We start from the raw sequence: 114403 nt of genomic DNA, 5'->3' as shown, positions 1-114403 counted from the left end.
CTTGCCCGCACCGGTCATCGCGTCACCGTTCTCGATGCCGATCCACAGCTGTGGATTTCGCACTGGTTCGAACTATCTGGCTCCGTCCACAATCTTTCGGTCATATCCAACGTCACAATGGCTTCGCTCGAAGCGCATATCCGTGAGAACAGGGCTAATACGGACTGTTTCATCATCGACTTGCCCGGAACCAAGAACCCACTCCTGACCATGGCGCTCGGCATTTCCGACCATGTACTTATCCCCGTTCAAGGCTCGGCCATGGATGCGCGAGGTGCTGCCGAAGTTCTCGATCATCTCGCCTTTCTCCGTGAAAAGATGGGACGCGAAATCGATCACTCCGTGGTGCTGACCCGCGTCAACGCCATGATCAGCACTCGCGCCCTGTTGTTGGTCAAAGGGCTTCTTGCTCAGAGAAATGTACGCGTTCTAACCACTCCAATCGCTGAACGCGCCGCCTTCCGTGACATTTTCGACCATGGCGGCACCATTGCTTCGCTGGACTGTCAAAAGGTCAGCAACCTCGATAAGGCCATGGAAAACGTGCGTCTGTTCGCAGCGGAGGTGTTAAGCCTGATGCCGGCGCGCGTCGTGCGCTCTGGCCGAAATCTGCGTCTGTTCAATCGCAAAGCGGCTTAAGCCAGATCGCGCCTTATCAGAGGCGCGATCTTTTTGCTTGATTTGGAAATGATCGTTTCCTATATTCGATCCATGAACGAGATCTCAACGATATCCACTTCAAGCCGTCAACGCGGACGCCCGCGTGAATTCGACGTCGATGCCGCTGTCGATAAGGCAATCGGCGTTTTCGCGGAGCGCGGTTTCCATGCAACCTCGGTAGGCGATCTAACCGAGGCGATGGAGCTGACGCAGGGTAGTCTTTACAAGGCCTTCAAGGACAAGAAAGACATCTACATTGCTGCCGTGGAGCGCTACCGGCTTGTGCAGACCAAGCGTTTCGAGGCCAAGGTGGCGGCGGGGCAGAATGGCCGTGAAAAGCTGCTGGCGGCGATGAATTTTTATGCCGACGCTTCTGCCGACCAGTCCGGCAGGCAGGGTTGCCTTGTCGTCGGCGCAGCATCCGATCTGGCTTCACTGGATGAGGATATGTCCCGTGTGGTGCGTAGTGCCATCGACGCGCGCGAGAGGATATTGGCCCGCCTCGTGCGGGAAGGGCAGGCGGATGGATCTGTGACCAGCAAAGGCGATGCCGAGGTGCTGGCGAAAACAGCGCTTTGCCTGTTGTACGGAATGCGGGTTGTCGGGAAAACCGGCCCCTCACGGGAGGAATTGTCGTCGATCGTTGATGCTGCGATGCGCATTTTCGATTGATTTTTTGATTAATTTGGAAATGATTGTTTCCAATTAGGAGTGAAATGATGACCTCGACGGTTGTTGATGCGGACAATCCGCAGGAAGAGACGATTTCTTCCGCTATGATCTTCCTGCTCGCCAGCGCTTGCGGGCTGGTGGCGGCCAATCTTTACTACGCTCAGCCGCTCGCGGGCGTCATCGGTGCTGAACTGGGTCTGTCGCCCGCAGCGACAGGACTGATCGTGACGCTGACACAAATAGGGTATGGTCTCGGCCTTCTTTTCGTCGTGCCGTTGGGCGATCTGGTCGAGAACCGCAGATTGATCGTTGCGACGGTTGGAACTGCCGTTCTGGCTTTGGTTGCTGCTGCACTTGCCCCGCATGCCGCGCCGTTTCTCGTGGCAGTCTTCCTCGTCGGGATCAGTTCTGTTGCGGTGCAGATGATTGTGCCGTTCGCCGCGCATATGACGCCGCATGCCACGCGCGGTCGTGTCGTTGGCAACGTCATGAGCGGTCTGATGGTCGGTATCATGCTGGCGCGGCCGGTTTCCAGCGTGCTTTCGGAATTCGTGTCCTGGCGCGGGGTGTTCGTGCTGTCGGCCGCGGTCATGGTCGTGCTGGCGCTTGTTCTCTATCGTTTTCTACCGCAACGCATGCCGGACGCGAAGCTGCCTTATCGTTCGCTTCTTGCGTCAATGGGTCAGCTGGCTCGCAACACGCCCATACTCCAGCGCCGCTCTGCCTATCAGGCCGCGATGTTCGGCGCTTTCAGCCTGTTCTGGACAACCACTCCGCTTTATCTCAGTGGTCCAGCTTTTCGGTTGACTCAGGGTGAAATCGCGCTCTTTGCATTGGCCGGAGCCGCAGGCGCAGTTGCAGCGCCCATCGCGGGTCGGATGGCAGACCGTGGCTGGACATGGGGTGCGACGCTGTTTGCCCTGGTAACGGCAGCTACATCCTTCCTCATCACGCACATCGCATCTGAGGGCACGCATCTTTCGCTGGCGCTGCTCGTCATTGCCGCAATCACGTTGGACTTCGCCGTCACTACCAACCTCGTTCTTGGCCAGCGCGCGATCTTCTCCCTCGGCGCGGAATTCCGCAGCCGCCTCAATGGCGTCTTCATGGCCACCTTCTTCATGGGCGGCGCGTTGGGGTCAGCGCTTGGTGGCTGGGCCTATGCTTCCGGCCAGTGGATGGCTGCTTCGTGGCTCGGCTTTGCTCTTCCGGTCATGGCGCTCGTTTTCTTTTTGACGGAAGGACGAAGGGAAGCGCGGGCTTTGAAGCTGGGGTGACGATTTCACGGGGGCTTTTAACCGTACTGCCCCGGGCTTGACCAGAGCATCTAACAAACCCCAAATTGAATGAGTTCAGATCCTCGGGACAGGCCCGAGGATAACGTCGATAAGGCGTGAACAGCCTTACTCCGCAAACTCCACGACAACACCCGGGCGAACCATCTTCGCAAGTTCCGTCGCATCCCAGTTGGTCAGGCGGATACAGCCGTGGCTATTGGTCTTGCCGATCTTGGAAGGTTCCGGTGTGCCGTGGATACCATAGGTCGGCTTCGAAAGGGCGATCCAGACCGTACCAACAGGGCCATTGGGGCCGGGTGGAATCTGCAGGATCTGGGTGTTCTGGCCCTGCTGGAAGTTGATCTTCGGATTGTAGGTGTAACCCGGATTGAGCGCGATCCGCTCCACCGTGTGCGTTCCGCTTGGCGAAGGTGTATCCGAGGAACCGATGGTCGCCGGGTAGGCCGCAACCAGCGTACCGCTTTCATCATAGGCGAACACCTGCTTGATCCCCTTGTGCGCGACGATACGCGAGACCTGGCCTTTTTTGACGTCCAGGGGGTTGGCAACCTTGATGATGGTGCCGGGAACGGAGAAGTCGACGCCGGGGTTCAGTTCCTTCAGATAGGTCTCATCCATATGGAAGCGCTCGGCCAATGCTTCGGACGTCGATGTGAAGGACATGGCAGGGAGTTGGGCCTTCTCCGCGTAGTCATCCGGGATCGAAGCCACGTACGGTCCAGCGGCATCGGCAGCAGTAATGGTATAATCCACAATTGCCAGACCGCCGCTGTTGCGAAGGCGCTCCAGAATGTCGTCGGTATTGTTCGGGTCCAGACGCTCACCGGTCATGTCCTGCCAGGCAGCAATCGCCTTGTTGACGTTGTCGCCCATCTTGCCATCGATCACGCCCGGCGAAATGCCTTCGCGATCCAAAAATACTTGAAGCGCCACAATTTCCTGACGCGAACGGTTGACCGGTGCCGTCACCGGCTGGTTGCGCTCAATCAGGTGATCGGGTTGCGGCACGGCAGCCGTGGTGCTTTCACCAGGCATGGGCTGTGTCAACGGGCCGCTTTCCACATCGCCACGGCGGGGTTCTACGGAGCCGGTGTAAACGTCGCGGTCGCTGCCATCGTTGCGGAAATCACGATAATCGCGGTACTGTCCGCTGTTATTGCCCTGATAGCCGTAATCTTGTTGTTGACGCTGGCCCTGACCTTGGCGCTGTCCCGGTGCTGGCGGATAATAGGTTTCGGGCTGATCATAATAGGGGTTGCGGTAAGGGTCGCGCGCTGCCTCACGGCGCTGCTGCTGCGCACCTCCTGGCATTTCGGTGGCTACGAGGTTGCCGTAACGGTCGTAATACACGGTTCGTCCCATGCGGTCGCGGCTGATGACGATATCGCCGCGTTCCGGCATGTAATCCAGCACTCGGCCATCCGGCGTCACGAGAACAGACTGTTCCTGATAGCCGTAACGAGACTGCGCGCTGGCGTCTGCCGGTGCGAGAACTGGCGTCATCGCAACTGCGAGGCCAAACGCTGCATTAAGAAAAAGTTTCACGACTCTGCGATCCCTTGGGTATTTCCCCAGTAAACACACGTTAATTTTGACCCTATTGTGAAAAAGGTGAATTCGCGGTTAATGCAATATTAATTTCTCGATCTCGCGATAGCATTTGCGTGATCGCTGTTTCTACGAAGCAACAGGAGAACCCATGCGGGAGTTCAAAGCTGGAAAGTCGCCAACCATATTGCTCGACGAGACATCCGTGTTCGACATCGGTGCCTGCATCGTTGACGGCATCAATATCGCACCGGAACGCGCCATTCCTGATGATGGCGATCCGCGTATCGACCACTCGCTCGAAGGCTTCCTCTTTACCTGCGGGCCGGATCACATTCGCCATACCGAAGCTATCGAAGGTGACACTTCCGGCCGAAAATACCCTCTCCATGGGTCTTTCTCCTCCCATCCCGCCGAAATAACCGCCTGGGATGTTTCAGAAGAGAATGCATTGGCGGTGGCGCGGGTTCCGGTCACGCTTGCGGATGGTGGTACAGCGCTCTTGGAACGTGAATGGCGAATCGACGGCGAGAGTGGCGACATTAGCCTTGAAGACCGTGTGACGAACACGAGCGATACGGCCCGCCCAACCTTCCTCATGTATCACATGAATGTTGCAGCGAAGCTGTTCGATGACGCCGTGCGGCTGGAAAGCAGCTCTTTCAATGGTGGCGGATTTGGCTGGCGTTTTGGCGAAGAGCCAGGCGGCGTGTTCTGTGTGTCTGCACAAGCCGCCGATGGCTGGGCTGAACTGAAGCTGGGTCCGATCGCCGCTATCGGCGGACGCACTTTGAAGGTGGCTTTTCGGAACGACACCTTGCCTTATCTGCAGATGTGGCGAAACCAGAGCGACCCTGCCAACGTCCTCGGCATAGAACCCGTCTCGCATCGGGGGGTCGGTCGCGAGGAACTGAGGCAGGCGGGCGAGTTCAATATGCTGGAGCCGGGGCAAAGTCGGGACTACGCCCTGCGCTTTTCTATTCTCTGACAGCCTACTCAGGAAACGCCGCCTGTCGGCTGCAAATGGCGATTTCTGCGCTTCCGGTGCTCACGTACCTTTAAGTACGCTGCGCTCCGGTTCTCGAAATCACCATTTTCGCCAGACATCCGACGATTCCTGAGCAGACAGTAGGCTGGTCTCTAATTGAAATTTCGTGTCATTGACGCACCCGGCTTAACGCCTTACACCGGGTGCCGAATGTGAGGCTTGCGGCAGGTTTTCTGCCGGGCATCGTCACCATCGGAGGGCAGAAGATGGATATCAGACGTATCGATGACGATTACTCCGTAAGTGGGCAAATCAGCGTTGCCGATCTTGATGAGGTCAAGGCGCTCGGCTTCAAGTCGATTGTGTGCCACCGTCCGGATGACGAAGAAGAGGGCCAGCCCCGCTTTGCCGATATCGCGGAACGTGCGGAAGAACTTGGCATCACCATCATGCATGTGCCGGTCGGCCGTTTTGGCGTCGATCCGGATGCCGTCAACGGGATGGTGGATGCGCTGGATGATTTACAGCGTCCCATGCTCGGCTATTGCCGCTCCGGCGCACGCTCGACAGCCATCTACGAAAAGACGCAGCATTTGCGCGGTTGATCCGCGCCGGTTTTATTTAAGCCTACAAACAGGAGTTTACCATGAGCATCAAGCGTATCGAGCCCGGCAAGCGTATGAGTGCAGCCGTCGTTCACGGCAACACCGTTTACCTCGCCGGCCAGGTTGGCGAAGGTGCATCCGTGACCGAGCAGTCCAAATCTGCCCTCGCTGAAGTCGACCGCCTGCTGGCTCTTGCTGGCTCCGACAAGTCGAAGATCCTCCAGACCATCATCTACCTCTCCGACATGTCCACCTTCGGCGAAATGAACGCTGTCTGGGAAGGCTGGATCGACCCGGCAAACCCACCAGCCCGCGCCACCAGCGGCGCACCGCTGGCGACACCGGATTACAAGGTCGAGTTCATCGTAACCGCTGCGATTTGAGTGGGTTTATGATTTGAGATTGGAAAGCCGGTCCCTCGTGGGCCGGTTTTTTTGTTGATCGGTGAACAAAATCGACCCCTCACTTGCAATTTCTAACACTTAGACTTGGGCTAAAATGTTGAAATTGCTTTCTCTCCCACCCCTTCGACAAGCTCAGGACGGTGAGATAAGGCGTATGCCGCGCCGCTTGCGCTATTTCCTCTCCCCCCTGTGGGAGAGGATAGAAAACCTCGATCTTCGCGAAGCGAAGTCCTAGGTTTTCTTGGGTAGAGGGGTTTATGCCTCGGCATTTTTCCACTTACTTGCCAACCCCTTAGCCACATCACTTCGACAGCTGAGTCATCACCTTCGAAAGTTGATTCAAATCCGTCACCCGCGCTTCAAGCCAAAGCCGCGCAAGATCGCCCGCAGATGCCAGGTTGATGCCCTCGGGATCAATGGACGTCACCTTCCAAGCGCCCGCCTTTCTACCCGCCATCACCGCAATTCGAGAAGCCTCACCCTTAATCGCATTGATCCGCGCAATCTCTTCGTCCGCAGCAGCCATCAGTGCATCCGCACCAACAAAATCGGTACGAAGATCGGCTGGCGTAATATTGCTGGCATTGCGCGCTGGCCCGCCATTGATCTGCACGCCTTCGATGTTCAGCCGGTAAAGCAGCGTGTCGGGCAGCGCCAGATAGAGCTTGGCCTTCGGATACCGCGCAATGTAACGCGCCTTGGCGACTTCTACTTCGCTTTCGCCAATCAACTCCGCTTTGCCCACTAGCGTCAAGCGAGGCAACGTCAGCGCGTCACCCTTGTTGAACGGCGCCAGCACCAGCGAAATGCGGGCATCTGCTTCTATGTTGCGGGCGTGGAGAGCCAGCCGCGCGGCAAAGAAGAACGGCGTCCCATCCGGCTCGACCGCGATGTTGGTTGCGGTGTTATAGGGATAGCCGCTTGTGGGGTCGAGTGTGGCGAGGCCTGCGGTGCGGGATGTGAGCAGAACGTCGCGGGCGATGCGAACGGCTTCGAAGGGAGCGCCTGCGGAGGGTTCGATTTTTGCGGTGCGTGGGGTGATGGGTGGGGTTGTCGCGGTCACCATAATTCTCTCCCTCATTCCTGTGCTCGTCACAGAATCCAGTCATCGTGCGTCTGCACGATGAGAAGACTCCTCTCAGCCCAAAGACTTGGGCTGACTAGATTCCTGTGACAAGCACAGGAATGAGGGAGGAGCAAGAGTGAACCTTCGCGGAAATTAGCTCCGTTCCCTGATCTGCGTCAGCGTCCGCGCGGGCGTAATCGCCTCCGCATCCAGCTTCACTTCGATAATCGCAGGCTTGCCGCTGGCGCGTGCGCGCTCATAGGCCGGGCCGAAATCTTCCGTTTTTTCCACCAGTTCCCCGTGACCGCCGAAAGCTTTCGCATAAGCGACGAAATCCGGGTTGACGAGGTCGGTGGCGCTGACGCGGCCGGGATATTCGCGCTCCTGATGCATGCGTATGGTGCCGTAGGTGCCGTTGTTCACCAACACCGTGATGATCGGCAGACCGTAGCGGATGGCGGTGATAAATTCCTGGCCGTGCATCATGAAGCAGCCGTCACCGGCAAAGCAGACGACTTCGCGCTCCGGAAAAAGGTGTTTCGCGGCAACTGCCGCTGGCAGGCCGTAACCCATGGAGCCGGATGTCGGGGCCGATTGGGTGTTGAAGCGCTGGAAGCGGTGGAAGCGGTGCAGCCATGTGGCATAATTGCCCGCGCCATTGGTGAAAACGGTATCGGCGGGCACATTGGCCTCGATCCATTCCATGATCGGACCCATATGCACATTGCCGGGGCCGGTTTTTGGCGGGGTGGACCACTTCAGATAGGCGTCGTGCATTGAGGCGGTACGATCTGCCCAGACTGGATTCTGTGGTGTATCCAAGCTTTCGAGCGCATCAACGAAATCATCCGCCGAAGCGCAGATCGCAAGATCGGGCCTGTAGATGCGCCCAAGCTCTTCCGCTTCCGGGAAGACATGCACCAAAGTCTGCGATGGGTAGGGGATGTCCAGCATCGTATAACCGGAGGAGGGCATTTCCGACATGCGGCTGCCGAGCAGCACGATGAGATCCGACTCCTTGATCTCCTTCGATAGCGCCGGATTGATGCCGATGCCGACATCGCCCGCATAGGATGGGCTTAGGTGATCGAACAGCATCTGACGGCGGAAGGAGCAGCCGACAGGCAGCTTGAAGCTTTCGGCAAAGGTCTTGAACTTTGCGACGGCCTCTTCAGTCCAGCGTGTGCCGCCGACGATGAACATCGGGCGCTTGGCGCTGGAAAGCAGCTCGGCGAACTTCTTCATCTGCTTCGGGCCGGGGTGGTTTTCGACTGGCGTATAGGGCTTGGCTTCCGGTGCCTCGACTTCTTCCACCAGCATATCTTCCGGCAGTGTCAGCACCACGGGGCCGGGGCGACCGGATGTAGCTATTGCAAAAGCACGGGTGACGAATTCGGGAATGCGGCGGGCGTCATCGATTTCGCCAACCCATTTGGCAAATTCGGTAAAGGCGCGGCGATATTCCACTTCCTGAAACGCTTCGCGTTCGCGTGCATCGCTCTGCACCTGACCGATGAAAAGGATCATCGGTATGGAATCCTGTCTCGCCACATGCAGGCCAGCGGCGGCGTTGGTCGCGCCCGGACCGCGTGTAACCATGCAGATACCGGGTTCACCCGTCAGGCGGCCCCATGTGTCCGCCATCATCGCCGCTCCACCCTCCTGACGGCAGACGATGGTTTCGATGCCGCTTTCATAAAGCGCATCCAGAACCGCCAGATAGCTTTCACCCGGTACACAGGAAACGCGAGAGACGCCGTTTGCTTTCAGCGCCTCCACGATCAACTGCCCGCCGGTTCTCCTCCCCAAAGTCGTCATGGCGCGATATTCCTCTCAATATCTTCCAGTTCAGCCAGAACTTCGGCCTGATGTTCACCGAGTCGCGGGCTTGGACGCTCGTAACGTAGCGGTGTTTCCGAGAGAACGATAGGCGTGCGGACCCCGGGAATGACTGTGCCATCCGCGGCTTCGAGATCGACGCGGAGCCCGCGTGCCTGCACCTGTGGATCGGCGAACATCTCCTCGATGGAGTTGATCGGCCCTGCCGGAACGGCGTTGCCTTCGCAGGCGGTCAGCAGATCCCGCTTCATCCATTTGAGTGTTTCGGTGGAGACGATCTGGCGGACTTCCACCTTGTGCGCCACGCGGGCCTTGTTGGTGGCGTAACGCTCGTCATCGGCAGTCGCGTCGATGCCGAGTATTTTGCAAAGCCGGCGGAACTGGCCGTCATTGCCAACAGCGAGAATCAGGAACCCGTCTGCCGTCGGCACCACTTCATAGGGCGAAATGTTTGGATGCGCATTGCCGAGCCGTACCGGAGCTTTGCCGGAAATAAGGTAGTTCATGTTCTGGTTGGCGAGAACCGCGGACTGTACGTCGAGCAGCGCCATATCGATATGCTGGCCCTGACCCGTTCTCATGGCGTGGATGAGCGCTGCCTGAATGGCGGTGACGGAATAGATGCCGGTGAAGATATCTGCGACGGCAACGCCCGCCTTCATCGGCTGGCCATCCGGCTCGCCGGTAATCGACATGAAGCCGGACATGCCCTGCACGATATAATCGTAACCGGCGAAATCCGCGTAAGGACCGGTTTGGCCAAAGCCGGTGATGGAGCAATAGATGAGCTTCGGGTTCAGCGCCCGCAGGCTCTGATAATCCAGCCCGTATTTCTCCAGCCCGCCACGCTTGAAATTCTCGATAACGACATCGGCGGTCTTGACCAGACGGCGTACGATCTGGCGACCTTCCTCCGTCTTCAGGTCGATGGTGATGGAGCGCTTGCCACGATTGGTAGAGTGGTAATAGGCGGCAGAAAGATTGTCGCCATCCTCGCTTTCAACGAAAGGCGGCCCCCATGCGCGCGTATCATCGCCGCCTTCCGGGCTTTCAACCTTGATGACATCGGCTCCCATATCGGCCAGCATCTGACCCGCCCATGGGCCTGCCAGAACCCGCGCAAGCTCGATGACACGAATTCCCTTAAGAGGCGGCTGTTTTGATGATGACGGTTCGACCATGGAATTCCCTATGCTTTCATCTGGCCTTATAAAGAGGCCGATGAATACGCGCATCTGAAATTATCTCATGGGTTTATTCCGTTTGGGAAAAGTCTGAGTGGTTAGTGGTTTGCGGCGTGGTCTGAGATCGGTTGGATGGCGAGACGCAATCCCATCGTGCGCAGGATCGCGCTCAGACTGCGCAGTTCAGGGTTTCCCTTGACCGACAGGGTTCGATAGAGTTGCGTTGCGTTCAGGTCTGCATCTTTTGCGACCTGCGTTACGCCGCCAAACGCTTTCGCCATCTGCCGAAGTGTCACCATCAACTCGCCCTGATTGCCATCGGCCAAAATTGCATCCAGTGTTGCTGCCGCGAATGCAGGGTCATCCCGAAACAAGTCCGCCATCGCATCATCGTGGCTTTTGTCTTTCATGGCGTGTTCCTTCAGTCTGTCCGGCTCTGCCAGTCGCGCCAATATTCGCACGCCTTGTCTATGTCGCTGCTCTGCGTTCGTTTCGAGCCGCCGCATAGAAGCAGCATGACCGTTTTGCCAGAGCGGGCATAATAGACCCTGTAGCCCGGCCCGGTATCGATGCGCAGTTCGTGAACTCCATCCCGTATGGGTTTGAAGTCTCCGAAGTTGCCTTTTTCCAACCTGTTAAGGCGTCTGGTAATGGCAATCTTCGCTTGAACGTCACGCAACTCGCCAAGCCATTTTGTGATCGGATTTCACCGTCTTCTGTAAGATAATGCTTTATCTCAAACATGTCTATTTTATTCGTTTAAAAACGATTTATGAAATTATGTACGGCGACTGACCTATCAGCCCAACCCGCAAAATCCGCTGCCGGTCCTTCCCAGCCGATCTCATTCAACGTCTCATGACGCATACCTTTATAGATCGTGTCCTCCACGTCGGTAAAACCCGCCTCACGAAACCGCCCAGCAAGCCAGCGAATTTCCTTTCCGTCATTGGTCGCGGCATCCTCGTCTCCGCTGACAACCAGTATCGGCAAATCCTTCGGCAAGCGCTCCATGAGTTTCGGTCCGCGATAGGACATCGCGAACACGTCCTGCCAGAGTGAAACGCTGGCTTCGAACTGGCATAGCGGATCGTTCACGTAAGCATCCACCACTTCCCTATCATGGCTCAGCCAATCCGCCGTGGTGCGTTTTTCCGGCATCTTTCCGTTCCAGATTCGAAAGGTTGCCTTGGGCAGAATGCCGCTTGGCACATCGGAACCCTTCAGCATCTTTTCGAGCCGCAACACGACCTGAGCGATCCTGCCCATCACGCCGCAATTGAAATTTGAGTTCCAGATGGACAGCGCGTTGAAGCGATCCGGGTGGCTGACGGCGGTGTTGAGCGCAATCAGGCCGCCCATGGAGTGGCCGAAGAGGATGACGGGCAGGGTAGGGTGGCGCTCGGCGATGAGGTTTCGCATCGCCATAACGTCTTCGACTGCTTTGTAATGCCCGTCCTTCCAGGCGAAACGGCCAATCGGAGCATCATCCGCCTTCGTGCGTCCGTGGCCGCGGTGGTCGTGAGCGTAAATCTCGAAGCCGCGTTCGGCCATGAAATCTGCGAAGCGGCGATAGCGTCCGGCATGTTCGACCAAGCCATGGCAAATGAGCAGAACGCCGCGCGGTTCTCCACGCGCGGGCTCGTGCCGGTAGGCGAGAGTTGCGCCGGAGGGGCTTTCCAGCCGGTGGATTTCGCCAAACATCAGATCGTCTTTCATCGTTACTCCCGGCCGCTTATTATGAGGGCAGCATCGACCCGAAAATCGGAATCGATTTTCGGAAACTACGATGCGAGGTTAAAAAAATTAGAGCGTCCTTTGTGCGTCCAAAAAGGACGCGCGGCGCTCTAAGAGGTTGCCCCTCAGCCCCGTTTACCTTACATAGCGGCAAATTTCCCAATTCGCATTTTCCAATCCGACGTGGAGCATTCGCTACAATGGCACGCCAATTCATCTATCACATGTCCGGACTGAACAAGTCCTATGGCGCGAAGAAGATACTAGAGAACGTTAACCTGTCCTTCTACCCGGATGCCAAGATCGGTATTCTCGGACCGAACGGCGCGGGTAAGTCCACCGTTCTGCGCATCATCGCCGGTCAGGACAAGGAATTCACGGGTGAAGCCTGGCTCGCCGAAGGTGCGACCGTTGGCTATCTGGAGCAGGAACCGCATCTGGACCCAACCAAGAACGCCTTCGAAAACGTCATGGTCGGCGTTGCCGACAAGCAGGCTGTTCTCGACCGCTACAACGAACTGATGATGAATTATTCCGACGAGACCGCCGATGAAGGCGCGAAGCTTCAGGATATTATCGACAGCCAGAATCTCTGGGATCTGGAACAGCAGGTCGAAATGGCGATGGAAGCCCTGCGCTGCCCGCCGAAGGATGCGGACGTGACCGTTCTCTCCGGTGGTGAGCGTCGCCGTATCGCGCTCTGCCGTCTACTGCTGTCGCAGCCGGACCTGCTGTTGCTCGACGAACCGACCAACCACCTCGACGCGGAAACCATTGCATGGCTTGAAAAGCACCTGCGTGACTACCCCGGTGCCGTGATGATGATCACCCACGACCGCTACTTCCTCGACAACGTCACCGGCTGGATTCTCGAGCTCGACCGTGGTCGCGGCATTCCTTACGAGGGCAACTACTCCGCATATCTGACCGCCAAGGCCAAGCGTATGCAGCAGGAAGCCCGCGAAGAGGCCGGTCGCCAGAAGTCGCTGTCTCGCGAACAGGAATGGATTGCCTCCAGCCCGAAGGCGCGTCAGGCCAAGTCGAAGGCCCGTATCAAGGCTTACGAACAACTGGTTGATGCCGCAGAGAACATTCGTCCCGGCGATGCGCAGATCATCATTCCGGTGTCCGAGCGTCTCGGTCAGGTCGTCATCGAGCTCGAAGGCATCAACAAGGGCTTCGAAGGTCGCACGCTGATCAACGATCTGTCGATCAAGCTGCCACCAGGCGGTATCGTCGGCATCATCGGCCCGAACGGTGCCGGTAAGTCGACCCTGTTCAAGATGATCACGGGTCAGGAAAAGCCGGATGCGGGCTCCATCCGCGTCGGTGAGACGGTTCACCTCGGTTACGTCGACCAGAGCCGCGATGCGCTGGATGCGGAAAAGACCGTGTGGGAAGAAATCTCCGGTGGTGCTGAAGTCATCAAGCTCGGCAAGTTCGACATGAACAGCCGCGCTTATTGCGGCGCCTTCAACTTCAAGGGCGGCGATCAGCAGCAGAAGGTCGGCAATCTCTCCGGTGGTCAGCGTAACCGCGTTCACCTTGCCAAGATGCTGAAGGCAGGCGGTAACGTTCTCCTCCTCGACGAACCGACGAACGACCTCGACACCGAAACGCTGGGTGCTCTGGAAAGCGCGCTCGAAGCCTTCGCCGGCTGCGCCATCATCATCAGCCACGATCGCATGTTCCTCGACCGTCTGGCCACCCACATTCTCGCCTTTGAAGGTGACGGTCATGTGGAGTGGTTCGAAGGTAACTTCGAAGATTACGAACAGGACAAAATCCGCCGCCTCGGCCCCGATGCTCTGAACCCCGGCAGCCAGGCTTACAAGCGCCTGACACGCTAAGTTGCATTAATTATCGGCAAAAATACCGAGTCGCTGCATTAATATTATGCGGCGGCTTTTATTTTAAACAGATTGACAGTTGTATATTGTTGATTTTTATCAATAGTTGCCATAGCTAAGTATAGTGTAAGTTATTTAGAGTTATTTAATAAAGCCAATGTTAACTGCTATTGCGCGTATGAGTTGCGCATGCGGGTGGCATGAGGTCACGATACAGGGGTGCCTCATGAAGTTGGTTGACGTTTCAATCAGTAAGCGGCTTTGGACGGCCGTCACTTTGCCTATGCTCGCTGCTGGCTATCTGAGCTACGTTCAGGTCTCCGAGCGCTGGAGCGATTATCGCAACATGAACGAGATCGTGGTGATCGGCGATCAGCTTAAGAAGCTGAGCGATATCGCCCACTCTCTTCAGGTAGAGCGCGGTTTGACGGCAGGCTTCATTGGCTCGAAAGGCGCGCAGAATGGCGCGGAATTATCCAGCGCCCGCACGCAGACTGATGGCGCCGTGGGTCAGTTTGACCTTATTTCCAAGACGCTTTCGGATCTCGGTGACGGTCAGGCGTCCAGCCAGCAGGTCGCGACCAAAACCAGCCTCGATGCCGCAAAGCAGATCCGTCAGGCGGTTGATGGAAGCTCCGCGACGGGACCGCAAGCGTTTGCTGCCTATACATCAGCCATCGCCAGTGTGATCGGTATCGCAGGGGAACTGGTTGGCGAAGCGGACGATCCGGTCATCTCCAGACATATTGCCGCCTTTGTGGAGTTGATGAAGGCAAAGGAACTTGCCGGGCAGGAGCGCGGCCTCGGTAACGGGTTCATTGCGGCGAAAAAGATGGATGCGGCACGATTTGCCTCCTTTGCTGCAATGGCGGGCGGTCAACAGGCTTTGATCAGCGCATTCATGAGCGCCCAGAACCCCGACAAAAATGCGCGCTTCACCGGTATGCTCGCGGCAGGCTCCGCTGAACTTTCTGGCTTGCGTAACCGCATTCTGGCAAATGGCGAGAGTGCCGATTTAAGTGCGCTCGATGCAAAGACATGGTTTGCTACAGCTACCAAGCAGATCGAAGTCTTGAAGAGTGTCGAGAACGAAAGCCTGAGTGACATTTCCGGCCTTGCGACGGAATATGCAGGCAACGCTTTCCAGAACCTTGTCATCATCGCTTTGCTCAGTCTCGCCGGTGGCCTCTTCATGGTGGCCTTCTCCAGCCTGATGGCTATGACGGTGGTGCGCCCCATCCGCTCCATGGTGGGCGCCATGGGCAAGCTGGTCCACGGTCAGATCGACGATGCCGCAATTTCTTCCGGTCGTAAGGATGAGATTGGGGACATGGAGCAGGCTGTCGAAGTCTTCCGTCAGGCCGCCATCCGCAATCGCGAACTGGAAGCGTCGGAAGCCGACAACCGCGCCCGTGCAGAGCGTGAACGCGCAGAAATGCAGCGCGCGGCAGAGGCGGAAGCCGAAGCGCGTCTGGTGCAGGCCACCAGCGCCTTTGCGGAAAGCATGAAGCGGCTGGCCGCAGGCGACATGCTTTGTGAGCTGCACCAGCCATTGTCTTCACAGTTTGAAGCCCTGCGTGTGGATTTCAACAGCTCGGTTCGTCAACTGCGCGAAACGCTGACCAGCGTCGGCCAGTCGGTCTCGACCGTTACCGGCGGCTCGAATGAGGTATCGTCTGCATCGGACGATCTTTCCAAGCGCACCGAACAGCAGGCCGCATCTCTCGAAGAAACGGCAGCAGCGCTGGAGCAGATCACGGCAAACGTTACGTCTACCTCAAAGCGCGCAGCCGAAGCTCGTATCGTTGTTCGTAATGCGCGAGACAAGGCCGGCAATTCGGGCGACGTCGTGCGTAACGCCGTGGAAGCCATGGGCAAGATCGAGGATTCGTCCAAGCAGATCGGCCAGATCATCGGCGTGATCGATGAAATCGCCTTCCAGACCAACCTTCTCGCTCTGAACGCCGGTGTGGAAGCAGCGCGTGCAGGTGAGGCTGGCAAGGGCTTTGCGGTCGTCGCTCAGGAGGTTCGTGAGCTCGCACAGCGTTCCGCCAAGGCAGCCAAGGAGATCAAGGAGCTGATCGGCAACTCCGCCATCGCCGTCAGCGAAGGCGTTCGCCTCGTCAGCGATACCGGCACGGGCCTTGGGGAAATTGCCGAACTCGTCCAGTCCGTCAACGCCCACATGGAAGCCATCGCCACCGCCGCACAGGAGCAGTCCGCCGGTCTTGCCGAGGTCAATACGGCGGTCAACCACATGGATCAGGCCACCCAGCAGAACGCCGCAATGGTCGAAGAAATGAACGCCGCCGGTGCGTCTCTGGCGCAGGAGAGTGCCAATCTGAAGTCGCTGCTGTCGCACTTCCAGTTGGGTCAGGCCGCAAGCCAGCTACGAGGTATGGCGGAAACGATGCGCGCTGCGGCCCCGCCGTCTGCGGTGCGCCGGGAGGTGCCGGGGAGACGTACTGCGCCTATGGTTCATGGAAACGCGGCGGTTAAGGTTTCAGAGGATTGGACGGAGTTTTGATTTAGGTTCTCGAGCTTCGTAATCTCGGACTTGATCTACGGTTGAGCCAACGCGCATCTGCGCGTTGGCTGAATTCCTGTGACAAGCACAGGAATAAGGGCGGCGATCGTTTTGGGACAAACTAGGATCTTGATTTAAACCGAACAGCAGTGAATCAAGTTCCGCACTACGGAAGAGTTGCGTTCCGCCAGAATGTCCAAAATTCACGCTCCTTAAAGAAGGCGCCACTCTCACCCTTTTTGCACCCAATGCTCTCTAACCAACATCGCTTCCTCTTGCAGCTCCAAATCAAATCGTATAAAGATATCTTTATATGTTGATTGGATGGGGTTGGGGCTTTGGCTTTAGGGCTGGATAATCTGGTAGGGCTGCTAAAAGCGTCGGGAGAGCCGACGCGGTTTCGTTTGCTTGCCCTTTTGTCCGCGGGCGATCTGACAGTCACTGACCTTACCGAGATCCTCGGTCAGTCACAGCCGCGCATCTCGCGTCACCTGAAGTTGCTGGCCGAAGAAAATCTTATCGACCGTTATCAGGAAGGTGCGTGGGCATACTTCCGTTTAAGGCAAGATGGCAAGGCCGCCGAGCTGGTAAAATCGCTGCTTTCCGTTGCTTCGTCTACGGATGCCGTTCTGCTTCGCGATAGCGAACGTCTAAACGCGGTCAAGCGCGTGCGGGCTGACCGCGCGCAGGATTATTTCAGCCGCAATGCCTCTGCATGGGATGAACTGCGCCGTCTGCATGTCAGCGACGAAGCGGTTGAAAGCGCGCTGTTGAAGCTGATCGGCACCACGCCGGTCGATTCGATGCTTGACCTTGGCACCGGCACGGGCCGTATCCTGCAATTGCTGAGCGGCATCTATCGCCGTGCCATAGGGGTCGATGCCAGTCGCGACATGCTGGCCGTTGCTCGCTCCAATCTGGACAGGGCAGGGGTTGCACATGCCTCCGTCCGGCATGGCGATATTCTCAATTTGCCGCTGGAAGGTCAGGATTTCGATCTGGTGGTCGTCCATCAGGTGCTTCACTTTCTCGATCACCCGGAAATGGCGATTGCCGAAGCGGCACGGATGCTTCGGCCGAACGGTCGGCTGGTAGTGATCGATCTGGCGCCGCATTCACTCGAATATCTGCGGGAGGAACATGCTCATGTTCGCCTCGGATTTTCGCATCAAACCATGGAGGAGTGGCTCAAGAAGGCCGGGCTCTCGCCTGAAAAGGCGTTTGATCTGCATTCCGGCAAAGCTTCCGCCAAATCGCTTGACGTAACAATCTGGGTTGCCCGCGATCCGCGCTTGCTGATTGCAGGCGAGGGGCAGGTTGCAGCTCCGCTTCTTTCTGCCGGGAGGGCATGACATGACGAACACTGACACCAATCGCCACATTAATGGTGATTTCAGGCTCTCTTTTGAATTCTTTCCCCCGAAAAGCCCGGATATGGACATCCAGCTTTGGGAAACGGTCGAAGAGCTTTCCCGCTGGAATCCGGATTTCGTGTCCGTAACCTACGGCGCAGGCGGCACCACGAAGGCACCGACACTCGATGCGGTGCGACGCATGATTTCTGTTGCCGGTCTGGCAACTGCCGCGCACCTGACCTGCGTGGATGCCAGCAAGGATGAAGTTCACGCCGTCGTGGAAGAGTTTCGCGCTGCCGGCGTGAAGCACTTCGTGGCGCTGCGTGGCGATCCATCCACCGGCATCGGTACGCCTTACCAGCCTCACTCGCAGGGTTATGAGAATGCGGCGGCACTCGTGCAGGGACTGCGCGAAATCAGCGATTTCGAAATCTCCGTCTCCGCCTACCCGGAAAAGCATCCGCAGAGCGCCAGCCTGGACGTCGATATCGACATGTTGAAGCGCAAGGCGGACAATGGCGCGACCCGTGCGCTGACGCAGTTCTTCTTCGATAACGACATGTATGAACGTTACATGGAGCGCGTTGTGAAGGCTGGCATACGCATCCCCGTCGTGCCCGGCATTATGCCTATCCAGAACCTCACGCAGCTGAAGCGCTTTGCCGGACGCGCGGGGACGACGATCCCTGCGTTTCTGGACGATCGTTTTGCAGGCTACGACGAAGACCCGGCCGGTCGTGCGAAAGTTTCTGCAGACGTCGCTGCCGAACAGATTCTCGACCTCCGCCGTCGCGGCGTTAACGAATTCCATCTCTACACGATGAATCGCGCGCCACTGGTCAACGCAACTCTTGAGAATGTCGGCTATCGTCCGACCCGCAAAACTGCGGCCTGAGAGCAGCTAAAATTCAAGGAATAAAAAAAGCGCAGGTACTAAAACCTGCGCTTTTTTAATGGCTTATAAGGATCAACTTTCGAGTATGCGTCCTAAACCCCAACGTTTACGTCAGATGAAAAGCATCACCCCGACGAACGCAAACGCCATACCGACTGCTAAGGCATTAAGAGAATTTGTAAGTCCCATGCTTGCCTCCTGTTCGTTGACAGTAAGCATTATGACCGTTTTGTGTCTCTTGAAAAGCGCTTTTTATGATGCGCTGCACACCAATTGAGCTCAACATGGATGAAATTGCGGCAGCAATCCTTTGAAAAACAACTTATATTACAGAGTGAAAAATTCGTTCTTCGGATGTGAAAAAAAGTAAATGGCTGTGGTTAATGCCACAGCCATCATTAAAATCTCCGTCATTTCGTCTGCAAAAGTCCGGGCAGACGATCAAAGCCTGTCGAGCAACTCTCGCGTCGGCCAACCATCCGCAGGCAAGCCGAGGCGCTGCTGTTCGCGCTGGACGGCGACGCGGGTGCCTGAGCCGAGGATACCATCGATCTTGCCGACATCGTGCGTCTTTGCATCGAGCTTGGTCTGGAGTTCCTTCATGGCGGCATCGTCCAGGCCGGGATCTGGATTGCCCTTTTCATAAACCGGCGCGCCCATGAGCCTCGTTGCGAAGTAGGCGGCTGAGGTGGTGTAAATGAAGGACTGGTTCCATTCCAGATAGATGTTGAAGTTCGGGTAGGTGATGAAGGTCGGCCCCTTGCGGCCCTGCGGCATGACGAGGGCTGCTGGCAAATTGGCGAAGTTCTTGTTACCATCGCGCGGGGTAACGCCGAGGTTGAACCATTCGCCTGCCGTCATAGTGCCGCCGAGGCCGGATTTTTCCCATGGCAGGTTTTCCGGCACGGAAACTTCCTGAATCCAAGGCTCGCCCTTCTTGAAGCCGAGGTGCTGGATAAACTTTGCGGCTGTGAGGATCGCATCCGGGGAACTGCCCTTCACGTTCACATGGCCGTCGCCATCGCCATCCACGCCGAAAGCAATAATGTCTTTCGGCAGCATCTGGACCTGACCGATTTCACCGGCCCAGGCGCCTGTATTGGTCGCAGGATCGAGATCGCCGTGCTGCACCATTTCCGTCAGCGCAATCAACTGCGGGCGGAAAAGCTCGGGGCGACGGCAGTCGTGGGCGAGCGTGACAAGCGCGTTGCGCGTGTTGAAATCGCCCTGAACGGCACCGAAATCCGTTTCCATGGCCCAGAAGGCAGCAATGACGCCTGCGGGAACGCCAAACTCGTCCTCTGCGCGCTTGAAGGTGGAGGAGAATTCCTGAAGCTTCTTGCGGCCAAGATCAAGACGGCCCTGGCTGACGGTGCGCTGCGAGAATTCTAGGAAAGTCTGGCGGAATACGCCCTGCGCGCGGTCTCTCGAAAGCACCTTCTGATCGATCTGCGCACCGGCGAGTGCCTTGTCTACTGCTTGCGCCGGAACGCCCTTGGCGACCGCCTCATCCTTCACGCCTTGCAGGAATGCGGAAAGATCGCCGCCACAAGCCACCTGTTTGGGATCATCCGGAGATGCCATGGGGGTGACGGCAAGCGCGGAGCCGCAGGACAAGGCGAGCAGGGTGGCAGCAAGCGTGATGCTGCGGGGCGAGAAGCTGCTGAACATCGGAATTCCTCAATGTGCAATTTGGGATGCTGGATGGCCGTCGTCCGGCCTTTGCCAAATCCGTCGCCAAGCTTTGTGGCGGAAGAGTGGGCGGGCCGTTCTAAAAGTTTCGCCCACGTGTTTTGTTTCTTACACGCGTGCGAATTTGCAGCACATCTGCCGGATTTGATAGAAAAAGCAAGTCGTTTGCTATCAGCTACGCGCTTGACTTGCCGAAGAGGCTACCCATGTGCGCCAATTCTTCTCTGTTCCCGAGAAGACGTTGATATCCGTCGGCGTGGTTATGCCGGGAATAACGCCCGTGCCGGTGTACTGCCAGAAGGCCCACTGCCGATCGCTGTAGATTTCCGAGGGGTGAGCGGCAACTGAGCGTACCCAGAATGGGTAGCCCTTGAAATGGCCAACCAGATTGTCACGGTGGAAATCGACGCTGGTATAAATAATCGGGCGCTTGCCATAATAGGCTTCGATGCGCGTCAGGAAGCGCTGCATTTCAGCGCGAACGACGTCTGGCGACGGCCGTGTCTTGCAGGTGGGCGAGGCGGGGTTCCACTCCACGTCGAGAACCGGCGGAAGCTTCATCGCTTCTTTCGGAACGTTGCGAATGAACCAGTCTGCCTGCGCGTCTGCCGGGGCGCAAAAGTAATAGAAGTGGTAGGGCGCGTGCGGCACACCGGCGGCGGCCGCACCGCGCCAGTATTCGTCGAAGCGGGCGTCCAACCGATCCGTACCTTCGGTCGCCTTTATGAAGGCGAAGGAGACGCCGGCTTTGCGGACCGGAGCCCAGTCGATATCTCCATTCCATTTGGAAACATCTATGCCGTGAACCTCATGCTTGTGAGGTGATTTATGGCCGAAATCCTGCGGATCGTTATCCTTGAACCGCGGCTTTGCAACCGAGGCCGTTTCAAGAAAATCATAGCTAGTGGAGGTGCATCCGCTCAACGCGAGGAGGGTGCCAAGAAGAGCCGGAATAAGCCGCCGCATGATTTTCCTAAGTTACCGAATGAAGTTCCCGTCCGAAGCGCGGTTTGACCAACGCACATCGTTAATTCCCGTTTACCATAACAGGGTAAACAAGCGGTTATGACAAGACGGTGACTTAAGAAAAACGACGTTTCAAGCCTCTGGCAAGGTCAAGACCGCCCGCCATGCATAGCCTCTGGCAATCGGTTCGAACTCCAGCGCGGCATTATGGCTTCCGGCAAGGGTTTCCAACACATAGCGCATGTTGGCGCGAGGGGTGACGTGGAACCGCGTGAGCCATGCCTGAAGGGCGGTTCTAAACCAGCGTGGCAGATGCTCCTGCTGGCCGAAATCCACGATGTGCAGTGAGCCGCCGGGTGCCAGTGAGGTGAGTGCGCGCTCCACTGCCATCTCCCATTCCGGTATCATCGAAACAGCATAGGAGATCATGATGCGATCAAAGCCCGCGCTGCGGGAGAACTCGATCAGCCGGAAGCTTGTCGCATCCGAAACGCGCAGGGTCGGGCGCTCTCTTTTGTCCGCGAAGTTCTCGCTCGCGGTTGTCAGCATCTCTGCCGAGATATCGAGGCCGTAGAGCTTTGCGTCGGGGAAGTGCTTTGCCGCCAGCAGGAGGTTTCTGCCCGTCCCGCAGCCGACTTCTAGCAGGCTGCCGCCTTCAGGCACGTTCAGTTTCTCGATGGTGCCATCTCGCCCCAGCAGATAATATTTGCGGGTGATGTCGTATATGTGCCGCTGGTGGCGGTACATGCGGTCCATCAGGCTTGCATGATGGACATCGCCCAGCCCGACACTGTCTCCAATGCTTTTCATGCGGATGTCCTCTGATAGATGTGGAAGCCACCGTATATGGCGGAACGATCCTTGGCGTTGAGTTGCTTCGAGCGCTCTTCCAAATAGGCCCATTGGGCGCGCAGATCCGGCGAAAGACGGCCTTCGATCACGCTTTTTTCGGCGGCGGTGCGGAAGATGACGCGTGCGTCCGGTGCAGCGGTGCGGCTGATCTGCGCCCACAACTCGTTAATCTGCGTGTCGCTCATCCAGTCCTGGGCGTCGAGAAGTACGTAGCGATCCACCGAGGAGGCCGGTTTGGTGGCCAGCAATTCCGTAAACGTGGCGTGATGCACGGCGACGCGGGCGGTGTTTTCGCGGATGGCGGGGTAATATTCAGTTTTCAAATAATCGGGCAGGGCGCCTTCATGGGCATCGGGATAACGGCGTGCGAAAGCCTGCCATGCGAAGTAGTTTTCCTGCAACGGAAAATCGCAAGCCAGCTTTTCCAGTCGTTGGCGCAGCACGGGCGCAATGGTTTTGCCGTCCGATAGACTGGCGAGTTCGTCATACTGACGGGGCGGAATGCCGAGGCCGAACAGCGAGCTTTTGCGCTTGGTCAGCCAGCGGATCATCGGCTTGTCGAAAAGGGGCGCAACCTTCTCGTTGAAGAACTGGCGCTGTTCTTCCAGGGAGCGGGCTTTGGCGATTTCCTGAAGCTTCACGCCATGCAATCGTGCCAGCACATGGCCAGCGCCGATGAAACGACCCAAGAGACCGGTGCGATAGATATTCCGGTTGAACACCGAAATACGGCGGCGACCGCTTATCGTACGCTTAGACCAGTAGGCGCGGGTCTGTTCATCGAGGTTCGGTGCGATGAAGCGGTCGTAGCCTGTGATGTTGGTTCGAACATTTGCTTGCCCGAACTGGCGCACGACATCACGGTGACTCGGCAGGTTGCGGAAGGCAGCGAGCTTCAGCTTGTTCAGTGCGATGTGGTGCGGATTGAGATCGACCACATCGACGCTTTTCGGGCAGCGCGAAAGATAAGCCAGCATATTGCAGCCACCGGAGCCGATGGTGACGATGCTGTGCCCTTCCTCGAGCTCCATTGCCTGCATGTCTATTTCCGGGTCTTCCCAGATTTGGGGATAGACGAGACCGGAAAACAGCATGCCGAACAGCCGTTCGGATAATCCATGGCTGGAAAGAGCTTTGTGCTGGAGAAGCGCGGCTTTGAGCTTGGCGTTCTTGTTGAAGCCGGTTTTCGGTGCGGCACTCGTCATCTGATTCCACCTCTCGTTCGGGTGAGAGGCGTTTAGCGGGAGGACGCAACAGTTTGATGACGTAGGGATTTTCGGACGGCGAGTTTAAATTCATCACCGGCAGTTTTCAACATCTAAGCTGCGCTTAAGGTATTGAAATCGCTTGTTCTTCTACAGGTTAGAGTAAGGGCCTCGGCGCGCTTTTCGCCCATTTTCCGCGATGCTGGATTCCGCTGTTACTGCCGCAGAACGTGCAACATGCCCTTGCGCTTGGCATCGTAATAGTAGCCGCGGGCGTACAGGCGAACCGCGCCATCACGGTCGTTGTCAGCGACTTTCCATGCGCCGCTCAAGTATTTCACGGCATATCTGAGGTTGGTTTCAGCGTCGAAGAGGCCATTGGCCGGACCGTTGAAGCCCATCGAGCGGGCGGTGGCATGCTTGATCTGCATAAGGCCGAAGTGGCCGCCATTATAGGCTGCCGGGTTGTAGCGGCTTTCGCGCATGACCACGCGGTGGACCAGATCTTCCGGCACGTTATACATGGACGCATATTTGGAAATGAGGCCGCTGAGTTTTTCTCGACCGGCCGGCTGGGGCGTATCTGGTGCCACGACGATGCTTTCGCGGGTGCTGATCGCGGCAAGGGCTGCGTTCTGTGGCGCGGCGGCGTAAGCCAGCATGGTGCTTTCAGGCTTGGGCAAAGGCACGATGGTCTGTTCGCGGACCATTTCCTCCGTCAGCTGCACCGGTGCCGAAGAGGGCGTACCAGGCGGCGGCGGGGCGGGCGGGAAGCTGCCCTTGACGGCAACGACCTGCGGCAACGATGCGGTCCCAGAGGCTTTTGCTGCGGCGTGAAGGCTGGCGGCATCCGTCGTCGTCGCGGCAGTGGCGGCAACCGGTGTTGCGCCGAGTATATCTGCGGATGCTGTCTGTGGCGCACCAGCCTGTGGCTGCATCTGTGCGGAAATTGCGGCCGCTGCAGCGATCTCCGCTGCCGGAGGTAGCGCTACGCGACCACCCTTGAGGGCTGTCGTGGAAATCGGTGGTGTCGTTTCAGAGTTGGATGCGACCTCAACCGGCGCGGTGGTCGTGCCGGGAGTAGCTTCCGCCGCGTTGGTCGTACCGGAAGCGGTCTGGGCCGTTGCGGCTGCTGCGGCGATCTTGGGGGAATGGAGATCGGTCTTGTCGGCGACTTCAACGCTTGTGCATCCTGCCAGCGCCATAGCCAGTCCCACGGTGGACGACAAAAGTAACGCCGGTTTTCGGCGCAAATTGCCAGAAATTGTCATGCTGCCGCCTCTAGTTCGCCTGTCTTTCGATACCCCCGTTTCGAACGAAGCAGGCAGTCCCAACGCGAGATCATTAACCTATTGTAAGGTTAGCGGCAAGACGGGAACAGCCAGTTGCCCATCAAGCGGCGATGCCGCGGTATCCGGCAGTGACTGCCCGGCCCGCGATGAAGTGAGTACCTCGGGGGCTGCGCACTTTCTTGGTGGCCGAAAAGCGGCGCACGAGTGCGATGGTGGATTTCGCGAAAATCGCCTGAGCGGTGAGGCAGACAAATGCGATCACAAGAGCGACTGCCTGTATTTGTGCAAGCATTTCAACAACGTTGCGCGTGCCGTTGATGAACTGAATCAGGAATGCGACGAAAAAGCCGAAGTATCGCAGACGGAGGGCAGCAAGGACGAAGCAATCGATAAAGATCGCGCCCAAGGTCTTCCCGCGCAGATTGTCGTTGTCGCCGTTCGCTTCACGGGCGGCAGGCGTTGCGATGGTCCAAAGGCTGAATAGCATCAGCCAGCCGATGCCCGCCCACTGGACAATATCCAGAAAAGCTTCGGGCACGTATTCTGCACCAGCAACGACGATGGAGGCCGCGGTAACGGTGGTGACAGTGCCGAGGGTGGCGCCCGAGACGGAAGCAATCAGCGTGCGTTTTCCGCGAATGGCGGCATAGCTCGCGACTTTAAAGGCGATGGGTGATGGAAGCGCGAAAAGAATGGCACAGGCTGCACAGAAAACCAGCCAGACTTGTGCGGACATTAACGTTCCTCCTTGCCCTCCCAGACAGCTTACGAAGCTTGCAGAGTATGAACTCAATCTCCGTTGCCTCGTCGTTATCGTCTGGACAGACTACAGCATCGGCCCAGAAACCGAAACGGATTTCTGGGCCGAAGGATGCATGATTTTTTGCTGATGTGTTTACGCCACAGTATTTTAGAGTTTTGGATTATGCGGCCTTGAAGGGCTGGCCGATGTGCTCCATCACCTCGCCGAACCACTTTGTCGACAGATCGAAATGCTTGCCGCCCTTGATGCGCGGGAACTCGATGGTGCGAAGCTTGCCGCCCTGGTCCTCATCATGGCCGGTGACGCCGGATACCTTGTTCAAGGCGCTTTCAACAGCCAGATCCACCATGCTTTGAATGAGGCGCAGGTCCTCGCCGTTCGCTGGGGCGGAGCGGGCATAATAGCCGGACTTCTGAACCATCGTCCGTTCTGCGCCGATCAGGCTGGCAAACTGCTTCTGGAACCAGCCACCAACATTGATCGTGTCGATCTTGACGTGACCGAAGGCGTCGCGCTTGACCGTTTCGCCGGAGGCTTCGCGCTCGGCGACGATGGAATCGAGGCCGGCACCTTCCGAGACGAACAGGGTGACGAAGCCGGTCTTTTCCATGATCTTCTTCAAGCGCGCGGCTTCGGCTTCGATATCGAAAGCCATTTCCGGCAAATAAAGACCGTCGATGCTCTTGAGCTGCCCGCCCATCATCAGGCCTTCGACATATTCGTTGCCCTTGGTCTTCTGGATATACGCACGGGCGGTTGCAGCAGTGAGCCAGCCGCAGTGGCGGCCCATGACTTCGTGGATGACGAACGTTTTCGGGGCAGCGCTCTGCTCGTTGCTGACATTGTCGAAGAAATTTGCGCCCACTTCGGCTGCCGTCCATGCACCGAGCGACTGCTTGATGGGAACCACATCATTATCGACGGTTTTCGGCAGACCGACCACAGTAAGATTATAGCCGTTCGCGCCAAGATAGGCTGCGAGGTCCGCCGCTGTCGTATTAGTGTCATCGCCGCCAATGGTGTGGAGGATGGTGACGCCATCCTTAGCAAGACGATCCGCCGCGACGGCCAGCGGGTTTTCGCCTTCTTTGACGAGGCCGCGCTTGGCACAATCTGCTGCATTGGTGAGCTTGACGCGGCTGTTGCCAATGGGCGAGCCGCCGTAGCGGTGCAGAAGAGGCGCCTTTTCGCGCATTTCCTTGGTGATCTGAACGCTATCGCCCAGAAGGACACCCTGATAACCGGAGCGATAGGCCACGATGTCGATTTCAGGGGCGATGTCGCTGTAGCGCTCGATCAGTCCGCCAACGGCGGAAGAGAGGCAGGGCGCGAGGCCGCCTGCGGTCAACATCGCGACTTTCTGTTTGGCCATCATAGTCTCCTTTGTCAGCTTCGTTCAATGACAGGGCAAATGGATGGGCCTTGAAATGTGGCATGTAAAGTGAATTTCTCAAGAAAAACGCGAAACTTTGAGGCGATTGAATGAGTTAGCCGATCTAATCGTTTCAATCGGCGCATAACTTGTGGACCTGCGCCAACATATGGAAAACCGGACGAGGCCAAGTACCGTATTACCAATCATGTCAGCCGACATGATTTCAAGATGAATAAAAGTTAATGCCATGCGACCGTTATGCATATTGCATTCACAAAATCGGCCCGTATGCTTGGAGACATGATGTACGATTTCGCCTGTTTGCAACTTTCGTCTCTGTGGGAACGTCTGCTCGGCGCGATCGGCGATGCGGCGGGCAACGTTTTGTCTCGCGTTATCGAGGCGGTTCGTACGGTGTTCGAGGGCGACCCGGAAACTCGCCGCAAGGTGTCTTTCTCCGTTGCGATCATTGCGCTTTCGGCGAAGATGGCCAAGGCCGACGGCGTGGTAAACGATGCCGAAGTTCGCGCTTTTCGCCAGATTTTCGATTTTCCCGATGATGAAGCGCGCAACGTGGCGCGGCTTTACAATCTCGCTCGTCAGGACGTGGCAGGCTTTGAAGCCTATGCAGGGCAGCTTGCCGGCCTTTGCGGTTCCGGTGACGAGAACTGCGAAATGCTGGAAAGTGTCGTCGACGGGCTGTTCCATATCGCCAAGGCTGACGGGCTGATCCACGAACGGGAATTGGCATTCCTCGGCCGGATCGCCGAAATCTTCCGCATCACTGAAGATCATTTCCAGATGATCATGGCGCGGCATGTGCATATGGAAGGACGCGATCCGTATCGCGTGCTTGGTGTTTCGCCATCTGACGACTTCTCCGATATTCGCAAACGTTACCGCGTACTCGTGGCTGAACACCATCCGGACAAGCTGATCGCGCGCGGTGTTCCGATGGAATTGCATGCGGCAGCGAATGAGCGTATGGCGGCTCTCAACGCCGCCTATGCGGCAATCGAGAAAGAACGCCGCGTCGCATGAGTGACTTCCAGCCGGATTATACCGGTGCCGTCGTCCGGCCTTCGCCGAACCACGGCGAGCGGGTGGACGTTTCCGCACCGGATGCCATTATTCTTCATTATACGGGCATGGATGGTGCCGAGAGCGCGCTGTCGTGGCTGAGCAACCCTGAAAGCCAGGTTTCCAGCCATTACTTCGTGTTCGAGGATGGACGCGTCATTCAGATGGTGCCGGAAAGCCGCCGGGCATGGCATGCTGGCAAAAGTTTCTGGGCGGGCGAGACGGATCTGAACTCGCGCTCCATCGGCATCGAGATTGCCAATGGCGGGCACCCTGCCGGGCTGCCGGAGTTTCCTGAACCCCAGATTAATGCGGTCATCGAATTGTGTCGCGATTGCGGCGCGCGATGGTCCATCGCGCCTGAGCGGGTGCTTGGGCATTCCGATATCGCACCGGTTCGCAAGGTCGATCCGGGTGAGAAATTCCCGTGGGACATCCTGTCGCAGCAGGGTGTCGGGCACTGGGTTGCGCCAGCAGCCATTGGTGGCGGGCGCTTCTTCCAGCGAGGCGATAGCGGGCAGCCGGTCGAGGCGCTGCAATCCATGCTGTCGCTCTATGGTTACGGCGTTGAAATTTCGGGCAGTTATTGCGACAAGACCGAGGGTGCAGTTGCTGCCTTCCAGCGGCACTTCCGGCCTGTTCTGGTGGATGGTATCGCAGATTTTTCGACCATCGATACGCTGCATCGGCTGATTTCGTCGCTGCCGAAATTTCGGGTCGCATAAGCGCTTTCGCGCAAAATGGTTCCGAAAATTTAGATCGCGCAGCGCGTTTTTTCTTCTCTGCCACAGTAAATCCTTATTGGGCCACTTTAACAGCTTCATCGAACTGCGGCTGGCTCGATACGCGTGTGTAGCCGTCAATAACAATGATGAAGACTTCGACGGATCGTTCGGTTGAACTATCCGCATGGATGCCTTTTGCGTCCGTTGTACTGACAGACTTCATGCCTGGAGATACTAACTACTAATGAGAAGCGTAATTGTTGCTGTCTCGGTCTGCATGTCCATGCTGGCCGCGCAGACTGGAATTGTTTTTGCCAAGGATGATGTGAAGACAAAGACCGTGACCCTGCAGACCTATTTCCGCAAGCCGGGTTATCCCATCCCTGAACGAACACTTCCAACGACGCTGAAGAACGATTACTCCGATCTCATCGTTAAATATGCCACGCGTTACGGCGTGCCTGTGAACCTCGCCCATGCGGTGGTTTCGGTGGAAAGCAAGGGCAACCCCAAGGCTCGTGGCAGCGCTGGCGAGGTCGGGCTGATGCAGATCAAACCGGCAACCGCGCGCATGATGGGGTATCACGGCACGACGAAAGCGCTTTACGATCCCGAAACCAATATTCGCTGGGGCATGCAGTATCTGGCAACGGCCCACCAGCTGGGCGGCGGCGAAGTGTGCGGCACCATTCTGCGTTACAATGCAGGCCACGGTGCCACGCGCATGAACCCGGTCTCGAAGCGTTACTGCGGCAAGGTGCAGGCGCTTTTGCAGGGTTGATCGGCATCGATGCGGCGGGGGCTTCTTTCGGCGTATCGGGTTTGCTACTTGATGGGTAGCAAAAGGGAATACAGGTATGCCGGACTTCAAATACATCGTGATCGGGGCTGGAATGATAGGGGCTGCTGCGGCGCGCCATCTTTCCGCGCAGGCGGATGGCGTGGCGCTGATCGGCCCAGCCGAACCAGCCGACCGGAAAACCCATCGCGGCGTTTTTTCCAGCCATTACGATGAAGCCCGCATTACCCGTGGTTTCGACGGCGACGCGGTTTGGGCCGAACTGGCGAAGCGTTCGATTGGCCGTTATGCAGAAATCGAAGAGAAGAGCGGCATCCGCTTTTATCACGAGGTAGGGTGCCTGTTCGTCGGTAATGGTGAGGGTTTGGGTGGCGATTACGTGGCGGGCGCAATGGGCAGCCGTGAAGTGCTCGGGCTCTCCATCGAAACGTATGATCCCGCGCCGCTCGCATCCCGCTTTCCGATGTTTTCATTGGCGCAAGATCATCAAGGTTGGTTCGAGCCGCGCAATGCGGGCTACGTGAACCCGCGCGCGCTGGTGAAGGCGCAGATTGCGATTGCCGAAAACCAGGGTGCGAAGCTCATCCGCGAGACTGCCGCCAGGGTTTCCGATACCGGGTCTGGCGTTACGGTGGAAACCTCCGAAGGGCATTGCTACAGCGCTGAAAAGATCATCGTTGCCGCCGGTGGTTTCACCAACATGGCCGATATCGTACCTTCGAAGGTGGACATGGCTGCGACCGGCCGAACTACCGCTTTCTTCGAACTGAATGAGGCAAAGCAGCAGGCCTTTGCGAATATGCCGTCAACCATCGTGCTTGCCGAAAACGCCGACGATATCGTCTACATTCTTCCTCCGGTCCGCTATCCCGATGGCAAGGTCTATCTGAAGATCGGCGGGGAGAGCGAGAAGGGCAGGCTCGAAACGCTGGGTGAGGCGATTGAATGGTTTCACTCGGATGGAACGCCAAGCGAGGTCGATTTCCTCATCCGCCGCGCGACGGAGCTGATGCCGGAGCTTGTCGGATGCCCGGTCACTTCCGGCTCCTGCGTAGCCTCCATCACCCGCACCGGCTACCCCTATATCGGCTACACCCAGTCCTCCAACATCGCCGTACTCACCGGCGGCAATTTCGTCTCGGCCAAGTCTTCGGATGAGATTGGCAGATTGGGAGCGGTGCTTTTGCTTGAAGGGCAGTTGGGGGGAAATGATTTTGCGCGGGAGATGGCGCCGGTTTTTGTTTGATTTTCTCTCCTCAATCCCTCTGACACCGATTCAAGAACAGGCTACAAACCCCTGAAGCAGAGTCTAAAAATCGGTGAGAGTTGGTATGGCAGCGCAGTTCAAATATATTGTCGTCGGTGCAGGTATGATGGGGGCCGCGGCGGCTCGGCATCTTTCGCTAAAGACGCACGGCGTAGCGTTGATCGGGCCGAAGGAGCCTGAAGACATCGCGAGCCATCAGGGCGTTTTTGCCAGCCATTACGATGCGGCGCGTATAACGCGCACGATAGACGGCAACGCGGATTGGGCGCTTCTCGCCAACCGCTCCATTGCCCGCTACGAAGAGATATCACTTGAAAGCGGGGTAGACTTTTACGGTGAAGTCGGGTGCCTGATCGTCGGAAAGACGAGGGGCACGGGCTTTCCCTATATTGAGAATGTATGTGCAGCGGCGCAGAAGCTCGGCGTTGAGACCGAGATGTTTGACGACGCAGCGCTTGCTGAACGTTTCCCGTATTTTTCCTTCGAAAGCGGCTGTGAAGGTGTGTTTGAGAGGCGCAATGCAGGCTACATCAATCCGCGTGAACTTGTGAGGGCGCAGATTATCGCAGCCGAAAAGCGAGGTGTGACGCGGTTTGACGATATTACCGTTTCGGTGCGTGAAGACGGCGGTATGGCGACGGTTACGACGGCGTCTGGCAAGAGCTACACAGCGGAGAAGGTGCTGGTTGCCGCAGGTGGATTTTCCATTGCGGAAGGGCTTTTGCCGCAACCTCTTTCGATGAATGTATATGGTCGGACCGTCGCCCTGTTTGAAATTCCAGATGCAGAGTTAGGGCAATATGCGGATATGCCGTCGCTCATCTACGAGCCTGCCGATCCGCGAAAACACATCTATCTTCTGCCGCCGGTGCGTTACCCCAATGGCAAGACATATCTCAAGATCGGCGGTGAGCCGGTCGATATTCCTTTGCGAACGGATGCGGAGATGCGGGAATGGTTTCGGGATGGCGGCAAGCCGCAGGTTCGAGACGATTTCTTCGACATCATCGGGTCGCTCATTCCGAGCATTGACCGCACGCGGATTTCCATGACCGCTTGCGTAGTTTCCTACACGCCGAGCGGTTTTCCCGCGATTGGATATGGTGGGTCGTCGCGGATCGCGGTTTTGACCGGTGGCTGTGGTGCGGCAGCAAAGAGTTCAGATGAGATCGGGCGACTGGGCGCGGTCTTGCTGACCGAGGGAAATGTCAGCGGGCAGGGGTATGGCGTGGATTTTGCGCCTGTGTTTACCCGGTAGGCTGCGTTCGGCATGTGTGGGAGTCACGCACTGGCGCGCGGGGTCGCTCTTGTATTTTGAAGTCAATTAATGTACGTACAATAAATGAAGATTACGTTTGACGAAGCGAAACGCGTGACGAATATCGAGAAACACGGTTTGGACTTCGCGGACCTGACGCTCGAGTTCTTTGCAGCATCCATCGTGGTTCCGTCCAAGGCTGAGCGCTATATGGCAATAGGTGAGTTTCAAGGGAGAATAATCATCGCCGTTGTTTTTCGCCCGCTGGGTGCGCAAGCGCTGTCAGTGATTTCGATGCGTCCGGCCAGCGCCAAGGAAAGGAGAATGTGATGCCTGTTAAGTTTTCTTCAAAACGGCCGCTTTCAGATGCGGAAGAGGCTGAAGTGCAGCGCATGATCGCCTCCGATCCGGATGCGCCTGAAGCTACGGAAGAGGAGCTCGCTTGGGCCAAGCCTTTCCGGGAGATTTTTCCCGACCTGGGCAAAAGTATCGATAGGGAAATTGCTCGTCGGGGCAGGCCGAAGGTCGAAAATACGAAGACGCCGGTAACGATAAGGCTCGATCCTGATGTGGTGGAGCACTACAAAGCCACTGGCAAAGGCTGGCAGTCCCGCATCAATGACGATCTGAGAAAGACGGCAGGTCTTTAGGACAGCTAAATTGTAGCGGCGAAGAGTAGGGCGATTCCGATTGACGGGCGCATGTGGCGTTTCTCGCTGAAAGTGGAGGCACATGATCCAAGGTGTCGACCTCTCGCTAGAGATGCTTTGATTTTCCATTGGCTTTTCATCTTGAACCCGTCTAAGGAGCGCGTGCCAGTTGGCCGGGCAGCCGCGCTTTATCAATGTCGAAAGACGGTAAGGTGAGGAAAGTCCGGGCTCCACAGAAACACGGTGCCGGATAACGTCCGGCGGGGGCGACCCTAGGGAAAGTGCCGCAGAGAGTAGACCGCCATCTTTTAGATGGTAAGGGTGAAAGGGTGGGGTAAGAGCCCACCGCGCCGCTGGTAACAGGGGTGGCAAGGTAAACCCCACCGGGAGCAAGACCGAATAGGGATAACGCGGGGCCTTGCGCAAGCAGGCCTACAGCCGGTTTTTGGGCGAGTTATCCGGGTGGGTTGCGAGAGGCGGCGTGCAAATGTCGTCCCAGATGAATGGCTGCCACGTTCCGGGTCAAACCGGGGCCATACAGAACCCGGCTTACAGGCCAACTGGCAAATTTTCCTTTTCTTGAACGTCCTTGCGCAAAGTTTCGGATGATTCGCGTAGACAATTGTTATTGCTGATAAAATTTACTGCTTAACTAACGTTAGGGCAGTTGTTTTGCTGTGCCGAAAAGGCTGCCGGTAAACCATTCGTTAAACTTAACGGGATATGAATATTCGAATCCGAAGTCGGTTCGCGCTGCCTTCTCCCATTGACGCCCATAGTGTCCCATGATATCCCAAATGCACACCACAAAGGGTCGTGTTTTTGACCCGCAATCGCTGAAACTGTTGAAGTGCCTGAATGGGTCTGCGGGATTTATTGTCCTGTCGGGCAGCGATTTGTCGTGCGTAACGGTGTCGTCCGGGAATGCGGTCTTGTCCGTGATCCCTGGTGGTTTTCGCGAGTTGGCAAATGGGTCGCTTTTTATCGAACGTGACGAACAGGATCGACGCCAAGGGGCGCGTTTCGATTCCATCGGCGTTCCGTTCGGTATTGGCAGAGCGCGAGATCAGGGAGCTTTATTGCCTGCAGGATTTTGCGTTTCCTGCAATAAGTGCCGGTGGCCCGGACTTGCTGGAGCGCTACGAACGGCAGATTGCGTCCATGGATGCATTTTCGCCGGAAGCAAATGCTATGTCGCTGCTGGTTCACGGTGGCGGCGTTTTCATGAAGCTCGACGGGGAAGGGCGGTTGATGGTCACGGATTTCATCCGGGACTTTACCGGCATAACCTCCGAAGTCACCTTTGTCGGTCGGGCAGATCATTTTCAGTTGTGGCAGCCGGAAGCGTTTCACGAGGCGCAGACGGCGGCAAGAACGGGGCGCGGTTTTGCGGCTGCTCGTCCCGTGTAAGACGGGGAAACGGAATGGCGGCGAATTCTGGCGGACGATCTTCTGATGCCGGTGGCGGACCTGTTCGTCACATTCCGGTTCTTCTTCGTGAAGTTTTGACGGCGCTTGAGCCTGCACCGGGCAAGGTCATTCTGGATGGTACCTTCGGGGCTGGCGGTTACAGCCAAGCCATCCTCGACCAAGGTGCTGACGTCATCGCGCTTGACCGCGATCCCACTGCAATTGCTGGTGGACATGATATGGTTGTCGCCAGCGGCGGGCGGCTGTCGCTGAAGCAATCGCAATTTTCCAATCTTGCCTCTCACGTTCCATCCGAAGGACTGGATGGGATCGTGCTCGATATCGGCGTTTCCTCCATGCAGATCGACGAGGCTGAGCGCGGCTTTTCCTTCCAGAAAAACGGACCGCTCGATATGCGTATGTCTGCCTCCGGCGTCTCGGCGGCGGATGTCGTCAATCGCTGCAAGGTGGGCGATCTGATCCGCATTTTTGGCTTTCTGGGCGAAGAAAAACAGTCGGGCCGTATTGCCCGCGCTATCGAAAAGAAGCGTGCGGAAGAGCCGTTTCGCACCACACGCGATCTGGCCGGGCTGATCGAAATCGTGACGCCGCGTAAGGCCAAGGACAAGATCCATCCCGCGACACGGGTGTTTCAGGCGCTCCGCATTTTCGTCAATGACGAACTTGGAGAGCTTGCGCAGGCGTTGTTTGCTGCCGAGCGTGCCTTGAAGCCGGGCGGCCGTCTCGTCATCGTTACCTTTCATTCTCTGGAAGATCGTATCGTCAAGAAATATTTCACGGATCGCTCCAGCCGGGCGGCGGGCTCACGCCACATGCCGATGGTGGAAGACAGGCCCGCAATTTTCGATGCAGTGGGCAAGCCCATGATCGCGGCGAGCGAGGAGGAGGCGGAAGCCAATCCGCGCGCCCGTTCGGCGAAGCTGCGGGCGGGGGTGCGCACGACCGCTCCGGCGCGCGCAGCCGATCTTTCGATTTTCGATTTACCCGATCTCGCCAGCCTAGAAAAATTGGGAGGCTGACATGCTGCGGACATTCGATTTCATACTTTTCGGCGTCATGGTGGCAGCAGCCGTCGTTACGTATTCCATCAAGCATCAGGCCGATTTGAAGCTGGATTCGGTTCGCAAGCTCGAGGCTGAAATCAAGCTTGAAAAAGACACGATCGACCTCTTGCGCGCCGACTGGGCGCTCTTGACGCAGCCAAACCGTCTGCACCGTCTGGTCAACGCCTATCAGAACGATCTTCAGCTCGTGCCGACGCTGCCGACACAGCTTGCGCAGCCGCAGGAACTGCCGATGCTGCGTTCGCAACTGCCGCAGCCCCCGGAGCCGGAAGGTATGAGCGTGGAAGACGTGATCGCCGCTGCCGTCAACGGCTCCAAGCCCGGCGCGACACTTGGCGGTGCAAAGGCCAAATCGGCACCTGCCGGGCAGATCGTCGCAACCGGCGGCGTGCCGGTGCCGATGTCGCGTGGAAAGGTTACACGTCCGGCTTCGCCCATGCCTGCGGCTCGCCCGCAATTGGGTGACGAGTCTGGCGATATGGATGAAACGATAACAGGATCGGTGGACTGATGTCTTTTCTCTCCCGTGTCATGGTTTTGAAGAGCAAAGCCCATTTTTCAGCAAGTACCGGCGGTGTGGGCGATCACTCCGCATTCGAAGGAGCCCGCAAGAAGCGTGGCGCGCAGGCGAGAAGCCGCGTCGGCCTTTTGATTTTCGGCTTTGTCTGCTTTTACGGTGTCGTTGGCGGGCGGCTGGTGCAGTATGGTATGGCAATGCCGGAAACGGTTTCCAGCATTGCGCCCGCAGACCGGCTGATGGCATCGCGCCCCGATCTGCTGGATCGCAACGGCGAAGTACTGGCGACGGATATCCGCACCGTTTCGCTGTTTGCGGAGCCGCATCGTATCGTTGATGTTGATGAGGCGGTCGAAAAGCTGCGCACCGTTCTACCCGATCTCGATACACGCGGAACGTATCAGAAGCTGACGTCCAACTCCCGCTTCCAGTGGTTGCGCCGTCAATTGACGCCGAAACAGCAGAGCCAGATACTGGCGCTCGGTATTCCGGGCGTCGGCTTCCGGCCTGAGAAGCGTCGCTTCTATCCTGGTGGCGCAACGGCGGCCCATGTCATCGGCCACGTAAACATCGACAACCGTGGCGTTGCAGGCATGGAGCGTTATCTGGACAGTCAGGGTTTGGCTGATCTGACTGCGCTTGGCATGACCTCCGACCAGTCGCTGGAGCCGGTGAAACTTTCGATCGACCTTCGCGTGCAGGCAATTGCGCGCGATGTCGTCAGCGAGTGGATCAAGAAAACCGAAGCAATCGGCGCGGGTGCCGTCGTGCTGAACGTCCATACCGGCGAAATTCTCGCAATGGTGTCCGAGCCTGACTACGATCCCAACAACCCCGCTGAAGGTGCCAAAGAGGGCTGGTTGAACCGCATGTCGAACGGTACGTTCGAAATGGGCTCCACCTTCAAGTCCTTCACCATCGCCATGGGTCTCGATTCCGGCAAGGTTAGCCTGAACGACATGTTCGATGCGCGCGCGCCGATCCGCATCGGTGGCTTCACCATCAAGGACTTCCATGGCAAGGGTCGTATGCTTTCCGTGCCGGAAATCTTTCAGTATTCCTCCAATATCGGTACGGCCAAGATTGCCGACACCGTGGGTATCGATGGCCACAAGGACTTCCTGACCAAGCTCGGGCTTCTGTCGAAAATGCAGACCGAGTTGCCGGAAGTGGCCATGCCATCGCAGCCGCGCACATGGAAGAAGATCAATTCGATCACCATTTCCTTCGGCCACGGTGTGTCCACAACCCCCTTGCAGACGGCGATTGCCGGTGCGGCGCTGGTCAATGGTGGAAAGCTGATCGAGCCGACTTTCCTGCCGCGCAGCCGAGATCAGGCCGACCTCGTGGCCAAGCAGGTGATGAAGCCCACGACCAGCAAGGATATGCGCTTCCTGTTCGACTGGAATGGCACAAAGGGTTCTGGCCGCAACGCGCGCGTGGAGGGTTTCGATGTCGGCGGCAAGACCGGTACGGCCGACAAGGTCGTCAACGGTCGCTATGCCCACGACAAGAACTTCAATGCCTTCCTCGGCGCGTTTCCGATCTATGACCCGCAATATGTGGTGTTGACCTTCATCGACGAACCGCGCACCGACAAGGGCAATGGGGCGGCGTTGGCCGGTAACACCGCGGCACCGATGGTCCACGATATCATTAGCCGTTCTGCCTCCATGCTTGGCGTCAAGCCGAAATTCGGCAGCGATGGATCGGCCTTGCTCGTGTCTTATTGATTGGTACAGCTTATGATGTACCGGCGAATCGCGCCGGGGGGACAAGACGGACACATATATGATTTTGCGAGATCTCTCCGGGGCCGAGTTCCCGGAACTGAATGAATTGCTGCGCACGGATGCAGGCGCGCTGGAGATTGCAGGGATTACGGCGGATAGCCGCAAGGTCCAGCCCGGTTCCCTGTTCGTTGCCGTTGCCGGAAACAAGGCGGATGGCACAAGTTTCGTGCAGGATGCTGTTTCCAGGGGTGCGGCAGCCATCGTTTCCGGTCAGCCGATTTCGGCAGATGTACCGGTTCTTACCGTCTCCGATACAAGGCTTTATCTCGCACTCGCTGCTGCCCGTTTTCATGGACGTCAGCCGGAAAACATGGTTGCCGTCACCGGGACTGCGGGCAAGACATCCGTTGCTTCCTTCACGCGCCAGATATGGGCATTCGCAGGGCATTCTGCCGCACAGATCGGCACAACTGGCGTAATCGCTCCGGGCCGCGAGGAATACGGCTCTCTCACCACGCCCGATCCGGTTTCGCTTCACGCGCTTCTGGCCGAACTCGCCTCCGAAGGCGTGACCCATGCGGCCATGGAAGCCTCCAGCCACGGTCTCGACCAGCGGCGTCTGGATGGCGTCAAGCTTTCCGCTGCAGGTTTTACCAATCTCGGCCGTGATCATATGGATTACCATCCGACCGTGGAAGACTATATGGCGGCCAAGATGCGGCTGTTCGATACGCTGCTGCCGAAGGGGTCGCCCGTCATCATCTTTGCCGATGATCCGTGGTCTGCACAGGCAATCGAAGTTGCGACAAAGGCAGGGCATGACGTGCGCACCGTTGGTCGCAAGGGTGACTATCTGGCGCTGAAGCGCGTCGAGCATTTCCGCCACAAGCAGATGATCGAAGTGCATCATCAGGGCAAGATTTTCGAAGTCGATATTCCGCTTGCCGGTGATTTTCAGGTTGCCAATGCGCTCGTATCGGCAGGCCTTGCCATGTCCACCGGCGTTTCAGCGCCCGTTGCGATGAAGGCGCTGGAAAAGCTGATCGGCGCTGCCGGTCGTCTGGAACTCATCGGTCAGACGAAAAACGGTGCGCTGGCCTATGTGGATTACGCTCACAAGCCGGATGCGCTGGAAAACGTGCTGACATCGGTTCGTCCCTTCACGTCCGGCCGCATCATTACCGTATTCGGTTGCGGCGGAGACCGCGACAAGGGCAAGCGTCCGATCATGGGCGAGGTCGCCACACGGCTTTCCGATATCGTCATCGTCACCGATGACAATCCACGCTCGGAAGAGCCAGATACGATCCGTTCCGAGATCATGGCAGCGGCCCCCGGCGCGCTTGAGATTGCGGACCGGGCGGAGGCGATCCGCCACGCCGTTTCGATGCTGGGGAACGGAGACACATTGATCGTTGCGGGCAAGGGGCACGAGGAAGGTCAGATTGTCGGCGGTGTCACGCTGCCGTTTTCCGACCATGAACAGGTGCGTTCCGCGCTGGAAGGATTAAAGATTTGAGCTGGTTATGGACAGTTGCGGATATGATCGCCGTGATGGCCGGTCGTCCGGTCGGCAATCTGCCACAAGGCATTACAGGCATTTCTATCGATAGCCGCACGGTGCAACCGGGCGAAGCCTTCTTCGCCATCAAGGGCGACCGTGTCGATGGCCATGATTATGCAAGCTTCGCGGTGGCGAACGGTGCTGGGCTGATGGTGGTTTCCGAGGCGAAACTGCCCGCACTTGGCCGTTTGACCATACCGATGATCGTGGTCGAAGACGTGCTGGCATCGCTGGTGAAGCTCGGGATCGCGGCGCGTGAAAGGACGTCTGCGCGCATCATTGCTGTGACGGGTTCGGTGGGCAAAACCACGACCAAGGAAATGCTGCGCGAGGTTTTGGCACCTTCCGGCAAGGTCCATGCGGCGGTGTCTTCCTTCAACAACCACTGGGGCGTACCGTTGACGCTGGCGCGGATGCCTGCCGATACCGAATTCGGCATTTTCGAAGTGGGCATGAACCACGCGAACGAAATTCGCCCGCTGGTGAAGCAGGTGAAGCCGCATCTGGCCATCATCACCACCATTGCCGCAGCCCATCTCGGCAACTTCAACAATCTGCAGGAGATCGCTGCTGCGAAGGCGGAAATCTTCGAGGGCGTTCTGCCGGGTGGCGCGGTGATCCTCAACCGCGACAATGCGCAGTTCGAGCAGCTGGAAACGGCGGCTATCGATGCCGGTATCGAGCATATCCTGACCTTCGGCCAGCACGCCAAGGCGGATTTCCGGCTGGCGGATTTCGAAGCCACGCCGAACGGCTCGACCATCTGGGCCATTATCAATGGTGAGACAAGCGAGCTCAATATCGGCATGCCGGGGCGTCACATTGCGGAAAATGCGATGGCGGCGCTGGGTACGGTTGCCGTGACCGGGGCCAATCTCGACCGGGCCTTCGATGCGCTTTCCGCACTTCAGCCGGTGAAGGGCCGGGGCCAGCGCCACCGTCTTTCGGTCGGCGAGGGTTCGTTCCTGCTGATCGACGAGAGCTATAACGCCAACCCGGCTTCGATGCGGGCTGCGATTGCGCTTCTGGCGCAGTCGGAAGTTCATGGCAATGGACGGCGTGTTGCAGTGCTGGGCGACATGCTGGAAATGGGCGAGTTCGCATCGGAAGTGCATGAGGAACTGTCCGGTCCCATTCTGTCTGCCGGTATCGAGCATGTCTGGCTTGCCGGAGAATCGATGGCGGCGCTGCGTGATGCCTTGCCCGAAAGCGTGAATGTGGCTTGGTTCCCGACGACGGCGGAACTCAACGAATTCGTGCTGAAATGGGTCCAGCCGGGCGATGTGGTGATGATAAAATCGTCACTCGGCATCGGTTTCGGCAAGATTGTCTCCGCGCTGCTTGACAAGTATCCGGCATTCCCGGAGACGGAGCGCCAGATTTAAAGCATCGGTAAGAAGTGTAAGGCGTCTCGCCTTACCGGATGCTGGAACAAAAACTTAAAGCGGCGCGGGCAACCCCGCATTTTTGCCCGCCGTTTTGAAAGCCTTGTGAAAGGGCAAACATGCTGATCTGGCTCGTTGAACTGTCGGACAAAGTTCAAGTCTTCAATCTGTTCAGGTACATCACGTTCCGGGCTGGCGCTGCGTTTTTCACGTCTGCCCTCATCGTCTTCCTGTTCGGTCCGGCAATCATCAATTCGCTTCGCATTCGCCAAGGCAAAGGCCAGCCGATCCGTGCCGATGGTCCGCAGACGCACTTCAAGAAGGCCGGTACGCCCACCATGGGCGGGCTGATGATCCTTGCGGGCATTCTCGGCGGATCGCTGCTGTGGGCCGATCTTTCCAACGTCTATGTGGTCGCGACCCTGATGGTGACGCTGGGTTTCGGCGCAATCGGCTTTTACGACGACTATCTGAAGGTGACGAAGCAGAGCGACAAGGGCTTTTCCGGTAAAGCGCGTCTCGGCATAGAGTTCTTCATCGCCGCAATTGCCGTGTTTTTCATGATGCAGATTGCACTGGCGACCGCCCCGCATGGCGGGACGCTTGGCAGTTCCATCGCCTTTCCGTTCTTCAAGGACTTCGTGATCAATCTCGGCTATTTCTTCATTCTGTTCGGTGCCTTCGTCATCGTCGGTGCGGGCAATGCCGTGAACCTGACGGATGGTCTCGACGGTCTGGCCATCGTGCCGGTGATGATTGCCGCAGCTACCTTCGGCGTGATTTCCTACCTCGTCGGCAATGCCATCTTCGCCAACTACCTGCAGATCAATTTCGTGCCTGGGACGGGCGAGCTTGCTGTGATCGTGGGTGCCGTTATCGGTGCCGGTCTTGGCTTCCTTTGGTTCAACGCGCCACCCGCCGCCATCTTTATGGGCGATACCGGTTCGCTGGCGCTCGGCGGCCTGATCGGGTCGATTGCCGTTGCCGTGAAGCACGAAATCGTCATGGTCATCGTCGGCGGCTTGTTCGTCATGGAAACACTCTCGGTCATCATCCAGGTGTTCTGGTTCAAGCGCACCGGACGCCGCGTGTTCCTGATGGCACCGATCCACCACCATTTCGAAAAGAAGGGCTGGACGGAAAGTCAGGTCGTCATCCGCTTCTGGATCATCTCGGTTGGCCTCGCGTTGCTTGGCCTTGCCACGCTGAAGCTGAGGTAAGCGATGATCCCCGTCACCTCATTTGCCGGTAAAAAAGTAGCACTGTTCGGGCTCGGCGGTTCCGGTCTCGTAACCGCGCGGGCGCTGGTTGCCGGTCGCGCGGATGTGGTGGCTTTCGACGACAACCCGGACAGCGTTGCCAAGGCGCAAAGCGAGGGCATTCCTACCGCCGATCTTCGCAGCATCGACTGGTCGAAGCTTGCCGCCTTCGTGCTGGCCCCCGGCGTACCGCTGACGCATCCCAAGCCGCACTGGTCCGTCGATCTGGCGCGAGCGGCGGGCGTGGAGATCATCGGTGACGTCGAGCTTTTCGTGCGCGAGCGCCGGGCCCATGCGCCCGATTGCCCGTTCATCGCCATTACCGGTACCAACGGAAAGTCCACCACCACGGCGCTGATTGCGCATATTCTCAAATCATCGGGCCGCGATACGCAGCTTGGCGGCAATATCGGTACGGCTGTTTTGAGCCTCGAACCGCCGAAGGCGCAGCGTTTCTACGTGGTCGAATGCTCGTCCTACCAGATCGACCTTGCGCCGACGCTGAACCCGACTGCGGGTATTCTGCTGAACCTGACGCCCGATCATCTCGACCGTCACGGCACCATGCAGCATTACGCTGATGTGAAGGAGCGCCTCGTTGCGGGCAGCGACACGGCCGTCGTTGGCGTCGATGACAGCTACTGCACGGTGATTGCAGACCGCATCGAGCGGGCAGGCGTGAAGGTGCTGCGCATTTCCAAGCGCAATGTAGTGGCTGATGGGCTTTACGCCGAGGGTAGCCGCGTCATGCAGGCTGAAGGCGGCACGTCTTCGCTTCTGGTCGATCTCGATGGAATTCAGACGCTGCGCGGTAGCCATAATGCGCAGAACGCGGCAGCGGCCATTGCGGCGTGCCTTGCGGTTGGTGTTTCCGAAGACGAGGTGAGGGCAGGGCTCAAATCCTTCCCCGGTCTCAAACACCGCATGCAGCCTGTCGGGCGGCGCGGCAATGTGACCTTCGTCAATGACAGCAAGGCGACCAATGCGGATGCGGCGGCACCGGCGCTTTCCAGCTACGAGCGGATCTACTGGATTGCCGGTGGCTTGCCCAAGGCAGGCGGCATCGGCAGTCTTTCGCCGCTGTTTTCGCGTGTTGCCAAGGCCTATCTGATTGGCGAGGCGGCGGCGGATTTTGCCGCGACGCTGGGCGAGGCGGTGCCTTACGAGATCTCCGGCACGCTGGACAAGGCGGTGCAGCACGCGGCACGGGATGCCGACGCGGATGGCGCTGCGGGCAATGTGGTGATGTTATCACCGGCTTGCGCAAGCTTCGATCAATATAAGAATTTTGAAATACGTGGTGATTCGTTCGTTTCGCACGTCGCGGCGCTTGACGGCGTGACGATGTTGGTGGAGCCGCACAAGGAGGGCTGATGAAATGGTAAGCCGTATCGACCGCGGTCCAGTCGCGGAATGGTTCTGGACAATCGACCGGTTCTTTCTGGCTGCGTTCATCGCTTTGATGGGCATCGGGCTGATGCTGTCCTTTGCAGCGTCGCCCGCCGTTGCTGAGCGCATCGGCCTCAACAGCTTCTTCTTCGTCGAGCGTCAGGCAATGTTCATGGTGCCTTCGCTGGCGATCATGATCGGTCTCTCGTTCCTTTCGCCGCGACAGGTGCGCCGCGTCGCCGTCATCATGCTCATCGCAGCATTGCTGATGATGATCTTCGCGCTGTTCTTCGGCATCGAAGTGAAGGGTGCGCGCCGCTGGATTTCCATCGGTTCGTTCTCCATCCAGCCGTCCGAATTCATGAAGCCTGCCTTCGTCATCGTCTGCGCATGGCTGTTTGCGGAACGCGCGCGTCACCCGGAAATTCCGGGCAATCTGTTTGCCATCATCACATTCGGTATCGTTGCTGCACTGCTCATCGCGCAGCCGGACTTCGGGCAGACCATTCTGACCTCCGTCGTCTGGGGCGGCATGTTCTTCATGGCGGGTATTCCTTGGCTGTGGATCATCATGCTCGGTGGTCTCGGCGTTGGCGGCATTATCACAGCCTATCTGATGTTGCCGCATGTTGCCGGACGTATCGACCGGTTCTGGACGGGTGAGGGCGATACGTTCCAGGTGGATACGGCGCGTGAAGCAATCATTCGCGGCGACTGGTTTGGTCAGGGACCGGGCGAGGGTATCGTCAAGCGTATCATCCCCGATAGCCACACCGACTTTATCTTCTCCGTTGCGGCGGAAGAATTCGGCATTCTGTTTTGCATGCTGCTGGTCGCGATCTTCGGTTTCATCGTGCTGCGGGGCCTGAGCCACGCCTTCAAGGAAAAGGACGATTTCGTCCGCTTCGCCGTTGCGGGTCTGGTGCTTCAGATCGGCATGCAGTCGATGATCAACATCGGCGTTAATCTGGAGCTTATGCCTGCCAAGGGCATGACGCTGCCGCTGATTTCCTATGGCGGTTCATCCATGATGGCGATATGCGTGACCGCTGGCTTCCTGCTGGCACTGACACGACACAGACCTGAAAAGCGTGCGCAGGAGCGCAGCTTCTTCCGCGTTGGCGCGGGTCTTCCTGCGGAGTAAAGAGTAATGAGCAAGGGTATCGTTTTGCTTGCCGCCGGGGGAACCGGCGGCCATGTTTTTCCAGCAGAGGCGCTGGCTTACGAGCTGAAGGGGCGCGGCTATTCCGTGCATCTGGTGACCGACAGCCGTGCCGAACGCTATGCGGGCAAGTTTCCGGCGGATGAAATCTATGTCGTGCCATCTGCCACCATTGGCTCAAAGAACCCGATCAACGTTGCGAAATCGCTGCTGAAGCTGTGGACCGGGCTTCGCTCCGCCCGCCGCCTGATGACAAAGCTGAAGCCCGTAGCGGTCGTCGGTTTCGGCGGGTATCCCACCGTGCCGCCACTTCTGGCTTCGACCGGACTTGGTGTGCCTTCGATCATCCATGAGCAGAATGCCGTCATGGGCCGCGCCAACAAGGCGCTGGCAAAGCGCGTGAAGGCGATTGCTGGTGGCTTTTTGCCGGAGAACAAGGGCGAATATGCCGCAAAGACGGTGACGACTGGCAACCCGGTGCGCCCCGCCGTGCTGGCTGCTGCCGATATCGCCTACACGCCGTCGAATGCGGGCGAACCGTTTCAGCTCGTCGTTTTCGGTGGAAGTCAGGGCGCGCAGTTCTTCTCCGCGGCTGTTCCAGCCGCGATCTGCCTTCTGCCCAATGATGTGCGCAGCCGGTTGACGGTGACGCAACAGGCGCGCCCGGAAGACAAGGACAGCGTGATCGAATCCTACAAGAAGCTTGGCGTGCAGGCGGATGTATCGCCTTTCTTTGGGGATATGGCCGAGCGCATCGCAGGAGCCGATCTGGTGATCAGCCGTTCCGGTGCTTCCACGGTATCCGAGCTTTCGGTTATCGGTCGCCCTTCGGTGCTGGTGCCCTATCCACATGCGCTGGACCACGATCAGGCAGCGAATGCGGCGGCACTTTCGGCGGCTGGCGGTGCGAGCGTCATCAAGCAGGCGGAGCTTTCGCCGAAGAAACTGTCATCGCTGCTGAGCAGTGCGCTCAATGAGCCGGACCGACTTGCCCAAACGGCGGCGGCTGCGAAAGCCACCGGCAAGCCGGATGCGGCGCAGCGTCTGGCCGATCTGGTGGAGGCGATTGCCGCTGGCAAGACAGTTCAGCAATTCAAATCTAAGAATGAAGGAGTGCATCCATGAAGATGCCGAAAGCCATCGGTCTCGTCCATTTCATCGGAATTGGCGGCATTGGCATGAGCGGCATTGCCGAAGTGCTGCACAATCTCGGCCACCGCGTGCAGGGTTCCGACCAGGCAGATAGCGCCAATGTGCAGCGTCTGCGGGACAAGGGCATCGAGGTTTTCGTCGGGCAGGCCGCCGAGAACCTGGGCGATGCCGAGGTAGTGGTGGTTTCGACCGCGATCAAGAAAAACAATCCCGAGCTTATGGCCGCGCGTGAGAAGCACCTGCCGATCGTGCGGCGTGCCGAGATGCTGGCCGAATTGATGCGCTTCCGCAATGCGATTGCCATCGGCGGCACGCATGGCAAGACCACGACCACATCGATGGTCGCGACGCTTCTTGAAGCGGGCAATCTCGACCCGACCGTCATCAATGGCGGCATCATCAACGCTTACGGCACCAATGCGCGCATGGGTGAGGGCGAGTGGATGGTGGTAGAGGCCGACGAGTCCGACGGCACCTTCCTGAAGCTGCCCGCCGATGTGGCCGTCATCACCAATATCGACCCGGAGCATCTGGATCATTACGGCAATTTCGATGCCGTGCGCGCCGCTTTCCGCCAGTTCGTGGAGAACGTGCCGTTTTACGGTTTCGGCGTGCTGTGCATCGATCATCCCGAAGTGCAGACGCTTGTTGGCAAGATCGAGGACCGCAAGGTCATCACCTATGGCGAAAACCCGCAGGCCGACGTGCGTTTTTCGAATGTACGTATCGATGGCACCAAGTCCATCTTCGACGTCGAAATTCGCCGCCGCCGTACCGGCAAGGTGTTTACTTTTACCGACCTCGTGCTGCCGATGCCGGGTCGCCACAACGTATCGAATGCGACTGCGGCAATCGCTGTTGCCAATCGTCTTGGCATCTCGGTGGAAGACATCAAGAAGGGCCTTGCGTCCTTCGGTGGGGTCAAGCGACGCTTCACGCTGACGGGCGAAAGCAACGGTGTTCAGGTCTTTGACGATTACGGACACCATCCCGTGGAGATCAAAGCGGTTCTGAAGGCTGCGCGCGAGGCGTGCAAGGGCCGCATTATCGCCGTCCACCAGCCACATCGTTACTCACGTCTTTCCAGCCTGTTCGAAGATTTCGCACATTGTTTCAATGATGCCGACACGATTCTTCTTGCTCCGGTTTATGCGGCGGGTGAAGATGCGATCGAGGGCGTGAATTCCGAAGCACTCGTATCGGCTGCAAAAGCGGCGGGACATCGGGACGCGCGTCATCTCGCCTCGCGCGACGATCTGGCGCGGACTGTTGCTGAGATTGCAAGTCCGGGCGATTTCGTGGTGCTGCTGGGCGCAGGTAATATTACACAATGGGCGGCGGCGCTGCCTTTGGAATTGGATAGCATTTCAGGAAAGTCTGCATGAGACAGGTGGATGGGGTAAAGTTGCTGGAAAGGCTCGGCGACGGAGTAAAGGAACTCAGAGGACGTGTGACGCCGGATTCGCCAATGGATCGCGTAACGTGGTTCAGAGCCGGTGGTCTTGCGGAACTGATGTTCCAGCCCCACGATACGGACGATCTCATCACCTTCCTCAAGCTCCTGCCGGAAGATGTTCCGCTGACGGTCGTTGGCGTCGGTTCCAACCTGCTGGTTCGTGATGGCGGCATTCCGGGCGTCGTCGTGCGCCTGTCCGCCAAGGGCTTTGGCCAGGTGGAGCTCGCCGGTGAAAACCGCATCAAGGCCGGTGCGATCTGCCCCGACAAACACATAGCCGCCATGGCCATGGATAATGGCATAGGTGGTTTCCATTTCTATTACGGCATTCCCGGCTCCATCGGCGGTGCGCTGCGCATGAATGCGGGCGCCAATGGCGGCGAGACGCGTGAGCGTGTTGTCGAGGTTTATGCGGTGGACCGTCAGGGCAACCAGCACACACTGTCCAACGCCGACATGCAGTACAGCTACCGCCATTCGGGTGCCGACAAGGGCCTGATCTTCATTGGCGCGCTGTTTGAAGGTTACCCTGAAGATCGTGCCAAGATCCGTGCCGACATGGATGCCGTGCGCCATCACCGCGAGACGGTTCAGCCAATCCGCGAACAGACGGGCGGCTCTACCTTCAAAAACCCCGAGGGCCATTCGGCCTGGGAACTGATCGATGAGGCAGGTGGCCGAGGCATGGTTATCGGCGGCGCGCAGATGTCCTCGCTGCACTGCAACTTCATGATCAACACCGGCCATGCTACCGGCTACGATCTGGAGTATCTGGGCGAAGCGGTGCGCAAGCGTGTCTTCGAACAGTCGGGCATCCGGCTGGAATGGGAAATCAAGCGCCTTGGGCTGTTCATGCCAGGCCGGGAAGTCGAGCCCTTTATGGGCAAGTAGGAAAAGGCAAGCGTAAGGTGCGCGCGGTATCCGCCGCCCTCTTTTTAGCGGCAAGTCGCTCTTACGCTTTTTGAATCACATTCGTTTCAACAGCGAACCCACTGTCGACGGCAGTGGGTTTTTCTATGTGAGCTCATCGTCGCCCAAATCGCGACGAAAAGCCTCAATGCAACGCAAGGTGACACTCTTAAAAGTTGCCTATTGCAATCTTGCAATTAAAGGTTATTTCAATTCACATTACCCTCTTAGGTTTTTTGGATTTCGTTTTATAATCAGGAATTGTTATGAGTCTTTATTTTATCGAGGGCTGGCTTGCGAATGCTGCTGACGTCACGCTGGCATCTTTTTCATTCTCATGTTGGTTTATCTTTCTGGGCGGGGTATGGGGTCTCATCTCGACCGCCGATGCCTATCGCGTGCGCTGGACATCCAGGTATGACTTTATTCAGGTGCATATTCTTGCAGTCATGGCGGCAAGCGCATCTGCTTTGTTCGTCGCGATCGAGGCTCTAATTCCGGTATTTTTGATCGTCGTTATTCTGTCGGTCGTCATAGCAACGTTGTTGCCGCATCTGAGTGCAGCGGGGTTGAATTTTGTGATCGCCGCGCCTCTGTACAGTATGTCTAGCTTTGCCTGGGGTTATGATTGGCTGAGCGCGCAGGAATATCCTTCATCCCTCATTCTCGCTCTGGTCACCCTTAGTCTGCTGTCCGCTATCTGGATGATGGTCGTTGCCTTTATCGAGGTCGGCACTTTTGGTCTTCTCACCAGGAAACAGTGGTTTCAACCAAACTCACCCCATTTCTCAGGCGTCGGTCATAAGCGTGTCTCGGTCCACGTTCCCGTTCATGCCGAGCCTCCTCACATAGTCATTGAGACACTCGATCATATAGCCGCTATCGATTATGATAATTTCGAAGTTCTGGTGTGCGACAACAACACAATGGACCCGGCTCTGTGGAAGCCAGTCGAGGCACATTGTCAAAAGCTCAACAGCGCACTTGGCATAGAACGGTTCCGCTTCTTTCATGTCGAAGGTCTTACCGGTGCCAAGGCTGGTGCTCTCAACTACTGCCTGGACCGAACCGACCCATCCGCAGAGTTGATTGCGATCATGGACGCGGACTATTTGTGCGAAGCTGGATTTCTATCTCATCTCGTGCCCTTTTTTGATGATCCAGGATTTGGCTTCGTTCAAACCTCGCATGATTATCGCTGCAATGACGCGACGTTCTTCAATCGTGCCTGCTATTGGGATTACATGCCGCCGACCCGCCTTGAACATCCCAGTGCAAGCGAGATGGGTGCATCTTTTACTGTGGGAACGATGTGCGTGCTGAGCAAGGCCGCGGTCGAAAGAGCAGGGCGCTGGGCAGAATGGTGTCAGACCGAGGATTCCGAAATTGCAATCAGAATTCGCGCCGAGGGTTATGGCGGCATCTTCCTGCCCTATAGCTATGGCAGAGGCCTAATGCCCGACAATTTCAGCGACTGGAAAAAGCAGCGCTTTCGCTGGACCGCCGGGCCTATGCAGCAATTGCGTCGCCATTGGCGTTTGTTTTTGCCCACTCGTATGGGTGGTTCGAACAATTTGACGGCATGGGGGAAATGCTACGAGATCTACCGCTCGCTGGCGGCTCTGGGAATTACCTACAGACTTGTTTCCAATATTGTTTTTGCGCTTATCTACCCGGTTTGTGTTTGGCTGGGTGTCATACCCAGTCTGCAACTGCCGCCTCTCGTATATATTTGTTTCGGTTTGCTGATAGGATACGGCGTAATCCGCACTGTTACAGAGTACCGGATATGTGGCTGTAAAAAACTTGGAAATATCTTCGCTGCATGGTTTGCGGGATTGGCTCTTGGCCATGTACGCGGAGTAGCGGCCATCAGCGCTGCGCTTGGCAAGGAGATGAAGTGGCAGCGGACGCCCAAGTTTTCGTCTCATCACACGGTGGCGTCGGCACTCAGCGGAGCCTCTACCGAACTGATGCTAGCCGCATCGCTGCTGCCAATCATCGGTATCGTTGCCTACACAGCGCAATTTAATCCCTGGCTCGATACTGCTGTGTCTGCCTTTGCGCTCGTCAATCCGCTCCTCACCTTTACAGCTGCGCCGATCATGGCACTTCTTGCACGCCGAACTGGCCAAGAGTATTTTCGAGACGATCGCGCCTTGCGTCTGCCATCGGCCACTGCCCGTAATCTGCATCGCCGGACCGATTTCGACACATCGGTCCACGTGAAAGTCGCTGATGAGGTCTAAGAGGCATCTGCATGCGATAGTCTGCAGGAATTATCTCTGTTCTTGAGTCAATAGGGGCGACGTGGCTGCGTCGCCCCTTTTATATGTTTTACACTTCGTCTTTTCCGGAAGCAAGGATGCAGACCAGCGTGATGACTGCGGCAATGCCGAGGTAATAACCGACGGCTGCCATGCCGTAATTGGTCTGGAGCCATGTGGCGATATAGGGTGCCAATGACGCGCCGACGATGCCTGCGAAGTTGAAGGTCAGCGATGCGCCGGTATAGCGGACGCTCGTCGGGAACGGCGCGGCAAGTGCGGCACCGATCAGCGCATAGGTCATGCCCATCAGCGCCATGGAGCTGGCCGCGAAGACCGCGACGCCTGCTTCACCGCCGGTCAGAAGAACCGGGAGCAGGAACGAGAAGGCTGCGATCAGGACCGTGATAACGATGAGAGACAGGCGACGGCCTACCTTATCGCCCACGATGCCGGTCAGCGGGATGAAGATACCGAAGACGACGGCGCTGAGGATCTGGATTTCCAGAGCGTCGAGGAACGGGATTTTCAAAACCTTGACGTTGTAGGACAGCAGCCAGGCCGTACCGATATAGAACAGCACGAAGGTGACGAGCGCGACGAATGTTCCGAGGAACAGGCTGCGCTTGTACTTGGTGAAGATTTCCTTGGCAGGAACAGCAACGCGCTCATGCTTTTCGATGGCTTTCTGGAAGTCGGGTGTTTCCGTGATCGATAGACGAACCCAAAGACCAACACCGATCAGCAGGATCGAGGCGATGAACGGAATGCGCCAGCCCCAGGAAATCAGCGCTTCATTCGACATGACGTGCAGAAGCAGCCAGAAGATGCCCGAAGACAGGAACAGGCCGACAGGTGCGCCGAGCTGCGGGAACATGGCGTAAAAGTTCCGCTTGCCGGGAGGCGCATTTTCCGTTGCCAGAAGAACGGCACCGCCCCATTCGCCACCAAGACCGAAGCCCTGGCCGAAACGGCAAAGCGCCAGCAGCAGAGGTGCGAGAACGCCAGCTGTTTCGTAGGAGGGCAGAAGGCCGATCACGACGGTGGAGATACCCATCGTCAAAAGAGCCGCAACCAGCGTCGTCTTGCGGCCTACGCGGTCTCCATAATGGCCGAACACCAGAGCGCCGAGCGGGCGGGCGAAAAAGGCGATGGAGAAGGTAGCGAAGGATGCAAGCAGCGCCGTCATCGGATCGCTATTCGGGAAGAACAGCGTCGGAAACACGAGCACAGCGGCAGTCGCATAAACGTAAAAATCGAAGAATTCGATGGTCGTGCCGACCAGGCTGGCAGTAAGAACTCGTGCAGGCGAATTTGTCTTTACATCGTTCGGTTTGTCAGCTGTCGGCGATACACGGGATATCGCGTCGGACATGGTAATCGTTCCATTGTTAAGTAAGACTTATGACCCTTTGTCGGGCTGACGTTGCGTTAACGCAATTTTCGATCCTTTGAAACGGTTGAGACGCAATATTTTTCAAAAAACTTATGGATGTTGTGGAGTTTTACGTTTGAGGGTTTGCGGCTCGCCATGCCGAGGCTGATCTATTTCACGCGTGATGGCATATGAGGCGGGCCGTGTTGAGCGTCGCTATCAGTCCCAAATTGGCTGGGGAAAAACGCCGAATCTTAACGAATCGCCCTTGCTTTCGATGTTGATTCCGAATGGGCGCGCAATGGATTTATTTGCCATAGGTTGAAATTCTGAATCTTGCATTGGTCGCAACGCTCTGATTCTAAGGAAGGAATTCGTGCCTGATGTGATTCTTTAACAAAAATCGCTTCAGCGGACGTTTCGGTTAACGAAAGTAAACACTTCATTAACCTTAATGACGCTTAAGTGTTTGGCACGGTCGGGTGAGAGAATCGCGAGCCACTCTGGTTTCGATGGTCACGCCCTAAGGTTTTGAGTGTCAGAGGTTTTTCATGGGCGGCAAACACGTAGCTGTTCTTATGGGTGGGTTTTCTTCGGAGCGGCCGGTCAGCCTCTCGTCGGGAGAGGCTTGCGCATCCGCGCTGGAAGGCGAGGGCTATAAGGTTACGCGCGTGGATGTGGATCGCAACATCGCGTCCACGCTGGTCGATCTGCGTCCCGATGTCGCTTTTAATGCGCTCCACGGCCCTTTCGGCGAAGACGGTACGATCCAGGGCATTCTGGAATATCTCGAAATTCCCTATACGCATTCCGGTGTTGCCGCGTCCTCGCTGGCAATGAACAAGTCGCAGTCGAAGAAAATCGCTGCCGCGAGCGGCATTCCCGTCGCTGCCGAAAAGCTTATGAACCGTCACGATATCGGCAACCAGCATCCGCTGGAGCCGCCCTATGTGGTGAAGCCGGTCCGCGAAGGTTCGAGCTTCGGCGTCGTGATCGTCAAGGAAGATCAATCGCATCCGCCTCAAATTCTCGGATCTGCCGACTGGCGTTACGGCGATGCGGTGATGGTGGAGCGCTATATTCATGGTCGCGAGCTGACCTGCGGCGTCATGAACGGCGAAGCCTTGGGCGTTACCGAGGTGGTGCCGCTCGGTCACAATTTCTATGATTACGATGCGAAATACGCCAAAGGTGGCTCAAAGCACGTCATCCCGGCGGAAATTTCACCGAAAATTTACCAAAAAATCCAATCATTGGCCGTTATGGCGCATCAGGTGATTGGCTGCCGTGGCGTAAGCCGTTCGGACTTCCGTTACGACGACCGTTTCTCAGAAGATGGCGAGATTATCTGGCTGGAAATCAACACCCAGCCGGGCATGACGCCAACCTCCCTCGTGCCCGAAATGGCGGCCCATCAGGGTTGCTCGTTTGGTGAGCTTGTCCGTTGGATGGTGGAGGACGCTTCGTGCTTGCGGTAAAGGGCAAAAAATCGACAGCTAGAAAGCGCGATGAATTCGCGTCGGCAGGTGCCGATGACCGGATCGTTCTGCCGCGCCCGTTGCGCCGCGCATTCCGTTTCTGCGTTAGTCTGGCGACGGGCCGCGTTCATATTCCTGCCTATACCGGCACGGTCTCGACGCTCGTCTTCTTCTCGGCTGTCGGCCTCTATGGCATGTCGCTTGGCGGCCATACGGAGGTGGTTGCGCAGGCGACGACATCGGCGGCCGGCTTTGCGGTCGAGGATGTGAAGGTTTCCGGTAATTTACAGACCTCGGAAATCGAAGTCTTCCAGCTTCTCGGTCTCGACGGCGCGACCTCGCTCATCGCTCTTGATGTGAATGCTGCCCGCAAAAAGCTTGCAGATCTGCCGTGGGTCGAAGATGTCGATATCCGCAAGGTCTATCCGAAGACCATCGACGTTCGCCTCAAGGAGCGTCAGGCATTCGGCATCTGGCAGCATGGCTCGGAGCTTTCGCTGATCGAAAAGAGCGGCAGCGTCATCGCGCCGCTGCGCGACAACAAATATGCAGAACTGCCGCTGTTCGTAGGCCGTGACGCGGAAACCGGCGCTGCCGGTTTCGTTGGCGAACTGGCTGACTGGCCGGAAATCCGCAGCCGCGTTCGCGCTTATGTTCGCGTTGCCGGTCGCCGCTGGGATCTGCATCTGGACAACGGGATCGTCGTCAAGCTGCCTGAGGAAAACGTGCCGAAGGCTCTACAGCTTCTGGCGCGTCTCGATCTGGAACAGAAGATTCTGTCGCGTGATGTCGCGGCTGTCGATCTACGTCTGCCCGACCGCACTACGGTTCAGTTGACTGAAGGCGCCGCAGAGCGTCGTCAGGCTGCCGTGGATGCACGCAGCGAGGCCATCAAGAAGGCGGAGAAGAGCACATGAGCTTGTTTGGTTCTTCCCATCTCGGCCTCCCGCGCTTGAAGCCGCTGCCCTCCAAGCGCAGCCATGTCGTGTCGGTTCTCGATATCGGTTCGACCAAGGTCGTCTGCATGATCGGTCGTCTGACGCCGCGCCAGGAGAGTGAAGTTCTGCCCGGCCGCACGCACAAGGTTGATGTCATCGGCATTGGTCACCAGCGCTCGCGCGGTGTGAAGTCGGGCGTTATCGCCGATCTCGATGCGCTGGAAGGCGTTATCCGTCTGGCCGTGGATGCAGCAGAGCGGATGGCGGGTTTGACGGTCGATAGTTTGATCGTGAACGTCTCCGCTGGCCGTCTGGCAAGCGACATTTACACCGCGAGCATCGATCTCGGCGGACAGGAAGTCGAAGCGGGCGATCTTCGCAAGGTGCTGGTTGCTGCCAGCCAACAGTCTTTGCGTCAGGACCGCGCCATTCTGCATTCGCTACCCACCGGCTATTCACTGGATGGTGAGCGCGGCATTCGCGATCCACTGTCGATGTATGGCGACCTTCTGGGCGTGGACATGCATGTGGTGACGGCGGAACGCACGGCGCTGAAGAATCTGGAACTCTGCATCAACCGCGCTCACCTCTCGGTCGAGGGCATTGTTGCGACACCTTATGCCAGCGGCCTTGCAGCGCTGGTGGATGATGAAGTCGAACTCGGCTGCGCGGCTATCGACATGGGCGGCGGTACGACGACGATTTCGGTCTTTGCCGAAGGTCGGCTGGTTCACACGGACGCCATCGGCCTTGGCGGTCATCACGTAACGACTGACCTTGCCCGTGGTTTGTCCACCCGCATCGAAGATGCTGAGCGGCTGAAGGTCGTGCATGGATCGTCGCTCGCTAATGGTGGTGTCGACGACCGCGAAATGATCGCCGTCCCGCCTATCGGCGAAGACGATCGCGACCAGCCATCGCAGGTCTCGAAGGCGCTGGTCAGCCGTATCATTCGCGCCCGCATCGAGGAAACGCTGGAACTGATCCGCGACCGCATTCAGAAGTCCGGTTTCAGCCCGATCGTCGGCAAGCGCGTGGTTTTGACGGGCGGCGCAAGCCAGCTGACCGGCCTGCCGGAAACGGCCCGGAAAATTCTGGCTCGCAATGTGCGCATCGGGCGTCCGATGGGCGTTGCAGGTTTGCCGGTTGCGGCCAAGGGCCCGGCCTTTTCAACGGCTTGCGGACTGATGATCTATCCGCAGATCGCAGACATCGAAATTCACGCGGCGCAGGGTGGCATGTTCTCGCCGTTTGGAATGGGCAACGGGCGTATCGCCCGTGTGGGGCAGTGGCTGAAAGAAAGTTTCTAATCCTTTTCCGGCGTTTTTTCGGAAAAGGAGTGAGTTGAAGATCAAGAGAATTGGCCTGCGGGGCGTTGCCGGCCATAGATAGAAGGAATGGTAAAATGACGATACAGCTGCAAAAGCCGGATATCACCGAGCTGAAGCCACGCATCACCGTTTTCGGCGTTGGCGGTGGCGGCGGTAACGCAGTAAATAACATGATCACGGCTGGTCTCCAGGGCGTCGATTTCGTCGTCGCCAACACGGATGCACAGGCCCTGACCATGACCAAGGCCGACCGGGTTATCCAGCTCGGCGTCAATGTCACCGAGGGTCTCGGCGCTGGTTCGCAGCCGGAAGTCGGTCGCGCTGCTGCTGAAGAGTGCATTGATGAAATCATCGATCACCTGAACGGTACGCACATGTGCTTCGTCACCGCAGGTATGGGCGGCGGCACCGGTACGGGTGCAGCTCCGGTCGTCGCTCAGGCTGCCCGCAACAAGGGCATTCTGACGGTCGGCGTCGTGACCAAGCCGTTCCACTTCGAAGGCGGTCGCCGCATGCGTCTGGCCGAACAGGGCATTGAAGAGCTTCAGAAGTCGGTCGACACGCTGATCGTGATCCCGAACCAGAATCTGTTCCGCATCGCCAACGACAAGACCACGTTCGCCGACGCATTCGCGATGGCCGACCAGGTTCTCTACTCTGGCGTTGCCTGCATCACCGACCTGATGGTGAAGGAAGGTCTCATCAACCTCGACTTCGCTGACGTTCGCTCCGTGATGCGCGAAATGGGCCGTGCAATGATGGGTACGGGCGAAGCTTCCGGCGAAGGCCGCGCAATGCAGGCTGCTGAGGCGGCGATTGCAAACCCGCTGCTGGACGAAACCTCGATGAAGGGCGCTCAAGGCCTGCTGATCTCCATCACCGGTGGTCGCGACATGACGCTGTTCGAAGTCGACGAAGCGGCTACCCGTATCCGCGAAGAAGTCGATCCGGATGCAAACATCATCCTCGGCGCGACATTCGATGAAGCTCTCGAAGGCCTCATCCGCGTCTCCGTCGTTGCGACCGGTATCGACCGCGTCCCCGGCCAGATCGAACAGCACGCCGCCGACATGCGCGCTGCTGCCGCTCTTGCTGCAAAGCCCGTTATCCGTCCTTCCGCGGCCGTTGCTCCTGCTCCGGCCGCAGTTCAGCCTGCCTATGTATCGCAGGCACCAAAGTCCGTAGACCCGATTGCTCAGACTATCCGTTCTGCAGAAGTCGATATGGAACGCGAACTCGCACTGGCAGCTGCCGAACAGCAGCTCCGCCAGGCACAGGCGGAAGCCGAGTTCCGCCCTCAGAGCAAGTTGTTCGCATCTGCTCCGGCCGAAGCGCCGGTCGTTGCTCGCCCCGCAGCACCGGTTCAGGCCGCTCCGGCGCCTGTATACCACGCTCCGGAGCAGGTCGCAGCGCCGGCTCCGCGCATGGCACAGCCGCAGGCTCAGGTTCACCATGAACCAGCACCTGTCGCACGCCAGCCGGAGCCGGTTCGCATGCCAAAGGTCGAGGACTTTCCTCCGGTCGTAAAGGCTGAAATGGATCATCGCACGCAGGCTGCTCACGCAGCGCCGGAAGAGCGCGGTCCGATGGGCCTTCTCAAGCGAATCACAAATTCGCTTGGCCGTCGCGATGAGGACGAAGCCGTTCCTTCCGAGATGATGGACGCACCAAGCATGGCTCCGCAGCAGCGCCGTCCGCTGTCTCAGGAAGCAAGCATGTACGCACCGCGTCGCGGAAACCTGGATGATCATGGCCGTCAGACGCCTGCCGCTTCCAGCCATCACGAAGACGATCAACTCGAAATTCCGGCCTTCCTGCGCCGTCAGTCGAACTGATCAACAGAGCGATTGGAGAGCCGTCTTGCGATTCTCCGTCTAATGAAATACCCGGGTTCACAAGGCCCGGGTATTGCTGTTTCATCACCTTGGATAAGCGGCTGTTACATTAATTTTTTCAAATGCTTGACTGTGTAACAATACGAAATCAACAGTGATTTGAGATGGTACGCAGGTGCGCTTATGTATGACCATAGGACGACAGAATTAATACAGTGCGGCGGGTGCAATGCCCATCGCAGGACTTCGAACCGGGCCGGTAAAATCGGCGGGTTCATACGAAAAGGCACCTACGCATGACCATCGGACTGCTCGGATTTCAGACAACTATCGCCAGCCCTGTTCAGCTCAAGGGCATCGGCGTGCATTCGGGCAATCCGGCTTCCATGACCTTCCAGCCTGCGGAAGCGGGCACCGGCATCGTTTTCAGCCGTACGCTGGACAATGGTTCCGTCGTGGAAGTGAAGGCCGTTTCCGCCAATGTTGGCAACACGGATCTTTGCACCGTCATCGGCCGCTCGCCTGCACAGTCGGTCGCGACAGTTGAGCATGTCATGGCTGGTATCTTTGCCATGGGTATCGATAATCTCATGGTTGAAGTCGACGGCCCCGAAGTTCCGATCATGGACGGCAGCTCTGCACCTTTCATTGAAGCCATCGAGTCGGTCGGCATCGTAAACCTCGGCGTGAAGCGCCGTTACATTCGCGTCATCAAGCCTGTTCGTATTGACGCGGGTGCATCCTGGGCGGAGTTCCGCCCTTATGACGGCACGCGATTCGAAGTGGAAATCGATTTCGATACGCCGCTCATCGGTCGTCAAACCTGGAAGGGTGACCTGACTGCGGAAACCTTCAAGAACGAGCTTTCCCGGGCCCGTACGTTCGGCTTCATGCGTGATGTGGAGCGCTTGTGGGCTGCCGGTTACGCACTCGGCTCCTCGCTGGAAAACTCGGTGGTGATCTCCGACGACAACACTGTCATCAATATGGAAGGCCTGCGCTACGAGAAGGACGAGTTCGTTCGTCACAAGACGCTCGATGCCGTAGGCGATCTGGCTCTTGCCGGTGCGCAGTTCATCGGTTGCTACCGTTCCTATCGCGGCGGCCACAAGGTCAATGCAAACGCATTGAAGGCGCTGCTTAGTGATCCAACTGCTTACGAGATCGTGGAAGCACCGGCAGTCCGCAGCCCGGTTGTTCGTGCGCGTGAATTCGTAGCGATTCAGCAGCAGGAATTTGCGCCCTGGTCTGCGTAAGGTCGGTTTGCGATGAAACAAGATTGAAGCCGTCCCTTGGGGCGGTTTTTCGCATTTTTCTCCGCCATTCCCGTCACAAGGACAGGAATGGGGAGAGTGATGAAACCTTGGCGTTCTGCCGTTCCTGCAACATGTATTCCTGTACACTGACAAGAATTCCATGGCAGTAAGTCAAGATTATCACCCGCAATGCGGGACCCTGCCATAAAAATGCGTTATTGCGTCATCATTGCGTTGCCCTGCGGGGGCTTTTATGGCTAGAAACGCCGAAGTAAAAAGCCAAAGCTCTGTATTGACGCAGGAAGTGGGAACTGTCGAATGAAGCGTGTAGGGTCTGGTGCGATGAATGGAACGGTGCGGGCGGCCCTCGTATCGGTAATGCTGCTGGGTGCCAGTGCGCTGGTAACGGCCTGCCAGTCCGACCCGGATATCGACATTACCAAGCTTGGTGTCGAGACAGATCCACCGGATGTTCTCTATCGTCAGGGCCTTGCGAACATGAACGCAGGCAACATGACCGAGGCTGGGCGCAAGTTCTCCGCAATCGACAAGCAGTATCCCTTCACGGAATGGGGCCAGAAGGCTCTGGTGATGAACACTTTCATCGCCACTCGTCAGAGCAAGAATGAAGCGGCGATTGCTTCCGGTACACGTTTCCTCAAGCAATATCCGCGGGCGAAAGACGCCGCTTACGTTCAGTACATGATCGGCCTTGCCTATTCCAAGCAGATTGCCGACGTGACGCAGGACCAGCGAGCCGCACAGCGCACCATCGAGGCCATGAACAAGGTCGTCAACGACTATCCCGATTCGGAATATGTAGCCGACGCGCAGGCCAAGATTCGTTTTGCGCGTGACCAGCTTGCCGGTCGTGAAATGCAGGTTGGCCGTTACTATCTGGAGCGCAAGGAATATCTCGCTGCGGTCTCCCGTTTCCGCATCGTGGTGGAGCAGTACCAGAACACCAACCAGATTGAGGAAGCGCTGGCGCGCCTGACGGAGGCCTATTACGCAATGGGCCTTGCTGACGAGGCGCAGACGGCTGCTGCGGTTCTCGGCAACAACTATCCTGACAGCGAATGGTACGACGATTCCTTCAAGCTGTTGAAGGGGCAGGGGCTGGAGCCCCGTGAAAACCGCGAATCCTGGATTTCACGCGCTGGCAAAAAGCTGGTTGGAGCCTGAGGTTAAGGTCGAAATAGCATGCTGGTCCAGCTTTCGATCCGCGATATCGTTCTGATCGAACGGCTCGACCTTGGGTTCGAGGCCGGGCTCTCGGTGCTGACCGGTGAAACTGGTGCCGGTAAATCTATCCTTCTCGATAGTCTTTCGCTGGCGCTTGGCGGGCGCGGCGATGGCGGGCTTGTGCGCCACGGCGAGGACAAGGGGCAGGTGACTGCCACCTTTGAAGTGGGCATGGATCACCCGGCGCGCCTGCTACTGCGCGAAAACGGTCTCGATGACGACGGTGACCTGATTTTCCGTCGCGTGCAATCCGCAGACGGGCGCACCAAGGCCTACGTCAACGATCAGGCCGTGTCCGTGCAGATGATGCGCCAGCTCGGCCAGCATCTGGTTGAAATTCATGGGCAGCATGATGATCGCGCGCTGGTGGACACCAACGCACACCGCACGCTTCTCGATGCTTTTGCTGGCCTGACTGAAGAAGTGACAGCGGTACAAGGCCTTTACCGCACATGGAGAGATGCCGAGCGTGCCTTGAAGGTGCATCGCGCCAAGGTCGAGGCGGCGGCGCGGGAGGCGGACTATCTTCGCTCCTCCGTCGAAGAGCTGGAGGCGCTTTCTCCCCGCGATGGCGAGGAAGACGAACTGGCGGAACGCCGTGCTGTGATGCAGAAATCCGAAAGGATTGCGGGCGATATCGCTGAGGCCAGCGAATTCCTCAATGGCAATGCCTCCCCGGTTCCGATCATCGCTTCCATGATGCGCCGTCTGGAGCGCAAGAGCCACGAAGCGCCAGGGCTCCTAGAAGAGACAGTGCAGTTGCTAGATGCAGCGCTGGACAATCTCTCCAACGCACAGATGGAAGTGGAAGCAGCCCTTCGTCGCACCGAGTTCGATCCGCGTGAGCTGGAGCGTGTGGAAGAGCGCCTGTTTGCGCTACGCGCAGCCGGTCGTAAGTATTCGGTTCCTGTTACCGATCTTCCGGCGCTGGCAGAGCGTATGGTGGGTGATCTTGCCGATCTGGATGCTGGTGAAGAAAAGCTCACCAAGCTCGAAGCGCAGCTTGGTGTCGTCAAAGCCGATTTCGATCATGCCGCGCTTTCTCTTTCCGACAAGCGCCGCCATGCTGCTGCGTCGCTTTCCGAGGCGGTCATGGCCGAATTGCCAGCATTGAAATTGGAGCGGGCTCGCTTCACAGTGGAAGTGGCCAGCGACGCTGCTTCAGCCTCTGCGGACGGTATCGACGTGGTGGAATTCCATGTCCAGACCAACCCTGGCACACGCCCCGGCCCAATCATGAAAGTTGCGTCGGGTGGCGAGCTTTCCCGCTTCCTGCTGGCGCTGAAGGTCGCGCTTGCCGACCGTGGCTCTGCGCCGACACTCGTCTTCGATGAAATCGATACGGGCGTGGGTGGCGCGGTCGCAGACGCCATCGGCCAGCGGTTGAAGCGGCTGTCGAAAACAGTGCAGGTACTCTCTGTTACCCACGCTCCACAGGTTGCGGCCCGTGCTTCAACGCATCTGCTGATCGCCAAGGGTCCGGCGGGCGATGGCAGCGAGCGGATTGCCACACGTGTGGCGACCATGCAGCCTGAGCACCGGACCGAGGAAATTGCGCGCATGCTGGCCGGTGCCTCGGTGACGGACGAGGCGAGGGCGGCGGCTGCGCGGTTGCTGGCGGCGCAGGATTAGTTGCTTGCGCCAACGGCTACGCCAGAGCCGATCATGACGCCTCCCGCCACCCTGTTGACCCTCCTCACAACGCGTTCAGAACGCAGAAGCTTGCGGGCGCGCAAGGCGAGCAGCACATGGCCGCCAATGACCACGATCTCGACGCCGAGAATAACTGCCGCGAGCGCCGTAAGGTGATCGAGCGTTAAAGACGCGCCAACGACACTTGGCAATAATGCCACGTAGAAAAGCGGCATTTTGGGGTTGCCAAGATTGAGCACAAGGCCAGTGAGGAAGATCGAAAACAGGCCGCGCGGCTCACCGGTCGGCTGAAGCTGCGGAACGACTGGCTGCGCCGTCCACAGCTTGATACCCATCCATATGAGATAAGCCGCGCCGCCGTAACGCAACACCGTCATCACCAATCCCATCTCCTGCGCAATCAAGGACAGGCCGAAGGCGGCAAGGGTGAGGAACACGAGGATGCCAGCGACCGTTCCTGCGCCATAAGCGATGCCGGAAGGCGCGCCATGAGTTATCGTTCGCGCGACGATGGTCATATTATCCGGGCCGGGACTGGCTGCGAAAACAAAGAAAGCAGCGACGAAGGCAAAGAGCGTCGTGATGTCCATGGGCGGCTCCGGAGCTTGAGTCATAGTCCGGATATTTACTCTATGCGATTCCAAGCCTTTGAATAGTGTTGGAAGAGCGATGACGGTGGTAAGAAAAAAGCCCCGCGAAGATGCGAGGCTCACTGATTCAAACGAGGATTTACGGATACCGTCAGGCGAACTCTTTATTCTTGGCGCCAACTTCAAGACCGCGTAGCAGGGCTGGACGCGCAGGCTGGCGTGCAGGAGAGTTTTTCCTCGCCCAACCCGATAGTACATCGACAGTATGCTTGGACTGATATTTGGCTATCCATTTGCCTATTCGCTCTATTGAGTAGGCTTCGAGCCAATCTGCTTCTTCCCAACCGATAACAAAGTCCTTTATCGCGTCGAGTGCAGTCTGTCTGTTCGCCTCATTTTTGAGCGCGTTATCGATATGGGTGCGGTCGCTTGGGCGGAACGTGCCTAAACGTGACATCAACTCGATCTTGAGAGAGTTCGTCATTGCTATCTCCATAAATAATCTCTTACGCACCATATCACTGGTTTGCTTGTGTGGGGATTAACGCACCATATTAAATTGCGTTCGTTAGTCGTAGTCAACTTTTACGTCAACACCAAGATCTTTGAAAACATCTGCAACGGCGTCAATCTGCGCATTCGTGGGGGGCATTTGCTTGCAGTAACGCCCCGAATTGGCGTTGAGCACCCAAACCAACCCATCATCATCATCGTCGAAAGCCAGTTCCCCTGCGATACGGGCTTTGCCGCCGTTGAGGAGAGTAGGGTGCCCCAGCTTCTTCTCTTCCGAAGGATGCTTGTAACCGCGCCGCCGTGGATAGCCGGTGTAGTCAGCTTCCGGTTTATCCAACGCGAGCTCTTCAACGGCGATTACAATTTCGCCAGCCTCGTCCATTGCCCAAATGTAATTCTTTGCGCGGGCGGCGAACCGGAACAAATCGCACTGGGCGAGCGCTTTCAGTTTTTCAAGATTTCCAGCAAGCGGACCGTTCAATGTCGAGATGGATTCCGGCCTGCGTCCTTCTTCCCATTTGTCGATTTTCTCCGGAGAACGCACGCAACCGAATTGGCTATCCATTATAAAAACTTACCTGAATATGTATGTTTGATGAGCGATGCATAGCAAAGCATTTTCCTCAAGAAAATAGCCAGGTTGTATTTTATTTGATTTCTACCGTACATTTATCCATTTTTTCTTGCCGGAATTTTGAGGTAAGACCTGATCCGATTCAAAAGCGAGGCCGCCATGTCGAAAGATCAGACACCTGTCGAAAAACTGTCCGAACTCGAAGCCTCTTCGCAGCTTGCATATCTAGCGGCAGAGCTTGCGCGGCATGATGCGCTCTATCATGGCAGGGATCAGCCGGAGATTTCGGACGCGGAATATGACGCGCTGAAGCGGCGCAACGACGCCATCGAGGCGGTATTTCCTGATCTGGTGCGGGCGGATGGTCCTTCGAAAAAGGTGGGCTTCACGCCGCTGCCGACATTCGCACCGATTGTCCATGCGCGGCCCATGCTTTCGCTGGACAATACGTTTTCGGATGAGGACGTGTCGGATTTCGTGGCTTCCGTTTACCGTTTTCTGGGGCGCCTGCCGGACGATTCGATTGCCTTTACCGCGGAGCCGAAGATCGACGGGCTTTCCATGTCCATTCGCTATGAGCGCGGCAGGCTGAAGACGGCGGCAACGCGTGGAGATGGCACGACGGGCGAGAATGTGACGGCCAATATTCTGACCATCAAGGAAATTCCCAATGAGCTTCCCGCCGGTGTGCCCGATGTGGTGGAGGTGCGTGGCGAAGTCTATATGGCCAAGAGCGACTTTCTGGCGCTGAATGCGCAGATGGAAGCGGATGGCAAGCAGACCTACGTCAACCCGCGTAACACGGCTTCCGGTTCATTGAGGCAGCTGGACCCGAATGTAACGGCACGACGCAAGCTGAAATTCTTCGCCTATGCGCTGGGCGAGGTTTCCAATGGCGGGCAGGCGACGCGCCTTGCCGACACGCAGCATGGCATTGTGGAGAAGTTCCGCGAGTGGGGTTTCCCTGTGAACCCCTTGATGAAGAGATTCACGTCCGGCGTACAACTGCTTGAACATTATCATGAAATCGGCATTGCGAGACCAGACCTCGATTACGATATCGACGGCGTGGTCTACAAGGTGGACGAGCTTGATCTGCAAGAGCGTCTCGGCTTCCGCTCGCGCAGTCCTCGTTGGGCAACGGCGCATAAGTTTCCTGCCGAGCAGGCTTTCACGACGGTCGAGAAGATCGAGATTCAGGTGGGGCGAACCGGTGCGCTGACGCCCGTCGCACGTCTGACGCCGATCACCGTTGGCGGTGTGGTGGTGACGAATGCAACGCTGCACAATGCCGATTACATCGAGGGCATCGGCAATAATGGTGAGCGAATCCGACCGGAGGATCACGACATTCGTGTCGGTGACACGGTGATCGTACAGCGGGCAGGTGATGTTATTCCGCAGGTTCTGGATGTGCTGCTGGAAAAGCGCGATACCCATTCGCAGCGTTACGAGTTTCCGAAGAAGTGCCCCGTCTGTGGCAGCCATGCGGTACGTGAGCGCAACGAGAAAACCGGCAAGCTGGATTCCGTCACGCGCTGCACCGGTGGTTTTGTCTGCCGCGCGCAGGCGGTAGAGCATTTGAAGCACTTCGTTTCGCGCATTGCATTCGATATCGAGGGCCTTGGCACCAAGCAGATCGAGTTCTTCTTCGAGAGCGACGACCCGGCGCTTTCCATCAAGACGGCGCCGGATATCTTCACGCTGAAGGAGCGGCAGGAAAAGTCTCTGGCGAAGCTGGAAAATATCGACGGCTTCGGGAGGGTCAGCGTGAAGAAGCTATTCGACGCCATCGATACCCGCCGTGAGATCGATCTGCACCGGCTGATCTTCGCACTCGGAATTCGCCATGTGGGCGAGACGACTGCAAAGCTGCTGGCGCGGACCTACGGCACCTATGAGCATTTCGAAGAGGCGATGAAAGCGGCAGGCGATCTTTCAGGCGATGCCTGGAGCGAGCTGAACAGCATCGAAGGCATCGGTGAAGTCGTGGCGCGTGCCATCGTGGAGTTCTACAAGGAGCCACGTAATCTCGACGTGATCGACCGCCTGATCCGCGAGCTGCGCCCTAGGGAGGCCGAAAAACCTTCAACGGAAGGCAGTCCGGTGGCGGGCAAGACGGTGGTGTTCACCGGTTCGCTGGAAAAGTTCACCCGCGACGAGGCAAAGGCGAGGGCCGAAAGCCTTGGTGCCAAAGTGGCGGGTTCCGTCTCGAAGAAAACCGATATTGTGGTCGCCGGGCCGGGTGCAGGCTCAAAGCTGGACAAGGCGCGTGAGCTTGGCGTGCAGACCATGGATGAGGATGAGTGGCTGGCGCTCATTGCCGGGTGAGACCAGCCGGAAGTCCCGTCATCGGAGGCGTGCCATCAGATAGCAATCGGCGTAGGTGCCATTGCGGAAGGCGTATTGCCTCATCACGCCTTCCTTTGCGAAACCAAACTTTTCATAGAGGTGGACGGCACCCAGATTGTCGGTGAAGACATTCAACTCGATGCGCTTGAGGTCATGCCAGTTATCGGCGGCATCCAGAAGTGTTTTCAGGAAAAGGTTTCCTATACCCTTGCCGGTGAAATCATCATGAATGCCAAGCCCGAGGGACGCTGCATGGCGGCGACGGCCTCGTTGGGCATAGAGACCGGCTTGGCCAAGAAAAATACCATGCCATTCGGCAACGATCACGATATCGGCAGGTGTCAGTTCTTCAATATAGCGGTGGGTTTGGGAGATGCTCTGAAAGGGCTGGCGCAGCGTGCCATGACGGACCCCCGGCATGTTCAGCACTCTTGTCGCGGCTTCAGCATCATCTGGCCTGATGCCCCGTATGATGACGTCGCCAATTGAGAAATCCGTTTGATGAGATGGTTCAGTGGACTGTGACATGCCTGTTTCCTTTTTGCAGTTGGAAGAGCAGGTGCAGTGTCTCGCCCTGCTGCTTCGGCAGGGCTTTGAGGGAAGGATCGCGAAACCTATCGCGCCAATGCTCCATCGCCCGCCGTGGTTACGGTGGTCGTTGCCGTGAGCATCATCGTGTTGGTCGTTGCGATCACGCGCGGAAGATGCCGCCCGTGTGCCCTGCCGTCAACACCGGGCCTTCATTTTTGCGGTAGTTTCCGCTATTGCCCGCTCTGGACAACACGGGAATCGCTTCTTGAAGACCATCGCCATCGATTTCGAAACCGCCAATGAGGAGCGTGGCAGCGCCTGCTCCGTGGGGCTTGCCTGGATCGAGGATGGGGTGATCCAGCGCGTCGAGGAGCGGCTGATCCGACCGAAGGATATGCGGTTTTCTTCCTTCAACATCGCCGTGCATGGTATCCGGCCCGAGGACGTGGAAGATGCGCCGGAGTTTCCCGAGGTCATGGATGAATTTGTCGACGACTTCCGCGACGCGACTATGATCGCGCATAATGCTGCCTTCGATTTCAGCGTGATGCGTGCGAGCTTCGATAAATATCGCCAGAGTTATCCGCAGCTTTCCTACTTTTGCAGCGTGAAGATGGCGCAGCGGGTTTGGCCGTCACTGCCGTCGCATAAGCTGAATATCATCGCGCACCATTTGCAGTTGAGATTCGTCCATCACAATGCCGCGGAGGACGCTGTGGTCTGTGCGTCGGCTGCGATTGCGGCGGCGAAGGAGCTGGCGCTCCAATATGTCCACGAAATCCCGGCAAGGATCGGCATGGTGGCGGGGCGTTTGCATGCCATGGGCTATGAGCCCTGCACAATGAGAAAACGCTAATCCATCCATCTTGTTACGTGCGCACGCCACCCTATCTGTTATTCCAGATATGGAGGTAAAGGCTATGATTTCACAAAAGCTTCGGGCGCTGCTGGTTTCAGGTGTGGCATTGCTGCCTTTTGCTGCGCAGGCGCAGGTCGTCGGCGAAGTCGGGGTGGACTGGACCGGCAACGATATCAAGATCGAGGCGATTGCCGATCCCGAAGTGAAGGGTGTGACGTGCCATATCACCTATTTCGACCGCGGCGTGATCGATAGGCTTAAGAACGGCAACTGGTTTGAAGACCCTTCCAACAATGCGATTTCGTGCAGCCAGACGGGGCCGGTGGAGGTAGGGGATATCGATCTCTCCAAGGGCGGTGAAGAGGTGTTCCGGCAGGGCATGTCGCTTGTTTGGAAGAAGCTGGTTGTGAACCGGATTTACGACAAGGCCAACGACACGCTGGTCTATCTGGTCCACACGCGTGAACTGACCGATGGGTCGGCGAAGATGGCGATTTCGACCGTGCCGCTTTATGGGCAGAACGTGACGTGGAAGAACGGCAAGCCTTGAAGCTCGGCGCGTTCCCCCGAACGAAAAAATGGCGAGCAAGAGCCCGCCATTTTCGAAATTCCATCGGAAATTAGATCGCTTAAGCAGCTTCGCGCGAGAGCTCGTCCGCGATAACGGTGTCGAGGTTGAGGAAGCAGACCATGCTTTTTTCCAGCGCCACGATGCCGCGGCAGAAGTCGCGCTGTTCTTCCGGGATGATTTCCGGGGCGGGCTGGAGGTCTTCGGACTTGATCGTCATCATGTCGGAAACCTGCTCGACGAGCAGGCCGACCAGCTTGCCGCCGATGTCGGTGACGATGATGGCAGAACGCTCTGACGGCTCGGTCATTTTCATGCCGAGGCGGCAGGCCATGTCGATGACCGGGATCACTGCGCCACGCAGGTTGATGAGGCCAAGGACATAAGGCGGTGTGTGGGGCATCGGCGTCACGGGCGCCCAGCCGCGAATTTCGCGGATCGCCATGATGTCGATGCAGAATTCCTGATCGCCGAGATGGAAGGAAACGATTTCGAGATATGCGCCGGATTGTTTGATGGCGTTCGTCATGGCCGGAACTTTTCCTAACGGCTCTCTGGCGGGCCGTATTGAATTTTTCGGAGATATGCGGTGTCCGGTCGTTCCGGTGACATCATGTCGAGCGCTTGTGCGAACCGCTGGCGAGCATCATGGCAAGAACCACTTAAGCTTTCCCTAACAGCGTGATGTAACCTTTTGAAAAAGGTTTCCGAGCCTTTTACTTGCTGCGGCATTTACAGTATATTTATCAGCATGAGCGCCATCCTTTCACATTCCGGCAAGTTGCTTTTCGGTGCCGTTGCTACCGGCGGCATCCTGTATCTTTCACTAATGACCTTCGAAGGCTGGCTCCGTCACAGCACGGACATCTTTCTCGCGACCGTTCAAAACGGCATTGCTTGGTGTTTTTGATCTCGTGAGACAAAACAGCGCGGTGTCGTTCTCACCGGCTTCTTGATTTGCGCAAAATCGCCCGCTTGGTTATCACAAGCTGTAAGAGGCTGGGTTTCCGGCCGAAGGGCTTATCGAGGAACAGCATGAAAAATATCCGTTTCGCGCTTTGGGGCGCTGTGGTCGTTTTGCTTGGCGTCATGGGCTGGTTGACGATGGAGTTGACCAAGAGCCGAAATGAAATGGTGGAAGAGGTTTACGGTACGCCGTTCCAACTGGTCGCGCAGAATGGTCAGCCTATTACGGAAAAGGCATTTCAGGGTAAGCCGACCGCACTCTTCTTCGGTTTCACCCACTGCCCTGAGGTGTGCCCGACAACCCTGTTCGAAATGAATGGCTGGATGGAGAAAGTGGACCCGGCTGGCGACAAGATGCAGGCCTATTTCGTTTCGGTCGACCCCGAGCGTGATACGCCGGAGATCATGAACCAGTATATTTCCAATGTTTCCAAGCGTATAACGGGTATCACCGGTGCGCCTGACAAGATTGCCGAGATGCTGAAGGGGTATCGCATCTATGCCAAGAAGATGCCGGTAGACGAGAAGGATCCAAATGGCGAGTACACCATGGATCACACGGCATCTGTTATTCTGCTGCGTCCAGACGGCGGCTTTGCCGGAACCATCGCCTACGGGGAAAACCCTGATGTGGCCGTGCAAAAGCTGGAAAATCTCCTGAAGATCTGAGGCCATAGAATAATCCTGCGTCGATCCATTGGATTGACGCGGGTTTTGTGGCAAAGGCTGACGCTGATACCATTCGAAGAAAGCGTCAGCCGTGAGCGAAATCCGTCTCTATGTCACCACCACCGAAGTTCAGGCAGGCGAAGTGCTTGATGTCATGTCGGAGGTCTTTGGCGAGGAAGACATAGCCATCGCCACGACGGAAGTGGACGAAAAGCGCGACATTTGGGAAGCGTCGATCTACCTGCTGCTAGAGCAGGAAGAGGACATCACCGAACGCTTCGACACGCTGCTGAAAGCGGCATTTCCACATTTGAAAATAGAGCGCGAAGTCATTCCCGACGTGGATTGGATCGCAAAGTCGCTTGAAGGGCTAAAGCCGGTGCGGGCAGGGCGCTTTCTCGTTCACGGATCGCACGACCGCGACAAGGTGCGCGCAAACGATCTCGCTATCGAGATCGAGGCGGGGCAGGCTTTCGGCACCGGTCACCACGGCACGACGGCGGGCTGCCTCGAGATGATCGAAGAAGTGCTGCGCGCACGCACCATCCGTAACGCGCTCGATCTAGGCACCGGCAGCGGTGTCCTCGCCATCGCCACTGCGAAGATGCGCAAGGTGCCGGTTCTGGCGACGGATATCGACCCCATCGCAACGAAAGTGGCGAAGGAGAATGCGCGCCTGAACGGCATCGTCTCCGGCATTTCCTTCGAAACCGCGCCCGGCTTCCATTCGGATTCGTTCCGCAAGCATGGCCCTTTCGATCTCATCATCGCCAATATTCTGGCCCGTCCACTCATCAAGATGGCACCGCAACTGGTGGCGCATCTGGCTCCGGGCGGTACGGTCATCCTTTCCGGCATTCTCGCTTCGCAGCGCTGGAAAGTTCTTTCGGCCTATAACGGCGCGCAGTTGAGCCATATCCGCACCATCTGGCGCAATGGCTGGGTGACTATCCATCTTCGCAAGGAAAGCAACTGAAGAGGCTCACTTCTCCAGAAAAGCCACGGCCTCGACATGCGGCGACCACAGGAACTGGTCGATGGGCACAACCCGCGTCACGCGGTAACCGCCCTGAATGAGAATCGACAGATCACGCGCTAGCGATAACGGATTGCAGCTGACGGCGACGATCTTCCTGACGGTGCTGCGCGCCAGTTCCTTGCTCTGAAGTTCCGCACCTGCGCGCGGCGGATCGAAGACCACGGCGTCGTAGTTCTTCAGTTCCTTGGCGATCAGCGCATGACGGAAGAGATCACGCTTTTCGATGCTGACGGGTTTCAGGCCCTGCGTGTTGCGCGCTGCAAAATCCAGCGCCTTCAATGGCTTGTCTTCCGCCTCCACTGCATGAACCCTGGCCACGCGTGCCAGCCGCAGCGCAAAGGTGCCGGTTCCGCAGAAGAGGTCGGCAATTCGCTTGGATTTTCCGACATGGGAAAACACCAAATCCGCCATGGCTTGTTCGGCAGACTTGGTTGCCTGCACGAAGCTGCCCGCTGGTGGCAGCACCTTTACGCCATTGAATTCGATCTCTGGCTTCTGCGGTTCGATCAGGATTTCGCCCGCAAGCGAAACGCGTGCGATACCGCGCATGGAAAGCACTGTGTCGGTGAGCGCACGGCGCTGCTTGTCATTGACCGACTTGATGCCTTCGATGGAGATATCAAGCCCGGACAGCGTTTCCAGCACCGCGATGCGGAACGGCTCCGCATTCGATGTCACTGTCAGGCCGATGGCGCGGATGGCGTCCAGTTTCGAGATGATCCCCACTGCGGCGATGGGACATTCCTCGATGTCGACGATGTGGTGACTTCCCGCCTGGCTGTAACCGAGGAGCAGACCTTTTTCCGTCTTGCGGGCGGCGAAAACGACGCGTCTCCGCTCGCCGGGGCGACAGATCACGAGAGGATCGACCTCAATATCGATTCCTTTCGATCTCAGTGCGGAAAAGACGAGGTTGCGCTTGAAGGCGTGGTAGGGCTCATCCGCTACATGTTGCAGCGAACAGCCGCCGCAGGTACCGTTCTTTCCCTCTGGCCCGAAATGCCGACAGGCAGGCTCCCGGCGGTCGGGCGAGGCTTCTGCGATGGACATGACGGTGCCCTCGTCTTTCACGCGGGCGATCGCCACGGTTTCGCCCGGCAGCGTGAAGGGCACATAGACCGTGCCCTCGGGACCGTGTGCAATGCCGTCGCCCTGCGCGCCGAGGCTCTGGATTTTTACGGTCTGGGTGCTCATGGCTTTCTGCCTCCGAGAAGGAATTCAACATTGCCGTCTCCGCCGGAGATCGGGGAGGGGATGAGGCCAAGGCTGATCCAGCCCATGTCTTCCACCAGCCAACGTTCCAGCTCTGCGGCGACCTGCGGAGCGCTTTCCGGTTCTTTCAGCAGACCCGCCTTGCTGATCGCATCGCGACCAGCCTCGAACTGTGGCTTCACCAGCAGAACGGCAAAGGCCTCCGGTTCGGCCAGCTCCAGTGCAGGTGCAAGCGCGATTTTCAGCGAGATAAAGGAAACATCGGAGACGATGAAGCTGATCGGGCGGTTTTCGATGTCGTCTTCGCTAAGAAAGCGGGCGTTCAGCCCCTCGATGCTCGTGACGCGTGGGTCGGCCTCCACACGCGGGTGGATTTGCCCATGCCCGACATCGATGGCTGTTACATGCGCGGCACCCCGTTGCAGCAGAACCTCGGTAAAGCCGCCGGTAGACGCGCCCACATCCAGACACTCATGGCCGGAAGGGTCGAGCTTGAAATGATCGAGTGCCGCTACGAGCTTCAGCGCCGCGCGCGAAACATAATCCTGCGCGGGATCGTCTATGGCGATCACCGCATTTTCAGGGAAGGACAGGCTCGGCTTTGTAACGATCTTGCCATTTACGCTCACCGTGCCACGCGACACTGCATCCCTTGCACGGGAACGGCTGGCGAACAGCCCTTTGGCCACCAGAAGCTGGTCCAGCCGTTGATTTTCAGTCATTTTGGTCATGGTTTGTGTCAATGACGACCAATCGCCCGCAGCGCAAGCGATTTTATCGTTTCCGACCGGCCATGGCATCGGATTCTAGCCTGCTTTACCCATAAGAATTCGGTGAATTTAAGCGAATCTAAACAGCTTTATATCAGATTGCCCTTAACGTTGAGATTAGCTTGACCTTGCTGCCATGAAGGCAAAATCCTCCCATTAAAGATGCGCGGGACGGCACAGGTTTGCCAGTGAGCCACCCGACGCTTGTCGAAAGAGTTCTCGATGTCTTTGAAAAATTTGCCCATTAATCTCAAGCTGGTGGTTACTTTCATCGCCTTGATGGGCGTCTGCCTTGTGGCATCAGCGGTGGTTTTCCTGCAAACAATCGATGCGCGACGGGTATCTGCAGAGCAGGTGACGACGTCCAAATTGATGCAGGCCGTTGATGAAGCCAAGGCTGCCATGCTGGAGCAGGCCGTCAACCAGCGCGGCTTCCTTCTGTTTCGCAGTGACAGCACATATAACGACGTCGGCGCTCAACGCGACCTGATGCTGAAGAAGCTGGACGAAGCACGTGGTTTCGCTGCCGGCAAGCCTGAAATCCTGAAGTCCATCGATGACATGCAGGCCTCCGCGACCGTGTTCTACAAGGAACTGGCCGAGCCGCAGATGGCGGCGCGAAAGACGACCGAGGCGCCTATTTCCGAAATCATCGAGATCGGGCGCAATCAGGCCAAGGGCCAGCTCGACGGCTTTCGTGCAAATGCTGCCAAGATCAAGGAGCAGCTGACCGTACTTTCGACCAGCCTCAATAATCAACAGGCTTCGACGCACGCCAATCTGGAATTCGCACTTCTTGGTGGCGGTGCTGCCGCTGGTATCGTTTCCGTTCTGCTGATCTGGCTGCTGTCGCGCGCCATCGTTGCGCCCATCGTCGGAATGACGAAGGCCATGGGCCGTCTGGCAGAAGGTGATACGACCGTCGACGTTCCCGCGCTCGACCGTGGTGACGAAGTGGGCCAAATGGCGAAGGCCGTTCTTGTCTTCAAGGAAGCCGGCATCGAAAAGACCCGCCTGTCCAGCGAAAGCGACCGTATGCGTTCCGCAACGGAAGCAGATCGCCGCCGCGCCGAGGCCGATAAGGCCCGTGCGGATGCCGAGCAGCTCTTTGCCCGCGAAGAGCTTGCCAAGGGTCTCGAAGCTCTCTCCAATGGCAACCTCGCTTACCGCATCGAATCTCCGTTCACCGACTTCATCGAGCCGCTTCGCGTAAACTTCAACACCTCGCTCGACAAGTTGCAGGAAACCCTTCGCAAGGTCGGCGAGAATGCAGCCGCGATCAATGCCGGTGCGTCTGAAATGCTGTCTGCTGCCGACGACCTGTCGCGCCGCACCGAACAGCAGGCGGCTTCCATTGAACAGACGGCTGCCGCTCTGGAGGAAGTCACGACGACCGTTCGGGACAGCGCCAAGGGTGCTGAAGAGGCGGGCGCTCTGGTTCAGCGCGCTCGCGCAGGTGCCGAGAAGTCCGGCACGGTGGTTCGCAAGGCCGTTGCCGCCATGCAGGAAATCGAAAAGTCCTCCGGTGAGATCACCAACATCATCGGCGTCATCGACGACATTGCTTTCCAGACCAATCTGCTCGCGCTGAACGCCGGTGTCGAAGCGGCACGCGCAGGCGAAGCCGGTAAGGGCTTTGCTGTGGTGGCGCAGGAAGTGCGTGAGCTTGCGCAACGCTCTGCAAATGCGGCGAAGGAAATCAAGGCGCTGATCAGTACCTCGAGCCAGCATGTCGAAAACGGGGTCAACCTCGTCGACGAGACCGGCAAGGCGCTTCAGCTTATCGTGGCCGAGGTAGAAGAGATCAACGCTCACGTCAGCGCCATCGTCACCGCATCGCGTGAACAGTCCACGGGATTGCAGGAAATCAACACCGCCGTAAACACCATGGACCAGGGCACGCAGCAGAACGCCGCCATGGTGGAACAGCAGACCGCTGCCAGCCATTCGCTGGCGCGCGAAGCCGAAGCACTGAACGGCCTGATCGGCCAGTTCAACCTCGGTGGCGGCGTACGGTCGGCTGCTGCCTTCACACCGGCACCGATGACCACACCTTCGGCTCCCCGTGCCGCGCCGATGACTGCGGTCAAGCCGGTCTATTCTTCGAAGCCTCGCTCGACACCGGTCGCCGCAAAAGTAACGGCCCGTCCGGTAGCGTCTCCAGCCCGCGCGCTCGGGCAGAGCCTTGCGCAAGCCTTTGCTCCAGCTCCAAGCAGCTCGGCTAAGGCCGCCGAGCAGAACTGGGAAGAGTTCTGAGCTAAACGCGCATGCAGCACTAACAAAAAACCCGCCGGAGCAATCCGGCGGGTTTCTTTTTTGATGAGATGCTTTCGCTTATCCAGCGAAACCGACGCCTGGTTGTTTCTGTCCCAGGGCGGCAAATACAGCAGAAACGATGCCTGCCCGGTCCAGCCCTGCTTCGGCATACATCGTCTCGGGTTTGGCCTGCTCGACCCATTGATCCGGCAAGGTGAGGGTACGAACCTTGAGGCCCATATCCAGCAACCCGGCACTCGCCATGAAATGCAGCACCTGTGCGCCAAAGCCGCCAGAGGAGCCTTCCTCAATAGTCAGCAGTACCTCGTGGTGGCTCGCCAACTGGCGAATTAGGTCGAGGTCGAGCGGCTTGGCGAAGCGTGCATCCGCAACAGTCGTCGAAAGCCCTGCCGCGTCCAAATCTTCTGCGGCAGCAAGAGCATCGGCGAGGCGGGTTCCGAAGGAAAGCAGCGCAATCTTCGTACCTTCCTTAATGATACGGCCCTTGCCGATTTCGAGAATTTCACCGCGCACCGGCATTTCAATGCCCACGCCTTCACCGCGTGGATAACGGAATGAAATCGGGCCTTCGTCATAGGCAGCGGCAGTGCGCACCATATGCTTCAGTTCCGCCTCGTCGGATGCCGCCATCACCACCATGCCCGGCAAAGTCGCAAGGAAGGTGGTGTCGAACGAGCCTGCGTGGGTCGGACCATCTGCGCCAACGAAACCGGCACGGTCTATCGGAAAGCGGACCGGCAAACCCTGAAGCGCTACATCGTGCACCAGCTGGTCGTAACCGCGTTGAAGGAATGTAGAGTAGAGCGCGCAGAAGGGCTTGTAGCCCTCTGTCGCCAGTCCGGCCGCAAATGTTACCGCGTGCTGCTCGGCAATGCCGACATCGAAGGTGCGTTTGGGAAAAATTTCGGCCAGCTTGTCCAACCCGGTGCCGCTCGGCATTGCTGCGGTGACGCCGACGATCTTTTCGTCCAGCGTCGCTTCCTGCACCAGAGCTTCGGCGAAGACGGATGTATAGCTTGGCGCATTCGGCTTGGCCTTAGCCTGTGCGCCCGTGATGACGTCGAACTTGTTGACGCCGTGATATTTGTCCGCCGCCGCCTCGGCAGGTGCGTAACCCTTGCCTTTCTGGGTCACGACGTGAATCAGAACCGGCCCCTTCTGGTTGTCGCGCACGTTTCGCAGCACCGGGAGCAGATGATCGAAAGAATGGCCGTCGATGGGACCGATATGGTAGAAGCCGAGCTCTTCGAACAGCGTGCCGCCCGTTACATAGCCGCGTGCGTGCGTTACGGCGCGGGTAATCGCACGGTCGATCGTCTTGCCGAGATAGGCCGTCAGCTTCTTCCCGAAATCGCGAAAGCCCATATAGGTGCGCCCGGAGGCGAGGCGGGCCAGATAGGCGCTCATCGCGCCTGTCGGCGGAGCAATCGACATGTCGTTGTCGTTGAGGATGACGATGAGACGCGCGTCCAACGCACCTGCATTATTCAACGCCTCGAAAGCCATGCCCGCGGACATGGAGCCATCGCCGATGATGGAGATGACCTTGCGGTCACTCTTGTCCAGCTCGGCTGCGACTGCCATGCCGAGACCGGCGGAAATGGAGGTGGAGGAATGTCCAGCGCCGAAATCGTCATACTCGCTCTCTGCGCGGCGGGTGAAGCCGGAAAGCCCGCCTTCCTGTCGCAGCGTGCGGATGCGATCCCGTCGCCCTGTCAATATCTTGTGCGGATAACACTGATGGCCGACATCGAAGATCAGCCGGTCTTCCGGCGTGTTGAAAACCTTGTGGATGGCAATCGTCAGTTCCACCACACCGAGACCAGCACCCAGATGCCCACCCGTCTTGGAGACTGCATCGATCATCTCGTCGCGCAATTCCCTGGCCAGTTGGGGCAGGTCGCGATCCTCTATCGCCTTGAGATCGGATGGGAATTTCACCCGGTCAAGCAACGGTGTTTCTGGCATTCCGGTCAATCGTTCGGCCTTCGTATTGTATAAGGAAACTTGCTCGGTAGATGGGTGACAGTTGCGCCCTCGGCAAGCTTTTAATTCGTTTTAACCGGTTTCAACCCTGCGGCAAAGGGACAAACTCTTCCTCATCCCCTGGAACGATATCGAAACGCCCGGTTCGCCATTCTTCCTTGGCCTGCTCTATGCGTTCTTTTGATGACGAGACGAAGTTCCACCAGATATATCGCTTCGAATTCAAGGCTGCACCCCCGAACAGCATGATGTGACAGCCGTTAACGCCGCCTTTTAAGGTGATGTCATCTCCTGCCCGGAAGGCCAGCAGCTGGTCCGCCGCGAACACGTCGCCTGCGACCTCCAGCGACCCGGAAAGGATGTAGATTGCCCGCTCTTCGTGGTCTGCGGGAAAGGGGAACTTCGCAGCGGGTGCGAGTGTCAGATCCGCATATAGCGTATCCGTAAATGTCTTGACCGGAGATCGCAGACCGGCAAACGAGCCAATCACGACGCGACCCTGTGCGCCTGTCGTGTCGATGAGTGGCATTGCGCTTCGTTCGGTGTGGGCGAAATCCGGCACAATTTCCTCCTTGTCGTCAGGCAACGCCAGCCATGTTTGCAGACCGGACATCGACAGGGGGTGACCGCGAAGATTTTCCGGCGTGCGCTCCGAATGTACGATGCCGCGCCCCGCCGTCATGAGGTTGATATCGCCGGGCCGGATGACGAGCTCCGTACCGAGACTGTCACGGTGCTTGATTTCGCCATCGAACAGGTACGTGACCGTTGAAAGCCCGATATGGGGATGCGGCTTTACGTCCAGCGCCTCGTCAGCCTTCAGGATCGCCGGGCCCATGCGGTCGAAGAATATGAATGGTCCCACCAGCCGCCGCTCCCGCGTCGGTAAGGCCCGACGCACGGAAAAGCCGCCAATATCGCTCGATCGCGGAATGATCAGGTTCTCTATGGCATCGCAGGCAAAGGCATCACCAGCGGCGGGGTCTTTCCCGGGAAAAAAGGACATGGGTTTTCTCCTGCGTCGTTGACCCGAAGATTACCACGATTTGCGAGGCGCGTGAGGATTTGGTTATAAACAGTGTGTTCAGCGCGATTGTGTATTTAGGCGCGTTGTGAGGCTGGGTTCACCTCATTTTTCAACGTCATCCTCGGACTTGTCCGGAGGACTTACTCACGTCGAAACATACGATACCTCGGCAAATGCTCGGGACGAGCCCGAGCATGACGAAGTGAGCGACCCTCACTCCCCGTCCAGCGGCTCTACGCCCTGGGGCTTGCCCGCGCGGTCCAGCCTGATCTTCTCGATACGCTTTTCAGCCGTCGTCAGCAGCGCCTCGCAATGCTTCTTCAGGGCTTCGCCGCGCTCGTAGATGGCGATGGATTCGTCCAGCGCCACGTCGCCACGTTCCAGGCGGGCTACAATGCTTTCCAGCTCGGCGACGGCCTTTTCGAAAGAATAACCGCTGACATCGGCTGTGGTGGCATTTTCCGTCATGTTCAACCCTTCATCATTCTCAAAATATGCATGGCTGCCGATTCCGCCAGCCCTTCCAGATCATAGCCGCCTTCCAGCAGGCTGACGACCCGGTTGCTGGCATATTTGTCCGCCATCTCCAGAATTCGCCCCGTCGCCCAATCGAAATCATCGCCAACCAGATTGATTTGTGCCAGCGGATCTCGGTGATGCGCATCGAAACCCGCCGAGATGATGATGAGGTCAGGTGAGAAATCGGCAAGTGCCGGAAGCACGCGTGATTTGAAGGCTTCGCGGAAATGCTCGCTGCCGGTATTGGGCGAGAGCGGCGCATTGACGATATTGTTCTTGATGCCGGTTTCCTTCTTCTCCCCGCTCCAGGGGTAAAGCGGCATCTGGTGGGTAGAGCAGAACAGCACGGAGGTGTCGTTCCAGAAAATATCCTGCGTGCCGTTACCGTGATGCACGTCCCAGTCGACGATGGCGACCCGCTCTGCGCCGTGTACCTTCTGCGCGTGGCGGGCGGCAATTGCGGCGTTGTTGAACAGGCAAAAACCCATTGCCTTTTCGGTCTCTGCATGGTGGCCCGGAGGGCGGCTTGCGACGAAGACGTTGTCGGCCGCACCTTTGAACACGTCATCGACCGCGGCCATGGCAGCGCCGATGCCGGTCAGCGCCGCTTGCAGGCTTTTGGGCGAAGCATATGTATCTGCTTCGATACGGTTGATCTCGCCGTCTTCTTCCGGAATCTGCCGCATGACCGAAATCAGGTGGCTTTCAGGATGGGCAAGAAGAACGGCGTCCTCATTTGCCTGCGGCGCCTCTTTTCTCTCAAGCCGCTCGAAGTTCGGGTGCTCGAGCGCGATATTCAGCGAGCGCAGACGGTCGGGCCTCTCCGGGTGTCCCTCCGGCGTGATGTGTTCCAGGAATATCGGATGCTCGTAAAGCCTTGTGGCCATGATGCTGACTCCTGAAATGTCTGTTGGCCGAAGGTCAGGCGCGTTGTGGCAGCAGCGGATAACCGGCCATCACCGCGCGACCGGTGAGCGCAGCGAATACGGCCTTTACGAGGTCGCCGGGAATGAAAGCCATCGACCCAAGAAAGGCCTTTTCGAAACCAATACCGGTTGCGAACGCGAGATAGGTGATGCCAAAGGCATAGAGAACGATCACGCCGCCCGCAATGCTCGCCAGAAAAAAGCCGATGCCTTGCGCCAGTGCAGGTTGGCCTGCCTTCACGATCCGCTCTGAAAGGTATCCGGTGACGAAAGCAGCGGCGATCCAGCCGATGAGGAAGCCGGTGGTCGGCGTGGTGAAAATCGAAAGCCCGCCACGACCACCAGAAAGGACGGGCAGGCCAATGGCGGCGATGAGGATCGTCAGAAGTACCGCGAATGTCCCGCGCTTGGCGCCCAGAACGACACCTGCCAGCATTACGCCAAGCGACTGCGCCGTGATCGGTACCGGAATGAAGCCGAGCGGAATGGGCGGCAGCAGACCGAGCGCGATGATGATGGCGGAAAACAGCGAGATCAATACGAGGTCACGGGTTTTCATGTGGGCTCTCCCTTTTGTCCCTGCGAGGTTTGACCTCTGAAACCGCGCGCGTCAATGGCATCGGCAATCGCGTCGGCATCCTTCAACGTCATAATGATGAGTGGAACGAGAGCACTGTGAAGTTTTACGCGGCTGCCGCGCGCCCGGTGCGCGTCCTTCAGCGTGTGGTAGCGATTAATCACCTCCGGCACGAACCGCACGACGAGCCCCACCGCAAGACCGATATCCGATGCTCTAGCGAACCCCAGTTTTTCCAGTGGACGCAGCGCCAAGCTGATCTCGTCCATGAACTGCGAGATACTGACGCTTGCCGTAATCGCTGTTGCCAGGAGTGTCAGGGCGATCAACCTCAGTAACGTGATGGTAGCATCCATCACCGGAATGAGCAGGTAGCTGAAGGCCGCGATGATCATGATTGTAAGGAAAACGGCACGCAAACGCGACAGCGTTTCGCGCATGCCCAGATGAGCCTGCCAAAGGACGACTATTGCCAGTATGACGGCAATAACCAGAAGGGCGGGGCTGCGCGTCAGAAACAATCCGATGCTGAACAGCGCCAGCGCTAACAGCTTTACACGCGGCGCGAGCCGATACAGCCAGCCTGTCCCTTCTGCGTAGAGGCTTCTCACGACAGCGCCACCTCGCGATAGGCGCGGATCGCTTCTGCGGGTAGGGCATCGACGAGGAGCCGCCCCTCGTGAAACAGAAGCACACGGTCGAAACTTTCCAGCAGCGGTAGATCATGGGTGATGACGATAAGGCTTTGCTCGAGGCTTGCCATCGTTCGCTCAACGACAGCCCGATTTTTGAGATCGAGCTGGTTGGTCGGCTCATCCATGATCAGTATTCTAGGGCCTGTAATAGTCAAAGCCGCAAGCGCCGCCAACTGCAATTCGCCGCCGGAAAGTTCATGTGCACGACGGTTCCCAAGGTGCTCGATACCGAAGCGTAGAAGCATTGCTTGAACGGCTGCATCGATGGCTGCCTTGTCCATACCTCGGTTCTTCAGTCCGAATGCGATATCGTCATGGATGATCGGCAAAATGATCTGGTTTTGCGGGTTCTGGAAAACGAAGCCGACCTCTCTCAGCACCGCATCGGCATCTTTCATCGTGTCCAGTTCATTCACGCAGACGCGGCCTGTCGTCGGCTTCGTGAGGCTGTTGATCATGCGCGCGAAGGTGGTCTTGCCGGAGCCATTAAGGCCAATGATGCCTATGCGTCGCTCGCTCAGCGAAATGCTGAGAGGCTCGATAGCCGTTCGTCCCTCGAAGGCGACACCTGCATCATGAAATTGGATCGTCACGTCCGTCCCCTGCCATCTCGTGGCGCTTCTATAAACATATGTCCACACAAACAAAATCAAGAACAAAAAAAGAACATTGCTTTTTTATGTGTGCGGCCATAGGCTTTTGCCATGGCGATTCAGGTTTCGAACGAAGCAGCGCGGCGTATCTTTCTGGCACGGCAGGGACTATCTGCCCCGCCGGGCAAGGCAATGAGCAAGAATGATCTGCTGCAACTTATCACCGAACTGGGCTTCGTGCAGGTGGATAGCATCGCGACGGTAGAGCGTGCGCATCACCAAATTATCTTCTCCAGAAACCAGACCTACAGGCGGGAGCATCTGACGGCGCTTCTGGAAAAGGACCGGGCACTTTTCGAACACTGGACGCATGACGCGTCGATCCTTCCTTCGGCATTCTATCCCTATTGGAAACACCGGTTTCGAAGGCGTGAACCGATCCTGCTCGAACGGTGGCGAAAATGGCAGGGGGAGGGCTTCGACGCTGCTTTCGAGGAAACTTTCCAGCGAATAGCGGAGAACGGCGCGGTCATGTCGCGCGATATGAAGGCGGAAGACCATCAGTCCGGCGGCTGGTGGAACTGGCATCCCTCCAAGACTGCGCTGGAATATCTGTGGCACACGGGCAAGTTGGCAATCTCGGGGCGCGTTAATTTCCAGAAGGTCTATGACCTGGCCGAACGGGTCATCCCCTCTCAGCACCATGATTTGGAGGTGGACCATGAAGAGTTTGTCGATTGGGCCTGCCGAGAAGCATTGAACCGTCTTGGCTTTGCCACATCTGGCGAAATTTCAGCGTTCTTCGATATCGTCACGCCGCAGGAGGCGAGAGACTGGATAGCGAACCACCGCGATGAGTTGACCGAGGTGTCGCTTGTTTCTGCCAATGGCGCAAAGGAGCGGGCGTCCTATGCATTTGCCGGTTTTGCCGGCGACGCGCAGGCCGAGGCCAGTTTGCAGCCACCTCAGCGTATCCGCGTACTCAGTCCCTTTGATCCTTTGCTTCGAAACCGCGCCCGCACCGAACGGCTGTTCGGTTTCTTTTATCGTATCGAGGTCTTCGTGCCGGAGCCGAAGCGGCAATATGGCTATTATGTTTTTCCGCTTCTGGAAGGCGGCCGACTGATAGGCCGTATCGACATGAAGGCGGAGCGAAAAAACGGCACGCTGGATGTAAAGCGGCTTTGGTTGGAGAAAGGCGTTCGCCCGTCTTCCGGGAGACTGGAAAAGCTGGATGCGGAACTGAACCGGCTCGCCAAGTTCACGGGCGTGGAAAGCGTACGTTATCTGGATGGTTGGCTGATCTGATCCGCGGTGGCGCGTGAGAATAGCTACCCTTAACGCTTGCCGGGTTCCGGCAGCGAGTCCAGTGTCGCGGACACGGCGCGGTCCATCGCTTCGCGTTCATCGAACAAGGCCAGCAGTAATGTTGCGCCCTCCAGCCTTACCAGTGCGTCGGCTGCGAGAATTTCGGCCTTTTCGCGGGGCATGCCTTTCTCGAGTACCTCCGTCATCCGGTCGCGGTGTCCCTGAAAGAAGTCTTTTACCGCCTGCTTGGCCAGCGGCGTGTCTTCACCAATGCCGTAGGCAAGATGAAAGCCCACGCAGCGCTTTCGCTCTGAAAGGCTCTTGGCGATGGATAGGACGATCATTTCGAAGGCTTTTCGCCACTCGACACGGTCGATATCAGGAATGTCGAAGGTTTCTTCCAAAGTCGAATCAAGCACCTCGGGGACAAGTGATTCCTTGTTTGGAAAACGCATGTAGAGCGATGCTTTTCGTAAGCCCACCTCGTCGGCGAGATCCTGCATCGATGCGCCCGCATAGCCCTTTTCGCGAAAAAGCTCACGGGCAGCGTGGATGATTTTGTCTCGGCTCACTTTTGTCATCGGTCTCTCACTCGCGAATGTCAGTTTTTGCTATCACAAATTTTTTATATTTACAAACGACCGATCGGTAGTATTTTGGCGTGGATATGAAACAGCAATCGAGGTTTGAAATGTCTATCACCTATAAGCGCCAGACTGTCGGATACGTGGATGTGTTTTATCGGGAGGCGGGTCCGAAGGACGGGCCTGTTCTCTTACTCCTGCATGGCTTCCCGTCTTCCAGCCATATGTTCCGCGAACTCATGCCCAAGCTTTCCGATACCTATCGGGTAATCGCCCCCGACTTGCCCGGCTTTGGCTACACAAGCGCACCAGATCGTGGCAGGTTCGAATATACTTTCGACAACCTTGCCAATGTGATCCATGGCTTCACGCAAAGTCTCGGGCTTGAGAAATATGCGCTCTACGTCTTCGACTACGGCGCGCCGACCGGTTACCGCCTGGCCGTGAAGCATCCGGAAAAAGTGACGGCGATTATCAGTCAAAACGGCAATGCCTATACCGATGGTTTCAGTGATGAGTGGACTGCATGGGAAGAATATTGGCGCAACCCGAGTGCTGAAACGCGCGAAGCATGCCGCGCATCGCTTTCCGCAGACGTTATCGAAAACTGGCAATACCGCACCGGCACGAACCCGGAAAGGCTCGGGCCGGATGGCTACATGCTTGATATTGCCTTGATGTCGCGTCCCGGCGCAGAGGAAATCCAGCTCGATCTCATTCTGGATTACCGCACCAATCTGGACCGTTATCCCGAATTTCAGGCGTATTTCCGCGAGTTCCAGCCGCCTTTGCTGGCCGTATGGGGCAAGCACGATCCGGCATTCATCCCTGCTGGAGCAGAGGCTTACAGGCGTGACCTACCGAATGTAGAAATCCATCTGCTCGATACGGGGCACTTCGCTCTGGAGACGCATGTCGATGAGATCGCCGAACTCATCAGGCGTTTTCTGAGCCGCCAAGACCTGTAAACGCCATTGCCCTGTGCGCCTCGATTGGGCGCGCAGGGCCAAAGCGATGGTCAGCATATATCTGTCGAGCTGATCTGAATGCCAAATCCTTCGAGGCCGACATAGTGGCGCTCGCGGGTCGTGAGAAGCTTGATAGAGCTGATGCCCAGATCTTTGAGGATCTGCGCGCCGAGACCGATTTCCAGCCATTCCTCGTCGCGGGTCCGGGCTTGCGCATGGGCCTCATCCGGCTCGCGAGCCTTGCGGCGTCCGGCAACCTGCCCAACGCCCACCGAGCCTTCGCGCAGATAGATGATGACGCCGCGGCCCTCCTGCGAGATTTTCTGCATATAATGCTGAACAGGCTGCTTCTTGCCGAAAATGTCGTCGGCAACATTTTCCGTGTGCAGGCGCACCGGAATGTCGACGCCGTCGCGGATGTCGCCAAAGATGACGGCCATATGCTGCATCGGATCCCAGGGGAGGGAGTAGGTCTGCGCCTTGGCGGGTCCGAAAGGCGTTTCGATGGTGAATTCCGATTCCAGTTCCACCAGCGTTTCCTTGCGCTGGCGATAGGCGATCAGGTCGGCAACGGAGACCTGCTTCAGGCCGTGGCTTTCGGCAAAAGACGAAACCTGTGGGCCACGCATCACGGTGCCATCGTCATTGACGAGTTCGCTGATGACGCCGATCAGCGGCAGGCCTGCAAGCTTGCACAAATCGACCGCTGCTTCCGTATGGCCGGAACGCATCAGGACGCCGCCTTCGCGGGAAACGAGGGGGAAGATGTGGCCAGGCCGCGTGAAGTCGGACGCGCCGACATTCGGGTTGGCCAAATTACGCACCGTCAGATTGCGGTCATCGGCGGAAATGCCGGTCGTCGTTCCGTGCTTGAAATCGACGGAAACGGTAAAAGCGGTGGTGTGGGCGCTGTCGTTCTCCGCCACCATGGCGTTGAGGTTCAGCCGCTTTGCCTCATCGCGCGGCATGGGCGCGCACACGATGCCGGAGGTGTGGCGCACGATGAAGGCCATTTTTTCCGCCGTGCAGTGCACGGCAGCAACGATCAGATCGCCTTCGTTTTCGCGGTCGTCATCATCCATCACCACCACGATCTCGCCCGCCTCGAAGGCGCGGATGGCTTCAACGACGCGTTTTTGATCGTAGGTCATGGTGATGTTCCTTATTATTTCAGGCGACCGGTCTGGCCGCGATCTCGCAAATAATGATCGGCAACGGTGCAGGCGACCATGGCCTCGCCAATCGGCACGGCACGAATGCCGACACAGGGGTCGTGACGGCCCTTGGTGCGGACTTCGACATTGTTGCCATCTGCGTCGATGGACTGGCGCTCCGTCAATATGGAGGATGTCGGCTTGATTGCAAAGCGTGCCACAATCGGCTGGCCGGTGGCGATGCCACCAAGAATGCCGCCCGCATGGTTGGACAGGAAAATCGGATTGCCGTCATTGCCCATGCGCATCTCGTCGGCGTTTTCTTCGCCGGTCAGCTCGGCAGAGGCAAAGCCTTCACCGATCTCGACGCCCTTCACAGCGTTGATTGACATGAGGTTGGAAGCAATATCCTGATCGAGCTTGGCATAAAGCGGTGCGCCGATCCCGGCCGGAACGCCTTTCGCTACAACCTCGATGACCGCACCGATGGAGGAGCCCGCCTTGCGGATACCGTCAAGATATTCTTCCCAAACGGGCACCATGTCCGCGTCCGGGCAGAAGAACGGGTTTTCGTTGACCTGCGCCCAGTCCCAATTGGCACGATTGATCTTGTGCTTGCCGATCTGGACCAGCGCGCCGCGCACATTAAGACTTGGAACCACCTTACGCGCCAGTGCACCTGCTGCAACACGCGCTGCCGTCTCTCTGGCAGAGGAGCGCCCACCGCCACGATAGTCACGAATGCCGTATTTCAGATCATACGTGAAATCCGCGTGGCCAGGGCGGTAACGTCGGGCAATTTCGCCGTAATCCTTGGAGCGCTGGTCGGTGTTCTCGATCAGCATCGAAACGGGCGTCCCGGTGGTGATCATCGTCTCCCCGTCCTCATCCAGCATAACGCCGGAGAGAACCTTCACGATATCGTCTTCACGCCGTTGCGTCACGAACCGGCTTTGACCAGGCTTGCGCTTGTCCATCCAGGCCTGAACTTCTGCAAGTGTAAAACGAATGCCGGGAGGGCAGCCATCCACCACGCAGCCCAATGCAGGACCATGGCTTTCGCCCCAGGTGGAAACGCGGAAGAGATGACCGAAAGTGTTATGCGACATGATAAACCAGACCGACCCGGAAGCGTTTCTCTGAAGACACGCAGTTTTTCAAAATTACCGGTCCTCTCCTTAGTGTAAAATGTCACCGGGCAAAAGCCCAACTTCGCGCCTTCGCGTACACTCAGCGCCGTAAGCCGATCAGGCTGTGATCTCTTGAAGTGGCTGCGGAAAACCACGCCAGCTATCGGATGTTGCGAAGGACGCAAAGTCCTGCGCGGGCAGGGGCTTTGAGAAAGCATATCCCTGGGCAATGTCGCAGCCCATCTGCCTCAGCATCGTTGCATGACCGTGGGTCTCCACGCCTTCGGCTACCGTTTCGACGCCAAGAGAGCGGGCGATATCGATGATTGAACGAACCAGCGCCCGTTCCTGCGGAGAGGCGAGGATCGGCATGACAAGCTGCCTGTCGATTTTCAGACGGTTGGGTTTCAAACGCAGCAGGCTGATGAGCGAGGTATGGCCCGTCCCGAAATCGTCGATCTCGATATCGATACCCAGCGACTTGATTCTTTCGATGTTGCGGACGACCAGTTCTTCGCTATCATCGAGAAATATCGACTCGACCAGTTCGAAAGTGACTTCGCCGGGCTGGATCGAAAGCTCTTTCAGGCTTTCAACCAGATGCTCATCGTGCAGACGCCGAAGCGAAACATTCACGGCGACACGGGGAATGTTCAGCCCCCTGAGGTTCCAGGTTCGCCTATCCTGAAGGGCGGTCTGGAGCACTATTCTGTCCAACGCCTGAACGACGTTCAGTTCCTCGGCAATTTTCAGGAACTTGTCGGGGGTGAGAAGGCCGCGTGTGGGGTGACGCCAGCGAACCAGCGCTTCTATACCCACGATATTACCGCTCTGGATGCAGAACTGCGGCTGATACCAGGTCTCGAACTCTCCGTTTTCCAGTCCGGCGAGGATTTCGTCGGCCATCCGTTTGTGATTGACGAGTTCTGCCTGCAGGTTCTGCGTAAAGAATTCGTAGCGGTTTCGGCCCAGTGCCTTGGCGCGATAGAGCGCTAGATCGGCATTGATCAGCGTCTTGCGCGCGTCGCTGCTGTTGCTCTCGCCAAAGGCGATGCCGATGGAAACGCCGCATCGACACGTAAAGCCCTGAAAATCGAATGGGTGTTTGAATGCGCCGATAATGTTCGCCGCTACCGTTTTGACGTGATCCTTGTCACCCATGTGGCTCGTCAGAATAACGAACTCGTCGCCACCGATGCGCGCCACGACGTCGCCATCATGAACACTCCGGCGCAGAATCTCAGCGGTATGAACCAGCATGGCGTCGCCCGCAGCATGTCCGAGCGTGTCGTTGATCTGTTTGAAACGGTCAAGATCGAGATGGAGAATTGCAAAACGTTTATGATCAGGGTCGACGCTGGGGGTGGAGAGCAGATCAAGCTCATCGTCCAGCCGCCTGCGATTGGCAAGGCCGGTCAGCGGATCATGAAGCGCATTGTGTTCGATGCGGGATTTCGCCTCTATCAGTTCTGCATTTCGGGCCTCGGCCTCGTCTTTCGCGGCCTTCAGTTCCTCCGCCAGACGGTGATCTTCGGTCACATCGAAGGCGATGCCGACGATCCTTCGGGTGCCATCGCGCGCGGTATGAACCTGCCCGACGGAACGGATGTAACGGATGTCCCCAGTCGCTAGCAAAATGCGATGCACATTCAGCAGCGTCTCGTTTCTTTCCGCAGAGCGATCCGCCGTCTCGACCGCACTCTGACGGTCATTCGGGTGTAGGCAGTCGAGCCACATCTGACGGGTGGTCAGACCGTTTCCCTTAAACGGTAGTCCGTAAAGCTGGTGCATACGGGGGTCCCAATAGGCGCTGTTATCCCGCAAATCCGCTTCCCATATGCCGCAATTATAGGATTCCAGCGCAAGGTCGAGACGGCGCGAGAGCGTCGTCAGATCGTGTTCGCGGGCCGAAAGCTCCTGCAGGGCCAACTCCAGTTCGGCGTTCTTCACATCGCTGCTATATTTGGATTCCTTCAGGGTCTGCGCCATGCGCATGTCGGCGGTCACATCCCACATGATGCCGGTCGTACGGCTGCTGCCGTCCTGCGTCAGATAGCTGGCCCCGGCGGCGCGGACATAGCGGATGCCGCCGCCTTTCCCGACGACCCTGTAAACTTCCGAGACGGTGTGATCTCCTTTGGTGCAGTTCGATAGAAACGTGCTGGCCTTTTCACGATCCTCCGAAAGAATTGCGGAGAGCCATTGGGAGACGGATACATCGATTTTGTGGATACCGAACTCGTGCAGCCGTGCAGAGCGATCATCCAGATAGCAGGAGCCGTTATCATCAATTTCCCACAGGCCAATATCTGAACTATCCAGAGCAAGCTGGAAGCGCTGTGAGATTTCGAGAAGCTTGTTTTCCCTAGTATGGAGCGCACGCAGATTACGATGGCGTTCCACCAGCAGGAAAGCGGTGGAAAACACCGGTAGGACAATCCACAGCAGGGCGCTGCCGAAGATGGACGCGAGAATGAAGGAACCGCTGGTTGCTAACAAGAAAATGGCAAAATGCGTTTTGTTGGCAATACCGAGAAATCTTACGGCTTTATTCGGCGAGTTCACTCAAATAGTCCCTAATCCAGATGTCTTGCGAATATTATCAGCTAAAATGAAATATATTCTGAATCCTGTAATATTCAGTATTACGCATTGCAGGTTAAAAGGGAAAACGGCGGGTTATCTGCGGGCGAGCGTAAACGCTTGATTATTGGTTAAAATCCATTCACGAATTTTACAGAAAATGCCATGCTTGCGGGCAATTTCCGCCACAATCGGGAGACAAATCTTGGCACGTCGAAAAATCGTAATAAGCCTGAAGGAAGCCAGATCCATGCGTTTGATGATTGCCGCACTGTTGGCCACCGCACATTTGTTTGCTCCCCTTAACGGCTTTGCGCAGAGCGTAGACGTCGAGTCCACCATCAGCAGGGTGGATGTCAAAGGGCTTTCGATCACTCTTGCAGATGGCAAGAATTACAAGGTGCCGGAGGAATTCAATTTCGAAGGACTTCAGCCGGGTGTAAAGGTGCTGGTGTTCTACACGGAAGTCGACGGAAAGCGGGTCGTGGATGATCTGGAAGTCGTGCAGTAAGCGCTCAGATATCCTCGTTAGCGCCGATCCATTCGGCGAGCTTCCTGTCGGTCTCGATCTTCAAAATCCGATCCTGTGGGATCGGAATTTCCGACGCCTCATCCTTATCCATACCAGCCACCAGCCGGAAGATCGAGCGGATCACACCGCCGTGGCATACGCAGACCGTCTTGCGCTCGACGGACGACAGCCAAGCGCCAACGCGCCACGAGAGGATTTCGTAGCTCTCCGCTTCCTTGCCCGGGGGAATGAAATCCCACTTCGCAGCCCGTCGCGCTTTGACACGTTCTGGAAACGCCACTTTCAGCTCGGGTAGGGTGTAGCCTTCCCAGTCTCCGAAGGAAACTTCTACCAGACGGTCATCTGTGCGGTAAGCTTGAGGGTCGAGATTCATGGCGCTGCGCATGAGTTCCATCGTCTCGCGCGTGCGACCGAGCGGGCTTGCGACGTAATCGAACTCTTGCGCTTTCGAGCCTAGAATTTGCGCAAGGGCGTGGCCGTTCCCGATTGCCTGAGATCGACCGAAGTCATTGAGGGGAATGTCTTTTTGGCCTTGAAGCCTGCGTATCGCGTTCCAGTCTGTCTGTCCGTGACGGATAACATAGACCAGCAAATCAGCACCTCTATTCGCATTCCATCGTCAAAAGACCGAATGCGCCGCTGGTTTTAAAATCCTGCGGCGCAGCATGTGGTCAGTCTTTTACGACAGAGATGTCGGGTGCGTCTACCGCTTTCATGCCGATGGTGTGGTAACCGGAATCGACATGGTGAACTTCGCCAGTAACGCCGGTGGACAAGTCTGAAAGCAGATAAAGTGCAGACTTGCCGACTTCCTCGATGGAAACGGTGCGCTTGAGCGGTGCGTTATATTCGTTCCACTTGAGGATATAGCGGAAGTCGCCGATGCCGGAGGCGGCCAGCGTCTTGATGGGACCGGCGGAAACCGCATTGACGCGGATGCCACGATTGCCGAGATCGACCGCCAGATAACGAACGCTGGCTTCGAGCGCAGCCTTGGCGACGCCCATGACGTTGTAGTTCGGCATTACCTTTTCCGCACCGTAATAGGTGAGGGTGAGGATCGAGCCGCCATCGTTCATAACAGGGTCGGCGCGCTTGGCGACGGCTGCCAGCGAGAAGACCGAGATATCCATGGTGCGATTGAAGTTGTCGCGGCTGGTATCAAGATAACGACCTGTCAGCTCGTCCTTGTCGGAGAACGCGATGGCATGCACGACGAAATCGATCTTGCCCCAGTGGGCTTCGAGATTCGAGAACACGGTGTCGATGGTGGTCAGATCCGTCACATCGCAATGGCCTGCCATGAACGCGCCCAGTTCCTGCGCCAAAGGTTCTACGCGCTTCTTGAGAGCGTCACCCTGCCAGGTGAAGGCCAGTTCGGCACCGGCATCGGCACAAGCCTTTGCAATGCCCCAGGCAATGGAACGATTGTTTGCGACGCCCATGATGAGGCCGCGCTTGCCAGCCATCAGGCCAGATGTCTGAGCCATTATGTGCTCCCTATACTTCGAAGCGCACCGCGATCTTTCGGATCTGCTCTATATGCTTCAACTTCTTGTTTTGATGCGTGCCGTGACCGCTATTCCGGGAAAACGGTTTTGCGCGGCTTACTTTAGATCGACGTTGCCTATGGCATAGGCCGAACGGCTGTTCAAGCAGCGCCCGGATCATCTCGTGTTAGTGAGCGTAACAAAGGGTCATTGTGCACTGCTTTCATAAAAAAGCAGGGCGCAATGGTGGTGCGGCTGTGGTGTTAGGGGAATAAAACACCAAGGCGAGCGTAACGAAGCTTCGCCACCTCTATCCTAAAGATAAAGTCCTTCACGCATATGCCGCATAAGGTCTGTCACCTTGGCATCCGGCGTTTCCAGAAGCACGATGCGCAGTTCGACGACCAGATCGCCGAACGTGCCGTCCTGCCTTTGCAGTCCCTTTCCTTCGACCCGGATGGCCTTGTCGGAACCCGACCAGGCAGGGACCGAAACGCTCAGCTCTCCCCGTGGAGATTTGACGGTTGCCTCGCAACCAAGCACCGCGTCTGCAAGCAAAATTGGTAAAGTCGTGTGGATATCGTGATCCCGAACGGTGAACTCATCCGTTCTCGACACGAGAATCGTCACCACGAGATCGCCGCGCGACAGCTCCGGCAGCTTCAGTCCCTGTCCCTTGAGGCGCAGACTGTGTCCATCGGTCATTCCCGCCTCGAGCGGGAAACGAACGTCCCGCTCGTCAGGCATCCTGATGGTAATCCATTTCTGTTCAACGAGATCACTGACGCTGACGATTGCCTCTGCGGTCATATCCGGTGCTTTTTCCGGGACGACCGGTGTGCCGCGAATGCGGCGGATGAGCGCGCCGAAAAATCCGTTTCCTGCCGCTGCCGTTTCGCTTTTGTCGGACTGATCGTCGCCGGAAGAAGGGTCGCCTCTGTCTCCAGCCGCTTTCGCTTTGGCGTCGGTGCCGAAAATGCGCTCCAGCATATCTTCCGCCGTTTCTGGCTTCGCCGTTTTGTCGGTATTGGGAGATCCGGTTTGGGTCGTGCCATGCGCGTCACCCGCAGAGGTGCCAGCGGCTTTGGCGGTGCGCTCCTGCGCCCGCGCCAGTTCTTCCATCAACTTTTCAGCCGCCTTTGCCCGCTCGGCTGCCTGCCGTGCAGCTTCGCGCTGCTGCATAATTGTCTGGTCGCGCCGTTTGCCTTCCGCTGCCCGCCGTGCCTGATCATAGAGACCGCGCTTCTTGGGGTCCTTGAGAAGATCGTAGGCCTGGCCGATTTCGGCAAAACGCGCCGTCGCATCCGGGTCATCCCGGTTTTGATCGGGATGCACGGTTTTCGCCTTCGAGCGCCACGCCGCTTTTATCTCGTCGGAACCGGCATCTTTTTGAACGCCGAGAATAGAATAAGGATCACGCATCCGAACCACCAGTTACGCCTGCGTTTCCAGACATGTATCCATCATGGAAACTGGAAACGCCAACAACACCCGATCTGAACGTGCAAGCCTTTCCTTGCGTTGCACGGTTTAGTTCGGAATTTGGTTTGAATGTGCCAAGAAGTTGCTAATCATACCTTTACGCCAGTCGACCGGCGCCGCTGGCGATGTACTTGTCGAAAACTAAGGTAAATTTATTATTTCTGATCGAAGCGGGTCATCAGCCATTCACCCGTTTCGGAAAGGCACGCCTGACCGGAATAGGCGGCGATACCTTCATAGGAGTGGCGCGTGGTTCTGAAATCGCGGCAGACAAAGCCCGTGCTTCTATCCTCGCGGATGGCGGTTACGACGCCAGCGCTGCCCGTTGCGGCATTGGCCCAGGGCAGGGGAGAATCGGCCAGTTTTGAAATGTCGGCGGATGTCACCGCGTTGCGGATTGTCGCGTCGTCCGTAAGTGCAGGTCCATTCTGCTGGTTGGGAACGGAGGCCGTGGACAGCGACTTGTCCACCTTGTCTCCGCCGAACAGATCGAGGCTGACGCAGCTCGTCAGCATCACAAGCATCAAACCAGTTGCGGAAAGATCCACGACCGATGCAAGGAAGCTCTTTGTTCGCCTGTTCGACTTTGCTATGACGATCACCATCTCTTACCCAGAAACCATCTCTGGTACGCAAATCAGCTCGGGAGCATTTTATTCAATATGTCGGAAACGGGGTTAACATCTAGTGACTTCACCGAAGAAAATGAGCCTTTCGCGCTTTTCGCCGAATGGTTGCGGGATGCAACTGCGTCCGAGGTGAACGATCCGAACGCCGTGGCTCTGGCCTCGGTAGACGAAGACGGCATGCCAAGCGTGCGCATGGTGCTGCTCAAAGGCGCCGACGAACGCGGCTTCGTTTTCTACACGAATTTCGAAAGCCGAAAGGGCGTTGAGATTCTGGGCCAAAAGAAAGCGGCCATGTGCTTTCACTGGAAAAGCCTGCGCAGGCAGGTGCGTATCCGAGGGCTTGTGGAGGTCGTCAGCGATGCCGAAGCGGACGAGTACTACGCGTCACGCCCACGCGGCAGCCGCATCGGCGCCTGGGCATCCAAACAGTCCCGCCCGCTGGAAAGCCGGTTTGCGCTGGAAAAGGCCGTTGCCGAATATACCGCAAAATATGCCATCGGCGAAATTCCCCGACCATCGCATTGGTCAGGCTTCCGCATTCAGCCGCTAACCATTGAGTTCTGGCACGACCGCAAATTCCGCCTGCACGACCGCGTGGAGTTCCGCCGTGATGCTCTCGACGCGCCGTGGACGAAGGTTCGGATGTACCCGTGAATATGTTCCGCGAGATATTGCCTATCGACTCGCGGAAGGAATCATGGTCACCATTGCGCATGAACAAAGGAGGAACGTATGCTTTCCGACCTCATGCAGCAATTCGAGCAGGCATCGCATAAATACGCCGATGCAAACAAGATCGAGCGTGACCGTGACTGGTATCTACTGAAGCTTCAGGAAGAGGTTGGTGAGGTCACGCAAGCATGGAATCGTCTGAGCGGGCGGGGCAGAGCCAAGGGTAAGACGCCGGAGGAGATGCGACAGGATTTGTTGGACGAAGCTGCCGACCTATTGGGTCATGTGCTTCTGCTTGCCTACCATAACGATCTCGATCTGAAAGGCTCGATCAAGCGCAAGTGGCTGTTCGAACCGGTGGCGTAGGCCTTTAAGCTCCCGCTACAGGAACGCTCAACATTGCCGCGACCTCAAACAGATCACCGCAGATCGCAATGCATTTATCTCGCATAACCTCCGTTGCCGGCGCGACATCCGGCACCATGACAACCTGCATTCCCGCGCTGTAGGCAGATTGAACACCGTGGTAGGAATCTTCCAAAGCCAGACAAAGTGCCGGTTCCAAGCCGAGCTTTTGTGCTGCCGTCAGATAGGGCAGGGGTGAAGGCTTGGGTTCGGCATAATCGCCGCGCGCGACGATGTGGTCGAAGCGCCTGATGATATTGAAGGGGCCAAGATGCCGGTTAACGGCCTCATGCCCTGAGGACGTGGCGATGGCGCGCGGCAAGCGGAGGGTATCGAGCAGGTCGAGCATTTGCACGACGCCCGCTTTCAACGCGACGCCATCCGCCATCTGGACTGCCAAATGCCGAAGCCAGGCATCGCGGAACTGGTTCATCGGAAAGTCACGACCGTATTCTGCGTGGATGGTGCCAGCTATGACCTCCCAAGGACTACCGCAAACCCGCTGATAAACATCGACCGACATACCATGTCCGCCTTCTTCCGATGCGGCGAGAAACGAATCTCGATAGAGCTTCTCGCTCTCGATCAAAAGACCATCCATATCGAAGATGACTGCCTGCGGTCTAAGAGATATCGTCATGTCGTGTCTCAACCGAACCGGAAGGCGCGTTCGCCAAGACTCTCGAAGGGCCGGATCAAATAGCCATCCGGGTCGGCCACGACGAACTGCCGGTTGCCGGCCTCCGTTTCGCCCTTGCGGTACCACTTTTCCTCCAGTGGCAGGAAAAGTTTTATCCGAGCGAGTTTCAGCCTCTCCAGAACAGGGTCGAGAGAGGGAACGGACAGTTGCAGGTTCATCCCACGCCCGAATGGGAAGCTGATCGGAGCACCGTCCTGCTCGAAGGTTCGTCCTGCACCGATCTGGTCGATCATCAATTGCGCGTCGCCGAGCGCGAGATAGGTGAAACCCTCTTCCGGTCTCTCATAAACCACGTGAAACCCGATGAGATCGCAATAGAAAGTGCGGCTCTTGTGCCAGTCGCTGACGGCAAGTTCGGGGACGAGGGCATTGGCAATGAATGTCATATATTCCTTGTCCAGTAAATTTATGTGCCTGAATATTCGGTGAGGCTACACGCTTGTTACTGGAATGCAATCATCACGCCTTCGTTCCACCAACCGTAATCTGATCCATACGCAAATGCGGCTGACCGACGCCAACGGGAACCCACTGGCCAGCCTTGCCGCAATTGCCGATGCCGGTGTCCAGCTTCATGTCGTTGCCGATCATCGTGACGCGTTTCATTGCATCAGGGCCGTTACCGATCAGCATCGCACCTTTAACGGGCGCGCCGATCTTACCGTTTTCGATGAGGTACGCTTCGGTGCAGCCGAACACGAATTTGCCGGATGTGATATCCACCTGACCGCCGCCGAAGGAAACGGCATAGATGCCCTTTTTCACCGACGCGATGATTTCTTCCGGCGTCTTGTCGCCACCCAGCATGTAGGTGTTGGTCATGCGCGGCATCGGCACATGGGCGTAGCCCTGGCGGCGGCCGTTGCCCGTGGCTTTCATGCCCATCAAGCGCGCATTCTGGCGATCCTGCATGTATCCGACGAGTTTGCCGTTTTCGATCAATACATTATAGCCGGAAGGCGTACCTTCATCATCGACGGTCAGAGAGCCGCGACGATTATCCATCGTCCCGTCGTCCACCACGGTCACGCCGGGGGCTGCAACCATTTCGCCGAGAAGCCCTGCGAAGGCTGAGGTCTTCTTGCGATTGAAATCACCCTCCAGTCCGTGTCCCACGGCTTCATGCAACATGACGCCTGGCCAGCCGGAGCCCAACACGACATCCATCGTGCCTGCGGGTGCATCGATCGCGGTGAGATTAACAAGAGCCTGCCGCAACGCCTGATCTGCGCCGCGCTGCCAGTTTTCGACGGTAACGAAATCGCCAAATCCGACTCTGCCTCCGATGCCGTAGGAGCCGCTCTCCTGCCGGTCGCCCTCGCCAGCAACGACGGAAATGTTGATGCGGGTCATAGGGCGAATGTCGTTCACGCGATGGCCATCGGCACGCAGGATATCAACCACCTGCCAGCTGGCCGAAACGGAGGCCGTGACTTGGCGCACCTTTGGGTCCTTGTCGCGAAGATAAGCGTCGATCTCCGTCAGCAGCTTGACCTTCTCCTCGAAAGAGGGCGCGCCGATGGGGTTCTCATCGCCATAGAGTTTCTTGTTGGTGCGTTGAGGTGCCGCTGCGTAGGAGCCGGAATAGCCGTTGGTAACGGCACCAACTGCGTCTGATGCGCGTTTGAGGGCGGCGAGCGAAAGCTCGCCCGCATGGGCATAGCCCACCGTCTCGCCCGCGACGGCGCGAAGGCCAAAGCCTTGATCGGTGTTGAAGCTGCCGCCCTTGAGGCGACCATTGTCGAATGTCAGCGATTCAGCCTGCGCATGCTCGACGAATAGCTCACCATCGTCTGCGCCGTTAAGGGCGTCGGCGACCTGGGCGCGCAGTTGTCCTTCATCGCAATCGAAGAGGGTCAGAAGGTCTTGTGTCATCGCAGGCTCCACTTTTAGCGTCAATCGCATCTAAGTGTTGCAGACTGGAGACGCAAGAGCGATCACGGCAATGCGTCGTAGCCCTCGGCAAAGCCGGTCAGCTCGATAGGAATACCGACGCGATCCTGATCGACAGATTCCCGCAGAGCAAAAACGGCGTTCTTGCCAGCACGCAGGACCTTCAACAATTCGTCGTCGATGTCCACTTCCACGTAGCAGCCCTCGGAGAAGCAGCGGGTGAAATAGGCACGGCCGATATTGTTGTTGTCGATGTAAAGCTCCATGCCGTCCTTCAACAGGACGCCGAGCGGAGCGAGAATGCGCAGGATGCGTGACTTGCGATCCGCCGTTTTGAGAACCACGACGGAAAGACCGACTTCCGGGCGGTCATCGGCAATCACGTTCTGCATCAGCGCGCATTGCTCTTCCGACGCGCCTGCTGGCTTGTCGCAGATGACCGACCATGGACCATGCGTCGATTTCGGCGTTCCCGGCTGTTGCTGGGCAAAGCCCGCGGCGGGAGCGAGGATAGATAGACCGGCGGCGAAAAGAAATGCACGCGCAATCGGAGACGGACGCATAGATACCTCTGGAATTCGAATCAGTGAGGCTATTTTGACTTCCTGTTGCGGAAATGAAAGAGCCGATCCCTTCAATTCCAAGCGACTACGGCCAAAATAGGACTGATCATCCGCCGCGCGCTGGCAGTGGAGCCTGCAAACCATATCTTCGACCAGGCTTGAGAGGTCTGCGACCGGGCTGTGTTGCCGTAAAACTATCCCGGGAAAATGCCTCTTTCCAAAAGCAAGGCGATATTGCGGCGGAGAGCAAACTGTGATTTGAAGTCTAGACTATATGGCATGGATTCTGCGCTTGGGTTTGATCAAGCTCATGCGCGGTGAGGGAGAGATACCGTGACGAACAGGATTTACGCAGGCTTGGTGGGCATGATCTGTCTCATCTTGGCTGGTGGCGCTCAGGCCGACCAGCCAAGGGAGTGGCAGATGGGGTTGCAGGAGGCTGCAACGCCTATCATGCATGAAATTCGCTGGTTCGAACAATATACGCTCTGGTTCATCGTGCCGGTGACCCTGTTCGTGCTCGCGCTGCTCATCATCGTCGCCGTAAAATTTCATGCAGCCAAGAATCCGGTGCCTTCCAAAACGAGCCATAACACGGCGATCGAGATCGTCTGGACGCTTGCTCCGGTTCTCATTCTGCTGTTTCTAGCGTTCCCGTCCTTCAATCTTCTCAATGCTCAGCTCGCGCAGCCGGAGAATCCGGACCTGACGTTGAAGGCGACCGCCACCCAGTGGCAGTGGAACTATGAGTATCAAACGACGGCAGAGGGCGCAGAGCCACTCGCTTTCGACAGCTACCTGCTTAAAGACCCGGATCGCGCCGCCGCAGGCAAAGAAGATCGTGCGCGTTACCCACGCCTTCTCGCCGTCGACAATGAAATGGTCGTTCCCGTTGGCAAAACTGTTCGCCTGCTTGTCACCTCGGCACCGACGGACGTCATTCACGCCTTCGCAATGCCTGCCTTCGGCGTCAAGATCGATGCCGTACCGGGCCGTTTGAACGAAACTTGGTTCAAGCCAGAAAAAGAAGGTCTCTATTACGGGCAGTGTTCTGAGCTTTGCGGCAAGGATCATGCCTACATGCCCATCGCCATACGGGTGGTTTCGCAAGAGCAATACAACACCTGGTTCGCTGCTGCTGCTTCCGATCTGAGCGGCGCCAACCGGGCGCTCATGGCTTCCGCAGACGCGCCAAGCGCCATTCGCGTTGCCGGAAACGAAACCAACTGACGTAAGGAGTGAGGACAATGGCTGGACATTCCGCACACGACGACCATCACTCTCATGGTCATGACGCACATCACGACGATCATGCACATCATGATCACAAGCCAAGCTTTGCACAGCGCTGGCTGTTTTCCACGAACCATAAAGATATCGGTACGCTTTACCTGATCTTCGCGATCATTGCCGGTATCATCGGTGGCGGCCTGTCGGTCGTCATGCGTATGGAACTGCAGGAGCCTGGCATTCAGATATTCCATGGCCTTGCATCCATGGTCTATGGCTTCGAAGGTGACGCTGCCATCGATGGTGGCAAGCACATGTTCAACGTGTTCACCACCGCGCACGCGCTGATCATGATCTTCTTCATGGTCATGCCCGCCATGATCGGCGGTTTTGCCAACTGGATGGTGCCGATCATGATCGGTGCACCGGACATGGCCTTCCCACGCCTCAACAACATCTCCTTCTGGCTGATCGTTCCTGCCTTCATCCTGCTTCTCCTTTCGCTCTTCGTCGAAGGTCCGGCAGGTGCGTATGGTGTGGGCGGCGGCTGGACGATGTATCCGCCGTTCTCGACGACGGGTATGCCTGGACCGGCGGTCGATCTGGCGATCTTCTCGCTGCACGTTGCGGGCGCGTCTTCTATCCTCGGTGCGATCAACTTCATCACCACCATTCTCAACATGCGCGCTCCGGGCATGACGCTCCACAAGATGCCGCTTTTCGCCTGGTCCGTTCTGGTGACAGCGTTCCTGCTGCTACTCTCGCTGCCGGTTCTGGCAGGTGGCATAACCATGCTGTTGACCGACCGCAACTTCGGTACCTCCTTCTTCTCACCCGAAGGCGGTGGTGACCCAATCCTTTACCAGCATCTGTTCTGGTTCTTTGGCCACCCGGAAGTTTACATCCTGATTCTGCCTGGCTTCGGCATCATCAGCCACATCGTGTCGACATTCTCCAGAAAGCCGATCTTCGGTTATCTCGGAATGGCCTATGCCATGGTTGCCATCGGCGCCGTCGGCTTCATCGTGTGGGCGCACCACATGTATACGGTTGGTCTGTCACTCGAGGCTCAGCGCTACTTCGTTTTCGCCACCATGGTCATTGCTGTCCCAACCGGCATCAAGATCTTCTCGTGGATCGCGACGATGTGGGGTGGATCCTTGACCTTCACAACGCCAATGATCTGGGCAATCGGCTTCATCTTCCTGTTTACGGTTGGTGGCGTCACGGGTGTCCAGCTTGCGAATGCCGGTCTCGACCGTTCGCTGCATGATACCTACTATGTGGTTGCACACTTCCATTACGTGTTGTCGCTGGGTGCCGTGTTCGCCATCTTTGCGGGCTGGTACTACTGGTTCCCGAAGATCACCGGTTACATGTATAGCCAGAAGCTCGGCAATCTGCACTTCTGGGTCATGTTCATCGGCGTGAACCTTATATTCTTCCCGCAGCACTTCCTCGGCCTTGCCGGCATGCCGCGCCGCTACATCGATTATCCGGATGCGTTCGCAGGCTGGAACTACGTATCGTCCATCGGTTCGTACATCTCGGCCGTTGCTGTACTCATATTCCTCTTTGGTGTATGGGAAGCCTTCGCGAAAAAGCGTGTGGCAGGCAACAATCCCTGGGGTGATGGTGCAACCACGCTGGAATGGCAGCTGTCTTCGCCGCCGCCATACCACCAGTGGGAACAGCTTCCGCGCATTCGCTGAGGCATTTTGTCCGAGCGTAAATATTGATCGGGCATGGTAAATGCCAGTTTTACGCTCGGATGAAGACCAATGGAGCGCCGTGTTTTTCACGCGGCGTATCCCATGAAAGCAGGAAAGAATGACCCTTATCGACAATCGCGATACGCTTGCCATTGAACCGACTTCGCTATCCGAAGCTGGCGCGCGCGATTATTTCGAATTGCTGAAGCCTCGCGTCATGTCGCTCGTGGTGTTTACCGCGTTCGCTGGCTTGATACTTGCTCCCGGCGAAATCAATCCGGTTCTCGGACTTGTGGCGGTACTCTGTATTGCCGTTGGCGCGGGAGCATCCGGCGCGCTCAACATGTGGTACGATGCCGATATCGATGCGGTGATGACCCGTACGGCAAAGCGTCCCATCCCATCCGGCCGCATCGCGCCGGGCGAAGCGCTCGCGTTCGGCCTTACATTGTCGGCCTTCTCAGTCGTCATTCTGGGACTTGCGGTCAACTGGTTTTCCGCCGGTCTGCTGGCCTTCACGATCTTCTTCTATGCCGTCGTCTATACGATGTGGCTTAAGCGCTCTACACCGCAGAACATCGTTATCGGTGGCGCGGCAGGGGCATTTCCCCCTATGTTGGGCTGGGCCTGCGTAACCGGTAATGTCTCGCTCGACAGCACCATCCTGTTTCTCATCATCTTCCTCTGGACGCCTGCGCATTTCTGGGCGCTGGCTCTGTTCAAGATGCGTGATTACGGCTCGGTCGGCATTCCGATGATGCCGAATGTTGCAGGCGAACGTTCCACCAAGAACCAGATGATCGCCTATGCCGTACTGACTGCGGCAGTGGCGGTCGCTCCCTATTTCACGGGTCTTGCCAGCGCCGGTTACGGCATTTTTGCGGCGTTGCTGAGCGCGATCTTCGTATACTGTTCGATTTCGGTGCGTCGCACGCCGGATGGCGACGAGAAAATGGTAGAGGCAAAGAAGATGTTCGCCTATTCGGTCTTCTACCTCTTCGCAATTTTCTCTGGCCTTCTCGCCGATCATCTCGCGCCATCCTTGATGGCGCTTGCCGAAGGAGTGTTCTGATGGACACTATCAAGCTGAACGAGGCTCAAAAGAAATCCAGGCGAGGGCGCAACGTCGCGCTCGGTGTCGTTCTGGCAGCTCTGGTGGTCCTGTTCTACATCGTCACCATCATAAAAATCGGCGGTCATTGACCATCGGTCTGTGGGAGAGGAGGAACCATGGGAGCGAGTGAAAAAGCGGAGACAGGTAAGAAGACGAGCAACGGCTCTATTCTTGTGCTTTGCGTTATCTTCGTCTGCGGCATGGTCGGCATGGCCTATGCCTCCGTCCCACTCTACCGCCTTTTTTGTCAGGTCACGGGTTATAACGGCACCACCCAGCGCGTGGAGCAATATTCCGATGTCATCCTTGATGAGACGATGAAGGTGACCTTCGATGCCAACACATCCAGCGGCTTGAACTGGGATTTCCGCCCCGTCGAAAAGTCTGTCGAACCAAGAATCGGTGAGACGATACAGGTGACGTTCAAGGCAACGAATCGGTCACCTGTCGCGACCACGGGAAGCGCTGTCTTCAACGTGACGCCAATGGAAGCGGGAGCCTATTTCAACAAGGTTCAATGTTTCTGCTTTACCGAAACCACTCTGCAGCCGGGTGAAACCCTTGAAATGCCGGTCGTTTTCTTTATCGATCCGGAAATCGTCAAGGCGCGTGAAACCAGAAATATTCATACGCTAACTTTGTCCTATACGTTTTATCCATCCAAGACGGAAAAACCGGTTGCGTCCTTGCCGGTAAAGAATGAACGTGACGAAACGAAACTGTGAGAGGGTGGCGCGGCTATAAACGCTGCGCCGCGGGAGTGACGCCGATACGGTCGCAGGAATGACACTGATCGAGTGAGATAAGGGAAGAGCCTTCGGGGGATTGTTCACATGGCAGACACGCACCAGAAAAACCACGACTACCATATCATAAGCCCCAGCCCTTGGCCGATCCTGGCATCGATAGGCGCCTTCGTTCTGACGTTCGGCGGCATCTGTTATATGCGCTACCTGAATGGCGGCTCGTTCAAGCTGTTCGGCATGGAGTTGGCCAATCCCTGGCTGTTCTACATTGGCCTCGCGATCGTTCTCTATACGATGTACGCATGGTGGGCGGATACCATCAAGGAGGGTGACGAAGGCAACCATACGCCGGTCGTATCGCTTCATTTGCGTTATGGCATGATCATGTTCATCGCCTCCGAGGTCATGTTCTTCGTGGCATGGTTCTGGGCCTATTTCGATGCCAGCCTTTATCCGCATGAGGCAATTCAGGCATCGCGCCTCGCCTATACGGGCGGGCAGTGGCCGCCAAAGGGTATCGAGGTCATCGATCCATGGCATCTTCCGCTTTACAACACCGTTATCCTGCTGCTCTCCGGTACCTGCGTGACATGGGCGCATCACGCCCTGCTGCATAATGATCGCAAGGGTCTGATTACGGGCCTGTCGTTAACCGTCGCGCTCGGTGTGCTCTTCTCCGCCGTGCAGATTTACGAGTATGTCCACGCCCCCTTCGACTTCAAGAACTCCATCTACGGTGCGACCTTCTTCATGGCGACGGGTTTCCACGGCTTCCATGTCTTCGTCGGAACCGTCTTTTTGCTGGTCTGCCTTTTCCGCGCCATTGCCGGCGGCTTTACGCCCAAGCACCATTTCGGCTTCGAATCTGCTGCATGGTATTGGCACTTCGTCGACGTCGTCTGGCTGTTTCTTTTCTTCGCTATCTATATCTGGGGTGGCTGGGGCGCGCCTATCGCGCACTGAGCCTGACATTGCGACTTCATGAGGGGCGGCATTGCTGCCCCTTGTTTTTTTGGGGGAGGAGCAACAATGACCGAAGATGAGCGACATGATTTTCCGCCGGTCGATCCGGTCAAGGTCGGTTTGCAAGGCTGCTGCCCGCGTTGCGGGCGAGGTAAGCTTTTCGATGGCTTTCTGAAATTGAAGCCGCAATGTACGGCTTGCGGTCTCGACTATACATTCGCGGATGCAGGCGACGGCCCTGCGGTCTTCGTCATGATGATTATGGGCTTTCTTATCCTGGGTCTGGCTCTGTGGTTCGATGCCACTTTCGCACTTCCGCTCTGGGCCCACGCGCTGATCTGGCTACCGCTGACAGTGGTGGCGTCGCTCGTTCTTCTGCGTAAACTCAAAGGTATCATGGTCGCGCTGCAATATCGCAATAATGCGAGTGAAGGCAGGATCGATCATGGTTGAAACGATTGCCATAAAGCCTTCGCAACGCCGTATGTGGTTTGCAGGGCCGCTTGTGCTGATGGCGTTGATCATCCTTCTGTCGCTTGGCACATGGCAGGTTCAGCGGCTCTACTGGAAAGAGGCGTTGATGGCCGATATCCAGCAGCGCACGCACACACCCGCTGTCGAGCTTGCAGAGATCGAGCGGCTTGCCGCATCGGGTGGCGATATCGAATATCGCACGGTTCGCCTTTCCGGCACCTTCGACCATACGAAAGAACAGCATTTCTTTGCCACCCATCAAGGGCAGACGGGTTATTACATTTACACGCCCCTGAAGCTTGCCGACGGGCGCTCGATCTTCGTCAATCGCGGGTTCGTACCCTATGAGATGAAGGATGCGACCAAACGTAGTCTGGGACAGGTTGACGGCCTCGTTGCGATCGAGGGGCTTGCCAGAGCACAGCTTGCCAAAAAGCCCTCGATGATGTTGCCGGACAACGATCTTACGAAAAATATCTATTATTGGAAGGATTTGCGCGCCATGGCCGATAGCGCGGGTATTTCGCGCAATAGCCTGGTCCCGTTTTTTGTTGATGCTGATACCGCACCCAATCCCGGTGGCTGGCCAAAAGGTGGCGTGACGATCATCGATCTGCCGAATAATCACCTTCAATATGCGATTACATGGTACGGATTAGCCGCCGCCCTTGTCTTCGTGGCCGGTTTTGCCTATGTCCGGGGCTCAAGAAACACCAGCGACTGAGATACCGGGAGGCAGAAGGAGCAGGAATGAACATCGCCGTTTCCAAGCCGCCCCTTACCATTCGGCTCTGCGGTCCGCGTGGCTTTTGTGCCGGAGTAGATCGCGCTATCCAGATCGTCGTTCTGGCTCTGAAGGCCTATGGCGCGCCAGTTTATGTACGCCATGAGATCGTGCATAATCGCTACGTGGTCGAAGGTCTGGAGGCAAAGGGCGCGATCTTTGTCGAGGAACTGAACGAAATTCCTGCGGAACACCGGGAGCAGCCGGTCGTGTTCTCCGCGCACGGCGTGCCGAAATCCGTGCCGGAAGATGCGCAGTCGAGGAACCTGTTCTATCTCGACGCGACTTGCCCGCTGGTTTCCAAGGTTCACAAGCAGGCCATGCGTCACCAGCGCCTCGGTCGCCATGTGGTGTTGATCGGCCATGCCGGGCATCCCGAGGTCATTGGCACCATGGGGCAGCTGCCTGAAGGCTCCGTTTCGCTTGTTGAGACGGTTGAAGATGCGGCGCGCTATCAGCCGGTCGATACGGAAAATCTCGGCTTTGTCACGCAGACTACCTTGTCGGTGGATGATACGGCGGGGGTCATCGCAAAGCTGCAGGAACGGTTTCCGGCCATGCAGTCACCCGCCGCTGACAGCATCTGTTATGCCACGACAAACCGGCAGGATGCGGTGAAGCAGGCTGCGCCTGGCTGCGATCTGTTCATTGTCGTCGGCGCGCCGAACTCCTCCAATTCCAAGCGGCTCGTCGAGGTTGCTTTGAAGGCAGGGGCCGAGCGCTCCGTTCTGGTACAGCGCGCGTCCGAAATCGATTGGGATGAGATCGGCGACATTCGCACGCTTGGTTTGTCCGCCGGTGCATCTGCCCCGGAAGTCATCGTGGATGAGATCATCGAGGCCTTCAAGGCCCGCTTCGATACCACGCTCGATCTGGCCGTGACGGTTGAAGAGACCGAACATTTTCTGGTCAACCGCGAGCTTCGCAACATTGAACTCACCACAGAAGACATGGCATTCGTCAACGGAAGTGCGCGCGATGCGTTGCATTCGAAAGCCGCGATAAGTAACTGAGTTAAAACCCTTTTCCCTTACGAGAAATCCATTGGCAGTTTACACGGACATCACAGAAGATGACCTGAGAGATTTTCTCGGTCAGTACGACGTTGGCGAATTGACCTCCTATAAAGGCATTGCCGAGGGCGTCGAGAACACCAACTTCCTGCTGCACACGACGAAGGACCCGCTGATCCTGACGCTTTACGAAAAGCGCGTGGAAAAGTCAGACCTGCCGTTTTTTCTCGGCCTGAAGCAACATCTGTTTGCCAAAGGCCTATCCTGCCCGCTGCCGCTGCCACGCAAAGATGGCAAGTTGCTGGGTGAGCTTTCCGGTCGTCCGGCAGCACTGATTTCATTTCTTGAAGGCATGTGGCTGCGAAAGCCTGAGGCGAAACATTGCCGCGAAGTTGGCAAGGCGCTGGCTGCCATGCATCTGGCGGGCGAAGGCTTCGAACTGGAACGTCGAAATTCGCTTTCGGTGGAAGGCTGGAAGGAATTGTGGGCCAAGTCGGAAGCGCGTGCCGATGAGGTGGAGAAGGGGTTGCAGCAGGAAATCGGCAGCGATCTTGCTTTTCTCGCGGCCAACTGGCCAAAGGACTTGCCAGCAGGTGTCATTCATGCCGATCTTTTTCAGGACAATGTCTTCTTCCTCGGCGACGAGTTGTCGGGTTTGATCGACTTCTATTTCGCCTGCAACGATCTTCTGGCCTACGATGTCTCGATCTGCCTGAACGCATGGTGCTTCGAGAAGGATGGCGCATACAACGTGACTAAGGGCAAAGCGCTGCTGGAGGGCTATCAGTCCGTGCGGCCATTGAATGACGCAGAGTTGGAGGCGCTACCTCTGCTGGCGCGGGGCTCCGCGTTGCGTTTCTTCCTGACCAGGCTTTACGACTGGTTGACCACGCCAGAAGGTGCGTTGGTGGTGAAGAAGGATCCACTCGAATATCTGCGCAAGCTGCGATTCCACCGCTCTATTAGCGATGTTGCCGAATATGGATTGGCCGGCTGATGAAGCATGTCGATATTTTTACCGATGGCGCCTGTTCCGGCAATCCGGGTCCGGGCGGCTGGGGCGCTGTGCTTCGCTATGGCGAGGTAGAAAAAGAACTCTGCGGCGGTGAGGCGGAAACGACCAACAACCGCATGGAATTGATGGCCGCCATTCAGTCGCTCAACGCGCTGAAATCGCCCTGCGAAGTCGATCTTTACACAGATAGCGCCTATGTGAAGGATGGCATCACGAAATGGATTTTTGGCTGGAAGAAAAAAGGCTGGAAAACCGCCGATAACAAGCCTGTCAAGAATGTCGAGCTTTGGCAGGCGCTGGAAACCGCACGGGAGCGCCATAAGGTGACGCTACACTGGGTGAAGGGCCATGCTGGTCATCCCGAAAACGAGCGGGCCGATGAGCTGGCTCGAAAGGGTATGGAGCCCTTCAAGCGGAGGTAATGGCGGCAATCGACGGTCTCTGCCGCACCATACGCGTTCGTGATGCACTACTTGTCACGTCGGCGAGTTAGACCGGACATCTGCTCTGTCATTTCAGTTTGCGTTGCAGGGCCGAAGGCCTATTTACCGGATCGATAGAGAAGAGAGGGACACTTCATGATTTTGCACTGTGTATTCCTGCGTTTCAAATCCGCCGTTACGACTTCTGAAAAACAAGCCATCTATGAGGCGATTGACGCGCTCAAAGACGTGATTCCCGGTGTTGTGGATGTGAAATACGGTCAGAACGTTTCTTCTGAAGGCCTGAATGGCGGTTTTCAGGATGGTTTCATCGTCACCATGGAAAGCGTGGAAGCGCGAGACGAGTATCTGACGCATCCACAACATGTCGAAGTGGGCGATCGTTTGATTGGTCTTACCGATGGCGGCGCTGCAGGATTGCTGGTGTTCGACCTCGCGATCTAAACCCGCTTTGTTATGAACATTATCACTCAATTGGCCTTTTTCATCAGGTTGTAACATTATTACATTAAAATAAAGGATGTCGAACGGAGGCAGCCATGATGCTGATGGAAAGCCACACCTATCGTTATCCGTCGCCCACCTCACAACGTAGATGCCGTGCTCTCGAAGTGACTGCGAGTCAAATTTCTAACGACGATTTTCTGGATAGACCCGCAAGGCCCGATAGCCTGCCGACTTATTCATCGATCAGAAAGCCATATTTTACAACGTGATAGGCGGCACGGTATAGCCACGTGCCGCCAATTTTATATCAAAGCTGTTCCAGGATGGTGGCTGCCGATGAAACGGTGGCTTGGCCGGGGTTGTCCTCGACATTCAAGGATTTCACAACGCCGTCTTCTACCACCATGGAATAACGCTTGGAGCGCACACCGAGGCCGCCAGCGGAAAGGTCTGCATCGAGACCTAGTGCCTTTGTAAAGGATGCATCCCAGTCTGCGAGAAAGTGAATTTTCCCTTGTCCGCCGGAGGACTCCGCCCAGGCACCCATCACATGCCAGTCATTCACGGAGATGACTGCGATGTCATCGACACCGCGACCCAGAATCGCGTCGCGGTTTTCGAGGTAACCTGGAAGATGATTCAGCGAGCAAGTGGGCGTGAAAGCACCTGGAACTGCGAAGACGACGACTTTTTTGCCGTTGAAAAGCTGGTCAGTCGTGGTTTCGACAGGGCCGTCCGCAGTTTTTTCCTTGAAGGTTGCGGAAGGAAGTTTGTCGCCGATCTTGATGGTCATTAATCGCTCCTGTGGCAATGATCGCGCGACTATAGAGCATCAGACGGAAAAGTGTGAAGCTGTTTTCGGCAGCGTGAACACGCAGAATTCGGCTGCGCACTGAGCCTCTGTAAGAGATATGGGAAGCTGGCGATGAGTTGTGTCTACGTATCACTGATGGACCGAAACGAAAAAGGCGACGCTTGCGCGCCGCCTTCTCGATCGGTCTGGATGACCGAACCCGCGAGCTGTGGGAGGAGCTGCTCAAGCGGGTCAACGCATTCCATTGCCAGAACGGTGGAGGGAGGAGTTCCGCCCCGGCAATGCTCAGAACGCGTAGCTGGATTTCGCCTTGCGGCGAAGTTCTTCGCGGGTTGTGCCAAGCGCTGCGATCGCCTGATCGTCGAGGCTCAGCATTGCGCCGCTGACATAACGATCTGCCTGATGCTGGCGTGCTGCGATGACACGATCCAAAGCTGTGCGGAAAATCGACTTAGCCATTGTTCTAATCCTTGTTTCTCAGGGCGTTTCGTCGCCCTTTCGATGACGCAGATATAGATCGAGATGGGTCATTCCGGTAGTGGGTTGCTCGCATCATAGATATGCGCGATGCGCATATCGACTGTCGTCTACACGCTGATTTACGTCATCTTGCCTGAAAATTGTGCGGCGTCAGGAGAGGGTTCTTTCATCTGGACCTCGGGCTTCATGACGCGTTATGGTCCGCCACAAATCAGTTCTTTCGGAAAGCATGTCATGTTCCAGACCTTCGAAAACAAGTCTACCCCGCAATTCGGCAAAGCACGTGTCGAGGCACTGAGGAGCACGTTCGATGCGCTTCGCATCGATGGCTTTCTCGTGCCGCGTGCCGACGAATATCAGGGCGAGTATGTGCCCGAATGTGCCGAGCGGATGGCGTGGCTAAGCGGTTTTACGGGGTCTGCCGGGGTCGTGCTGGTCACGCGCTCCCAGGCTATCGTATTCGTTGATGGTCGCTACACCACCCAGCTTGCCTCGCAGGTGGATCAAACCGTTTTTACTGGCGGTGATCTGGTCGGCGCTCCGCCTGCAAAATGGCTTGCTGACAATGCGCCGGACGGTTTCCGGCTTGGCATCGATCCGTGGCTGCATACCAGCGCCGAGCTGGCGCGGTTTGAAAAGGCACTTTCACCCAAAAATGGCGCGGTCGTGCTTCTGGCCAGCAATCCGCTAGATCCTTTATGGGAGGGGCGCCCGGTTGAACCTCTCGAGCCCATCAGCATTCAGCCGGGTGCCTTTACCGGACATGCCGCGCGGCAAAAGATCGACACGGTTGGGCAGATCGTGACGCTGCGCAACGCCGATGCCGTGCTGATTGCCGATCCATCCTCCATCGCCTGGATTTTCAACATCCGCGGCAATGACGTGCCACACACACCGCATCCGCTGGCGCGGGCCATCATTCACGCGAATGGCGAAGCTGAGCTGTTTCTCGATAAGCGCAAGATCGGTTCAGAGGCAGCCGAATATCTCGCCCCGCTGGCGACGCAATACGCACCGAGTGATATCGAACTGCGTCTTCGCCTCATCGCGGAAAAGGGCGGCAAGATCCTTGCGGATGTCGATGTCGTGCCGGTTGCCCTGACGCGGGTCATTAAGGACGCTGGTGGAGAGGTGATCGAGGCGACCGATCCGGTCAAGCTGCCGCGCGCCTGCAAAAACGAGGCGGAGATTGCCGGTTCCGCTGCCGCACATGTTCAGGACGGCGCGGCGATGGTGGAATATCTCGCCTGGCTGGACGGCCAGCAACCGGGCAGCGTCACCGAAATTCAGGCCGTGAAGGCGCTTGAAGAGGTTCGCGCGCGGGTAGGGCAGGCGATGCAAAACCCGCTTAAGGACATTTCCTTCGATACGATTTCCGGTGCCGGTGAGAACGCAGCAATCATCCACTATCGTGTGACGACGGAAAGCGACCGCGTGCTGAAAGACGGTGAGATGTTCCTCGTCGATTCCGGCGCGCAATATGTCAACGGCACCACGGACATCACCCGCACGGTCGCCATCGGCAATGTGCCCGAGGAACAGAAGCGTTTCTTTACGCTGGTCCTGAAAGGCGTGATCGGCATTAGTGCAGCACGTTTTCCAAAGGGAACCAGAGGCTGCGACCTCGATCCGCTGGCTCGAATTGCGCTGTGGAAAGCAGGGGCCGATTACGGCCACGGCACCGGCCATGGCGTCGGCTCCTATCTCTCTGTGCATGAGGGGCCGCAGCGTATCTCCCGCGTTTCGCAGCAGGAAATACTACCGGGAATGATCCTGTCCAATGAGCCCGGCTACTACCGCCCTGGTGAATTCGGAATTCGTATCGAGAACCTGATTTATGTGCGGGAGGCTGAGGCAATCGAAGGTGGCGATCAGCCGATGCTTTCGTTCGAAACACTGACCTGGTGCCCCATCGACCGCCGTCTGGTCGTCGTTGCGCTGCTGAGCGAGGACGAGCGGCAGTGGCTGAACGACTACCATGCGACCGTGCGTGAAAAGCTGATGCCGCTGATTTCCGTTGCGGGTGTGCAGGAGTGGTTAATTGCTGCAACCGAGGCGGTTTGAGAGTTTTCTGTCTCCGCCGTCATCTTTGGGTCGAGTCCGAGGCTGACGGCACTGACTCGACCTCAAGCCAGCGAAAAGTACCGCATCGCCACCACCAGTCCCCAGCCTGCTGCAAGCATGGTCAGGCCGGGGAATCGCAGGCCGACGATGAGGGCAACGATCATGCCGAGTTTGACCTCATAGCCGCCTTCGAAAAAAGCGGGGGCGACGAGGGTCGTTAGCACGGCGACGGGAACGGCGTTCAGCCCTGCTTCCATGCGGGGAGGAATTGTTTTCATCCGGGTCATCAGCACGTAACCGCCGACGCGGGTGATATATGTTGCGACTGCGCCAGCGAAGATGATGATAAGTGTTTGGACGTCGAAAAGCTCGTTCATCAGGCAATCTCCTCGTCAGCCAGAGATTTTTCCGTCTGGGAAGGGGGAAAGATGACCGCGACGAGAATGCCGGTTATGGCGCCGAGGCTGACATGCCAGGGCGAGCCTACGACGTGGAAGGCGACGATGGCGCCAATCGCGCTTGCCAGCATCACGGGATAGAAATTGCTTCGCTTGCGGAAGCCCAGCACCATACCCATGAAATAAACGGGCAGCAGCACGTCAAAGCCGAGTGCCTTGGGATCTCCGACAAGATTGCCGAGCGAGGCCCCGAGTACGGTCGAAAGCATCCACAGCAGGTAAACGATGAAGGCATAACCCATGTAGCAGGCGAAGCTGACCCTTCCATCCGTCTCCTTCAGGCGCACGGATTCAGCAAATTGAGGGTCGACCAGAAAGAAGAAGCCGAATGCCTTTCTGGCGAGGGACCATTCCGGCACGATTCGGACCATGGCGGCAGAGTAGAGTATGTGGCGGAAATTGACGGCGAAGATGGACAGCACGACCAGCCATGCGGGCAGATTTTGGCTGAACAATTCTATACCGACGAGCTGGCTTGCGCCCGCATAGATAATGCCGCTCATCAACGTGGCTTCGAACATGCTGAGGCCATTATCTATGGCGATGGCACCGAAGAGCGCGCCGAAGGGCAAGACCGCAAGGGCTACGGGCAGTCCCAGCCGGACGCCGGACTTGAAGGTGGTATGGGCCATGGGTGGACCGGTCCTGTGCCGGAGAAATTGTCTTTCTGGCGCTGCCAGAGCGCGTGGATTGGATAATGAGGGCTCTAACGCTTTGACCAACCTTGCACAAACGAATTTAAGGAATGGCATAGATTGATTTCTTTGAAGCTTGGTCTACCCTTTCATTTGTTACAGGAGCATCTGCGTGGATTTGAAGCTCGATAAACAGCAAAAGGCCGATTTCATTTCAGCCGTCCAATCGTTTCTCGTGAATGAACTGGATGTCGAGATCAGCGGGCTTCAGTCTGAAATGCTGCTCGATCATCTCGCCGACGTGGTTGGCCCAGCTTTCTACAACAAGGGTTTGAGGGACGCGCATGCTGCCGTTTTGCGCAGGCTCGACGATGCGGCGGGCGATATAGATGTGTTGGAACAACCATTGAAAGGTCGATAATCAGTCTTTCAGAATGTCGCTGCTGTTGACGATGACAACGCCTCCTGCGCGCATTCCGGCAATCGCGGCCTTGATGCCTTCGGGGTCGATGCCGCGGCTTGCGTCCTCGATGAAGCGGACCTTGACGTCCGGCAGCATTTCCAGCGCGTCCATGACCGAAAAGCTGACACAATATTCGGTAGCGAGACCGCAAATATCGAGCGATTTGACGCCCTGACGTTCAAGATAGTCGGAAAGGCCCGTCGTCGCGTTTTGGTCGTTGTCACGAAAGGCAGAATAGCTGTCTACGGCGGGGTTTTCGCCCTTTTGCTGCACATAGTCGAAAGCGTCGGTGTTGAGGTCGGGATGGAACTCCGCATCCGGCGTTTCCTGCACGCAATGATCTGGCCACATGACCTGCGGTTTGCCGGAAAGTTCGCCCATGTCGAAGGGCTTTTTGCCCGGATGCTGCGAGGCAAAGCTGCCGTGGTTGGCGGGATGCCAGTCCTGCGAGGCCACGATCAGGTCGTATCCGCCATTCTCAATCAGCGCATTGGCGATCGGCACGATCTTGTCACCATCGGTAACAGCAAGGTTGCCGCCGGGGCAGAAACCGTTCTGGATATCAATCAACAGCAGCGCTTTCATGTCTCTCATTCCCGGTTGATCGCGGTGCAGCTTAATAAGGAAGCGGCAGCTTGTCGCCCCATTTTTGGCAAACTCGGCAGATAGTGGGACGATCCGAGGAGAGGAAACCGTCCAGACTCACGAGATGAGAGCCGCCGCCGGAGCCTTCCCCTCTGCCTGATTTTCGTAATATGATTACGAAAATACCGATTCTTACCTGCATCGAAATTGGCCTACGCTTTTGGGACAGCGTTTTCAGGGGACTCGTAAAGACTTTGGTTACCATAATTCGGCATGCTTCGAACCTGTCCGCTTTGAAAGGGGTGCTTCGTGCACCCGATATTCGAAGCCTACATCAAGCCATCGGCCTCTGGCCGATTTTGCGTAAACGGTTCGAGTAACGAGTATCATGGCGTCATCAGTCGTGACCTATAACGGCGTGCGCTCTCGCGCTGCGTCTTCTGCCACCAAGCGACGTGGCATTTCCTTGCGCGGGATGTCCGCATTGCTGGGCGGCGGCGTTTTCGCTGGCGTCTGTGCGGTGACTGCGTTCGTATCGATGCACGGAATGGCGCAAGCGTCCCGTGGGACCGAGCATTTCGACAAGATGCTGATGACTCGGGCCGATGCAATCGCACCGGCTACGCTCGATGCTGCGGAACACAGCCTGCACATTCGCAAATTCTCGCGCCTTTCCAGCACGACCCATGAACATCAGAAAATGACGCGTGTCGCGGCGGAGCATCACCTCAACGCAAATATGTTCGCTGCCCGTTTCGGGGCTTCTGCGGCCATGGACGCTGAGGGGCAGGCAACCGTAAAGGCGCTTGCGGCACTACGCCCGTCAGCCATCGTCGATTCGGCCCTTGGCAAGAACACCGAGACCGCGATGCTGGAAACGCAGGCGCGGGAGCATCCTGCTTTCGAAGTTGCGCTGGGCAAGCCGCAGGCCACGGCTGACGACACGATAGATCTGCTTCCGGAAACCGTTCCTCTGCCGAGCTTCCGACCCGAGATCGCCAGAGCGGTCGAGGTTGAGCCGACGCCCCGTCCGGCCACTCCTTCGCCTGCCGAAAAGCAGCTTGCGGATCCCGCTATCGCTTCGGCGCCTGCGCGCCAGCCCGTGCAGCAACCGGCAACGAGTTCGATGGTGGCATTTGCCCGACCTGACAACCCGATGCGCGAAACAAAGATGAATGCCGTTCCCTGGCCTGATCGTGGTAACGGCACTGCCATCTACGATATTTCGGCTGGCGTCGTGCATCTTCCAAGCGGTGAAAAGCTCGAGGCCCATTCGGGCATTGGCAAGATGCGTGACAACCCGGACTTCGTACATGTGAAGATGCGCGGCGCGACACCGCCATCCAGCTACCGGTTGACGATGCGTGAATCGCTGTTCCACGGCGTCGAGGCCATTCGCCTGACACCCGAAGACGGCGTCAATCCGCATGGTCGCAACGGCTTGCTTGCCCACACCTACATGCTGGCCAAGCGCGGCGAATCCAACGGCTGCGTGGTGTTCAAGGATTACACGAAATTCCTCGCAGCCTTCAAACGCGGCGAAGTCAAGCGTATCGTTGTCGTTCCGAAGCTCTCCGGCCGCCCATCAATGTCGGCCAGTAGTGGATCGAAGGGTGGCAAGACGCTGTTTGGCATGTTTGCGAAAAACGGAACGGATTCCTGATTATTTGCGTCGCTGGGTGAGCGCCATGCCGCCCAATATCATCATCACGCCGAGCGCGGTCGCCCAGATTTTTGGCGGCTGATCGCTGAAGAAATCCATCAACACGCCTGATACCATCTGGCCGCTGATGACCAGAAGTGCGGTGTTGACCGCGCCGATGCGCGGGATGAGCCAGCTGCCCGACGCGATGAAGACAACGCCGATCGGGCCGCCTATGAAGGCATACCATGGGGCATCGGCGGCACCTGGGGGCAGAAGATCGCCAATGATCAGGCCGAGCAGGGTCAGTGCAACGAAGCCGACGATGTGGTTCCAGAAGGACGCAATCAACGGTGAGTTGGATAGGCTGAGGCGACCGTTGATCTGGCGGCTGAGCGACACGAATATGCCACCCGCAAAAGCCATGGCTATGAAGATGATCATGCCGATCTCCCAACCAGGATGATCAGCGCGCTGCCGCCGAGAATGAGCGCAATGGCGCAGAGATCGCGTGCTTCCGGTCGTCTTTTCGGCAGGCCGAATAGCCCCCAGAAGTCCGCCGCGAGACTGAAGATCACCTGTCCGGCCAAGCCGAGCGCGATGGTGCCGGAAAGCGCCAGCGGCGAGTTCACCGCGGTCGAGGTGAGCATGACAATTGCCGCACCCACGACGCCGCCGAAGTAAGCCCAGAGTGGCGCTTTTGGCTTTGCAGGTATGCCGCCATCGGGCTTTCGATAGAGGACAGCGAGATAGATTAGGGCTGCGACGGTGCCGGTGCCATGCGCCGTCCAGGAGGAAAACAGCGCATTGCCATAACGTGCGAGCATTCCATTAAAATGCACCATCAAGGTCAAAAGGCATCCGCTGGCAAAAGCAGCAACGAGGTGAAGTGGTTGAGCGCGGGCAGGGGTCATGTAGGTGTCTTTTCGAAAGCCAAAGCTTGAGGAAGTGATTCAGCTTTAGCCGCTATATGTAGGAATTAAAAACGAATTAGGTTGATGGAAGCATTCATGCTTTCAAGACGCGGTACGATT

111 protein-coding genes, 1 other RNA gene and 2 pseudogenes (1 of these 114 running past the window's edge) are annotated in these 114403 nt (G+C 57.3%); 65 read left to right on the top strand and 49 right to left on the bottom strand.

What is annotated here, in order from left to right; translation table 11 throughout:
• The 3 genes in view from G6L28_RS09685 to G6L28_RS09675 are tightly spaced (at most 48 nt apart) and all read left to right on the top strand, a layout consistent with a single transcriptional unit that may run on beyond the window.
• Nucleotides 1-639, top strand: the 3' portion of a protein-coding gene (locus G6L28_RS09685; RefSeq protein ID WP_174063553.1) for a ParA family protein. The gene continues 75 nt to the left of window position 1, outside the view; only the last 639 of its 714 coding nucleotides appear in the window; the start codon falls outside the window, past its left edge; it ends in the stop codon at nt 637-639.
• Between the two features lie 48 nt (nt 640-687).
• Nucleotides 688-1332 carry a TetR/AcrR family transcriptional regulator gene (locus tag G6L28_RS09680; RefSeq protein WP_174063707.1) on the top strand — a complete coding sequence of 215 codons (645 nt, stop codon included), beginning with the start codon at nt 688-690 and terminating at the stop codon, nt 1330-1332.
• 44 nt (nt 1333-1376) lie between these two features.
• On the top strand, nt 1377-2609 hold the full coding sequence (locus tag G6L28_RS09675) for an MFS transporter (protein ID WP_425292667.1): 1233 nt from the start codon (nt 1377-1379) through the stop codon (nt 2607-2609).
• 126 nt (nt 2610-2735) lie between these two features.
• Here the strand turns inward: G6L28_RS09675 and G6L28_RS09670 are convergent, their stop codons facing one another.
• Entirely contained in the window at nt 2736-4175 is a 1440-nt protein-coding gene (locus tag G6L28_RS09670; protein ID WP_174063551.1) for a L,D-transpeptidase family protein, read from the bottom strand.
• A 154-nt stretch (nt 4176-4329) separates the two neighbouring features.
• Here G6L28_RS09670 and G6L28_RS09665 point away from each other — a divergent pair, with 154 nt between their 5' ends.
• From G6L28_RS09665 to G6L28_RS09655, 3 genes are all read left to right on the top strand, one after another.
• Nucleotides 4330-5166, top strand: a complete 837-nt coding sequence (locus G6L28_RS09665) for an aldose 1-epimerase family protein (RefSeq protein ID WP_174063550.1) — start codon at nt 4330-4332, stop codon at nt 5164-5166.
• 266 nt (nt 5167-5432) lie between these two features.
• Nucleotides 5433-5771, top strand: a complete 339-nt coding sequence (locus G6L28_RS09660; protein WP_174063549.1) for a TIGR01244 family sulfur transferase — start codon at nt 5433-5435, stop codon at nt 5769-5771.
• A gap of 41 nt (nt 5772-5812) precedes the next feature.
• On the top strand, nt 5813-6154 hold the full coding sequence (locus G6L28_RS09655; RefSeq protein WP_174063548.1) for a RidA family protein: 342 nt from the start codon (nt 5813-5815) through the stop codon (nt 6152-6154).
• A gap of 322 nt (nt 6155-6476) precedes the next feature.
• Here G6L28_RS09655 and G6L28_RS09650 read toward each other — a convergent pair whose 3' ends face one another.
• From G6L28_RS09650 to G6L28_RS09625, 6 genes and pseudogenes are all read right to left on the bottom strand, one after another.
• The gene (locus G6L28_RS09650; RefSeq protein ID WP_174063547.1) at nt 6477-7241 is read right to left on the bottom strand and encodes a HugZ family protein; all 765 of its coding nucleotides are present in this window, start codon (nt 7239-7241) and stop codon (nt 6477-6479) included.
• Nucleotides 7242-7394: 153 nt separating this feature from the next.
• Nucleotides 7395-9059: a thiamine pyrophosphate-binding protein gene (locus G6L28_RS09645; RefSeq protein WP_174063546.1), complete on the bottom strand. Its 1665-nt coding sequence runs from the start codon at nt 9057-9059 to the stop codon at nt 7395-7397.
• A complete protein-coding gene (locus G6L28_RS09640; protein ID WP_174063545.1) occupies nt 9056-10261 on the bottom strand; it encodes a CaiB/BaiF CoA transferase family protein in 1206 nt (401 codons plus the stop codon). Before G6L28_RS09640 ends, G6L28_RS09645 begins: the two co-directional genes overlap by 4 nt.
• Nucleotides 10262-10362: 101 nt before the next feature.
• Nucleotides 10363-10674 carry a DNA-binding protein gene (locus G6L28_RS09635; RefSeq protein WP_174063544.1) on the bottom strand — a complete coding sequence of 104 codons (312 nt, stop codon included), beginning with the start codon at nt 10672-10674 and terminating at the stop codon, nt 10363-10365.
• Between the two features lie 11 nt (nt 10675-10685).
• Nucleotides 10686-11008: pseudogene (locus G6L28_RS09630) on the bottom strand (type II toxin-antitoxin system RelE/ParE family toxin).
• A 15-nt stretch (nt 11009-11023) separates the two neighbouring features.
• Nucleotides 11024-11983: an alpha/beta hydrolase gene (locus G6L28_RS09625; protein WP_234902513.1), complete on the bottom strand. Its 960-nt coding sequence runs from the start codon at nt 11981-11983 to the stop codon at nt 11024-11026.
• A gap of 218 nt (nt 11984-12201) precedes the next feature.
• On the opposite strand from G6L28_RS09625, the gene ettA reads away from it, so the two are divergent.
• From ettA to metF, 4 genes are all read left to right on the top strand, one after another.
• The gene (gene ettA, locus G6L28_RS09620) at nt 12202-13851 is read left to right on the top strand and encodes an energy-dependent translational throttle protein EttA (protein ID WP_174063543.1); all 1650 of its coding nucleotides are present in this window, start codon (nt 12202-12204) and stop codon (nt 13849-13851) included.
• Between the two features lie 226 nt (nt 13852-14077).
• Entirely contained in the window at nt 14078-16378 is a 2301-nt protein-coding gene (locus G6L28_RS09615) for a methyl-accepting chemotaxis protein (protein ID WP_174063542.1), read from the top strand.
• A gap of 338 nt (nt 16379-16716) precedes the next feature.
• Nucleotides 16717-17730 carry an ArsR/SmtB family transcription factor gene (locus G6L28_RS09610; RefSeq protein WP_174063541.1) on the top strand — a complete coding sequence of 338 codons (1014 nt, stop codon included), beginning with the start codon at nt 16717-16719 and terminating at the stop codon, nt 17728-17730.
• Between the two features lies 1 nt (nt 17731).
• Nucleotides 17732-18628, top strand: a complete 897-nt coding sequence (gene metF, locus G6L28_RS09605) for a methylenetetrahydrofolate reductase [NAD(P)H] (protein WP_174063540.1) — start codon at nt 17732-17734, stop codon at nt 18626-18628.
• Between the two features lie 441 nt (nt 18629-19069).
• Here the strand turns inward: metF and G6L28_RS09600 are convergent, their stop codons facing one another.
• The 7 genes from G6L28_RS09600 to G6L28_RS09570 all read right to left on the bottom strand — a co-directional run bounded on the left by G6L28_RS09600 (nt 19070) and on the right by G6L28_RS09570 (nt 26770).
• On the bottom strand, nt 19070-20299 hold the full coding sequence (locus tag G6L28_RS09600) for a lytic murein transglycosylase (RefSeq protein ID WP_174063539.1): 1230 nt from the start codon (nt 20297-20299) through the stop codon (nt 19070-19072).
• Nucleotides 20300-20491: 192 nt separating this feature from the next.
• Nucleotides 20492-21286: a glycoside hydrolase family 25 protein gene (locus G6L28_RS09595; protein ID WP_174063538.1), complete on the bottom strand. Its 795-nt coding sequence runs from the start codon at nt 21284-21286 to the stop codon at nt 20492-20494.
• A 132-nt stretch (nt 21287-21418) separates the two neighbouring features.
• The gene (locus G6L28_RS09590; protein WP_174063537.1) at nt 21419-22096 is read right to left on the bottom strand and encodes a class I SAM-dependent methyltransferase; all 678 of its coding nucleotides are present in this window, start codon (nt 22094-22096) and stop codon (nt 21419-21421) included.
• Nucleotides 22093-23343 (bottom strand): DUF3419 family protein, encoded by a 1251-nt coding sequence (locus tag G6L28_RS09585; protein ID WP_174063536.1) that lies wholly within the window; start codon nt 23341-23343, stop codon nt 22093-22095. The genes G6L28_RS09590 and G6L28_RS09585 overlap by 4 nt, the downstream gene beginning before the upstream one ends.
• Nucleotides 23344-23558: 215 nt before the next feature.
• On the bottom strand, nt 23559-24614 hold the full coding sequence (locus G6L28_RS09580) for a lytic transglycosylase domain-containing protein (protein WP_174063535.1): 1056 nt from the start codon (nt 24612-24614) through the stop codon (nt 23559-23561).
• A gap of 121 nt (nt 24615-24735) precedes the next feature.
• The gene (locus tag G6L28_RS09575; protein WP_174063534.1) at nt 24736-25371 is read right to left on the bottom strand and encodes a LysE family translocator; all 636 of its coding nucleotides are present in this window, start codon (nt 25369-25371) and stop codon (nt 24736-24738) included.
• A 187-nt stretch (nt 25372-25558) separates the two neighbouring features.
• On the bottom strand, nt 25559-26770 hold the full coding sequence (locus G6L28_RS09570; protein WP_174063533.1) for a pyrophosphate--fructose-6-phosphate 1-phosphotransferase: 1212 nt from the start codon (nt 26768-26770) through the stop codon (nt 25559-25561).
• Between the two features lie 303 nt (nt 26771-27073).
• Here G6L28_RS09570 and G6L28_RS09565 point away from each other — a divergent pair, with 303 nt between their 5' ends.
• From G6L28_RS09565 to G6L28_RS09465, 21 genes are all read left to right on the top strand, one after another.
• Nucleotides 27074-27814 (top strand): J domain-containing protein, encoded by a 741-nt coding sequence (locus G6L28_RS09565; RefSeq protein ID WP_174063532.1) that lies wholly within the window; start codon nt 27074-27076, stop codon nt 27812-27814.
• On the top strand, nt 27811-28578 hold the full coding sequence (locus G6L28_RS09560; protein WP_174063531.1) for an N-acetylmuramoyl-L-alanine amidase: 768 nt from the start codon (nt 27811-27813) through the stop codon (nt 28576-28578). The genes G6L28_RS09565 and G6L28_RS09560 overlap by 4 nt, the downstream gene beginning before the upstream one ends.
• Nucleotides 28579-28822: 244 nt before the next feature.
• The gene (locus tag G6L28_RS09555; protein ID WP_174063530.1) at nt 28823-29359 is read left to right on the top strand and encodes a lytic transglycosylase domain-containing protein; all 537 of its coding nucleotides are present in this window, start codon (nt 28823-28825) and stop codon (nt 29357-29359) included.
• Between the two features lie 76 nt (nt 29360-29435).
• Nucleotides 29436-30623, top strand: coding sequence for an FAD-dependent oxidoreductase (locus G6L28_RS09550; RefSeq protein WP_174063529.1), 1188 nt, complete (start codon nt 29436-29438; stop codon nt 30621-30623).
• An 85-nt stretch (nt 30624-30708) separates the two neighbouring features.
• Nucleotides 30709-31902: an NAD(P)/FAD-dependent oxidoreductase gene (locus tag G6L28_RS09545; RefSeq protein WP_174063528.1), complete on the top strand. Its 1194-nt coding sequence runs from the start codon at nt 30709-30711 to the stop codon at nt 31900-31902.
• 84 nt (nt 31903-31986) lie between these two features.
• Nucleotides 31987-32232, top strand: a complete 246-nt coding sequence (locus G6L28_RS09540) for a BrnT family toxin (RefSeq protein ID WP_174063527.1) — start codon at nt 31987-31989, stop codon at nt 32230-32232.
• A complete protein-coding gene (locus G6L28_RS09535) occupies nt 32232-32552 on the top strand; it encodes a BrnA antitoxin family protein (RefSeq protein WP_174063526.1) in 321 nt (106 codons plus the stop codon). Before G6L28_RS09540 ends, G6L28_RS09535 begins: the two co-directional genes overlap by 1 nt.
• A 165-nt stretch (nt 32553-32717) precedes the next feature.
• Nucleotides 32718-33120, top strand: an RNA gene (gene rnpB, locus G6L28_RS09530) — RNase P RNA component class A.
• 401 nt (nt 33121-33521) lie between these two features.
• Entirely contained in the window at nt 33522-33962 is a 441-nt protein-coding gene (gene mraZ, locus G6L28_RS09525; protein ID WP_174063525.1) for a division/cell wall cluster transcriptional repressor MraZ, read from the top strand.
• A 14-nt stretch (nt 33963-33976) separates the two neighbouring features.
• Nucleotides 33977-35002: a 16S rRNA (cytosine(1402)-N(4))-methyltransferase RsmH gene (gene rsmH / locus G6L28_RS09520; RefSeq protein ID WP_174063524.1), complete on the top strand. Its 1026-nt coding sequence runs from the start codon at nt 33977-33979 to the stop codon at nt 35000-35002.
• A 1-nt stretch (nt 35003) separates the two neighbouring features.
• Entirely contained in the window at nt 35004-35558 is a 555-nt protein-coding gene (ftsL, locus tag G6L28_RS09515) for a cell division protein FtsL (protein WP_174063523.1), read from the top strand.
• A complete protein-coding gene (locus G6L28_RS09510) occupies nt 35558-37297 on the top strand; it encodes a peptidoglycan D,D-transpeptidase FtsI family protein (RefSeq protein WP_174063522.1) in 1740 nt (579 codons plus the stop codon). Before ftsL ends, G6L28_RS09510 begins: the two co-directional genes overlap by 1 nt.
• A gap of 58 nt (nt 37298-37355) precedes the next feature.
• Entirely contained in the window at nt 37356-38816 is a 1461-nt protein-coding gene (locus G6L28_RS09505; protein ID WP_174063521.1) for a UDP-N-acetylmuramoyl-L-alanyl-D-glutamate--2,6-diaminopimelate ligase, read from the top strand.
• On the top strand, nt 38813-40246 hold the full coding sequence (locus G6L28_RS09500; RefSeq protein ID WP_174063520.1) for a UDP-N-acetylmuramoylalanyl-D-glutamyl-2,6-diaminopimelate--D-alanyl-D-alanine ligase: 1434 nt from the start codon (nt 38813-38815) through the stop codon (nt 40244-40246). The genes G6L28_RS09505 and G6L28_RS09500 overlap by 4 nt, the downstream gene beginning before the upstream one ends.
• Nucleotides 40247-40365: 119 nt before the next feature.
• Nucleotides 40366-41466, top strand: coding sequence for a phospho-N-acetylmuramoyl-pentapeptide-transferase (gene mraY / locus G6L28_RS09495; RefSeq protein ID WP_174063519.1), 1101 nt, complete (start codon nt 40366-40368; stop codon nt 41464-41466).
• A 3-nt stretch (nt 41467-41469) separates the two neighbouring features.
• The gene (murD, locus tag G6L28_RS09490) at nt 41470-42879 is read left to right on the top strand and encodes a UDP-N-acetylmuramoyl-L-alanine--D-glutamate ligase (protein WP_174063518.1); all 1410 of its coding nucleotides are present in this window, start codon (nt 41470-41472) and stop codon (nt 42877-42879) included.
• Between the two features lie 4 nt (nt 42880-42883).
• A complete protein-coding gene (gene ftsW, locus G6L28_RS09485; protein ID WP_174063517.1) occupies nt 42884-44038 on the top strand; it encodes a putative lipid II flippase FtsW in 1155 nt (384 codons plus the stop codon).
• Between the two features lie 6 nt (nt 44039-44044).
• On the top strand, nt 44045-45181 hold the full coding sequence (gene murG / locus G6L28_RS09480; protein ID WP_174063516.1) for an undecaprenyldiphospho-muramoylpentapeptide beta-N-acetylglucosaminyltransferase: 1137 nt from the start codon (nt 44045-44047) through the stop codon (nt 45179-45181).
• The gene (gene murC / locus G6L28_RS09475) at nt 45178-46593 is read left to right on the top strand and encodes a UDP-N-acetylmuramate--L-alanine ligase (RefSeq protein WP_174063515.1); all 1416 of its coding nucleotides are present in this window, start codon (nt 45178-45180) and stop codon (nt 46591-46593) included. Before murG ends, murC begins: the two co-directional genes overlap by 4 nt.
• Complete coding sequence (gene murB / locus G6L28_RS09470; RefSeq protein ID WP_174063514.1) at nt 46590-47555, top strand: UDP-N-acetylmuramate dehydrogenase; 966 nt, start codon at nt 46590-46592, stop codon at nt 47553-47555. The genes murC and murB overlap by 4 nt, the downstream gene beginning before the upstream one ends.
• Before the next feature lie 284 nt (nt 47556-47839).
• On the top strand, nt 47840-49822 hold the full coding sequence (locus tag G6L28_RS09465) for a glycosyltransferase family 2 protein (RefSeq protein ID WP_174063513.1): 1983 nt from the start codon (nt 47840-47842) through the stop codon (nt 49820-49822).
• Between the two features lie 88 nt (nt 49823-49910).
• Here G6L28_RS09465 and G6L28_RS09460 read toward each other — a convergent pair whose 3' ends face one another.
• Nucleotides 49911-51215, bottom strand: a complete 1305-nt coding sequence (locus G6L28_RS09460; RefSeq protein WP_174063512.1) for an MFS transporter — start codon at nt 51213-51215, stop codon at nt 49911-49913.
• A gap of 551 nt (nt 51216-51766) precedes the next feature.
• Between G6L28_RS09460 and G6L28_RS09455 the strand changes: the two genes are divergently transcribed.
• From G6L28_RS09455 to recN, 7 genes are all read left to right on the top strand, one after another.
• Nucleotides 51767-52693, top strand: a complete 927-nt coding sequence (locus G6L28_RS09455; protein WP_174063511.1) for a D-alanine--D-alanine ligase — start codon at nt 51767-51769, stop codon at nt 52691-52693.
• A complete protein-coding gene (locus G6L28_RS09450; RefSeq protein WP_174063510.1) occupies nt 52681-53610 on the top strand; it encodes a cell division protein FtsQ/DivIB in 930 nt (309 codons plus the stop codon). Before G6L28_RS09455 ends, G6L28_RS09450 begins: the two co-directional genes overlap by 13 nt.
• Nucleotides 53607-54941, top strand: a complete 1335-nt coding sequence (gene ftsA / locus G6L28_RS09445) for a cell division protein FtsA (RefSeq protein ID WP_174063509.1) — start codon at nt 53607-53609, stop codon at nt 54939-54941. The genes G6L28_RS09450 and ftsA overlap by 4 nt, the downstream gene beginning before the upstream one ends.
• A gap of 95 nt (nt 54942-55036) precedes the next feature.
• Complete coding sequence (gene ftsZ / locus G6L28_RS09440) at nt 55037-56797, top strand: cell division protein FtsZ (protein ID WP_174063508.1); 1761 nt, start codon at nt 55037-55039, stop codon at nt 56795-56797.
• A 296-nt stretch (nt 56798-57093) separates the two neighbouring features.
• Nucleotides 57094-58053, top strand: a complete 960-nt coding sequence (lpxC, locus tag G6L28_RS09435) for a UDP-3-O-acyl-N-acetylglucosamine deacetylase (protein ID WP_174063507.1) — start codon at nt 57094-57096, stop codon at nt 58051-58053.
• A 318-nt stretch (nt 58054-58371) separates the two neighbouring features.
• Entirely contained in the window at nt 58372-59238 is an 867-nt protein-coding gene (locus G6L28_RS09430) for an outer membrane protein assembly factor BamD (RefSeq protein ID WP_174063506.1), read from the top strand.
• Between the two features lie 18 nt (nt 59239-59256).
• A complete protein-coding gene (recN, locus tag G6L28_RS09425; protein ID WP_174063505.1) occupies nt 59257-60930 on the top strand; it encodes a DNA repair protein RecN in 1674 nt (557 codons plus the stop codon).
• Here recN and G6L28_RS09420 read toward each other — a convergent pair.
• The 3 genes from G6L28_RS09420 to G6L28_RS09410 form a co-directional block, all read right to left on the bottom strand.
• The gene (locus G6L28_RS09420) at nt 60927-61541 is read right to left on the bottom strand and encodes a LysE family translocator (RefSeq protein ID WP_174063504.1); all 615 of its coding nucleotides are present in this window, start codon (nt 61539-61541) and stop codon (nt 60927-60929) included. The genes recN and G6L28_RS09420 overlap by 4 nt on opposite strands.
• Nucleotides 61542-61692: 151 nt before the next feature.
• Nucleotides 61693-62025: a hypothetical protein gene (locus G6L28_RS09415; protein WP_174063503.1), complete on the bottom strand. Its 333-nt coding sequence runs from the start codon at nt 62023-62025 to the stop codon at nt 61693-61695.
• Between the two features lie 84 nt (nt 62026-62109).
• Nucleotides 62110-62619, bottom strand: a complete 510-nt coding sequence (locus G6L28_RS09410) for a hypothetical protein (RefSeq protein WP_174063502.1) — start codon at nt 62617-62619, stop codon at nt 62110-62112.
• A 168-nt stretch (nt 62620-62787) separates the two neighbouring features.
• Between G6L28_RS09410 and ligA the strand changes: the two genes are divergently transcribed.
• A complete protein-coding gene (gene ligA, locus G6L28_RS09405; RefSeq protein WP_174063501.1) occupies nt 62788-64959 on the top strand; it encodes an NAD-dependent DNA ligase LigA in 2172 nt (723 codons plus the stop codon).
• Between the two features lie 18 nt (nt 64960-64977).
• Here the strand turns inward: ligA and G6L28_RS09400 are convergent, their stop codons facing one another.
• A complete protein-coding gene (locus tag G6L28_RS09400; protein ID WP_174063500.1) occupies nt 64978-65508 on the bottom strand; it encodes a GNAT family N-acetyltransferase in 531 nt (176 codons plus the stop codon).
• Between the two features lie 268 nt (nt 65509-65776).
• On the opposite strand from G6L28_RS09400, the gene G6L28_RS09395 reads away from it, so the two are divergent.
• On the top strand, nt 65777-66367 hold the full coding sequence (locus G6L28_RS09395) for a 3'-5' exonuclease (RefSeq protein ID WP_174063499.1): 591 nt from the start codon (nt 65777-65779) through the stop codon (nt 66365-66367).
• A gap of 64 nt (nt 66368-66431) precedes the next feature.
• Nucleotides 66432-66920, top strand: a complete 489-nt coding sequence (locus G6L28_RS09390; protein WP_174063498.1) for a CreA family protein — start codon at nt 66432-66434, stop codon at nt 66918-66920.
• 79 nt (nt 66921-66999) lie between these two features.
• On the opposite strand, the gene G6L28_RS09385 is transcribed toward G6L28_RS09390, so the two are convergent.
• Nucleotides 67000-67467 carry a chemotaxis protein CheW gene (locus tag G6L28_RS09385; protein WP_174063497.1) on the bottom strand — a complete coding sequence of 156 codons (468 nt, stop codon included), beginning with the start codon at nt 67465-67467 and terminating at the stop codon, nt 67000-67002.
• Between the two features lie 165 nt (nt 67468-67632).
• Between G6L28_RS09385 and G6L28_RS09380 the strand changes: the two genes are divergently transcribed.
• From G6L28_RS09380 to G6L28_RS09370, 3 genes are all read left to right on the top strand, one after another.
• On the top strand, nt 67633-67848 hold the full coding sequence (locus G6L28_RS09380) for a hypothetical protein (protein WP_174063406.1): 216 nt from the start codon (nt 67633-67635) through the stop codon (nt 67846-67848).
• A 125-nt stretch (nt 67849-67973) separates the two neighbouring features.
• Nucleotides 67974-68573 carry an SCO family protein gene (locus G6L28_RS09375; RefSeq protein ID WP_174063496.1) on the top strand — a complete coding sequence of 200 codons (600 nt, stop codon included), beginning with the start codon at nt 67974-67976 and terminating at the stop codon, nt 68571-68573.
• A gap of 91 nt (nt 68574-68664) precedes the next feature.
• On the top strand, nt 68665-69549 hold the full coding sequence (locus G6L28_RS09370; RefSeq protein ID WP_174063495.1) for a 50S ribosomal protein L11 methyltransferase: 885 nt from the start codon (nt 68665-68667) through the stop codon (nt 69547-69549).
• Between the two features lie 6 nt (nt 69550-69555).
• On the opposite strand, the gene G6L28_RS09365 is transcribed toward G6L28_RS09370, so the two are convergent.
• Nucleotides 69556-70806, bottom strand: a complete 1251-nt coding sequence (locus tag G6L28_RS09365; protein ID WP_174063494.1) for a class I SAM-dependent RNA methyltransferase — start codon at nt 70804-70806, stop codon at nt 69556-69558.
• Complete coding sequence (locus G6L28_RS09360) at nt 70803-71555, bottom strand: TlyA family RNA methyltransferase (protein ID WP_174063493.1); 753 nt, start codon at nt 71553-71555, stop codon at nt 70803-70805. Before G6L28_RS09360 ends, G6L28_RS09365 begins: the two co-directional genes overlap by 4 nt.
• 261 nt (nt 71556-71816) lie before the next feature.
• Here G6L28_RS09360 and G6L28_RS09355 point away from each other — a divergent pair, with 261 nt between their 5' ends.
• Complete coding sequence (locus tag G6L28_RS09355; protein ID WP_174063492.1) at nt 71817-73850, top strand: methyl-accepting chemotaxis protein; 2034 nt, start codon at nt 71817-71819, stop codon at nt 73848-73850.
• A 78-nt stretch (nt 73851-73928) separates the two neighbouring features.
• Here the strand turns inward: G6L28_RS09355 and dxs are convergent, their stop codons facing one another.
• From dxs to G6L28_RS09320, 7 genes are all read right to left on the bottom strand, one after another.
• The gene (dxs, locus tag G6L28_RS09350) at nt 73929-75848 is read right to left on the bottom strand and encodes a 1-deoxy-D-xylulose-5-phosphate synthase (protein WP_174063491.1); all 1920 of its coding nucleotides are present in this window, start codon (nt 75846-75848) and stop codon (nt 73929-73931) included.
• A 91-nt stretch (nt 75849-75939) separates the two neighbouring features.
• Nucleotides 75940-76863, bottom strand: a complete 924-nt coding sequence (locus G6L28_RS09345) for a pirin family protein (protein ID WP_174063490.1) — start codon at nt 76861-76863, stop codon at nt 75940-75942.
• 234 nt (nt 76864-77097) lie between these two features.
• On the bottom strand, nt 77098-77352 hold the full coding sequence (locus G6L28_RS09340) for an exodeoxyribonuclease VII small subunit (RefSeq protein ID WP_174063489.1): 255 nt from the start codon (nt 77350-77352) through the stop codon (nt 77098-77100).
• Between the two features lie 2 nt (nt 77353-77354).
• Nucleotides 77355-78290, bottom strand: a complete 936-nt coding sequence (locus G6L28_RS09335; RefSeq protein WP_174063488.1) for a histone deacetylase family protein — start codon at nt 78288-78290, stop codon at nt 77355-77357.
• A 34-nt stretch (nt 78291-78324) separates the two neighbouring features.
• Nucleotides 78325-78888, bottom strand: a complete 564-nt coding sequence (locus tag G6L28_RS09330; RefSeq protein ID WP_174063487.1) for a biotin transporter BioY — start codon at nt 78886-78888, stop codon at nt 78325-78327.
• Nucleotides 78885-79517, bottom strand: coding sequence for an energy-coupling factor transporter transmembrane protein EcfT (locus G6L28_RS09325; protein ID WP_174063486.1), 633 nt, complete (start codon nt 79515-79517; stop codon nt 78885-78887). Before G6L28_RS09325 ends, G6L28_RS09330 begins: the two co-directional genes overlap by 4 nt.
• A complete protein-coding gene (locus G6L28_RS09320; RefSeq protein ID WP_174063485.1) occupies nt 79514-80194 on the bottom strand; it encodes an ATP-binding cassette domain-containing protein in 681 nt (226 codons plus the stop codon). Before G6L28_RS09320 ends, G6L28_RS09325 begins: the two co-directional genes overlap by 4 nt.
• A 111-nt stretch (nt 80195-80305) precedes the next feature.
• On the opposite strand from G6L28_RS09320, the gene G6L28_RS09315 reads away from it, so the two are divergent.
• A complete protein-coding gene (locus G6L28_RS09315) occupies nt 80306-81502 on the top strand; it encodes a winged helix-turn-helix domain-containing protein (RefSeq protein WP_174063484.1) in 1197 nt (398 codons plus the stop codon).
• 29 nt (nt 81503-81531) lie between these two features.
• On the opposite strand, the gene G6L28_RS09310 is transcribed toward G6L28_RS09315, so the two are convergent.
• Nucleotides 81532-82083 carry a TetR/AcrR family transcriptional regulator gene (locus G6L28_RS09310; protein WP_174063483.1) on the bottom strand — a complete coding sequence of 184 codons (552 nt, stop codon included), beginning with the start codon at nt 82081-82083 and terminating at the stop codon, nt 81532-81534.
• A 110-nt stretch (nt 82084-82193) separates the two neighbouring features.
• On the opposite strand from G6L28_RS09310, the gene G6L28_RS09305 reads away from it, so the two are divergent.
• Nucleotides 82194-83054 (top strand): alpha/beta fold hydrolase, encoded by an 861-nt coding sequence (locus G6L28_RS09305; RefSeq protein WP_174063482.1) that lies wholly within the window; start codon nt 82194-82196, stop codon nt 83052-83054.
• A 50-nt stretch (nt 83055-83104) separates the two neighbouring features.
• On the opposite strand, the gene ribB is transcribed toward G6L28_RS09305, so the two are convergent.
• From ribB to G6L28_RS23195, 4 genes and pseudogenes are all read right to left on the bottom strand, one after another.
• Nucleotides 83105-84205: a 3,4-dihydroxy-2-butanone-4-phosphate synthase gene (ribB, locus tag G6L28_RS09300; RefSeq protein ID WP_174063481.1), complete on the bottom strand. Its 1101-nt coding sequence runs from the start codon at nt 84203-84205 to the stop codon at nt 83105-83107.
• A 14-nt stretch (nt 84206-84219) separates the two neighbouring features.
• Complete coding sequence (gene aroC, locus G6L28_RS09295; RefSeq protein WP_174063480.1) at nt 84220-85317, bottom strand: chorismate synthase; 1098 nt, start codon at nt 85315-85317, stop codon at nt 84220-84222.
• A gap of 138 nt (nt 85318-85455) precedes the next feature.
• Complete coding sequence (locus tag G6L28_RS09290; RefSeq protein ID WP_425292668.1) at nt 85456-87327, bottom strand: EAL domain-containing protein; 1872 nt, start codon at nt 87325-87327, stop codon at nt 85456-85458.
• Nucleotides 87328-87384: 57 nt separating this feature from the next.
• Nucleotides 87385-87741: pseudogene (locus tag G6L28_RS23195) on the bottom strand (PAS domain-containing protein); the annotation flags it as partial.
• Nucleotides 87742-88171: 430 nt separating this feature from the next.
• On the opposite strand from G6L28_RS23195, the gene G6L28_RS09285 reads away from it, so the two are divergent.
• Complete coding sequence (locus tag G6L28_RS09285) at nt 88172-88432, top strand: DUF1344 domain-containing protein (protein WP_174063704.1); 261 nt, start codon at nt 88172-88174, stop codon at nt 88430-88432.
• 4 nt (nt 88433-88436) lie between these two features.
• Here the strand turns inward: G6L28_RS09285 and G6L28_RS09280 are convergent, their stop codons facing one another.
• The 4 genes from G6L28_RS09280 to G6L28_RS09265 form a co-directional block, all read right to left on the bottom strand.
• A complete protein-coding gene (locus tag G6L28_RS09280) occupies nt 88437-89045 on the bottom strand; it encodes a histidine phosphatase family protein (protein ID WP_174063478.1) in 609 nt (202 codons plus the stop codon).
• Between the two features lie 79 nt (nt 89046-89124).
• On the bottom strand, nt 89125-89943 hold the full coding sequence (gene fabI / locus G6L28_RS09275; protein ID WP_174063477.1) for an enoyl-ACP reductase FabI: 819 nt from the start codon (nt 89941-89943) through the stop codon (nt 89125-89127).
• A 315-nt stretch (nt 89944-90258) separates the two neighbouring features.
• Complete coding sequence (locus G6L28_RS09270; RefSeq protein WP_174063476.1) at nt 90259-91365, bottom strand: DnaJ C-terminal domain-containing protein; 1107 nt, start codon at nt 91363-91365, stop codon at nt 90259-90261.
• A gap of 215 nt (nt 91366-91580) precedes the next feature.
• Nucleotides 91581-92030 carry an RT0821/Lpp0805 family surface protein gene (locus tag G6L28_RS09265; RefSeq protein WP_174063475.1) on the bottom strand — a complete coding sequence of 150 codons (450 nt, stop codon included), beginning with the start codon at nt 92028-92030 and terminating at the stop codon, nt 91581-91583.
• A gap of 57 nt (nt 92031-92087) precedes the next feature.
• Here G6L28_RS09265 and pdxH point away from each other — a divergent pair, with 57 nt between their 5' ends.
• Both pdxH and G6L28_RS09255 read left to right on the top strand, forming a co-directional pair.
• A complete protein-coding gene (pdxH, locus tag G6L28_RS09260) occupies nt 92088-92708 on the top strand; it encodes a pyridoxamine 5'-phosphate oxidase (protein ID WP_174063474.1) in 621 nt (206 codons plus the stop codon).
• Between the two features lie 78 nt (nt 92709-92786).
• Nucleotides 92787-93092, top strand: a complete 306-nt coding sequence (locus G6L28_RS09255) for a pyrophosphatase (protein ID WP_174063473.1) — start codon at nt 92787-92789, stop codon at nt 93090-93092.
• Between the two features lie 4 nt (nt 93093-93096).
• On the opposite strand, the gene G6L28_RS09250 is transcribed toward G6L28_RS09255, so the two are convergent.
• The 4 genes from G6L28_RS09250 to G6L28_RS09235 form a co-directional block, all read right to left on the bottom strand.
• Nucleotides 93097-93771, bottom strand: a complete 675-nt coding sequence (locus G6L28_RS09250) for an HAD family hydrolase (RefSeq protein ID WP_174063472.1) — start codon at nt 93769-93771, stop codon at nt 93097-93099.
• Between the two features lie 8 nt (nt 93772-93779).
• Entirely contained in the window at nt 93780-94217 is a 438-nt protein-coding gene (locus tag G6L28_RS09245) for a bleomycin resistance protein (RefSeq protein ID WP_174063471.1), read from the bottom strand.
• Nucleotides 94218-94290: 73 nt separating this feature from the next.
• A complete protein-coding gene (gene tldD / locus G6L28_RS09240) occupies nt 94291-95706 on the bottom strand; it encodes a metalloprotease TldD (protein ID WP_174063470.1) in 1416 nt (471 codons plus the stop codon).
• Nucleotides 95707-95768: 62 nt separating this feature from the next.
• Nucleotides 95769-96287, bottom strand: coding sequence for an invasion associated locus B family protein (locus G6L28_RS09235; RefSeq protein WP_174063469.1), 519 nt, complete (start codon nt 96285-96287; stop codon nt 95769-95771).
• A gap of 366 nt (nt 96288-96653) precedes the next feature.
• Between G6L28_RS09235 and coxB the strand changes: the two genes are divergently transcribed.
• The 12 genes from coxB to G6L28_RS09180 all read left to right on the top strand — a co-directional run bounded on the left by coxB (nt 96654) and on the right by G6L28_RS09180 (nt 106225).
• The gene (gene coxB, locus G6L28_RS09230; protein ID WP_174063703.1) at nt 96654-97517 is read left to right on the top strand and encodes a cytochrome c oxidase subunit II; all 864 of its coding nucleotides are present in this window, start codon (nt 96654-96656) and stop codon (nt 97515-97517) included.
• Nucleotides 97518-97534: 17 nt separating this feature from the next.
• Nucleotides 97535-99229, top strand: coding sequence for a cytochrome c oxidase subunit I (gene ctaD, locus G6L28_RS09225; protein WP_174063468.1), 1695 nt, complete (start codon nt 97535-97537; stop codon nt 99227-99229).
• 118 nt (nt 99230-99347) lie between these two features.
• Nucleotides 99348-100301 (top strand): heme o synthase, encoded by a 954-nt coding sequence (gene cyoE / locus G6L28_RS09220; protein WP_174063467.1) that lies wholly within the window; start codon nt 99348-99350, stop codon nt 100299-100301.
• A complete protein-coding gene (locus G6L28_RS23060) occupies nt 100301-100432 on the top strand; it encodes a hypothetical protein (RefSeq protein ID WP_272955844.1) in 132 nt (43 codons plus the stop codon). The genes cyoE and G6L28_RS23060 overlap by 1 nt, the downstream gene beginning before the upstream one ends.
• Before the next feature lie 27 nt (nt 100433-100459).
• Complete coding sequence (locus G6L28_RS09215) at nt 100460-101068, top strand: cytochrome c oxidase assembly protein (RefSeq protein WP_174063466.1); 609 nt, start codon at nt 100460-100462, stop codon at nt 101066-101068.
• 108 nt (nt 101069-101176) lie between these two features.
• Entirely contained in the window at nt 101177-102052 is an 876-nt protein-coding gene (locus G6L28_RS09210) for a cytochrome c oxidase subunit 3 (RefSeq protein WP_174063465.1), read from the top strand.
• A 66-nt stretch (nt 102053-102118) separates the two neighbouring features.
• On the top strand, nt 102119-102505 hold the full coding sequence (locus tag G6L28_RS09205; protein ID WP_174063464.1) for a DUF983 domain-containing protein: 387 nt from the start codon (nt 102119-102121) through the stop codon (nt 102503-102505).
• Nucleotides 102474-103250 carry an SURF1 family protein gene (locus G6L28_RS09200; RefSeq protein WP_174063463.1) on the top strand — a complete coding sequence of 259 codons (777 nt, stop codon included), beginning with the start codon at nt 102474-102476 and terminating at the stop codon, nt 103248-103250. The genes G6L28_RS09205 and G6L28_RS09200 overlap by 32 nt, the downstream gene beginning before the upstream one ends.
• A gap of 26 nt (nt 103251-103276) precedes the next feature.
• On the top strand, nt 103277-104323 hold the full coding sequence (gene ispH, locus G6L28_RS09195) for a 4-hydroxy-3-methylbut-2-enyl diphosphate reductase (RefSeq protein ID WP_174063462.1): 1047 nt from the start codon (nt 103277-103279) through the stop codon (nt 104321-104323).
• Between the two features lie 31 nt (nt 104324-104354).
• Entirely contained in the window at nt 104355-105320 is a 966-nt protein-coding gene (locus G6L28_RS09190) for a homoserine kinase (RefSeq protein ID WP_174063461.1), read from the top strand.
• Nucleotides 105320-105760: a ribonuclease HI gene (gene rnhA / locus G6L28_RS09185; protein WP_174063460.1), complete on the top strand. Its 441-nt coding sequence runs from the start codon at nt 105320-105322 to the stop codon at nt 105758-105760. Before G6L28_RS09190 ends, rnhA begins: the two co-directional genes overlap by 1 nt.
• 156 nt (nt 105761-105916) lie before the next feature.
• The gene (locus tag G6L28_RS09180; protein WP_174063459.1) at nt 105917-106225 is read left to right on the top strand and encodes a Dabb family protein; all 309 of its coding nucleotides are present in this window, start codon (nt 105917-105919) and stop codon (nt 106223-106225) included.
• A gap of 310 nt (nt 106226-106535) precedes the next feature.
• On the opposite strand, the gene G6L28_RS09175 is transcribed toward G6L28_RS09180, so the two are convergent.
• Both G6L28_RS09175 and G6L28_RS09170 read right to left on the bottom strand, forming a co-directional pair.
• The gene (locus tag G6L28_RS09175; RefSeq protein WP_174063458.1) at nt 106536-107021 is read right to left on the bottom strand and encodes a peroxiredoxin; all 486 of its coding nucleotides are present in this window, start codon (nt 107019-107021) and stop codon (nt 106536-106538) included.
• Nucleotides 107022-107327: 306 nt separating this feature from the next.
• Nucleotides 107328-107501: a hypothetical protein gene (locus G6L28_RS09170; protein ID WP_174063457.1), complete on the bottom strand. Its 174-nt coding sequence runs from the start codon at nt 107499-107501 to the stop codon at nt 107328-107330.
• A gap of 255 nt (nt 107502-107756) precedes the next feature.
• Between G6L28_RS09170 and G6L28_RS09165 the strand changes: the two genes are divergently transcribed.
• Nucleotides 107757-109586: an aminopeptidase P family protein gene (locus tag G6L28_RS09165; protein WP_174063702.1), complete on the top strand. Its 1830-nt coding sequence runs from the start codon at nt 107757-107759 to the stop codon at nt 109584-109586.
• A 62-nt stretch (nt 109587-109648) separates the two neighbouring features.
• On the opposite strand, the gene G6L28_RS09160 is transcribed toward G6L28_RS09165, so the two are convergent.
• The gene (locus tag G6L28_RS09160; RefSeq protein ID WP_174063456.1) at nt 109649-109963 is read right to left on the bottom strand and encodes an AzlD family protein; all 315 of its coding nucleotides are present in this window, start codon (nt 109961-109963) and stop codon (nt 109649-109651) included.
• The gene (locus G6L28_RS09155) at nt 109963-110676 is read right to left on the bottom strand and encodes an AzlC family ABC transporter permease (RefSeq protein WP_174063455.1); all 714 of its coding nucleotides are present in this window, start codon (nt 110674-110676) and stop codon (nt 109963-109965) included. Before G6L28_RS09155 ends, G6L28_RS09160 begins: the two co-directional genes overlap by 1 nt.
• Nucleotides 110677-110851: 175 nt before the next feature.
• Here G6L28_RS09155 and G6L28_RS09150 point away from each other — a divergent pair, with 175 nt between their 5' ends.
• The gene (locus G6L28_RS09150; protein ID WP_337795756.1) at nt 110852-111100 is read left to right on the top strand and encodes a DUF2164 domain-containing protein; all 249 of its coding nucleotides are present in this window, start codon (nt 110852-110854) and stop codon (nt 111098-111100) included.
• On the opposite strand, the gene pncA is transcribed toward G6L28_RS09150, so the two are convergent.
• Nucleotides 111101-111727 carry a bifunctional nicotinamidase/pyrazinamidase gene (gene pncA, locus G6L28_RS09145; RefSeq protein ID WP_174063454.1) on the bottom strand — a complete coding sequence of 209 codons (627 nt, stop codon included), beginning with the start codon at nt 111725-111727 and terminating at the stop codon, nt 111101-111103. It abuts the gene before it with no gap.
• 388 nt (nt 111728-112115) lie between these two features.
• On the opposite strand from pncA, the gene G6L28_RS09140 reads away from it, so the two are divergent.
• A complete protein-coding gene (locus tag G6L28_RS09140) occupies nt 112116-113390 on the top strand; it encodes a tlde1 domain-containing protein (protein WP_174063453.1) in 1275 nt (424 codons plus the stop codon).
• Here the strand turns inward: G6L28_RS09140 and G6L28_RS09135 are convergent, their stop codons facing one another.
• A complete protein-coding gene (locus G6L28_RS09135; protein WP_174063452.1) occupies nt 113391-113813 on the bottom strand; it encodes a DMT family transporter in 423 nt (140 codons plus the stop codon).
• Nucleotides 113810-114283, bottom strand: a complete 474-nt coding sequence (locus tag G6L28_RS09130; protein WP_174063451.1) for a DMT family transporter — start codon at nt 114281-114283, stop codon at nt 113810-113812. Before G6L28_RS09130 ends, G6L28_RS09135 begins: the two co-directional genes overlap by 4 nt.
• Between the last annotated feature and the right edge of the window lie 120 nt (nt 114284-114403).

This window comes from Agrobacterium larrymoorei (assembly GCF_013322225.1).
Taxonomy (GTDB): domain Bacteria; phylum Pseudomonadota; class Alphaproteobacteria; order Rhizobiales; family Rhizobiaceae; genus Agrobacterium; species Agrobacterium larrymoorei_A.
The sequence above is the reverse complement of the archived record's forward strand: the minus strand, read 5'-3'. Positions and strand labels throughout refer to the sequence as shown.

Coding starts and splice junctions, on each gene's coding strand:
- G6L28_RS09245 (WP_174063471.1), bottom strand. CDS start 94,217: ATGACATTCATTGCCAATGCCCTCGTCCCCGAACTTGCCGTCAGCGAC.
- G6L28_RS09305 (WP_174063482.1), top strand. CDS start 82,194: ATGTCTATCACCTATAAGCGCCAGACTGTCGGATACGTGGATGTGTTT.
- G6L28_RS09665 (WP_174063550.1), top strand. CDS start 4,330: ATGCGGGAGTTCAAAGCTGGAAAGTCGCCAACCATATTGCTCGACGAG.
- G6L28_RS09675 (WP_425292667.1), top strand. CDS start 1,377: ATGATGACCTCGACGGTTGTTGATGCGGACAATCCGCAGGAAGAGACG.
- G6L28_RS09505 (WP_174063521.1), top strand. CDS start 37,356: ATGATTTTGCGAGATCTCTCCGGGGCCGAGTTCCCGGAACTGAATGAA.
- G6L28_RS09465 (WP_174063513.1), top strand. CDS start 47,840: ATGAGTCTTTATTTTATCGAGGGCTGGCTTGCGAATGCTGCTGACGTC.
- G6L28_RS09595 (WP_174063538.1), bottom strand. CDS start 21,286: ATGCGGCGGCTTATTCCGGCTCTTCTTGGCACCCTCCTCGCGTTGAGC.
- G6L28_RS09385 (WP_174063497.1), bottom strand. CDS start 67,467: ATGACGAACGCCATCAAACAATCCGGCGCATATCTCGAAATCGTTTCC.
- pdxH (WP_174063474.1), top strand. CDS start 92,088: ATGTCGGAAACGGGGTTAACATCTAGTGACTTCACCGAAGAAAATGAG.
- aroC (WP_174063480.1), bottom strand. CDS start 85,317: ATGTCGCATAACACTTTCGGTCATCTCTTCCGCGTTTCCACCTGGGGC.
- G6L28_RS09175 (WP_174063458.1), bottom strand. CDS start 107,021: ATGACCATCAAGATCGGCGACAAACTTCCTTCCGCAACCTTCAAGGAA.
- G6L28_RS09165 (WP_174063702.1), top strand. CDS start 107,757: ATGTTCCAGACCTTCGAAAACAAGTCTACCCCGCAATTCGGCAAAGCA.
- G6L28_RS09155 (WP_174063455.1), bottom strand. CDS start 110,676: ATGGCCCATACCACCTTCAAGTCCGGCGTCCGGCTGGGACTGCCCGTA.
- G6L28_RS09390 (WP_174063498.1), top strand. CDS start 66,432: ATGATTTCACAAAAGCTTCGGGCGCTGCTGGTTTCAGGTGTGGCATTG.
- G6L28_RS09290 (WP_425292668.1), bottom strand. CDS start 87,327: ATGGCGCAGACCCTGAAGGAATCCAAATATAGCAGCGATGTGAAGAAC.
- rnhA (WP_174063460.1), top strand. CDS start 105,320: ATGAAGCATGTCGATATTTTTACCGATGGCGCCTGTTCCGGCAATCCG.
- G6L28_RS09410 (WP_174063502.1), bottom strand. CDS start 62,619: ATGGATAGCCAATTCGGTTGCGTGCGTTCTCCGGAGAAAATCGACAAA.
- G6L28_RS09400 (WP_174063500.1), bottom strand. CDS start 65,508: ATGTCACAGTCCACTGAACCATCTCATCAAACGGATTTCTCAATTGGC.
- G6L28_RS09140 (WP_174063453.1), top strand. CDS start 112,116: ATGGCGTCATCAGTCGTGACCTATAACGGCGTGCGCTCTCGCGCTGCG.
- lpxC (WP_174063507.1), top strand. CDS start 57,094: ATGACCATCGGACTGCTCGGATTTCAGACAACTATCGCCAGCCCTGTT.
- G6L28_RS09585 (WP_174063536.1), bottom strand. CDS start 23,343: ATGACGAGTGCCGCACCGAAAACCGGCTTCAACAAGAACGCCAAGCTC.
- ctaD (WP_174063468.1), top strand. CDS start 97,535: ATGGCTGGACATTCCGCACACGACGACCATCACTCTCATGGTCATGAC.
- G6L28_RS09215 (WP_174063466.1), top strand. CDS start 100,460: ATGGGAGCGAGTGAAAAAGCGGAGACAGGTAAGAAGACGAGCAACGGC.
- G6L28_RS09285 (WP_174063704.1), top strand. CDS start 88,172: ATGCGTTTGATGATTGCCGCACTGTTGGCCACCGCACATTTGTTTGCT.
- G6L28_RS09375 (WP_174063496.1), top strand. CDS start 67,974: ATGAAAAATATCCGTTTCGCGCTTTGGGGCGCTGTGGTCGTTTTGCTT.
- G6L28_RS09270 (WP_174063476.1), bottom strand. CDS start 91,365: ATGCGTGATCCTTATTCTATTCTCGGCGTTCAAAAAGATGCCGGTTCC.
- G6L28_RS09415 (WP_174063503.1), bottom strand. CDS start 62,025: ATGACGAACTCTCTCAAGATCGAGTTGATGTCACGTTTAGGCACGTTC.
- mraY (WP_174063519.1), top strand. CDS start 40,366: ATGCTGATCTGGCTCGTTGAACTGTCGGACAAAGTTCAAGTCTTCAAT.
- G6L28_RS09680 (WP_174063707.1), top strand. CDS start 688: ATGATCGTTTCCTATATTCGATCCATGAACGAGATCTCAACGATATCC.
- murC (WP_174063515.1), top strand. CDS start 45,178: ATGAAGATGCCGAAAGCCATCGGTCTCGTCCATTTCATCGGAATTGGC.
- G6L28_RS09355 (WP_174063492.1), top strand. CDS start 71,817: ATGTCTTTGAAAAATTTGCCCATTAATCTCAAGCTGGTGGTTACTTTC.
- recN (WP_174063505.1), top strand. CDS start 59,257: ATGCTGGTCCAGCTTTCGATCCGCGATATCGTTCTGATCGAACGGCTC.
- G6L28_RS09570 (WP_174063533.1), bottom strand. CDS start 26,770: ATGGCCAAACAGAAAGTCGCGATGTTGACCGCAGGCGGCCTCGCGCCC.
- ispH (WP_174063462.1), top strand. CDS start 103,277: ATGAACATCGCCGTTTCCAAGCCGCCCCTTACCATTCGGCTCTGCGGT.
- G6L28_RS09345 (WP_174063490.1), bottom strand. CDS start 76,863: ATGTCCTTTTTTCCCGGGAAAGACCCCGCCGCTGGTGATGCCTTTGCC.
- murB (WP_174063514.1), top strand. CDS start 46,590: ATGAGACAGGTGGATGGGGTAAAGTTGCTGGAAAGGCTCGGCGACGGA.
- G6L28_RS23060 (WP_272955844.1), top strand. CDS start 100,301: ATGGACACTATCAAGCTGAACGAGGCTCAAAAGAAATCCAGGCGAGGG.
- G6L28_RS09340 (WP_174063489.1), bottom strand. CDS start 77,352: ATGACGGAAAATGCCACCACAGCCGATGTCAGCGGTTATTCTTTCGAA.
- G6L28_RS09200 (WP_174063463.1), top strand. CDS start 102,474: ATGCGAGTGAAGGCAGGATCGATCATGGTTGAAACGATTGCCATAAAG.
- G6L28_RS09235 (WP_174063469.1), bottom strand. CDS start 96,287: ATGCGTCCGTCTCCGATTGCGCGTGCATTTCTTTTCGCCGCCGGTCTA.
- G6L28_RS09205 (WP_174063464.1), top strand. CDS start 102,119: ATGACCGAAGATGAGCGACATGATTTTCCGCCGGTCGATCCGGTCAAG.
- murD (WP_174063518.1), top strand. CDS start 41,470: ATGATCCCCGTCACCTCATTTGCCGGTAAAAAAGTAGCACTGTTCGGG.
- G6L28_RS09660 (WP_174063549.1), top strand. CDS start 5,433: ATGGATATCAGACGTATCGATGACGATTACTCCGTAAGTGGGCAAATC.
- G6L28_RS09565 (WP_174063532.1), top strand. CDS start 27,074: ATGATGTACGATTTCGCCTGTTTGCAACTTTCGTCTCTGTGGGAACGT.
- G6L28_RS09180 (WP_174063459.1), top strand. CDS start 105,917: ATGATTTTGCACTGTGTATTCCTGCGTTTCAAATCCGCCGTTACGACT.
- G6L28_RS09420 (WP_174063504.1), bottom strand. CDS start 61,541: ATGGACATCACGACGCTCTTTGCCTTCGTCGCTGCTTTCTTTGTTTTC.
- G6L28_RS09255 (WP_174063473.1), top strand. CDS start 92,787: ATGCTTTCCGACCTCATGCAGCAATTCGAGCAGGCATCGCATAAATAC.
- G6L28_RS09535 (WP_174063526.1), top strand. CDS start 32,232: ATGCCTGTTAAGTTTTCTTCAAAACGGCCGCTTTCAGATGCGGAAGAG.
- ftsL (WP_174063523.1), top strand. CDS start 35,004: ATGCTGCGGACATTCGATTTCATACTTTTCGGCGTCATGGTGGCAGCA.
- G6L28_RS09540 (WP_174063527.1), top strand. CDS start 31,987: ATGAAGATTACGTTTGACGAAGCGAAACGCGTGACGAATATCGAGAAA.
- G6L28_RS09560 (WP_174063531.1), top strand. CDS start 27,811: ATGAGTGACTTCCAGCCGGATTATACCGGTGCCGTCGTCCGGCCTTCG.
- ftsZ (WP_174063508.1), top strand. CDS start 55,037: ATGACGATACAGCTGCAAAAGCCGGATATCACCGAGCTGAAGCCACGC.
- G6L28_RS09575 (WP_174063534.1), bottom strand. CDS start 25,371: ATGTCCGCACAAGTCTGGCTGGTTTTCTGTGCAGCCTGTGCCATTCTT.
- cyoE (WP_174063467.1), top strand. CDS start 99,348: ATGACCCTTATCGACAATCGCGATACGCTTGCCATTGAACCGACTTCG.
- G6L28_RS09460 (WP_174063512.1), bottom strand. CDS start 51,215: ATGTCCGACGCGATATCCCGTGTATCGCCGACAGCTGACAAACCGAAC.
- G6L28_RS09360 (WP_174063493.1), bottom strand. CDS start 71,555: ATGACCAAAATGACTGAAAATCAACGGCTGGACCAGCTTCTGGTGGCC.
- G6L28_RS09615 (WP_174063542.1), top strand. CDS start 14,078: ATGAAGTTGGTTGACGTTTCAATCAGTAAGCGGCTTTGGACGGCCGTC.
- G6L28_RS09580 (WP_174063535.1), bottom strand. CDS start 24,614: ATGACAATTTCTGGCAATTTGCGCCGAAAACCGGCGTTACTTTTGTCG.
- ftsA (WP_174063509.1), top strand. CDS start 53,607: ATGAGCTTGTTTGGTTCTTCCCATCTCGGCCTCCCGCGCTTGAAGCCG.
- metF (WP_174063540.1), top strand. CDS start 17,732: ATGACGAACACTGACACCAATCGCCACATTAATGGTGATTTCAGGCTC.
- G6L28_RS09545 (WP_174063528.1), top strand. CDS start 30,709: ATGGCAGCGCAGTTCAAATATATTGTCGTCGGTGCAGGTATGATGGGG.
- G6L28_RS09650 (WP_174063547.1), bottom strand. CDS start 7,241: ATGGTGACCGCGACAACCCCACCCATCACCCCACGCACCGCAAAAATC.
- G6L28_RS09635 (WP_174063544.1), bottom strand. CDS start 10,674: ATGAAAGACAAAAGCCACGATGATGCGATGGCGGACTTGTTTCGGGAT.
- G6L28_RS09265 (WP_174063475.1), bottom strand. CDS start 92,030: ATGGTGATCGTCATAGCAAAGTCGAACAGGCGAACAAAGAGCTTCCTT.
- G6L28_RS09430 (WP_174063506.1), top strand. CDS start 58,372: ATGAAGCGTGTAGGGTCTGGTGCGATGAATGGAACGGTGCGGGCGGCC.
- mraZ (WP_174063525.1), top strand. CDS start 33,522: ATGGGTCGCTTTTTATCGAACGTGACGAACAGGATCGACGCCAAGGGG.
- G6L28_RS09130 (WP_174063451.1), bottom strand. CDS start 114,283: ATGACCCCTGCCCGCGCTCAACCACTTCACCTCGTTGCTGCTTTTGCC.
- G6L28_RS09510 (WP_174063522.1), top strand. CDS start 35,558: ATGTCTTTTCTCTCCCGTGTCATGGTTTTGAAGAGCAAAGCCCATTTT.
- G6L28_RS09645 (WP_174063546.1), bottom strand. CDS start 9,059: ATGACGACTTTGGGGAGGAGAACCGGCGGGCAGTTGATCGTGGAGGCG.
- ribB (WP_174063481.1), bottom strand. CDS start 84,205: ATGACCTACGATCAAAAACGCGTCGTTGAAGCCATCCGCGCCTTCGAG.
- G6L28_RS09550 (WP_174063529.1), top strand. CDS start 29,436: ATGCCGGACTTCAAATACATCGTGATCGGGGCTGGAATGATAGGGGCT.
- G6L28_RS09250 (WP_174063472.1), bottom strand. CDS start 93,771: ATGACGATATCTCTTAGACCGCAGGCAGTCATCTTCGATATGGATGGT.
- G6L28_RS09625 (WP_234902513.1), bottom strand. CDS start 11,983: ATGAAAGACGATCTGATGTTTGGCGAAATCCACCGGCTGGAAAGCCCC.
- G6L28_RS09365 (WP_174063494.1), bottom strand. CDS start 70,806: ATGAGCACCCAGACCGTAAAAATCCAGAGCCTCGGCGCGCAGGGCGAC.
- G6L28_RS09335 (WP_174063488.1), bottom strand. CDS start 78,290: ATGGCCACAAGGCTTTACGAGCATCCGATATTCCTGGAACACATCACG.
- G6L28_RS09210 (WP_174063465.1), top strand. CDS start 101,177: ATGGCAGACACGCACCAGAAAAACCACGACTACCATATCATAAGCCCC.
- G6L28_RS09170 (WP_174063457.1), bottom strand. CDS start 107,501: ATGGCTAAGTCGATTTTCCGCACAGCTTTGGATCGTGTCATCGCAGCA.
- G6L28_RS09655 (WP_174063548.1), top strand. CDS start 5,813: ATGAGCATCAAGCGTATCGAGCCCGGCAAGCGTATGAGTGCAGCCGTC.
- coxB (WP_174063703.1), top strand. CDS start 96,654: ATGATCTGTCTCATCTTGGCTGGTGGCGCTCAGGCCGACCAGCCAAGG.
- murG (WP_174063516.1), top strand. CDS start 44,045: ATGAGCAAGGGTATCGTTTTGCTTGCCGCCGGGGGAACCGGCGGCCAT.
- G6L28_RS09135 (WP_174063452.1), bottom strand. CDS start 113,813: ATGATCATCTTCATAGCCATGGCTTTTGCGGGTGGCATATTCGTGTCG.
- G6L28_RS09555 (WP_174063530.1), top strand. CDS start 28,823: ATGAGAAGCGTAATTGTTGCTGTCTCGGTCTGCATGTCCATGCTGGCC.
- fabI (WP_174063477.1), bottom strand. CDS start 89,943: ATGGCTCAGACATCTGGCCTGATGGCTGGCAAGCGCGGCCTCATCATG.
- G6L28_RS09310 (WP_174063483.1), bottom strand. CDS start 82,083: ATGACAAAAGTGAGCCGAGACAAAATCATCCACGCTGCCCGTGAGCTT.
- rsmH (WP_174063524.1), top strand. CDS start 33,977: ATGGCGGCGAATTCTGGCGGACGATCTTCTGATGCCGGTGGCGGACCT.
- G6L28_RS09640 (WP_174063545.1), bottom strand. CDS start 10,261: ATGGTCGAACCGTCATCATCAAAACAGCCGCCTCTTAAGGGAATTCGT.
- G6L28_RS09160 (WP_174063456.1), bottom strand. CDS start 109,963: ATGAACGAGCTTTTCGACGTCCAAACACTTATCATCATCTTCGCTGGC.
- G6L28_RS09330 (WP_174063487.1), bottom strand. CDS start 78,888: ATGAAAACCCGTGACCTCGTATTGATCTCGCTGTTTTCCGCCATCATC.
- ettA (WP_174063543.1), top strand. CDS start 12,202: ATGGCACGCCAATTCATCTATCACATGTCCGGACTGAACAAGTCCTAT.
- G6L28_RS09600 (WP_174063539.1), bottom strand. CDS start 20,299: ATGTTCAGCAGCTTCTCGCCCCGCAGCATCACGCTTGCTGCCACCCTG.
- G6L28_RS09315 (WP_174063484.1), top strand. CDS start 80,306: ATGGCGATTCAGGTTTCGAACGAAGCAGCGCGGCGTATCTTTCTGGCA.
- pncA (WP_174063454.1), bottom strand. CDS start 111,727: ATGAAAGCGCTGCTGTTGATTGATATCCAGAACGGTTTCTGCCCCGGC.
- tldD (WP_174063470.1), bottom strand. CDS start 95,706: ATGACACAAGACCTTCTGACCCTCTTCGATTGCGATGAAGGACAACTG.
- ligA (WP_174063501.1), top strand. CDS start 62,788: ATGTCGAAAGATCAGACACCTGTCGAAAAACTGTCCGAACTCGAAGCC.
- ftsW (WP_174063517.1), top strand. CDS start 42,884: ATGGTAAGCCGTATCGACCGCGGTCCAGTCGCGGAATGGTTCTGGACA.
- G6L28_RS09455 (WP_174063511.1), top strand. CDS start 51,767: ATGGGCGGCAAACACGTAGCTGTTCTTATGGGTGGGTTTTCTTCGGAG.
- G6L28_RS09590 (WP_174063537.1), bottom strand. CDS start 22,096: ATGAAAAGCATTGGAGACAGTGTCGGGCTGGGCGATGTCCATCATGCA.